Raw genomic sequence first — 99,470 nt, forward strand, 5'->3', positions numbered from 1 at the left:
GGCGCCACCGGTCGCGGCCCGGGCGGCGTCGCCGGACTCCGCCGCCGGCTGCTCCGCCTCCTGACCGGTCCCGGCGCCGTCGGCCTCGGGGGCCGCGCTCTGCGGGGAGGCGGCGGACTTGCGGGCCAGCGCCGCCTCGATCGCGGCATCGAGGTCCTCGTCGGAGAGCTCCTGCGCGAGCGCCGGCTCCGCGGGAGCTGCCGGCTCCGCCGCGGCGCCGCCGGGGCCCTCCTGCACGGCCCCCTCGCTCCCGTCCGGGGCGGGGGCGGCGGGTGCGGCGCGCAGCGCCTCGGGGTCGGGCGGAGCGATCTCCTCGTCGCTGCCCGTGAGCGCGGCGACATGGGGGACGACGGGGACGTCGTGCCCGCCCTGCAGCACCCAGAGCAGGGCGCGCAGGTCGCGGGCGCCGTCGGAGCGCAGCCGGGCGTGGTCGAGGTCCTGCACCGCGAGGGAGGAGACCACGGTGGTGCGGCCGCGGGCGCGGGTGATGACGGTGGCGAGGGCCTTGCGGCCGCTCTCCTCGGACAGCGGTCCGAAGCGGTGCAGCAGCCGGCCGTGCGGGGTCTTCCCGAAGCCGATCGAGACGATGATGTCGTCGCGCAGCACGGAGGTGGCCTGCGCGGCGGGCAGCACGGTGAACACCTCGCGCGCGCCGGGGTCGAAGTAGTCGCGCAGCGCCGGGATGACGGAGACGGTGTTCATGATCCGCTCCATCAGGCGCCGGGCGTGCTCCTCGGTGAAGGTGAGCACGGCCAGGGACCGCTCGGGGCGGGTGCGGGCGTGCTCGATCACGAGGTCGGTGACACGGCGCAGCTCCGCCTCGGTGGACTCGACGTACTCCATCCCCTCGGTGACGGGGCCGCGGCCGTTCTCGACGGTGACCAGGCGGTCCTGCTCGGGGGCGACGGGGCTCGGCACGGCCACGACCTCGCCGACCAGGGCGCGGCGCTGGGCGAAGCCGCGCAGCCCCTCGGTCGCGGGATGGGGATCGCGCAGGATCTCCTGGTGCGGGGCGATGCGCAGCATGTCGTCGAGGAGGCTCGGGACCGAGTCCCCGCCGTACTCGAGCACATCGCCGACGACGACGGTCTGCGACGCCCGGACGATCGAGGGCAGCGCCGCGGCGGTGGGCAGGCGTCCGCCGTCGGCGACGATCAGCACGTCGAAGTGGCGTCCCCGGGGGATGACCTGCGGGACCAGGTACGGGGAGGCGAGCCAGGCGGGGCGGGCCGCGAAGAGGATGTCCTCGTACTTCGCGGCGAGGTCGCGGATGGACACGGTCGAGGAGCGGGCGAGCTCGGCGATCGCGGCGCGGGAGGTGTCCGGGTAGAGCTTCATCGTCGCCACCCTCGTCTCGTCAGCCGCGGCGTGCACGCGGGCGGCGGCGCCGGCGAGATAGGCGGAGTCCAGGCGGCGGAACCGCTCGGCGACCTGGGAGAGGGAGGTGCCGTCGTACTGGGAGATGGTCGGCTCGGCGCCGGCGATCAGCTCGAGGACGCTGCGCCACCAGGCAAGCTCCAGCTCGGCGCCGACCTGGTCGATCGGGACGCGGCGGGCACGGAGGTCCTCGACGAGCTCGCCGAGGCCGTCGAAGCCGAGTCGGCGCAGCAGCTCGGTGCGCCGCGGGAGGGTCTCGAGGTCGTGGCGGTCCGCGGCGAGGGCCTCGACACGGCGCTCGAGCTCGTCGAGGTCGGTGCGGGCGAGGTCGGCGCCGGCTCCGGTGCCGTCCAGCAGCACGGCGAGCTCGTCGAGCACCTTCTGCGAGCGGGCGGCGATGCGGTGGATCTGCTCGAGGTCCTCGGGCAGGGACGGCCGCGAGGGGCTCCCCTCCGTCTCGGCGGCGTGGCGGCGCCACTCCTCGACCACGTCACGGGCTTCGCCGAGGTCGCGGTGCAGGTCCGGGGACAGGGAGGCGGGGCGCTGCAGTGCGGCGGCCTCCTTCTTCAGCCGCCGACGGGCGCCGAAGCCCATCTCCACGCCGCGCTCCTCGCGCCAGCGCTTGTCGGCGGTGGCGGCGACGAGGTCGGGCAGCGGGGCGGCGAACACGGCGGACTGGAAGGTGCCCAGCAGCGCCTGCACCCGGTCCAGCAGCGCGAGGCGCTCGCCGAGCTGGACGAGGGTCGCGGGTTCGCGCAGGCCCAGCTCCCGGCCGGCGCGGGCACCGGCACGACGCAGCTGCGGCAGGATCTCGCCGCGCAGCTGGTCCACGAGCTCCTCGGCCCGCGATGCCTGGGTGTCGGAGCTGATCGGCGCGCCGTACCAGGCGGTCTGCTCGGGCCCGGTGGAGAGCACGCCCACCTCGGCGGCCTCGCGCAGCGCCTCGGCGTAGCGGTCGCGGTCCTCCCCCACCATCTGCGCGGCCACGGAGCCGGGCAGGCGCACGGAGGTGCGGGGGGCGGGGTGGAGGCGGGTCAGCGCGGCGAGCGCAGAGATCGCGTCGTGTGCGGAGGCGTCCCACGGCTCCTGGATCCGGTGCATCGCCTCGACGTGGCCGACGAGGATGTCGCGGCTGGCGCCGAGCTCCTCGGGCGCGGCGTCGTCCGGGCCGAGTCCGTGGGAGCCGGCGCGGCGCAGGCTGCGCAGCAGCGAGCCGGAGGCGTTGCGCTGCAGGGACGGGTCCGGGGAGAGGTCGAAGACGAGCTCCTCGAGGCCGCGGCGACGAGCGATCTCGACGAGCTGGGAGAGGTTGCGGCGGCGCTGGGACACGATCAGGACGCTCCTGCCGCGGGCGTTGAGCTCCTCGGCGAGGTCGACCACGAGGTCGAGGCTGGTGGTGCCGGGCGGGGTGGGCACGGCGAGGTCCCCGCCGGCCAAGACCCGTTCGAGCACGGCGCGGTGGCCGGGGTCGACGGCGGCGACCAGCTCGTCCTCAGGAACCTCCGGGGCCAGTCCCTGCTCCGCGCCGCGCACCTGGGTGCGGGCGGTCTCGTCGCCGGCGAGCGCGGCGACCAGCGGCGAGGCGGCCCAGTCCTCGCGCGCCTCGGCGAGGTCCTCGGCGACGGAGCCGGCCGCGTCCATCATGTTCCCGACGACGAGGGCGTGCAGGACGCGGAAGCCGGTCAGCGGCTGGCCGAGGGAGCGGAAGGCGTCCAGGACGGGGTTGGGGTCGAAGCCGTGCGCACCGTCGGTCGTGGCCAGCAGCGCGCGGGCGTCGACGGCGACGCCGGCCTCGCGCAGGGCGCGCAGCAGGACGGGGTTGAGGTCCGCGGTCGCGTCGACCTCGAGGTCGACGTCCTCGCGGGCGTTGCCGCGCAGGCGAAGGGTCACGGGGCGCACGAGCACGGGGGCGTGGATCGGCTCGGAGCCGTCCTCGGGGTACCAGATCGCCTCGCCGATCCCGAGATGGCAGGTGGTCAGCCCCACCTCCTCCGCGTGCCGCTCGGCGACCTCGCGGATGGTGCGGGCGTGGGCGCGGGCGTCGGCGAGCGCCCCGACCTCGCGCACCAGGGAGGACAGGCGCGTGGGGCCGCGGCCTGCGAGCAGCTGCGCGAGCCCGGAGGGGTGGGAGTGGGTGAGGTCCAGGACCGTGCCGCCGGCACGGATCTGGGTGAGGAAGGAGGGGGCGGTGACGCCGCCGGTGATCTGCTGGGCCCAGCGGTCCAGGGCGTCGGCGACGCGGTCCTCGCGGCTGAGCGGGCGGTGCTCGCGGCGGACCACGGGCACGCCGTCCTCGTCCTGCTCGGGCGCGATCCCGGCCCCGACCTCGTCGAAGCGGTGGTCGAGCACGACCTCGTAGCCGCCGGCCCGCGCCGGCTCGGCCGGGGGCTCCTCGCGCTGCGGCGCGGCGGGTGCCGGATCGGGGCTCGCGGGGGCCTCCTGCTGATCCCCGGACCGCTCGCCGCGACGCTCCCGGGCGAGGGCCGACAGGGCGTCGTCGCGCGACGGCGCCTCCTGGCCCGTGCTCTCCGGTCGCTTCTTCCCGCGCAGGAAACTCCACATGGGAGCCCACGCTACCGGGAGCGCGGCCGGCGTCAGCGCAGGCGTGCCACCCGTGGGACGCCCGACCTGCTCACACCTCGTGCAGGCGCACCGAGCTCTCCTGCAGATGGGCGCGGAGGTCCTCGGGGACGGGGCCGGCGATGATCAGGTCGGTGAGCACGGAGACGGGGCAGATCCCGGCGAGCGCGCGGTGGCCGATCTTGTCGGCGGTGGCGAGGCCGACGACGCGGCGGGAGTGCCCGATCATCATCCGGGTGACGCCGGCCTCGGCGTCGGAGTTGCAGGTCAGGCCCGCGCCGAGGTCGAGTCCGACGGTGCCGACGAACATCGTGTCCAGCCACAGGTCGCGCATGGTGGCGGTGGCGATGGGGCCGGTGAGCTCGAAGGAGTAGGGCTCGGCGACGCCGCCGAGCACGACGGTGCGCACGGAGGGGCGCAGCACGGCCTCGGTCGCGATGTTCAGCGCCGCACAGACGACGGTCAGGCCCGGCGTCCCGTCGCGGGAGTCGAGGTCGGAGCGGGAGACGGCCCGGCGGGCGGCGGAGGTGGTGGTGCGCCCGCCGTTGAAGCCGATGATCTGCCCGGGCTCGACGAGGGAGGCGGCGCGGTCCGCGACCCGCTCGCGCTGGCCGGAGCCCTCGTCGGCCGCGCGCGGGACGCTGGCGAGGGAGTAGGCGACGTCGACCGCGACGATCCCGCCGTGGGTGCGGCGGGCGAGCTGGGCCCGCTCCATCTCCATGAAGTCCCGTCGCACCGTGGACTCGCTGACCTGGAGGTCAGCGGCGACCTCGGCGACGCTGAGGCGCTTGGTGGTGGTCAGCAGCGAGAGCACGTGGTCCCAGCGGGCGCTGCGTCCCCTCGCTGCGCGGCGCGGCGCCTCGGACGGGCTCGAGGGGGTCGACAGGGAGGGGCGGGACCCGGCTTCGCGCATGCTCACGCAGACAGTATTGCGCGCTTTGCCACCGATCACGCCTGTCGCGCGCAGATTCGACCAGATCAGGTCGGATCGTCGGGTCACGTTTGAGTCACGGCGGCAGGGCGTCGTAGGTTGGCGATGTCGCCTCGGTCACGGGGTGGTTCCGCGAACGAAAGGACATGAACATGGGCTTCGATGACGCGCTGAACAAGGCCAAGGGCTTCGCCGACGACAACCCGGACAAGGTCGAGCAGGGCCTCGACGGTGCGACCGAGCAGGTCAAGGGTCGCACTCCGGACAACGTCGACGGCCACGTCGACAAGGGAGCGGACGCCGCCCGCGACCGACTCGGACTCGGCGGGGACGACGACAAGGACAACTGAGTTCCCGCTCCCCCTGAGCAACGAGGAACCCCCGAGGCATACCTCGGGGGTTCTTCCGTGTCCGGGCTCGGTCCACGGCCGACGGACCGGGGAGCGCACCGGGTGAGCCGGCGGCGCTCGGCCGGTGGGCCGGCGGCGCGGGGTCGAGCGGGTGACGGGGTGGGCGTCAGTCGCGGCGGCGCATGATCAGCAGCACCGCGACGACCGCGCCGACCACGACGACGCCGAGCACGATGAGCAGCGGGGTCATGGAGGAGCCGCTCTCGTCCTCGGCGGCCTCTGCCGTGGCCTGCTCGTCCTCCTCGGCGGGCGTGGTGGTCTCCGCAGGGGCGCTCTCCTCGGCGGGGCTGCTCTCCTCGGCGGGCGCCTCGGTGGTCTCCTCCGCGGCGGTGTCCTGCTCGGCGGTGACCTCGAAGGTGCCCTCGATGGGGTGGCCGTCGCTGGAGACGACGCGCCACTGGACGGTGCTGGTCCCGGCGGGCAGCGGCTCCTCGAGGGTCGCGGTGGCGACGGGTCCGTCGACGCTCGGTGTGATCTCGGCCAGCTGCTCGCCGGACTCGTCGGTGATCCGCACCAGCGGGCTCACCTCGAGGATGTCGGCGGAGAAGGTGAGGGTGATCGCCTCGGGCGAGGTCTCCAGCGTCGCGCCGTCGGCCGGATCCGACTCGAGCAGCGTGTCGTGGGCCTGCGCGGGCGCGCCGAGCGCGAGGAGCGCGGCGAGCAGGGCGGCGAAGAGTGCTGCGAGGGCGGCGGCGCGAACGGAGGCATGGCGGCTGAGCAGGGTGTTCACCCCGGCAGGGTACGCGAGGCTGTCGGGACGGGTCTGTTCCCCCGGTCACGCCGACAGGCGGGCCCGCCCGGTCGCGCGCCCGACAGCCCCGCGATCAGGTCGTGCTCGCCGCGGGCTCAGCGCTCGGGCAGCGGCACCGCGTGGCGCAGCACGGGCAGGGCCGCGCGCGCCGTCTCGACCTCGGCGAGGTCCAGGTCGACCATCAGCAGTCCGGGCTCGAGCCCGAGCTCCTGGCGGATCCGGCCCAGCGGGCCGACGGCGGCGGAGCGGCCGACGCCGCGCGGGGCCCTGCCCGCGTAGCCGGCGGGCGGGGACTGGTCGGCGGCGAGGATCACCGTGGTGGAGTCCAGCGCCCGCGCGCGCAGCAGCAGCTGGAGCTGCTCGCGCTTGCCGGGACCCTCGGCCCAGGCCGTCGGCAGCAGGATCGCGTGCGCGCCGCGGCGGGCGAGCGCCGTGAACTGCTCCGGGAAGCGCATGTCGTAGCAGGTGGCAAGGCCGAAGCGGGTGCCGGCGAGGTCGAACGTGACCAGCTCCTGCCCCGGGGCGACGGTGGCGGACTCGTCGGCGTCGAAGGCGTCGAAGAGGTGGATCTTGCGGTACTCGAGCGAGGGGGTTCCGCCGGGGCCGCGCACGAGGACGGTGTTGTGGACGCGGCCGTCGTCGGCGGGACTGAAGGAGCCGGCGACCACGACGAGGGAGTGCTCGTCGGCGAGCTCCTGGAGCAGGCGGGCGAAGTCCTCGTGGTGGGCCTCGGCGGCGGCGCGCAGGTCGGTGCCGAAGGGGGTGAGGGTCGCCTCGGGCAGGAGCACGAGGTGGGCGCCCTCCTGGGCGGCCTCGGCGACGGCGCCGCGGACCACGGCGACCATCGAGGCGTGGTCGGTGGGCACCTCGATCTGGGCGAGGGCGATGCGGGGGCCGGCGGCGCGGCGCACCTGGTCCAGGGCATCGGGGGTGTCGATGTCGGCGGCCTCGGAGCCGGTGACGGGCAGGCTCACGAGCTCGCCCTCGCCGAGGGTGCCGTAGAGGCGGCGCAGGCTGAGGTCCGCCCAGCCGCCGCCGTCGTGCTCGATCTCGGAGAGCGCGGCGCGGATCCGGCCGAGCGGCCAGGCGGCACCGAGGAACTGCACATGCCCGTCCTTCGACTCGAGGGCGACGACGCGGCCGGTCTCGGCACTGCGGGCGGCGAGGGCGCGGAGGGTCTCGGGGCGCAGCAGCGGCATGTCCCCGCCGAGGACCAGTACGGTCGCCTCGTCGGGCGCCTCGGAGATCTCGGCGACGCCGCGGGCGAGCGCGGCCAGCGGCCCGGAGCGCGGCGGGTCCTCGAGCACGAAGCGGGCGCCGTGGCGGGCGGCGAGGTCGCCGCCGTCGGCCCCGCTCGGGCCCACGACGATGCGGCGGCCGACGGGGGCGGCGCGCAGCACGCGTTCGAGCACGCTCGCGCCCGCGATGGGCAGACGGGTCTTGTCGGTGCCGCCCAGGCGCGAGGCCGCTCCCCCGGCCAGGATCACGGCGGCGACGGTGGCGGCGGTCTCGTGCGATGCGGTCGACATGGAGCGATCCTGCCACGGGACGCTACGATGACCCAGGCCTTCGGTCACGGGGATTCATCCCCCGACCGGACCGGAGCGCCTCCGTAGCTCAGGGGATAGAGCACCGCTCTCCTAAAGCGGGTGTCGCAGGTTCGAATCCTGCCGGGGGCACCAGAGAAGACGCAGGTCAGGCGACTTCGATGTTCGCCGTCGCCATCGCCAGAGGGACGATTGTCCGCAGGTTGTCCGCAGCGTGCTGGCACGAAGCCGGGACACCATGACCTGTGGGACGCATAGATCGTGGCGCACAGGACTGCGGTCGCCCCCGAGTGAGGACACCTACCCGAACAGCGAGTCGGCCAGGCAGCACGCACTCGTCGCGGGTACTGGCCACCTTCGGACGACACTTGACTACGCATGCCACACTGGAGAGACCCATCTTCACGTGCACACGAACTGTGCACGTCGACTCAACCATCTGAAAGGGCGGTCGGGGCCAATGAACACACTCACCGCTCGTGACGTCGCCAGCTACATCAAGAGCAAGACCGACGTCTACGGCGAGACGCAGCTTCAGAAGCTGGTCTACTACGCTCAGTGCTGGAGCCTTGCTTGGGATGGGAGCCCGCTGTTCGAGGATGAGATTCAGGCCTGGAAGAACGGCCCTGTGCTCCCCGCTCTTCGGCACAGCAATACCAGCCTCTCCCCTGACGCGGCACACCTCACCGATGAGCGAGCACGTGCGACCGTTGATGCTGTCGTCGACCATTACGCGCGCTTCAACGGCAGCACACTCTCTGCTCGCTCTCATGAAGAGCGTCCCTGGCGGGAAGCGCGGGGCACACTGGCCGATGGAGAGCCTTCTGCTCGGGCGATCGACCCTCAGGTGATGAGGCAGTGGGCTAACGACGAGTCGTTGGCAGGTCATGATGTTCCCGTGCGTCGCCCAGTACCCCACCGCGTGGCGGAACGTGCTCGCGTGATGGAGCTCGGCCGATCGGGCGCGCAGACCTGGGCAAGAACTCTGGAGATCCTTGGCAGGTGAGGATGTACTCACGGTAGATCTGGTGGATCAGCTCTACCGTGAGTACATCGGCGCTGGGGCACTGCGAGACCCGGAAGGTCTAGCCGGCGCCTTGGGCGCCCCGTTCTCAACGTGGGAAGGGCAGGAGCTTTACCCGCTCATGGTCGAGAAGGCCGCGAGGCTGGTCATCCACATCCAGGCTCGACAGGCCTTCTCCGACGGCAACAAGCGGATCGCCTGGCTGACGATGATCGTGTTCATTGGTCTCCACGGCCTCTACCTCGCGGACACCACGGAAGAGGAGGCGGCAGACTTCGTTCTCGACATCGCCGAGAAACGTATCGACGCGAGAACCGCTGCAAGCTGGATCAGCATGCGACTTACAGAGATCGAGCCAGCCTGACCCAGCGGTAGCCACCGCCCAAGCCTTGATGAGCCAAGCTAGGTCGAGCGAAGAGCCAACTCATCCAGTACCGCTCCACCCGAGCACCTGATCCAACGGCCCCTTAGGCAACCGCAGCGCGCAGATCAAGCGAGATGGACTCTCGCCGACAAGAGCTCGATAGGGGAGACTATCGGCGAGCTCTCCTCCCTATGCCGGTCACGAGCCCGAGCAAGCTGGTCGGCGAGATCGTCGAGATCGTGGTCGAAGAGGTCGCTGTAGACGTTCAGAGTCGTGCTCGGCTTGTCATGCCCGAGCATGCGCTGCACGGCAAGCACAGAGGCTCCCGCGCTCACAGCGATGCTCGCGGCAGTGTGGCGCAGCTCGTGCGGCGTCAGCCCCGGCACACCGGCATCACGGGCAGCACGGTCGAACCACGAGCGCCTCATGTTCCTCACACGGAGCACGTCTCCACGAGGCGATGAGAACAAGAGGTCTGCGGCATCCCGACCGACGATGAGCGCGTCGATCTCATCGTCCAGGAATCGCGGCCACGGGACGGAGCGTCGCTGGTGATCCTTCGGGTCCGACCAGACGAGCTCTCCGTTCACCTCCGTCACAGAGGCCTCCACCATGAAGCGTCGACGCAGTCGATCAACGTTCCCGACACGGAGCGCGGAGAGCTCTCCGATGCGCAAGCCACAGTAAGCGAGCACGAGGACGATCACCTCGTGGCTGCCCGCCTCCTGGGCAAGCCGGTCCACCTGTCCCACGGTGAGGTAGCGGCGGCGCGCCACCTTCTGCCTCGGGAGCTGGAGATGGTCGGCAGGATTCATCGACACACGACCGTTCCGCATGGCCATCTGGAGCACCCCCCGAGCGACGCCGACGATCTTTCGGACCGAGCCTGACGAGAGGCCCGACGCGACGAGCTCGTTGACCCAGATCTGGAGATCCTCGTGCTTCACAGCAGACAGACGCAGATCGCCCCACCTCGGGAGGACGTGCATGCGGAGTACGGAGAGGTTCCGCTCGCGGGTGGTGGCGGTCCACGACGGGTTCACCTTCCAGGCTTCCGCCACCTCTCCAAAGGTGATGACCTGACGCTGCGGGTCCACGTACCTGCCTGAGGCGATGTCTCCCGCGACCTTGTCGAGCCACTCCACGGCCTGAGGCTTCGTCGCGAAGATCTGGGCGCGCTCATCGCCCTCGGCGTTGACGTAGCGCGCCCTCCAGCGCTTCCCGACGCCATCACACCGGCGGCCCTTCACGCAGTCTCCGTGATGGAGCTTCGAAGGCGAGCCATCTCTCTTGTGCCAGCGATCCTCGATCCCGGACCGGCGATTACGTCGTTGCGTCACGGCGACGTGTTCCTCTCCCTTAGTTCAGACCTCAGGGCCGGGATGTACCCGAGGTCCCTGCTCTTCCTTATCCACCTCGTCGCGGTAGAGGTCGGCAACTGCATCTGGTCAGCGATCGCCTTCGCGGGCTTGTGATCGTGCACTAGAGCTTCGGCATAGAGCTCTCCCACGAGACGAAGCACTTCGTCTCGTGGCCCTCGCCGCGCCATCTCCCGAATTCGTTCCAGATCACGCGTCGGCTTGCCGCGCTCAGCACGCAACTCGCTCATCAGCAGGCGGGATGCCTCCTCCGAGAGCCGACCGAGCGGCAGCCTTCGCACCAGCGCCCCGTTGATGCCCTCCCAACCCAGCCGACGACCGGGTCCCGCGAGCGCGACCGTCAAGCCGGTCATCACAAAGGGGGTCGGGTCACCATCACGCCCAAGCGGATCACCGACAAGCGAGACCTCGATCCTCAAGTTGGCGCCATCCACCTTCTCGACGAACCGGACGACGCCCGTACCGAGCCCATCGCTCTCCAACTTCTTCAACACCACTCCGTCCATACCGACAGAGTACACAAGTGGTCCTGTCTTGACCGAACTGCTCCACTCGGGCCATACTTCAGCCGCGTGGGTCCGCCACGTCACAACTACACCAGGAGGACGGCATGTCCAGAAAGCTCCATCGCCCCAGGGAGATCGCATCATCGTCGAGTCGACCGATGACCACATCGGAGGTGGAAGAGGAGTACGGAATCCCCGTCGGAACGTTGAGGTACTGGCGACACTGCGACATCGGCCCCAGGTCGTACTCAGTCGGTCGCAGTGTCCGGTACGACCGCATCGACGTTGAAGAGTGGTTGGAGGCGCAGAAGCTTGCGTCCGCACGCGGCGGCGTCGCGTGACAAGCCACAGAGCACAGAAGATCCCCGCCGCACAGCCTGGCAGCGGACGCGGCGGGGACCAGAGCATCGACATCCTTGAAGGAGACCGAGCATGAACATGGTATCGACCCACTACCGAGGCACTCCTGCCCGGCCACACGCTCAAGAGATCACCTGTCTGAGCACCCCTCAGGGGTACGCCCACATCGAGATCACCGACTCCGTGGTGGCCCTTGAGCTGTCAGGACGTGACGGCTCCGCCGTTTCGATCTCCCTGAGCGTCGCAGAAACCCAGAGGTTCGCAGAGCTTCTCGTGAGCGCCTCTGCTCACCAGGACCGGCGTACACCAACCCGACTGCGCACTCACGAGTACGGGGTGGACGCAGCATGACGCTGGGAGCACATCTGCTCGACGAGATCGAGCAGGCGATCAGGAAGTACACGATCCAGAATGGCGATGATGAGTACCGGGCGATGACTCTCTACGTCGCTATGTCCCACGCAGCGATGCACCTGGACTTCGCTCCTCGCCTCTGCCTGACGTCACCTGTGAAGCGATGCGGAAAGTCGCGGACGATGGAGATCCTCAGCGCGCTCTGCCACGCCCCATTGTCTTCCGCCAACGCATCGGCAGCCGCCCTGTACCGCTCGATCCCACGGGACGGAGGGACGCGAACGATCTTCATCGATGAGGCGGACACCTTGTTCAAGCCCGGTCTCACGAGCAGCCGCTCGGAGGAGCTTCGCAACCTCCTCAACTCCGGGTTCAGGCGGGGAGATCACACCCTTCGCTGCGACGGACCGAGCAACGCTGTAGTCGAGTTCAACACCTTCTCCCCCGTCGTCATCGCTGGCATCGGCGGGATGCCGGAGACCGTGACGGATCGAGCCGTGAACGTTCGTCTCCGCCGCAAGTTGGAGCACGAGCAGATTTCTGCATACCGCCTCAGGATCGATGAGCCCGAGCTCCACGCCTTGAGGGACCGCCTCGCAGCATGGGTCAACGAGATCGGGACCGCGGCTACTGATCACCGGCCGACCAACCTTCCGCTCAAGGACCGCGCAGCAGACGTCTGGGAGCCCCTCATCACGATCGCCGACATGGCGCGCGGTACATGGCCGCAGCGTGCTCGCGAGGCGGCTGTGAGCCTCCAGAAGGCACACGAGGACCAGGAGGTGCTCATGCCAGGCCTGGAGCTGCTGAACGACATCCGAACGGCGTTGAGGACCCTCGACGGGCAGCAGGTCTCTTCGACGGCCCTGACCGACGCCTTGGAACGGGTCGAGGGCTCACAATGGCAGGAGGAGGGCATCAGCACGAGGGCGCTCGCGAGGCGACTTCGCGAGTTCGACGTCGAGCCCCGACGGCTGAAGGGAGGTCAAGTTCGCGGCTATGAAGTTCGAGCCCTGAGGAGCGCCATGGAGCGGTACCTCCCTACCGTCCCCTCAGGTGCGCCAGGAGGCGTCAAGCCCGTCAAGCGTCTACGACGCACGAGATGAACGAGCGTATCGAGTAGCACTCGAACTCCTTCGTTACTGACGTCACGGACCGTCAAGCACCCGCCGGCCTACCAGCAGGTGACGGTGGGTGCTTGACGCATCTGACGGCTCGCTGACAAACGGAGCAGAGATCTGATAGCAGGATCCACGAACGCATCCGGCGGCTGAGAGGTCTACTCCATAGGTTGTCGCCAGAACCTGCCAGGTTCCCGTGGGTTACCTAGGCACACCAAGCGGAGCGAGATACCAGGTCGCACGGGGAAGCGAGCGGGTTGGGCATAGGCCTTCACATGCGACCCCCTCGAACTAGGCTGGGCTACGACTACCACTCCTGCACGAGGTGCAGTCTGTGGCGGACAGTCCTACTCAACTTCGAGGAGTTCTTCCGTGGCCAAGCCCTTGGTGTTGTCCGACATCCGTGAGCGTGCGGGAGCCTTCGTGGCCGAGTGGCGTGATGCCGAGGGCTACGAGCGCGGTGAGGCGCAGGAGTTCGTACGCGGACTCCTCGCAGTCTTTGGGATCAACGGGCGCACCGCTGCGGTCTACGAGAAGCGTGCTCAGCGAGCGTCGACCGGACACCGCGGTTACATCGACGCTCTGATCTCAGGCACCGCGCTGGTTGAGATGAAGTCCGAAGGGCAAGACCTCGTCGCTGCGGAGGCGCAGGCCCTCGACTATATCGAGTCCCTCACGGAGCACGAGAGTCCCGACTTCGTCATCACCAGCGACTTCAAGCGCTTCCGTCTTCTCGACCTGACAGCAGAGCCAGGGCAGGACGGGGTCATCGAGTTCTCCCTGCTGGACCTGCCAGCACACGTCGAGGACCTCATGTTCCTCGCCGGGTACCGGCGCACCAGTTTCGGCTCCACCGAGCAGGAGCAGGCGTCGATCCATGCCGCACAGCTCATGGCGAAGCTCTACGAGCATCTCGAACGCACGGGCTACGACGACCACCAGGCATCTGTGTTCCTCATCCGCACACTGTTCTGCCTCTACGCCGACGACGCTGGCCTCTGGGAGCGCGACCTCTTCTCCCGCTACATCGAGGAACGCACGAGTGAGGACGGCTCGGACCTCGGAGCCCAGCTCTCGACGCTCTACCAGGCCCTCAACAAGCCCGAGGACAAGCGCTACGGGCGCGACGACGACCTCATCCAGGCCTTCCCCTACGTCAACGGGTCCGTGTTCGGAGAGGCCGTCGAGATCCCCTACTTCGACCGCTCGTCCCGCGCGCTGCTGCTCCAGGCTGCGTACTTCAACTGGTCCTCGATCTCTCCGGCCATCTTCGGTTCGCTCTTCCAGGCCGTGAAAGACAAGAAGGCCCGACGAGCCTTGGGAGAGCATTACACGACCGAGACCAACATCCTAAAGCTCATCCGCCCGCTGTTCCTCGACGAGCTGGAGGAGCGCTTCACGAAGGCACGATCCAAGAAGACCGAGCTGGAGCGCCTGCTGACGCACCTAGGCAGCCTCCAGTTCCTCGACCCTGCATGCGGCTGCGGCAACTTCCTGATCATCGCCTACAGGGAGCTCCGAGCACTGGAACTGCGTATTCACGAGCGCCTCCAAGAGCTCGACCCCGCGCGCGCCCAGCTGTCCCTCGACGCGGAGTCCCGCGTCCACGTGAAGCTCTCCCAGTTCCACGGGATCGAGATCGAGGAGTGGCCCGCCACGATCGCGCGCACCGCGATGTTCCTCGTCGAGCACCAGGCCAACCAAGCCGTGAACCTCACGCTCGGCTACTCCGTGCCGATGCTGCCTCTCCAGGACTCTGCACGCATCACGATCGGCAATGCGCTGCAGACAGACTGGACCGATGTAGTTACCCCAAGCACGAGCCTCTACGTGATGGGCAACCCTCCCTTCCTCGGGGATCACACCCGTGGAGCTGACCAGCTCGCGGACCTCAAAGCCGCATGGGGAGGCAACAAGGTCATCTCGCGGCTCGACTACGTGACGGGCTGGCACGCCAAGGTCCTGCGACTGTTCCGCGATCCGCTGTACTCCGGCCAGTGGGCTTTCGTCACCACCAGCTCGATCACCCAGGGCGATCAGACAGCGAGGCTCTTCGCGCCGGTCTTCGAAGCGGGATGGAGGATCAAGTTCGCCCACCGGACATTCGCATGGTCGAGCGAAGCTCCAGGGGCGGCGGCAGTCCACTGCGTCATAGTCGGCTTCACCCAGGACTCCAAGCCTCGGGGCCGTCTGTTTGACTACCCGGATATCAAAGGCGCCCCCGTCGAGACACCGGTCCACACTGGGATCAATGCTTACCTCCTCGACGCGCCGGACATCCTGGTCGAGAAACGCGGGATTCCGCTCTCGCCGGAGATGCCCACCGTGGTCAAGGGCTCGATGGCCACCGACGATGGGAACTTCGTCATCACACCCGAGCAACACCCGGAAGTCATGGCCGACCCGGTAGCAGCGAAGTACGTGCGCCCCTACATCGGATCGTGGGAACTGATCAATGGCCAAAAGCGGTGGTGCCTCTGGCTGGTCGACCTCGACCCAGAGGACCTCCGGCGATCCACCATCCTGCGCTCTCGTGTTGAAGCCGTGCGTGCGTTCCGCGCGACTTCCAAGGCATCCACCACCCGCAACTACCCCCACCATCACCTCTTCCGACAGTTCGGCATCGTCGAAGATGTCCCGATCGTAGGCCTCCCTGAGGTGAGTTCCGAGAGCCGCATCTACTTGCCGGTCGCACACCTCGACCCGGGGACGATCATCTCCAACAAGGTGTACGGCGCAGTCGACGCCTCGGGCCTGATCTTCGCGATCGCCTCGTCGGCCATGTTCAACGCGTGGATGAAAGCCGTAGGCGGTCGACTCAAGTCTGACCTCAGTTTCTCCAGCACCATCACATGGAACAACTTCCCACTCCCCGAGGTCTCCGAGAAGCTCCGGGAGCAGGTGATCAGCGGCGGTCGTGAGGTGCTCGAAGCACGCGCAAACCATCCAGAGCGTTCTCTAGCTCAGCACTATGCGCCACTTGCTATGACTCCCGCTCTCTTAAAGGCCCACCGCACGCTCGATGCCGCTGTCGATAAGGCCCTTGGAGCGCGTCGGACGTGCACATCCGAGCAGGAGCGCCAGCAGATCCTGTTCGAGCGCTACGCGGAGATGACCCGAGCATGAGTTCAAGCTCAGAGGACCCGAACCTCCACGAGACCTCACTGAAGCGCCTCAGGCAGGCCTTGAAGCGCTCCGAAGCCGTGCTGAGCACTCGGCTAGCTCAGGACCCGCTCGCGCCCGAACTAGGCACGCTCTGGCACCTCACGATGCAGAAGAACACGACGACCGGGGCGATGAAAGTTGCAGCGCTGCGGCGCGACACAGTTGACCGCCTGCTTCTTGAACAGGCTGCAACGTACGCCCGAGTATTTGTCCTCAAGAAGGAGCCGATCTACGGGCCTAAGGTCGCGCGATCAATCACCTACTTTGCCGTCACCGAACAGCAGAAGTTCTTGAGCGAACAGCTCGGACGCATGTGGGAAGAACAGCCCTTCCCACGGACCTACATGATGAAGTCGGACGGAGGCACACCCTTAACCCCGCCGGGCGGAATCAGCGACAGCAGCATCGGCGACCGGGTGCTGTACTCAGAGATCGTCCATGCGGACGATGCCTCCTCGACCCTGGAGCACGTCAGCGACGAAGACCGGGAGTGGGCACTCTCAAGCCTCGTTGGCGACTGGATAGCACTCGTCGCGCATCAACAGTGGCTGATCAGCTCTGTACGGCCTGACCTATGCCCTGCTCCAACGCCGTGGGCAGGCGATCACAAGACGATCTTCCGGCGACTCGGCGGCAGAGTCGATGAAGAGCATGAATCGACAACTCCGACCGAACAGGAGAGAGGGGAAGACGGGGCACGCCCCGAGAGCTCTCAGGCCCATCGCGACGGTCAGGTCAACCCGGACGGCTGCAACTAGGAGGTCTACTCATGGAAACACTGTCAGTACTGGCGTTCGGCATCTCCGTCGTCGCCGCGCTCTTCACGGGATGGGCTGCATTAGCAACCGCCAGGCAAGCCCGATCCGCTCGCGACCAGACAGAGATTCAGCGAGAGCAGGTCGAGGCCGCGCGGGAGCAGACTCGGCTACAGCGTGCAATCGCTGATGAGGCCATACAGCCGTACGTCTGGGCGGACATCCAGCCTGACATGAAGCAAGGGATGATCGTCGATCTCGTCGTCGGGAACTCTGGGCCGACGGTCGCGACCGACATCAGAGTCGCGTTCGATGTGCCGCCGCCGGTTTCGTCCGAGGCCCTGGAAGACTCCGAGCCACTCTTGCGCACTCTTTCTGAAGGGCTCCGATCGCTGGCGCCCGGCCGTGAGATCCGGTGGCACCTAGGCACCGGCCCCGACCTGATGGGCAAAGACGCCCCACAGCTCATCCGGATCAAGGTAGACGCGGACGGCCCCCACGGCCCCTTGCCAACAGTAGAAGTGCCGGTCGACATCTCCCAGTGGAGGCTGTCGAAGGACGCCCCGGACGGATCGCTCCATCTCGTTCGCAAGTCCATCCAGGACCTCACCAAGTCCTTCGACAAGGCCGCCAGTCGCCTTGCCCAGCGATCATGATGACGGGTCCGAGCATTGGCACGACACACCCTGCTCGCCCAAGCGCCTCCCTCTGCACAGTCCGCAGACTGTCCGCAGCAGGATCAACGGCGGACAACGCAAACCGTCGAACACCAACCCTACAAACCTTCCCGACCTGCGATTACACAGATTGCCGCACGTCTTAGGTAGACACGGAAGGCTCTCCTAAAGCGGGTGTCGCAGGTTCGAATCCTGCCGGGGGCACCAGAGGACCACGAGGGTCCGACGCCGGCGAGGACGCAGGTCATTCGGACCGGAACTGCTCCCTCGTCATCGCCCTCGTCTCCTCGTGCTTCCTGCGGATGTCGGCCTGGGTGTCCCCGTCGGCCCACGGACGCTCCAGCGTCACGAGCGCGATCCAGTAGACCGCCGTGGTGACGACCATCGTGGTCAGGGCCGACGACGGCGCCGGGCCGAGGACCAGCCCGGCGAGAAGGCCGATCGGCAGCGGGAGCACGGCGACGATCGCCGTCATCGTGATGCTCCCGGGGTCCGGGTGTCGGTGCCGGAGGACGAAGATCCGCTCCACGCCTGTGGTGGCGAGCTCGATCGCCACCATCACGACCACGGCCGTGGTGATCGCGGATCCCGCGGAGAGGCTCGCCGTCCACCCCGTCAGTCCCAGACCCCAGAGCAGCAGAGCGATCACGGCGGCCTTGACCATCCCTGTCGCGAGATGGCCCATGAGTGCGAAGGAGAACAGGGGCGGGCTGAAGTCGTCGGCGTCGCGGTGTTCTGCCATCGGAGCGGATCCCTTCGGCTGGATGATCTGGTCAGGCGGAGCGGTCCGAGAGGGGGCCCGTGCCTCGCAGTCCCTCACGAGCCGTCCCTGCATCCTGCCCGATCTCGGCAGTCCGGTTCACGTGTCCTCGGTCCGCTCCTCGAGCGCGTCGCGGTCCAGGATCGAGGTCCAACGCCGGCCGGAGTCGATGACGCCCTCGCGTCGCAGCGCGCTCATCACGCGGGAGACCGACTCCGGGGTGGAGCGGGCGAGACCGGCGAGGTCCGCGCGGGACAGCGGCACCTCGAGCAGCAGGCCCTGGGCGCCCCGGTCCTCGCCGAGGGAGTCGGCGAGGCGCAGCAGCGCCCGAGCGACGCGCTGCTCGACGGTGGCGGTGCTCTGCCGTCCCATGTCGGACTGTGCACGGGAGAGCCGTGCGGCGAGGTCGTCGACGACCCGCAGCCCGACCACGGGGTTCTCGACCATCACCTCGCGGAACGCCTCCTGCCCGATGCGCAGCAGGCAGGAGCCGACCAGCGCGGTCGCGGTGCGCTGGTGGACCGGGTCGCCGAGGCTGCTCATCGCGCCGAACATCTGACCCGGACCGAGGATGTCGGTGACCACGAAAGAGCCGGAGGCCGTGTCCTCGGCGATCCGCATCCGTCCCTCGGCGACGACGTAGAGCGCGTCGGCCGGCTCCCCCGCCCGGAAGACGGGCGCGTCGGCCGGGATCGTGAGGGTGCGCATGCGGCGGTCGACCCGCTCGAGCGCCTGCTCGTCCAGGCCCTGGAAGTAGGCGGAGCGGGCGAGGACGCCGAGGCGCACGGGGCCCGGGCACTGGTGCGGCAGCGTCACCTCCGCGAGCGGGATGGTGCGCCGCCCGTCAGGGGCGGTCATGGCGCGAGGATAGCCCGCACAGCGCGGGCCGAAAGGGACATCGGTCCTGGTCAGAAACAGGGTGCGGTTGATTGACCGCCGTCATGGTCGGGCCGACGGTTCGTTCCTACGGTCGAGGTGACAGCGAGGAAGACACCCTCGCAGCACCGAGAGAGGACCGCATCCGATGTCTGCCACCACCGATTCCACCACCCCCGCGAGCACCCGCACCGTCTTCCGCGCCGAGGGCTTCAGCTGCCCCTCGTGCGTGGCCAAGATCGAGAAGCAGGTCGGTCGTCTGAAGGGCGTCCAGGACGTCACGGTGAAGTTCGCGTCCAGCCGCGTCGAGGTCGAGCACGACCCGGCCGTGGCCACCACCGAGCAGATCGTCGACGCGATCGCGAAGGCCGGCTACACGGCCGTGCCGTCGGCCGTCTGAGCCGGCCCCCACCCATCACCTGACCGAGAGGACCTGTCATGACCGCCCTGCAGCGCTGGTGGCGCGGCCCGTGGAGCACGCCGTTGCTCGCAGGCGCGCTGATCCTGCTGGCCGCCCTGCTCTCGCTCGGCGCCGGGGTGAACCCCTTCGGCGCCGGGCACGGCGAGCTCGGCCTCCACCTCGACCGCCCGATCCCCCTCCTCGCCTCCGACGCCCTGATGGTGCTCGCCGCGGTCGTCGCGGGCGCTCCGATCCTCCTCGCCGCCGTGCGCGCCCTCCAGGTGCGCACCGTCGGCATCGACCTGCTGGTCACGATCGCCGCCTCCGGCGCCCTGGTGATCGGCGAGTACTGGGAGGCCGCCGCGGTGACCGTCCTGTTCGCCGTCGGGCATGCGCTCGAGGCACGCACCATGGACCGCACCCGCTCCGCGCTCACCGAGCTCGTCGCCGCCGCCCCCGATCTCGCGATCGTGCTGCGGGACGGCCAGCAGGTCGAGATCCCGGCCGCCGAGGTCCGCCTCGGCGAGACGGTGCTCGTGAAGAACGGCGCCGAGGTCCCGGTCGACGGGACGGTGCTGGCCGGCACGGGCGCGATCGACGAGGCCGCGATCACCGGCGAGTCGATCCCCGCCGCGAAGGGCGAGGACGACCCGGTGTTCGCCGGCAGCGTCTCCGCCGGCGGGTTCCTGCAGGTGCGCGCCACCGGCGTCGGCGCCGACACGACGCTGGCCCGGATCATCCACCGGGTCGAGGAGGCGCAGGACGCGAAGGCCCGCACGCAGACCTTCCTGGAGCGCTTCTCCACCTGGTACACCCCGGGCATCATCCTGCTCGCCCTGCTCGCCGGGCTCGCCACCGGCGACGTGGTGCTCGCCCTGACCCTGCTGGTGATCGGCTGCCCCGGCGCGCTGGTCATCTCGATCCCGGTCGCGGTCGTCGCCGGCATCGGCCGCGGCGCCCGGGACGGCCTGCTCATCAAGGGCGGGGAGTTCCTCGAGACCAGCGCCGAGGTCGACACCGTCGCGCTGGACAAGACCGGCACCCTCAGCGAGGGCCGCCCCTATCTCACTGACGTCACCGTGCTCGACCCCGCCCTGGACCGCACCGCGGTGCTGCGCTGGGCGGCACGGGCCGAGGCCGGGTCCGAGCACCCGCTGGCCCGCCCGGTGCTCGAGGGCGCGGCCGAGGAGGGCATCGTCCCCGGCGACCTGCCCGAGCACACCGAGCCGGTGCCCGGCAAGGGCATCGTCGCCGCGGTCGAGGGCTGGCGCGTCGCTGTCGGGAACCTGCCGCTGCTGGAGCACGAGGGCGTCCTCGTCCCTGCCGGGGCGCAGGAGGAGATCGCGCGCCTGGCCGGGCTCGGCCGCACCCCGATGGCCGTCGCGCTCGACGGCACCGTGATCGGCGTGCTCGCGGTCGCGGACCGGCTGCGTCCGGAGGCCGCCGAGATGGTCCGACGCCTCCACGCGGAGGGCGTGCGCAGCGTCCTGATGCTGACCGGCGACGACCGGCGGGTGGCCGAGGCGGTCGCGGCGCAGGTCGGGATCGACGAGGTCCGCGCCGGGCTGCTGCCCGAGGACAAGCTGGCCGCGGTCACCGCGCTGCAGCGCGAGGGACGCACGGTCGCGATGGTCGGCGACGGCGTGAACGACGCCCCCGCGCTCGCCACGGCCGACATCGGCGTGGCGATGGGCGCGGCCGGCAGCGGTGTCGCGATCGAGACCGCGGACATCGCTCTGATGCATGACGACCTGCTGCGGCTGCCCGAGGCCCTCGGCCTCGCCCGCCGCACCGTGCGGGTGATGCGCCAGAACATCGTCCTCGCGGTCGCGACGGTGGCGCTGCTCCTGGCGGGCGTGTTCGCCGGCGGCGTCACGATGGCGATCGGGATGCTGGTGCACGAGGCGTCGGTGCTGGCGGTGATCGCGAACGCCATGCGGCTCCTGCGCCGTCGGCGCCCGACCCGTCCGGCCGACGGCGTGGGCCCGGCGCTCGCGGCGACGACGTCCTCACAGGTGCCGAGCCCGGCGACGATGGCATGACGCCAGGCGCCCCTCGCGCCGTCGAGTATGTGATCACATGCTTGACGGCGTGAGGGGCGCCACATACATTGACGTCCGACAACTCATATATCAGTGGTGCCCGGGTCGACGTCGACCGGCACCCTCCCGGCTCGCCGGCGCCGGCCGTCCGATAAGGGGCGGCCGTGACCAGCACCGGGCCCTACCCGGACAGGAGCTTCCGTGGCACAGTCCACCAAGCGGCGCGATCTCGCGACGACCGAGAAGAAGGGCCCGCTGAGGGTCCTCACCTATGCAGGGGCGATCATCGCCTTCCTGATCGGATCGGGCTTCGCGACCGGGCAGGAGATCCTGCAGTACTTCACCTCCTACGGCTACTGGGGGATCTTCGGCACCGGCCTGCTGGTGCTGGTGCTGATCTCCTACGTGTGCGTGGAGTTCTTCCTCGTCGGGCGGAAGCACAGGTTCGACAAGCCCGCGCGGATCTTCTACTATTACTGCGGCAGATACCTCGGCACCTTCTTCGACTGGTTCTCGATCCTGTTCGTGTTCCTGAGCTTCACCGTGATGGTCTCGGGCGCGGGCGCCGTTTTCGAGGAGCATTACGGCCTCTCGAAGTACATCGGCGGCGTGGCGCTCGCGGTCGTGGTGGGGCTGACGGCCTGGTTCGGGCTCTCGAGCCTGGTGGACGTGATCGGCAAGATCGGCCCGGTCATCGTGGTGATCGCGATCGCGCTGGGCATCGTGGGCATCGTCCGCTCCTCGCACGGCGTCGGCGAGGGCGTGTCCATGCTCCCCTCGCTCGACCTGGTGCAGGCCTCGAACAACTGGTTCATGTCGGGGCTGTCCTACGTCGGCTTCTGCATGCTGTGGCTCGCGGCGTTCCTGACGGCGCTGGGCCGCACCACCCGCAGCAACCGCGAGGCCGCCTCGGGCGGCGTCCTCGGCGGCAGCCTGTTCGCGATCGCGTGCGTGGTCGTCGGCCTCGGCCTCCTGGCGAACATCGAGGTCGTCGCGGGCACCGAGATCCCGATGCTGGTGCTGGCGAACGAGATCAGCCCCGTGCTCGCCTCGGGCTTCTCGCTGATCATCCTTGCGGGCATCTTCACCACGGCCGTGCCGCTGCTGTGGACCGTCTCCCAGCGCTTCTTCGCCGACGGCACCCCGAAGTTCAAGCGCCTCACCGTGGTGCTCGCCGCGGTCGGCACCCTGATCGGGCTGGTGCTGCCGTTCTCGCAGATGGTCAACATCGTCTACGTCATCAACGGCTACGTGGGGATCCTGCTGCTGGTGATGATGATCCTGCGCACCGTGCTGCGCCTGGTGCGCCGCCAGGAGATCTGAGCCCCGCCACAGGCCGCGACCCACGGCGCCGGCGCACGCCTCGCGCACCCGCCCCGCGTGCCGAGATCGCCTGCCCGAGCCGGCGTTCATCGAGAACGCAGCACCGAGCACGGGGGTCCCTGCAGAAAACGACGTACATCACGTACATGATGTACGTCGTTTTCTGCAGCACATCCCCCGTCGGCCGCCGAAGACCCGGAAGGCCCCGAAGACCCGGAATACCCGGAAGACCAGCGAACCTCGCGCCGCGCACCCTTGACCCGCGGAGCGAAGCGGCGAAGGATCCGGGGATGAGCACCGTCTTCGTCACCACCGCCTACGGCGGGCCCGAGAACCAGCAGCTGAGCACCCGGGAGGCGCCCGCGCCGCGGCCCGGCGAGATCGCGATCGAGGTGCGGGTGGCGGGGGTGAACCCGGCCGACGCGAAGCGCCGCGAGGGGCTCTTCGGGACCAAGGGGTCGCTGCCGCTCGCGCTCGGCCTCGAGGCGGCAGGCGTGGTCGCCGCCCTCGGCGAGGGGGTCAACGGCTTCGAGATCGGGGACGACGTGCTCGGTGCGCCCGCCCGTGGCCTCGGCGCCTTCGCCGAGCACACCGTGCTGAAGGCCTCCGCCGCGGTGCACCGCCCGCCGGAGGTCGCCTGCGAGCAGGCGGCGACGCTGCCGGTGGCGGGGACGACCGCCTGGGACCTCGCCGCTTCCGCCGCACCGGGCGAGACCGTGCTGGTTCTGGGTGCGGGCGGGGGCGTCGGCCGGATGGCGGTGCAGGTCGCCGTCGCGGCCGGGGCCCGGGTGCTCGGCGTCGCCTCGAGGGCGAAGCAGGAGCTGGTCGAGTCCGCGGGCGCCGAGCACGTGCTCTCCGGCGACGGCGCCGCGGACGCGGTGCGCGACCTCGCCCCGGACGGCGTGGACCTGCTGATCGACCTCGTCGGCGGGCAGCCGCTGCGGGACCTCGCGCCGCTCACCAGGGATCCGGCGCGGATCCTCTCCGCGGCCGATCAGGCCACCGTCGAGGAGCTCGGCGGCGCCGGTCGACCCTCGTCCGAGGATGCGCTCGCGCAGATCACCCGGCTGGTCGCCGACGGGGCGGTGGATCCGCACGTCACCGCCCGCTACCCGCTCGTCGCCGCCGCGGAGGCGATGGCCGCGGTGGAGACCGGGCACAGCGCCGGGAAGATCGTGCTGATCCCCTGAGCGGGTCCGTCACACCTGACCCGGCGGTAGCGTGGCGGGGATGAGCACCGACGACGCCGCCACCACCGCCCCCGCCGACTTCGCCTCCACCCCGACGTTCACCGACTTCTCGGACGTCGAGGGGCTGCTGCGCCTGCCCCGGCTCGCCTCCCTCGCCGCTCTCCCCGGCGACCGGGTGGTCGCCGCGATCCAGGAGGCCGACGAGCACGGCGCCCGCACCCCGTCGGCCCTGTGGGAGCTGGATCCGACGGGCACCGAGCCCGCACGGCGGCTCACCCGGTCGGAGAAGGGCGAGAGCGGTCCGCGACCGGGACCGGACGGCTCGGTGCTGTTCATCTCCGCTCGTCCCGATCCCGACGGCGACTCCTTCGAGGACAAGCCCGGGATCTGGCGCATGCCCGCGAGCGGCGAGGCGGAGCCGGTCGCCGCCGCGCCGGGAGGGCTCGAGCTGCTCGCCGTGGCGGACGACGGCACGATGCTGGCGGCGACGCAGGTGCTGCCCGGCGGCACCCTCGAGGACGACGCCGAGCGACGCAGCGCCCGCAAGGACGCGAAGCGCACCACGATCTGGCACACCGGCATGCCGATCCGGCAGTGGGACCACGAGATCGGCGACCAGGAGCGGCACCTCCTGCTCGTCTCCCCCGCCGGGAAGCTCGACGACCTCACCCCGGGTGCCGGAACCGTCGCGCTGACCTCGGCCTCAGCGGACCTCTCCCCCGATGCGCAGGCGGTCGCGACCTCCTGGACGCGGCGGGTCGCGGGCGGTGAGACCCGCAGCGATCTCGTGCTGCTCGACGTCGCCTCCGGCGAGCGCACCGTCCTGCTCGAGGCCGACGACGAGGCGCAGTACTCCTCCCCCGCCTTCTCCCCCGACGGGACGCGCCTGGCAGTGCTGCGCTCGACCCTGCCCACCCCGACCGACACCAGCTACACGCGCCTGGAGATCCGCACCCTCGCCACCGGCGAGACGGTCACCGCCGAGCTCGGCGATCTGACCCTGACGGACCTCGAGTGGTCCGACGCGACCACCCTGCTGGTCGCCGGGGACCTGCATTCCTCCGGCGCGGTCCTCACCGTCGACGCGACGACGGGCTCCGCCCACACCCTCGCCGACGGCGGCGTGTTCTCCTCCCTCTCCCCCGCGCCCCGCGACAGCCGGGCCGGGGGCGGGGGCGGAGAGCTCGCCGGGGCGGTCCACGCGCTGCGCAGCGACGTCGGCACCCCGCCCAGGCCGGTGCGGATCGCGGCCGACGGCACGGTCACGGAGCTGCCCGCCCCGGGCGCGGTCGGCGCGCTGCCCGGCACCCTCGAGTGGGTGAGCACTGACGTGGACCGGATCGAGGTGGGCGGCTGGCTGTGCGTCCCGGCGAGCGCGAGCGCCGCAGCACCGGCGCCGGTGATGCTGTGGATCCACGGCGGCCCGCACGGCTCGTACAACGCGTGGAGCTGGCGCTGGTGCCCATGGCTCGCGGTCGAGGCCGGCTGGGCGGTGCTGATGCCGGATCCGGCGATGTCCACCGGCTACGGGGACGCGGGGCTGAACCGCGGATGGCCGCGCCGGCCCGACGTCGTGTTCCACGAATGCGAGACGCTGCTGGACGCGGTGCTCGACCGGCCGGAGCTCGACGGGACGCGCACCGCGATGCTCGGCGCGTCCTTCGGCGGGTTCATGGCGAACTGGATCGCCGGGCACACCGATCGCTTCGACGCGATCGTCTCCCATGCCGGGCTGTGGGCCCTGCCCCAGCAGCACCGCACCACCGATGCGGCGGCCTCGAAGATGCGCGTGCACGGCCACGAGGACGAGGACCCGGACTGGTACCGGGCCTTCTCCCCGCATCACGAGGTCGACGCGATCACCACCCCGATGCTGATCACGCACGGCAACCGCGACTACCGGGTGCCGGTCTCCGAGGCGCTGCGGCTGTGGTGGGATCTGGTCTCTGCCTGGGACGGCGAGGTGGAGGACATGCCGCACCGCTTCCTGCAGCTGACCAGCGAGAACCACTGGGTGCTCACCCCGTCGAACGCCGTGGTGTGGAACCGGGCGGTGCTCGCCTTCTGCGAGCAGCACGTGCTCGGCGGGCCGAGCGCCGATGAGGCGATCACCTGGTGAACGCCCGGTCGCGGGGCTCGGGCCCCGCTGCACGGAGCTAGTTCAGCGTCCCCGTCAGCCGGCCGTGGAAGAGGGTCGAGCGGTCATCGAGCCCGGTGAAGGAGACCTCGAGGCCGTGCTCGACGTACTTGGCCTGGACCGAGTCGAGCACGGCCACGGTCGAGGCGTCCCAGATCTGGGCCGCGGTGAAGTCGACGGCGACCGGGAGGCCGCGCTCGGCGTCGGCGGCGTAGTCGAACTGCTCGACCAGGTCGTTGCTCGAGCCGAAGAAGAGCGGGCCGTGCACGGTGTAGCGCGTCACGTCGGCCCCCGTCGTGCGCTCCACGCGGGTCACGTGCGCGACGCGGCGGGCGAACAGGGCGACCGCGAGCAGCGCCCCGGCGGCGACGCCGAGGGCGAGGTTGCTCGTGATCACCACGACCACCACGGTCGTGGCCATGACGAGCGTCTCGGAGACCGGCATGCGGCGCAGGGTCGCGGGGCGCACGCTGTGGAAGTCCACGGTCGAGACCGCGACGACCATCATCACCGCGGCGAGCGCGGCCATCGGGATCTGCTCCATGAGGTCCGACAGCGCGGTGACCAGGATCAGCAGCAGCACGCCGGCGACGAAGGTGGAGATGCGGGTGCGGGCCCGGCCCAGCTTCACGTTCATGACGGTCTGGCCGATCATCGCGCAGCCGGCGATCCCGCCCCAGAAGCCGGCGAGGATGTTGGAGACGCCGAGCGCCCAGGACTCGCGGCTCTTCGAGGAGCGGGTGTCGGTGATGTCGTCGACGAGCTTCGCGGTCAGCAGCGTCTCCATCAGGCCGACGAAGGCGACGGACAGCGCGGTCGGGGCGATGATCTGCAGCGTCTCCAGCGTCAGCGGCACCTCGAGCGGGGTGAGGCCGGGCAGGCCGCCGGAGACCTCGCCCTGGTCGCCGACGGTCGGGACGCGGAGATGGAAGATCATCGCGATCGCGGTGACCAGCACGATCGCGACCAGCGGCGCGGGCACGGCCTTCGTCAGGCGCGGCAGGGCGAGCACCACGACGAGGGTGAGCGCGAACAGCGGGTAGACCGCGGCGGGCACGTCCAGGACGTGCTGGAGCTGCGCCGTGAAGATCAGGATGCCCAGCGCGTTGACGAAGCCGATCATCACCGAGCGGGGGATGAAGCGCATGATCCGCGCGAGCCCGACCAGGCCGAACGCGACCTGGACGAGGCCCGCGAGGATCACGGTGGGCAGCAGGTACTCGACGCCGTGGGTGTGCACGAGCGGGGCGACGACGAGAGCGACCGCGCCCGCGGCGGCGGTGATCATCGCGGGGCGTCCGCCGAGGAAGGTCATCGAGATCGCGAGCACGACGGAGGCGATGAGGCTGACCTTCGGGTCCACGCCCGCGATCACCGAGAAGGAGATGACCTCCGGGATCAGGGCGAGGGTGGTGACGGCGCCGGCCAGCACCTCGGTGGTGAGGCGGCGCGGGCTGCGCAGGGCCTGCAGCACGGTGGGAGAGGAGGAGGACGTGGTCACGGGCCGATGCTATCCGCGTCCGCGGCGGACTACCCTGTCGGTCTGACTGTCGTGCGTCGCGACTCACCGCGAGCGCGTCGCACGCCCCGACCGTCCCGCTCGCTCCGCCCGACAGAGGTTCCATGGCCCCGCCTGCTCGCCGCCGCTTCGATGCCACCTGGCTGCCCTTCGGGATGATCCTCGGGTTCGTGGTCGGGATCGGGACGGGGCTCGCGGTCGTCGACAGCCTGTGGATCGGCGCGGTCGTCGGCGTGCTCGTCGGCGCCGGCCTCGGAGTGCTGCTGGGCCTGCGCGGGGGCGGCGACGCGCTCACCCGGGACGAGGATGCGGAGGACGACGAGTACCGGCGGCTGCACGGCGACCCGCGCCCCGGCGAGAGGCGCTGACCTGCACGCCCCCTGATCCCCACAGGATCTCCACACCGTCAGCACAAGCCTGTCATGGCATAGACTTGACCCTCTCTTGACGGTTGGGCAGGGTGTGACGCGGGCCACCGCTCCCCGGCCCATGACGGCGCACCCGCCGCACCGGGGAGGGCCGGGACGGAGACCCCGATGGGACACCTCGACGCACGCACCACGACCACGCGTCGCCTGCGCCGCGGCATGGCGCTCGCGGCCTGCACGGCACTGCTGGGCCTGACCGCATGCGGCGCGGGGGAAGAGGCCGGGACCGGGGACGACGGCGCCCAGGAGCCCGCCACCACGACGGAGGAGCAGTCCGGCGGCGAGCAGCCGTCGGACGACGCCGGGTCCGGCGACGACGCCGAGACCGGGGACGACCAGGCGACCGACGACCAGGGCGAGGCAGTCGACGGCGAGCGTGCGGGAGAGCAGGAGGAGGAGGATCCGGGCGCCGCGGGCGAGCGCACCCGGATCCTCCTGGTCACGGACCTCGGCATCGACGAGACCTCCGGGGACGGCGCGCCGACCCTTCCGGACGACGACCTCGCCGCGCTCCTCGCGGCGCCCTTCGGCGGCACCGCCGAGTGCGCCGACGAGCTCGTGGTCGAGAGGGGGCAGAGCGCCGGCTGCGTCGGGCCGACGAGCCCGGACGACACCGCCCCGACGCAGGAATGGGTCGCGAGCACGGTCGCCGTCCCGCACGAGGACGGCCTCGAGAGCGGCTACCGGGTCGCGGTGCTGTTCTCCACCGGCACCGAGCTCCCCGAGGAGGCGAGCGAGCTGACCCAGGAGAACGTGATGCTGACGGGCCTGGGCCAGGGCTCGATGTTCGGGGCCGAGCCGCTCGGCGCGGAGGAGGTCGCCGAGGCGACCCTGCAGACCCTCACCTCCGAGAACGCCTACGTGCCGGTGGCCGGCATGGCCGACTGGTCCGAGGTGACCTGCGAGGACGGCCTGGACTTCGAAAAGTTCGGGACGACGGACTGCACGGCCGCCACCGCCGAGGGCGACTCCTGGCAGCTGCACGTCGCCCCCGGTGCCTTCGCCGCCGGCGACCAGGGGCTGCTGGTCGGCATCGGCAGCCCGACCGACGTCTGAGCCCCGGCGCATCTCGGCCCGCCCCGTCTCGCACCCGCCCTGGTCGGACCGCTCACCACGAGCTGACCCTGGTGGGCGCGACGGGTTACGGTGAGAGCGCGCCGAGGGCGGATCGGCGCCCCGGCCGGGACGACCCGGCCTGCGGACGCACCACGAGGACGGCCTCGCAGGAGATCCGATGAGCCCCTCGTCCCGCATCCGCCGGCCGCGCGCCGCGTCCCCGTCGGCCGCACCCGATCGCTCCTCCGAGCCCGGCGGCGCCCCCGGCTCCCCCGGCCCTGGCTCCCCGGGCCCCGCCCTCGCCGGGAGGGACCTTGTCCGCTCGGTGCTCGACCGCGGCGCGATCTCGCGACTGCTGCTCGGCTGGGCGGGCGTCGCCGCGTTGATGCTGCTCTCCCCCGCCCCGGGCGCGCTGTCCTCGGCGCTGCTCGCGCTCGCCCTCGCCGCGATCGTCGCGGTGATCGTGATCGCCGCCGGCGGCGTGGTCGCTCAGGCGGAGGCGCTCGCCCGCCGCCTCGGCGACCCCTACGGCACCCTGGTGCTCACCCTGTCGATCGTGGTGATCGAGGTGGTGCTGATCGCCGCGGTGATGCTCGGCCCGGGCGATCACGCGACCATCGCCCGCGACTCCGTCATGGCGGTCTCGATGATCATCATGAACCTCGTTCTCGGCCTGTGCCTGCTGGTCGGCGGCATCCGCCGCGAGGCGATGCGCGTGAACCGGACCGGCACCTCCGTCTACCTGGTGCTGCTGATCGGCCTCGGTGCGATGGCCTTCGCGGTCCCGACGGTGCTCGGCGAGGACGGCACCTACGCCCCCGTCCAGGGCGTCGCGATCGCGGTGATGGCCGTCGCCGTGTATGCCGTCTTCCTGTGGCGCCAGACCGGCGCGCAGGCGGTCGAGTTCCAGGAGATGGAGCTCCCCGCGGCCGACGAGTCCGCCGAGGAGCCCGCCGACGCCGCGGACGCCTCCGACACCGAGGACTCCTCCCCCCACATCGGCGCGATGCTCTCCCGCCACCGCGCGGAGCTGGGACTGCGCGTGCTGCTCCTCGTCGGGACCGTGCTGCCGATCGTGCTGCTTGCCCACGACATGGCCGGACTGCTCGACGAGGGGCTGGACCGGCTCGGCGCCCCGACCGCGCTGTCCGGCGTGCTGATCGCCGCGATCGTGTTCACCCCCGAGACACTCACCGCTCTCCGAGCGGCGGCCGGCGGGGAGATGCAGAGGGTGGTGAACCTGTGCCACGGCGCGCTCGTCTCGACCCTGGCGCTGACCATCCCGACCGTGCTGATCATCGGGCTCACCACCGGCAGCCCCGTGGTGCTGGCGGAGTCGCCCGTGAACCTGCTGCTGCTCGGCGTGACCTTCGCGGTCTCGGCCGTCTCCGCGGCGGCTCCGCGCGTGACCGCGGTGCACGGCACCGCGCACCTGCTGCTCTTCGCGGTCTACGCCCTGGCCCTGTTCTCCTGAGCTCGCCGCCGCCCTGCCGTCCGCCGACACCGCACCCGGCGACAGGGCCGCGGGGTAGGGTCGCGGCGTGAGTGCCACGACGCTGCCGATCCCCACCGACGCCGACGACCTGCCCGGGCTGCTCTGGCTGCCCGAGGACCTCGATCAGCCGGTGCCGGGCCTCGTGGTGCTGCACGAGATCTTCGGACTCTCCTCGTACATGCAGCAGCGCTGCGCGGATCTCGCCGCCCGCGGCTACGCAGTGCTCGCCCCGCAGCTCTTCGCCCGCCTGGACCCGCCGCTCGTCGGCATCGAGGACGGCGAGGACTTCCAGGCCTGGCTCGAGGAGGGCATGGCGCTGACCTCGCGCGTGCCCTGGGAGCGGGCCGAGGCCGATGCGATCGCGGCGATCGGCGCGCTGCGCGCCCACGGCGCGGTCGACTCCGAACGGGTGGGGCTGGTGGGCTTCTGCTACGGCGGCGGGCTCGCGTTCTCCGCCGCCGCATCGGCCGCCGAGGAGGACCGCCCGGTCTCGGCCCTGGTCAGCTACTACGGCTCCGCGCTGCCGATGCTGCTGGACCGCGCCGCGCAGGTGGACGTGCCGAGCCTGCACCATTTCGGCACGGCCGACGCCTTCATCCCGCTCGAGCAGGTCGAGCAGATCCGCAGGGCCGTCACCGCCGACGGCACCCGCGAGCAGGTGCGCTTCGTGCTCCACGACGGTGCGGGGCACGCCTTCGACAACCCCCACCCCGGTCTCCACCACGCCGGCGCCGCCGAGGCGGCCTGGCAGCAGACCCTCGGCTTCCTCGCCGAGACCCTCCCGCCACGGAGCTGACAGCCCCGCGCCGTCACCGCCCTTCCGCAGGTCGTCGACGGGCCGGAGCCCCCCCCCGGGCAGGACGTGACCGAATAGTTATGTCCCGATTGTCGGACAGTCGGATCGGCCGTCGGTCGTCCCGTCCGGCAGGCGCATCCCTGCAGGCCAGACCGTTTCCCCCACGACCCCTCACCCCCGCCGCCTCCGTCCCGCGGACGCTCCGACCCCCCTTCGTGAGCCCTGAAATGCCTGTTCCGAGGCGGTTTTTCCCACGGTCGAGGCTTAGAGTGATGGATCGTCGGATGCCGCCCGGGTCCCGCTGTGCCTCCTGTCGCTCTGCGCCTTCTGTCGCTCTGCGCCCTCTGTCGCAGACGCCCCGCTCGGCATCGCGCACGTCATGCCGCCACCGAAGGAGCCCCTGTGCCACCTGTGATCTCCGCCGAGGGCCTGTACAAGGTCTTCGGCCGCCGCCCAGAGCGAGGAGTGCGCGAGCTCCGCAGCGGACGCTCGCGCGAGGACCTGCGCGAGCAGGGCCTGACCGCCGCCGTGATCGATGCGAGCTTCAGCGTCGACCCCGGGGAGATCTTCGTGGTGATGGGCCTGTCCGGCTCCGGGAAGTCCACCCTCATCCGCATGGTCAACGGACTGCTCCCCGCCACCGACGGCGAGATCCGCATCGGCGAGGAGGTCCTCTCGAAGATGACCCCCGCACAGGTGCGGGACGTGCGCCGCCGCCGGATCTCCATGGTCTTCCAGAACTTCGCGCTCCTGCCGCATCGCACCGTCGGCGAGAACGCCGCCTACGGCCTCGAGGTCAGCGGCATGAATCGCTCCGATCGCGAGAAGAGGGCGAAGGAGGCGCTGGGGATGGTCGGCCTGAAGGGCTGGGATGCCTACCGCCCCTCCTCCCTCTCCGGCGGCATGAAGCAGCGCGTGGGCCTCGCCCGCGCCCTCGCCGCCGGCACCGACGTGATGCTGATGGACGAGGCGTTCTCCGCCCTGGACCCGCTGATCCGGCGCGACATGCAGGACCAGCTCGTCGACCTGCAGCAGCGCCTGGAGAAGACGATCCTGTTCATCACCCATGACCTGAACGAGGCGATGCGCCTGGGCGACCGGATCGCGATGATGCGCGACGGCCGGATCGAGCAGATCGGCTCCTCGGAGGAGATCCTCAACGAGCCCGCCAACGACTACGTCGCGAAGTTCATCCAGGACGTCGACCGCACCCGCGTTCTCGAGGCCGGCGCCGTGATGGAGCAGCCGCGCGAGACCCTCGGCATCGGTCAGGGTCCGCGCACCGCCCACAAGCTGCTGCGCGAGACGCAGAACTCCTGGCTCGTGGTGCTCGAGCGCGACCGCACCCCCGCCGGCGTGATCTGGCAGGACGACGTCGCCGAGGCGGTGCGCCTCGGTCAGGACGAGCTGCCCTGGTCCGACGTGCACGACATGGCGGTGGTCCGCCACGACACGCCTGTCGCGGAGCTGTTCGGGAAATCCGCGCAGCACGACGCGCCGCTCGTCGTCGTCGACGACGAGGGCCGGTTCGCCGGCGTGATCCCCCGGGTCACCCTGCTGACCGCGCTCGGCGTGATCGGCGAGGGGGAGAGCTCCTCCCTCGCCGTCGATCCGCCGCCCGGACCGGAGGCTCCCGGCATCCCGGGAGCGACCACGCAGGACGCCCCGACCGCCGACGATCGCCGCGGAGGTGATGCACGATGAACCCCGACGACGCCCTCATGCCCCGCCTCCCGATCGGAGAGTGGGTCGACGCCGGCATCGACTGGCTGAAGGAGAACGTCTCCTGGCTGTTCGACCTCTTCTCCACGGTGATGGACTTCCTGATCGGCGGCCTCACCGACGTGCTGCTGCTGGCGCCCGCGCTGGTGATGGTCGTGGTCTTCGCGCTGATCGCCTTCGTGTTCCGCTCCTGGAAGCTCTCGCTCGCGACGCTGATCGGCTTCGCCGTCGTGATCTCGATGGAGCAGTGGGAGACGATGATGCAGACCATGGCGCTGGTGCTGGTGGCGACCGTGTTCGCGGTCGTGATCGCGGTGCCGCTGGGCATCCTCGCGGCTGTCTCCAGCACGGTCAGCGCGATCGTGAAGCCGGTCATGGACTTCATGCAGACGATGCCTGCCTTCGTCTACCTGATCCCGGCGGTCACCTTCTTCTCGATCGGCGTGGTCCCGGGCGTCTTCTCCACGATCATCTTCGCGCTAGCCCCCGGGGTGCGCATGACCGAGCTGGGCATCCGCCAGGTCGACGGGGAGACCGTCGAGGCCGGCGAGGCCTTCGGCGCGACCCGTGGCCAGATCCTCCGCGGCATCCAGCTGCCGCTGGCCATCCCGACCATCATGGCGGGCGTCAACCAGGTCATCATGCTCTCCCTGTCGATGGCCGTGGTCGCCGGCATGGTCGGCGCGGACGGCCTGGGCAAGGAGGTCGTCCAGGCGATCTCCACCCAGAACCTGCCCCTCGGTGTCGAGGCCGGTCTGGCCGTGGTGGTCCTGGCCGTCTACCTCGACCGTCTCACCGCGGCGATCGGCAACCCCGCCGGCTATCCGACCTCCGCGCTCGCCCTGATCCAGCGGTCCATCGCGCAGCGTGCGACCACCGGGATCTGACCCGTCGACGGGCCGTCCCCGGCGACGGGGACGGGCCGCTTCCCCCACAGACCGATGATCACCACGATCCGATGATCACCACGAAAGGAACTCCCTCATGAGCACCCGACGACTCCCCCTCAGCCCCCGCGGCGCACGACGCCCCGCCGCCAACCCCCTCACCCGACGCTCCGCCCTGATCGGCGGTGCCGGCCTGATGGGCCTCGGCCTCGCCGCCTGCGGCGGTGACGGCGAGAGCGGCGGAGGCTCCGACGGCGGCTCGGGCGGCGGCGACACCATCACGCTGGGCTACATCCCCTCGTGGACCGACGGGCTGTCCCTCGCCTACCTGCTCGACAACCGCCTGACCGCCATGGGCTACACGGTCGAGCACGAGACCATCACCGAGGCCGGCGTGCTCTACGCGGGTCTCGCCCAGGGCGATGTGGACATGTTCCCCTCGGCCTGGCCCGAGGTCACCCACGCCTCCTACATGGAGGAGTACGGCGACGACATCGAGGACCTGGTCGCCTACTACGAGGGCGCGGTCCTGAACCTCTCCGTGCCGCAGTACGTGGACATCACCGCGATCGACGAGCTCGCGGGCCAGGCCGACCGCTTCGGCGGCCGGATCGTCGGCATCGAGCCGGGCGCCGGGCTGACCAAGGCGACCCAGGAGAGCGTGATCCCGGGCTACGGCCTCGACGACTACGAGCTCGTCACCTCCTCCACCACCGCGATGATCACGGAGCTCGAGAACGCGATCGACGCCGAGGAGGACATCGTCGTCACGCTCTGGACCCCGTTCTGGGCGATGCCGGCCTACGACATGAAGGCGCTCGAGGATCCCGAGGGCGCCTTCGGCGAGCCGGAGGCGCTGCACCACCTGGGCCGCACCGGCTTCAAGGAGGACTTCCCCGATGCCGCCGAGTGGATCGCGGGCGCGACCCTGACCGACGAGCAGTTCGGCTCGCTCGAGGACAAGGTCGTCAACGAGTTCGGCGAGGGCAAGGAGGCCGAGGCCGTGGAGGCCTGGCTCGAGGAGAACCCCGACGTCCTCCCGCCCGTCGAGGGCGAGTGACCCCGCGGCCCCGGCACCGCTGAGCGCCCGCACCGACGGGCACCGGAACCGATGAGAAGCGCCCCCGACACCGCATGGTGTCGGGGGCGCTCCTCGTCGTCGGGGCCGCCAGGGCGGCTCAGCGTCCGGCCGCGAGGATTTGCTGCGCGGCCGCGAGACGAACGCTGGGCACCTCCACGCTGTAGCTCGTGGCCTGGGTGATCCGCTGCGAACGGAAGTTGCGCCGGTTGCCGGTGGCGGCGAAGCCGATCAGGCCGAAGATGACGCCCCACACGGCGCCGAAGACGATGCCGCCCAGCACGGGGCCGACGAACGCGAGCGGGACGAAGATCGCCAGCAGCAGTCCCAGCATCAGACCTAACCAGGCACCGCCGCCCGCACCGTACAGAGCGGCCTTGCTCCAGGTCATGCGGCCGGTCACGAGCTCGACGCTCTTGAGCCCGTGACCCACGATCCGCACCGCGGCGACGTCGTAGCCCTTGTCGGACAGGAGATCGACGGTCTCCTGGGCGCCCATGTAGTCGGGGTAGATTGCCAGCGTGGCCATCGAGGGGTCCGTGGTGGGTTCGGGCTGCTCGGCGGCGTGCGTCTGCGTCGCCTGCGCCGTCTGGGGGGCCTGCGCCGGCTGGGCGGTCTGCGTGGGCTCGGTGGACTGGGTGCTCTCGGGCTGCTTCTGGGTCATGCTGTCCTCCTCGTGGTGTCGGTGAACGATTCCGGGAAGCGAGCTCTCTGCCGGGTCCTGCTCGACCCGATCACTCGGCTCCGTCTGCGTCGTCCGCGTCGTTATAGTTTGAGTGTACCAATCAACCTGTTGAGATCTCAAGAAAACTTGGGAGGGCATTGTGAGCGCCGTCGTCCCGCCGTCGTCGACACCTGAACCCTCGCCGTCAGAGTCCGCACCGCCGGAGTCCGTGCACTCGGAGGCTGCGCCTTCTGCGTCCGCGCCGTCGGCACCCGTCATCCCGGGGGCCCCATCCCCCGCGCCCACTCCCGTGGACCGCACCGTCCTGGCCGCGCACATGGGCGCGGCGGTGCAGGCGATCGAGCGCTGGGCCCGGCGCACCCTCCATCGCGACAGCGGCACGTCCCTCTCCCGCAACGAGACGCATCTGCTCGCCCATCTCGCGACGCTGCCTCCGCAGCGGATGGGCGAGCTCGCGCAGTGGCAGGGTGTGGACCGCTCGACGATGAGCGTGCAGATCCGCTCGCTCGGCGAGCGGGGGCTCGTCGACCGCTCACCCGACCCCGGCGACCGCCGGGCCTCGACCGTCACGCTCAGCGCCGAGGGACGCGCGATGCTCGAGAAGTACCTGGGTCGCGCCTCGCAGATCCTCGAGCTGACCTTCTCCGGCTGGTCCGACCAGGACCTCGCCCGGTTCGACGGCTATCTCGCGCGCTTCGCGGCAGACCTCGGCGGCGAACTCGCGGACGACCAGGCACCGTCGGGGCCGACCGGGGCGTGATCACCGCCGGGGGCGGCCAAGGCGCCGGGGACGCAGCGCCTCCAGACCGCCCCCGGCCCGCCCCGTGCGCTCAGCCCTCGACCTCGACCTCCCGGCCCGCCGCGGCGGAGGCGTAGCAGGCGTCGATCACCCGGGCGCGGCGCAGCGCCAGGGAGCCGTCGTGGGCGGCGACGTCGCCGGAGCGGACCGCCTGCAGGAACTCGGCGATGGCGCCGGCGTGACCGCGGTCCTCGCCCACCTGCGGGCTGAGCTCGGCGGGGATGCCCTCGACCTCGGTCCACACGGTGATGCGGTGGTCGCCGGGACCGCCGGCCCACTCGATCGTCGCCCCGCCATCGGCGCCGTAGAGGGTGACGTAGCAGAGGTCCTCGGGGATCCACTGCGCCCAGCTGGACTCCAGCAGCATCGTCGCCCCGCCGTCCAGGCGCAGGAAGGCGGTGGCGAGGTCCTCGACCTCGAAGGGGGCGCCGTCCTCGAGCTGGGAGACGCCGAAGCCGGAGCCGCCGCGGCCGCGGGGGCCGAACTCCGCGTGGGTCATGGCGGAGGCGGCGGTGACGGACGGTTCGCCGAGGAGGTGGAGGGCCATGTCGAGCATGTGGATGCCGATGTCCATCATCGCGCCGCCGCCGGCGCTCTCGGCCTTGGTGAACCAGGTGCCGAGCCCGGGGATGCCCTGGCGGCGGATCCAGCCGGTCTTGGCGTAGTAGATGTCCCCCAGCACGCCGGAGTCGATCACGGACTTCAGCGCGGTGACGTCGCCGCGTCGGCGGTGGTTGAAGGACACCTCGAGCACGCGCCCGGCGCGACGGGCCGCCTCGACCATCGAGGCGGCGGCCTCGCCGGTCTGGGCCATCGGCTTCTCGGTGAGCACGTGCACCCCTGCCTCGAGCGCCGCGATCGTCATCTCGGCATGGAGGAAGGTCGGGGTCGCGATCGAGACGACGTCGAGCTCCGCCTCGGCGAGCATCTCCCGCCAGTCCCGGTAACGGCCGGGCACCTGGTGCTCCTCGCCGAAACTGGCCAGCAGGTGCTCCTCCATCGCGGAGAGGGCGACGAGCTCCACGGTCGGGTCGGCGGCGTAGGCGGCGAGGTGCTGCTGGCCGGCCCAGCCCAGGCCGATCACGCCGGCGCGGAGTCGGCGCGCCCCCTCCTGCGGTGCTGCGGCCTGCTGTGCTGCGGCCTGCTGTGCTGCTGCGGTCATGACGTGCGGTTCCCTTCGGTCGGTGGATGGGGGTCCTGGGCGGGCTCCGTGGCCAGGAGGGCCAGCGGGTCCTCGTGCAGGCGGGTCAGGGCGAGCTCCAGCGCCCCGCGCACGACGACGTCGCGGCCGAGGGAGCTGGCACGCAGCTGTGGGAGGGGCGGCGCCCCGATCCGGGGCATCGCCTCGCGCGCATGCTCGAGGACGGGGTCGATGGCCTCGGCGATCGCGCCGGCGACGACGACGGTGTCCACGGCGAGCAGGCTCGAGAGGATCATGGCGATGCGGGCGAGGCGGTCGCCGACGCGCTCGAGCACGGCACGGGCGAGCTTGTCGCCGTCGCGCGCGGCGGCGAAGACGTCCTTCGCACCGAGCTCGGAGGAGGGCAGGGCCGAGAGCGCGGCTGAGGTCTCCCCTGCCTCGAGCGCCTCGAGCGCCCACCGCCGGGCGAGGGCGGCGACGCCGTCGGCCCCGCGGGGGTCGCCGAGCACGGTCTCGAGGAAGCGCATCTCGCCCGCGCCGCCGTCGGCCCCGCGCAGGAGCCGTCCGTCGACGACGAGCCCGGCGCCGAACCGCTCGCCCATGAGCAGGGCGGCGAGGTGGTCCGCGTCGGCGCCGGAGCGTGACAGGTGGGCGCGCTCGGCGAGCGCGGCGAGGTTCGCGTCGTTCTCGACGAGGACGGGGCCGTCGAGCGCGTCGACGAGGCCGGGGTTCATGGCGGGCCAGTAGCCGGCGTCGCCGCTCGGCGAGCGCCCCTCGGCATCGACCGGGGCGGGCACGCCCACGACGGTGAGCAGGCGGGGCGCTCCACCCGCGCCTCGTCCGTCGGCAGTGCCGGCCGCGGCGGGAGCGTCGACCGCGTCGGCCGTGTCGTGGGAGCCCCCTGCGCCGGCCGCGTCGACCGGACCTCCCGCGCCGGCCCGCGTGCTCACCCGGTCCAGCAGCGCGCGCAGCGCCTCGAGGCGCCGTTCCGCCGCGGTGGCGCCGGCCTCGAGGTCGTCGCCGACGAGCGGAGCGTCCTCGAGCACGAGGCGCTCTGCGGCCAGCTCGCGGCCGCGCAGGTCCGCCGCACGGGCGGCGAGGGTGTGCTCGCCGGCGTCGACGGCGAGCAGGATCCCCGCCTGCGCGCGCAGGGCGAAGCGGCGGGCGGGTCGGCCTCGCGGGGCGGCGCCGTCGCGTTCTGCCGGGGCGTCTTCGAGCCATCCTGCCTGCTCGAGCTCGGCGCACACGCCGAGCACGGTGGCGCGGGTGAGCCCGGTGGCGGCCATCGCGTCGGCCGCGGTGAAGGCCTCGGCCCCGAGGGCGTGCTGGAGGAGCGCCTGACGGTTCGCCCGACGCATCAGCTGCGGCGAGCTGACCCCGCGGTCGGCGGAACGCACCTCTCCGACCTGGGACCGCTCCCCGGATCGCGGCGGTGTTGACATGCCCGGACCACCCCCTCCATACTTCCGATAGGTCGTAAATATAACCTCTAGCGTAACTACCGTCGCATCACTGCGGCGACTCCGCTCCCCTCCAAGGAGACGATGGTGTCATCCTCGATCACTCGGCACGCGCGGCACTCGCCGACGCGGCCCTCGCGACGCGGCGTGCTCGCCGGCGCGGGCGCCGCCCTCGCCGCCTCGGCCCTCTCCGCCTGCGGCGCCGGCGGCGGCAGCTCGCAGCTGACGCTCTACCAGTCCAAGCCCGAGGCCATCCCCTACTTCTCGCAGCTCGCCGGGGAGTTCTCGCAGGCGCAGAGCCGGTTCTCGGTCCAGCACGACATCGCCACAAACCTCTCGGCGAGCTTCGTGCGCAACAGCCCGCCGGACCTCGGCTGTCTGAACTACAACCTCGAGATGGGGCGCTTCATGGAGCGCGGGGCGCTCTCGGACCTCTCCGACCTCCCCGAGGCGGGGCGGATCCGCGAGGACGTCGCCGAGCTCGCCGACTGGTATCCCACCTACGAGGGCCGCACCAGCGTGCTCCCCTACTCGGTCACCGCCGCCTCGGTGATCTACAATCGGCGGATCTTCGACGAGCACGGCCTGGAGGTCCCCACCACCTGGGACGAGCTGCTCGCGGTGTGCGAGACGCTGCAGGCCGCGGACGTCACCCCGATCTACGCGACCTTCCTCGACGCGTGGACGGTGGCGCAGGGGCTGTTCGACTACACCGTCGGCGGACTCGTGGACGTGCGGGAGTTCTACCGGCGGATGGACGAGATCGGCGAGGACGTCGGCCCCGACTCCGAGGTCTCCTTCCAGCGCACCCTGCTCGAGCCGATGCAGCGCATGGGCGAGCTGCTCGCGTTCGTGAACCCCGATGCCGCCAACCGCGGCTACGGCGACGGGAACACCGCGATCGCCCAGGGCAAGGGCGCGATGTACTTCCAGGGCCCCTGGGCGCTCGGCGAGATCGCGAAGGCCGGCACGGACGTCGAGCTGGGCACCTTCCCGCTGCCGATGACCGACGACCCCGCCGACCTCAAGGTGCGCGTGAACATCGACCTGTCGCTGTGGGTGCCCGAGGCGGCCAGCAGCCCCGAGGGCGCGCGCGAGCTCGCGCAGTTCCTGATGCGGCCCGAGGTGCAGGACCCCTACAACGCGGAGTTCCTCGCCTTCGGCACGAGGACCGACGCCCCGCCGGTCACCGACGACCGCATCGCCGAGATGCAGCGGTACTACGACGAGGGCCGCTTCTACATGGGCGCCTCGCAGTTCATCCCCCGCTCGATCCCGGCGGAGAACTACATCCAGTCGATCGCGGGCGGCGCCGACCCCGAACCGGTCCTGGCCCGCATGGACGCCGACTGGGCCCGCCTGGCCTTCCGGGAGTGAGCGCATGACGACCCCACGACAAGGAGCACCGATGTCGACGACGACACCGACGCGCGAGGACGGGACCGCGGACGGTGCGGCCCCGGACGCCCCGGCGACCGGGCGCGCGTCCGTCCCGCGCCCCTCACGGCGCCGCACCGACCCCGTCTACCACCTGTTCCTCCTGCCGGCGCTGGCGCTGTTCACCCTCGCGGTGACGCTCCCGGCCGTGCTCGGCTTCGCCTACAGCTTCACGAACTCGATCGGGTTCGGGGACTGGGACGTCATCGGGCTGCGGAACTACATCGCGATGTTCCGCGACCAGGGGATCCTGGACTCCTACCTGTTCACCCTCGGGTTCGCGCTGGTCACCGTCGTGCTCGTGAACGCGCTGGCGTTCCTGCTGGCGCTCGGGCTGACCTCCCGGATCCGCTTCACCGCGGCGCTGCGCACGATCTACGTGATCCCGATGGTGATCTCGGGGATCGTCATCGCGTTCGTGTTCCAGTACCTGTTCGCGAACACCGTGCCGATGCTCGGCGAGGCGCTCGGCTCCGAGGCGCTGTCGGTCTCGATCCTGGCGAACGAAGACTGGGCATGGGTCGCGATCGTCATCGTGACGGCCTGGCAGTCCATCCCCGCGACGATGCTGATCTACATCGCCGGGCTCGTCACGATCCCTGCCGATGTGTACGAGGCGGCGTCGATCGACGGCGCGACGGGACGGCAGAGCCTGTGGCACATCACGCTGCCGCTGGTCTCCGGCTTCGTCGTCATCAACACGATCCTCGGCTTCAAGAACTACCTCAACGCCTACGACATCATCGTCGGCCTCACCGACGGTGGGCCGGGAGTGGCCACCCGCTCGGTCGCGATGTCGATCTTCCGCGGCTTCGAGGGCGGGGACTACGCCTACCAGATGGCCAACGCCATGGTGTTCTTCCTGATCTCGATCGCGCTCGCGGGCCTCCAGCTCCGCCTCACCCGTGGAAGGACGGTGCTCTGAACATGTCGACCGCCGCACCCCTCGCACCCGCCTCGTCCTCCGGCTCGCCTTCGGGCTCGTCCTCGAGCACCGCCCCGACTCCGCGCCGCCGCCGACGCGGTCGGGTGGGCCGCGACCGCGTGAACGTCACGACGACCGCGCTGCTTATCCTCGGCGCGCTCACCGTGCTGGTGCCGCTTTTCGTCACCGTGAACATGTCGCTGAAGGCCACCGAGCAGGCGGTCGACGGCAATGCGTTCAGCCTCCCCTCGCCGCTGACCCTGTCGAGCTTCGCGGAGGCGTGGAGCCTGACGAACTTCCCGCGCGCCTTCGCGATCTCGCTGTTCATCACCGTGGTCGCGGTGGCCGGGGAGATCGTGATCTCATCCCTCGCGGCGTACGCGATCGTGCGCAACTGGGACCGTCGGCTGTTCCGCTGGTCGTTCTTCTACCTGCTGGCGGCGATGTTCATCCCGTTCCCGGTGGTGGCGCTGCCGCAGATCCAGCTCACCGGGATTCTGGGGCTGGACAACCCGCTGGGCGTGGCGATCCTGCACGTCGCCTTCGCGATGGCGTTCAACACGCTGCTGTTCACCGCGTTCCTGCGCACCATCCCGCTCGAGCTCGAGGAGTCGATGCGGATGGACGGCGCCGGCACCTGGCGGGTGTTCTGGCGTCTGATCCTGCCGCTGCTGGGACCGATGTGCGCGACCGTCGGGATCTTCGCCTTCATCCAGTCGTGGAACGACTTCATGATGCCCTCGCTGATCATCTCCGACCCGGCGCTGCAGACCGTCCCGGTGCTGCAGAACATGTTCCAGACGCAGTTCAGCAACAACTACAACGTGGCCTTCGCGTCGTACCTGATGGCGATGGCCCCCGCGATCATCGTGTACCTGTTCGCACAGCGCTGGGTGATGTCGGGCCTCACCCAAGGCGCGATCAAGTGACCCAGCCCCTTCACCACCACACCCGCTCGACCGGAGGATCCTCCATCGTGACCACCGTCCCCCAGAACCTTCCCGCCGCGCTGCAGGCCGACGCCGACTGGTGGCGTCAGGCCTCCGTCTACCAGATCTATCCGCGGTCGTTCGCGGACGGCAACGGCGACGGGATCGGCGACCTGCGCGGGATCATCTCCCGCGTGCCGTACCTGCAGAAGCTCGGCGTGGATGCGGTGTGGCTGAGCCCCTTCTACCCCTCGGCCCTGGCCGACGGCGGCTACGACGTGGACGACTACCGCGACGTGGATCCGCGGATCGGGACGCTCGAGGAGTTCGACGAGATGGTCGCGGCGCTGCACGGCGCCGGGATCCGTCTGATCGTGGACGTGGTCCCGAACCACTCCTCGGACCGTCACGAGTGGTTCCAGGAGGCGCTCGCCTCACCGAAGGGCTCAAACGCCCGCGAGCGGTACATCTTCCGCGACGGGCGGGGTGAGGACGGTGAGGAGCCGCCGGCGGACTGGACCTCGATCTTCTCGGGCCCGGCGTGGACGCGGGTGCCGGACGGGCAGTGGTACCTGCACTCCTTCGCGACCGAGCAGCCGGACTTCAACTGGAAGCACCCGGAGGTGCACGAGGACTTCCTGCGCACTCTCGCGTTCTGGTCAGACCGCGGGGTGGACGGGTTCCGGATCGACGTCGCCCACGGCCTGGCGAAGGATCTGACGGAGGTGCTGCCGTCGAAGGCGGAGCTGAAGGAGATGCCGAAGGACGGCACGCATCCGCTGTGGGACCGGGACGACGTGCACCAGATCTATGCGGAGTGGCGCGAGCTGTTCGACCGCTACGATCCGCCGCGGATCGCGGTGGCCGAGGCGTGGGTGGAGACGGCGGAGCGTCGCGCGAAGTACGCGAGCCCCGAGGGCCTGGGGCAGGCGTTCAACTTCGACCTGATGGAGGCGGACTTCGACGCCGCGCACTTCCGGGAGATCGTCACCGACAACCTCGCGCAGTCGGAGGTCACCGGGTCCTCCACCACCTGGGTGTTCTCGAACCATGACGGGGTGCGCCACGCGACCCGGTACGGGCTGCCGCCGCGGGCCGGCAGGGACGTGAAGCAGGGCGCGGAGTGGGTGCTCGCGGGCGGTCCCGAGGACGGCATCGACCGTGCGCTGGGGCTGCGCCGGGCACGGGCGGCGACGCTGTTCGAGCTGGCGCTGCCGGGCAGCGCGTACCTGTACCAGGGCGAGGAGCTGGGCCTGCACGAGGTCGCCGAGATCCCCGACGAGCAGCGGCAGGACCCCGCGTTCTGGCGCACCACGGCCGAGGACCGCGGCTTCGACGGTCTGGGCCGGGACGGCTGCCGGGTGCCGCTGCCGTGGACCCGCACCGGCTCGTCCTTCGGCTTCGGCACGGGCGGCGCGCACCTCCCCCAGCCGGCATGGTTCGCGGACTTCTCTGTGGAGGCCGAGGAGGGTGTGCGCGGCTCGACGCTCGAGATGTACCGGGCCGCGCTGCGACTGCGCCGCGAACTGCAGTCCGAGGAGTCGCTGACCTGGGACGAGACTCTCTCGACCGAGGAGGTGCTGGCCTTCGAGCGTCCGGGCGGCTGGCTGTCGGTGACGAACTTCGGCGAAGGGCCGGTCGCTCTGCCGGAGGGCGAGGTGCTGATCGCCTCGAGCCCGCTCGAGGGCGGCGGGGACGACGAGATCCTGCTGCCGGGCGCGACGACCGCCTGGCTGCGGCCCGCAGCGCGCTGAGCCCGGCGAACTCTCGAGGCGAGGGGCGATTCCGTGGATGACCTCCCGGATCGCCCCTCGTCGTGACGGATCCTGCCGGGCGCAGGTGCTTGCGGACTCTTCTGACCAGAGGGCCCCTCTGACTGCACCGGGCGGGTCGGGATCGTGCGGGTGAGCACCTGAGCGCTCGTCGGGCGGGTCATGGTGCAGGGCTCCGCGTCGGCGGTCCCGCTGATCCCGCCCTCTTCCCCGTCGGCGAGACCGCTGGTCTCGAGCGGCTCCCCGTCGGATCCGGCGGCGCCTTCCGGCCTGCCCGCCGCTGTCGCTTCCCGTGCCTGCGAGTCGTCGGGCATCACCACGAAGGCGGTCGGCCCGAGGCGCTGGGCCCGTCGGACGACGCTCGCCCCGCTGTGACTCGTCCATTCCACCTGGTGGCCGTCGGCGGCCTGGTCTCCGAGGCGCTCGACGGTCGCGTAGGCGTCCTCCTTGCCGGGGTTGTCGTGTCCGCACAGCCCCTGGCCGTTGTCGAGGCTGGTCGCACCGCCGCGGCTGTGCGGGACGATGTGGTCGTACTGGCGCACTGGCGCGTCGCAGTACGGGGCGCGGCAGCGACCATCTCTCAGGTGCAGGAAGCGCTTCAGGGCCCGCGGGAACTCACGGGCTCTCGACTCGACGGCGACGATCTCCCCGCGGGCGGGGTGCTGGAACAGCTTCCGCAGCACTGCTCTGATCGAGGGCCCGTCAGGGCCGTAGCGGTCGCAGGCCGGGTCCTCCGGTGCGGCGAGGGCTGCGCGCAGCTCGGCGCGCAGGGCTTCGGCGGGCACCGGGCCGTATCCCTCGATGTACGCCGCGTCGCCGTGCTCGGGAGCGAGCAGGGCCCGGTCGGTGATGATCACGCCGACGTCGAGGGTCTCGAGCTCGAGCCCGCTGTCCCGGCCGAGCAGGGTCGCGACCAGCGCATCGGCCATGATCGCGCCGTGGCCTTCCCGGTCCCCCTCGGACCTGCGTCGCTCGGCCTCGAGGGAGAGCCGCTTGTGGACCCGCTTCGCGTCGAGGGCGGGAAGATGGGTGCTGAGGGTCGCCATGCCGTGCTCGCCCGGGGTGAGGGTGACGTGGCGGGAGCGGCGGGCGATCAGGTGCCGGCGCGCGGCTCCGTCGGGGTCGAGCTCGCCGACGGCGGCCACGACCGCTCCTCGCCAGGCCTTGACGCCGGCGCCCTCCATCTCGGGCAGGCGCTCGTGGAGCACCTGGTCCACGTCGCGGCGCTGCTGGTCGGTCAGCGGGGCGGAGGTGGTGGCCGCGGCATACGCGACGGCAGGTGTGATCGCGCCGCGGCCGAGTGCGGAGAGCATGCGCGGCATGGAGCCGACGAGTCGGCGCGCGGCGGCGAGGCTCGAGCTCGCGGTGGCGGGCGAGCGGTGGGTCGCGAGGGTGATGTCGGCCGAGGCTCGTCGATCGGACTGGCGGATGAGCTGCTCGAGCGGCGGGAGGAAGTCGTCCTCGTGGGCGACGTCGTCCCGTGCCGCGTCGATCCGGTCGCGGAGGTGCGCCTCGGCGAAGGCGACGAGGGTGCGGGCCTCGAGCGCCGCGAGGGAGCTGAGCGCGCCGTGGATCATGTCCAGCAGGTTCTTGATCTCCTGCCGCGGCCGAGCGCCGACCTCGAACATCTTCTGCGGGTCGATCGCAAGGGAGGTGAGCAGGTGGTCGACGTCCCCGAGGAGCTCTGCGAGCGCGGACGGACCGCCCGCATGCAGCTCGGCGAGCACCTGCTCCGGAGCGTGCTGCTCCGGGGCGGGCTGCGGGGACGTCGTCGCTGTCATGGCCCCATCCTCCCGCGCACCACTGACAGAGGAAAGGCCCGACGGAAATTGTGGACAGCGCCGAAGCACGATTCTCCCGACACCGGGAGAAGAGCCCACGAGACGTCGACCCCGACACACCTCGACCGCCTATGACCTGCGCGCTTGAATGCACACCGCGTCCACTGGCACCCCGCCGCCCGGACCGACCGTTCCTCCACATCGCCACGAAGCAGAAATTCCCTCCAGAATTCCCTGTGGAGGAACGATCCGTTTCCTGGACCGCCCGTCCGTCCACACCCTTGCCCCTGCGCACCCGTCCGGTATCTCATGGGGACCACCGCTCGCCGAGGAGGCATCGATGCAGAAGCTCCCCGTCCCCCAGTCCGCCCAGGCACCGGCCGACGCGTTCACCGGCTCCGTGCTCCACGAGGCGCTGCGCGGCCCGATGGAGGGGTCCCGCCTCGCGATGGCCCACGTCCACTTCGCGCCCGGCGCCCGCACCCACTGGCACACCCACCCACGCGGCCAGACCCTGTACGGCACCGCAGGCGTGGGCCTGGTGGTGACGCGGGCGGGGGATGTGCAGACTCTCGAGCCCGGCCGCACCGTCTGGATCCCGCCCCTCGAGGAGCACTGGCACGGCGCGATGGCCGGGACGCGGATGGCGCACATCGCCGCGCAGGAGGCCGACGAGGACGGCGAGACGGTCACCTGGCTCGAACCGGTCACCGACGAGGAGTTCGCCCGCGCGAACGAGGCCGTGCAGGCGGGCTGAGCAGGGCGACCGAGCGGGACCGGGGCCTCCGCTCACGGGCCTGCGGACACCGCTTCGCTGCCGGCCCGTCGACGCCCCGAGTCAGGCCCTCCGACACTCTGCGTCTTCGCCCCGTTCCGGCTCCGGCGCACCTTCGAGGACAGGATCCGTCCTCGTCTCCGGGCACGATCGCCGTGCCAGAACCCCCTGCACTCCCCGACGACGATGGAGTCCCCATGAGCGCCACGTTCCAGGTCACCTTCGACGCCCGCGACCCGGGCAGCCTCTCGATGTTCTGGAAGGAGGTGCTCGGCTACGTGCATCCGGGCCCGCCGGGGTTCGACCCGACGACGGGCCGTGACGCGCTCGCCGCCTGGGACGAGTTCCTGGACGGGTTGGGCGTGCCGACATCCGAGCGGAACGACGTCTCCGCACTGGAGGATCCCGAGGGGGCCGGGCCGCGGCTGTTCTTCCAGCGCGTTCCTGAGGAGAAGGTCGCCAAGAACCGCGTCCACCTCGATGTGCGAGCCGCGCCCGGCCTCGAGGGTGAGGCGAGGATGGCGGCGCTCGAGGCGGAGTGCGAGCGGCTCGTCCCGCTCGGTGCGACGAGGGTGCGGCGCCACGAGCCCGAACCGCCGATGAGCGGCGGCTTCATCGTGATGACCGACCCGGAGGGCAACGAGTGCTGCCTCGACTGACGCAGCTCGCCCGTCGCGGATCGTTCCGCTCCTCCTGCACTCCGGCGCGTCTACGCTGACTTCCCCGCTCCCGCGCTCCCCTCGTCGGCTGCGGCGCCATCGCACCCGCGTGCCGGCGCCTCCTCCGCCTCCGCTCGCCCGCCTCGTCTCAGCGGAGCCGCTGCACCCGCGCGGCCGCGTCGTACAGGGCCCGGTGAGCGGGCCGCAGCGCGGCATGCTGCGCTGCGGCCGACGGGTCGGGGTCGATCGTCGCCGCCTCCTGTCGGGCGCCGAGCGGGACCAGGGCGTGGTCCAGGCCGAGCGCCTCCGCGGCGACGAGGGCACAGCCGAGCAACGCGGCGTCGGTCCCGTCGACGGTGCGCACGGGTCGGCCGGTGACGTCGGCGAGGATCCGCAGCCAGGGCCCGGAGGCGGCGCCGCCCCCGGTCACCGGCAGCGGACGCGGAGAGGTGTCGCCCCCGGACTCGAGCCCGTGGGCGAGTCCGTGCGCGACGCCTTCGAGCATCGCCGCGTACAGATCGATGCCCCGGGTCCCCGCGTCGATCCCCAGCACGGCGCCGCGCAGGTCCCCGTCCCGGACCGGGAACCGCTCCCCCACGATCGAGGGCAGGGCGAGCAGCCCGCTCGGACCGCGGCCGCGCTGCTGCTCCCGCGCTTCGAGCAGCTGATCGGCCCGGGCAGGGTCCGCGCCGTCGAGGACGGCCTGCCGGGCCCAGTCCGCGGCGGCGCCGGCGGAGAGCAGCGCGGAGATCCGCAGGATCGGGGGCTCGGCGGTCGCCGACGACGCTCCGAGAGCGAGGTGGTGCGAGACGCCGGCGGGTTCCTCACCGGCTGACCCCTCGCCGGCCGGCTCCACGCCGTCGCGCTCGTCCCCGTCGGGCTCCCCGCCGGCGTCCTGTGCTCCAATCGGCGACGTCCCGGCCCCCGGCAGCACCGAGGCGAGCCATCCGCTGGTGCCGAGGTAGACGTAGGCGTCGCCCGGCGCGAGGCCGACGATCCCGCTGGTCGTGGCGCCCGCATCTCCTGGGGCGAGCACGACGGGCAGCCCGGCCGGCACGCCCAGCAGCGCCGTCGCCTCCGCGCCGGTGCGTCCCACGACCTGGCCTGCCGCAGCGGTCAGCGCGGGCAGCAGAGCCGGATCGAGCCCGGCGGCGCGGGCGATTGCGGACGACCATTCGCGAGTGCGGGCCTCGAGCAGTCCCGTCGTCGCGGCGGTCGTCGGATCGCACCAGAGCCCGAGCCCCATCCGCGCCACGAGATATCCGGCCGGGCCGAACACGACGCCCTGCAGGTCCGCGAGCTGTTCCGGGGCCGTGCGGAGCAGGCACAGGTGCATCGCGGCGCAGCTGGTCGCGTCCTGCAGGTTGCCGGTCAGCGCGTCCCAGGAGCGGCCGTCCGCGGCGAGCGCGGCGCGCAGCTCCTCCGCCTCGGCGCCCGCGCGGGTGTCGGAGTAGAGGATCGCGAGGCGCGCGGCCCCCGAGCGCGGGACGGGGACGAGGTCCTGCATCTGCCCGGTGAGTACGATCGCCGCCACCTCGACGTCGGGCGCCGCCTCGAGGAGCTCGACGATCACGGCGCGGGCGGCGCGCTCCCAGTCACGGGGGTCCTGCTCCGCGGTCCCGTCGGCCGCGTGGCGGGTGGGGTACGGGGCCTCCGCCCGGAGATGGACGGTGCCGTCCAGGTCCAGGAGCGCGGCCTTCGCGGCGGAGGTCCCCAGGTCGAGGCAGAGCAGGTGCGGCATGGCAGTCAGGGTATGCGTGAGCGGGCGGCGCCGCTCCCCCGCGCCGCCCGCTCCTCGCTGTGCGTGTGTCCGGCTCAGCCCTGCTCGATCAGGGACAGCTCGAACTCGAGCTGGATCCTGTCGCTGACCAGCAGGCCGCCGGAGTCCGGCGGGGTGTTCCAGGTGATGCCCCATTCGCGGCGGTCGAGTCGGCCGGTGCCCTCGAAGCCGGCGCGGACGTTGCCGAAGAAGGGGTCGGTGTCGCCGCCCACGAAGCGCAGCGGGATGCCGGCCGTCCTGCCACGGGCCCGTGAGCCCCGAGGAGCGGTCGAGCCGCAGGGGCGGCCGACACGCGTCGATGATCTCGGAGAACCTGCCATCGGCAGGTGACTCGTCACGCCCCGCGAGGGATGGGGCGGACGGTGAGCGTCTGCTGCACCGAGCCGAGCGGTCCCTCCTGATCGTGCAGGACCGAGCTGGTCAGCCCCTGTCCGGTGGGGCCGAAGGAGACGGTGGTGTCCAGTCCCAGCCAGCGGCCCGTCGGCCGGCGCATCAGGTGGATGGTGAGGTCGAGGTTCGGGAACATCCATTCGCGCGGCTTCTCGCGCACCGCGATGCCGTTGGAGGCGTCGACGGGGATGAGGAAGGTGGCGAGCTCGCCGGCCTCCTCGCCCTCGATCAGGGGATGCTCGGCGCGCAGCCAGCTGCGGCCGCGTCCGGGGCGCTTCGGCTCGGCGTCGCGCAGGCTGATGCTGTGGATGAAGCCGCCGGTCCAGTCCTCGGCCATGCTCCGCTCGGGCAGTCCCTCGGGTCCGGGCAGCGGCGGAAGCTCGGTCCCGGCGACCTCGGCGGTCTCCTGCGCGGACATCACCCAGCTGCGGGCTCGGAGCGTCTCGCGCCCGGCGATCACGGCGGTGGTCTCGAGCAGCTCGATCGTGCGGCCGGGGCGGAGCATGCGGGTGGACAGCTCGATCGGCCCGCGACGGAGCTGGCCGAGGATGTCGATGGAGATCCGCCCGAGCACCTTGTCGGGGTCGGCGTGCTCAGCGCGCCAGCGCTCGAGATGCACAACCAGCAGGGCGCCGACGGGGCTGATGTGCAGCTCGTCGTCGCTCCACGCGCCGCCCGCGTGCTCGCTGGGCAGGTAGGTGTCGGGGCCGACGGGGACGAAGTACGCGTCGGAGCCGGCGGCGCGGTCCTCGACGATCGCCTCCGGGCCCGCCTCGCCCTGCTGTCGCTGCTCCTGGCCTGTCATCCCTGGTTCCTCCCGTCCCCGGTGCGGGGCGCTGCGCTCGACGTCGTCCACGACCGTCCATCTTCCCCGACGGGCGCGACCGGGGCGGCCGATCCGGCGCGACGCGCCCGCGCCGAGCGGCGGAACCAGTTCACGAGCGGGCCGGGCACGAAGCGGTCCACGAAGGGAGCGCCGAAGCGCGCGATCACCTCGACGGCGAGGCCGAGGAAGAACGCGACCACCGGAATCCAGGCGGCCAGGGACATCGAGACGCCCATCGCACCGAGGAAGCCCATCTCGGCGTCCATCCGCACGTGCACGAGGGCCAGAAGCACCAGCGAGCAGAAGGTGTAGGCGAGCGGCAGCGCCGCCCAGGAGGTGACCTGCGCGATCACGTTCCCGGCCGGGATCTCCCGGTCCCGGTGCCACAGCAGCGCGATCAGCAGCGGCACGAGCAGGGCGATCAGCACCATCGGCAGCCACACGTACCAGGGCAGGTCGACGAACCACAGGTTCTGCGTGCCGCTCTGCGGCGTAATGCCGCTCCCCAGCCCGAGGTCGCCCACGTCTCCCCGGGCGGAGGCGCGCACCGGTACGACCAGCATTCCGAGGCCCGGGAGGAGCGCGAGGGCGGTCGGTCCCCACAGCGGCAGCGCCAGCAGCGCGCCGAGCACGGAGCGTCCCTCCCCGTCGACGATCTGCACGATCGCCCCGGCCGCGAGGGCGAGGAGGCCGACGGGCACGGCGAAGGTGAGGGCGTGGACGAGCACGAGGCGGGGCGCGGCGGCGAGGTCGGCGACCAGCGGCCACCAGGCGGGCTTGCGCATCCCCGCGAGATGGCCGAGCAGGAGCGGCAGCGTGATCAGCGCCCAGGTGCCGAAGAACATGTCGGCCCCGGCGGCGTGCATCGAGAGGGAGAGGCCGTTCGCGGGGTCCTCGATCGAGAACGCGGTCAGGCGGGTGAGCAGCAGGGCGACCAGGGCGACGCCGAGGCCGGAGAGGCCGGACCACAGAGCCGCGCCGAGCGGTCCGTTGGAGCTCCATCGCCGCTGGGCGGTGCGCGCGGCGAGGAAGGCGAAGACGGTCATCGCCGCGGTGATCAGCAGCGGCAGGCCGCGCCAGCTCACGGAGAGGCTCCCCAGGAAGCCCATCTGCAGCTCGGCGTCGTATGAGCCGAAGCTCGCGAGGGCGACCAGCTGGAACGGGATCCCGAGCAGGCCGATGATCCCCGCGAATCCGGCGTCGTCGGTCGCCGGGGCGGCCGCGCCGCCGGTCGGGTCCGTGCTCGCGCCGGTGTCGGCGGTGAGCACGGCGAGGACCGCCGAGACGATCACGACCAGCGCCGCGACGAGGGCGACGAGATAGGCGAGCGCGCCGGTGACGAGGGTGGGCACCGGGGTGCCGATCCCGACCTTCCGCAGCGTCGCTGTCGCCTGCGCGGCGGACAGGGTCTGCTGGCCGGCGACGGCCACGGCGCCGGGAGCGGGCGAGCCGGGGCCGGACGACGGGCCCGGGGCGGAGGGCGCGGAGGATCCCCACGGCCCGGGCGCGGCCGACGGGGCGGAGCCGGATGAGGGAGCCGGTCCCGCCGACGGGGCGGGACCGGGTGACGGGGCGGGACCGGGCGGCGGCGCGGCTCCGGGCGTGGTCATGCCGTAGCCGTACGCTCCCCCGTCCTGCCCCGTGCCCCCCTGCCCTTGGCCGGCCCCGTTCCCCTGGCCGTCGGCGGGCTGGTTCGGCTGCGACATGCGTGCCCCTCTCACGTTCGTGGTGCGTGCGAGTGCTGCTGCACTCCCCCGCTCACGAGCCTAGCCCGAGGGGTGGGGCTCAGAAGCCGTTGTACCGGTAGGCGTTCTGGTTCCAGAAGTCGGTGCCCCAGGTGTGGGTGCGTGCGACGCCGCCGACGCCGCCGGCCTGCTCGATGACGGTGAAGGAGGTCTTGGAGTCGTCGGTCCAGCCGGTGAAGATGACGACGTGTCCGGCGGCACCGCCGGAGCCCGGGCCGAGATTGCCGATGATGTCGCCCGGCTGCAGGTCGTCCTTCGGGATTTCGGTGAAGTGCTCGGTGAGCGTCACCGTGGAGTAGCTGGTGTCCAGGCCGTAGGCCATGGAGACGAAGCCGGAGCAGTCGGTGCGGTACTGGCGGCCGTCGGGCCCGTTCGTGTACGCCTCCATGGAGTAGGGCACGTTGCGGTCCACCCAGGTCTGGCCGCGGTCGAGCACCTCCTTGCGATCGGCGGAGAGGCCCGGATCCTCCGGTGCGGGGTCCCCGCCGCCGCACTCGCCGAGGCCGGCGGCGTCGGGCACGGTCACGTAGGCGCGGGAGACAAAGCCGTCCACGCCGTCGTAGCTGACCTTGGCCCAGTACTCGCTGGCGTAGGTGCCCTGCACGGCCTCCCCCGCGGTCTGGCACTCGAGGTCGAGGGCGGTGCCGGCGGGGATCGTGCCGAGGGCGTCGCTGCCCGTGCTGGTGCCGGAGCGGATCGTGAGCTGGTTGGTGGTGGTGCCGGGCGCGGCGGCCTGTGAGGGCTGGGCGAGCACGGCCATGCCCTCAACGGCGACGGCGGTCGCGGCGGCTCCGCCGGCGAGGCGGCGTGCGGTGTTCCGGATGATCATCGGTTCTCGACCCCTTCGAGGATCTCGGGTGCGTCGGACGCTGCCGGAGCCGGATCGTTCCCCTGCGCCAGCACGTCGAACCTAGGCACGACGCGACGCGGATCACAACCTGTCGCGCATGGGGAGAAGTGCCCATCGACGTCAGCGGCCGACGGGTCTATGGCCGCGCGCGCCCGCGTCGCGCGCGGCCCCCCGCGCGCTACTTGAGGGTGAGCTCGATCAGGCGTCGCAGGCGCTCGATATCGTCGGTGCGGCCGTTGTGCTGGGCCTCCCAGAACCAGGAGGCGACGGCGCGGGCGAAGGAGATCTCCTCGGCCCGGTCCGCATCCGCGCCCGCCGCCTCGCAGAACGCCTCGACTACGCCGCGGATCGCCTCCCGTGGACGGGGCGCGTCGAGCACGGCCCCGAGCACGCTGCGCACGACGGTGTGGGCCTCGTTCTCGACCGGCCCGCTGAGCAGCGCCGGGTCGATGGCGACCCAGCTGCCGTCGCGGCGGCACATCACGTTCTCGAAGCTGAGATCGCCGTGGGTGAGGGTACGGGAGGCGTCGTCGGCGAGGTCGTCCATGATCTCGGCGGCCCGCTCCCCCGCCCCGGCCGGGATCGGCAGGCCGTCGGCGACCGCGCGGGCGTGCTGGGCCTGGAACGCCTCGGCCCAGGCACGGGAGGTCGCCGCGAGGCGAGGGGCGTCCGGCGGGGCGGGCACCTCGGCGATCCGGGCCCCGACCTCGCCCGCGATCCGGGCGGCGGCGAGCGGTGCGGGGTGCTCCATCAGGGACGGGCCGGGCACTCGCTCGAGCAGCAGCGCCCGCTCCTCGCGGTCCTCGCGCAGCAGGTCGACGACGCCGTGGCCGGCGAGCGCCGTGAGCGCGGAGATCTCGAGTGCGGGGTCCGCGAGCGGGGAGACGAGCTTCAGCGCGGCCGGTGCTCCGTCGGCCGTGCGCACGGGGAGCACAATGCTGGTGCCTCCGCACCAGAGGTCCCCGTCGGCCGTGAGGTCCCAGCGCTCCAGGACGCGGGCGGCCTGCTCGGGGGCGGCGTCCAGCCAGGGGCCCGTCGAGCGATCCTGGTGGAGGAGGCGCCGCCGGAAGGCGCCGGGAAGCTGGAGGAATCGGGCCTTCTCGACATCACCGCAGGCTCCCTGCGGGTGGGGCGTCGCGACGGCTCGAACCGGCCTGCGAGACTTGTGCGGTGATGCCCTTCCTGCTGCTCGCCGTCGCCGCGGTGCTGCTCGCCCTGGTGATCAGCGTGTACGTCATCCGGCGCAGGCTGGGTCGCAGCGCGATGGCCCGTCGATGGATGGGGGACGGGATGTTCCCTCGCACGTCCCAGGAGCGCATGACGGTGCTGGGCTGGCCCGCCCTCGCGGGCCTCTGCCTGTGCTTCGCCCTGGCGGCTCTCCCCGTCGCCGACGGGACGCTCCGCCTCCCGGCGGCGCTGCTCTCGATCCCGTTCTTCCTCGCACTGCTGGTCACGCAGATCTCGGCGATCCCGCTGCCGGAGGCGTGGTACCCGGGCTGGGCGCGGGAGCTGAGGCGCCGGCGACGGGAGGCTCGCGCGAAGGCGGGGCTCCGCCGGGTCTGACGGCGTTCGCACACCACGTCGATGTCGCGGCCTGACCTGCAGTCGGCCCGGAGGGGATCGAACCCTCGACCCGCGGATTAAGAGTCCGTCAGAGCATCGGCCGCAGAGCGTGTACAAGCAGGTCAGTGGGCTCGTACTGCTACCCGAAGCGCGACGGTCACCATCGCGTTGCTGTCAAGAGGTGTTCGAGACGAGTCGGCATCTGTTCCTGGGGGATGGTGTCTCCAGAAGCCCTAGTCACACGTGCTCTCGGCTTTCCTCAACCTTGGACTGGAATGTCGAGTGGCTCGCGGGACAGCAAGCTGCCGATGAGCTCCTCGATGCCGGTACGGATCTCGTCGCGCACCGAGCGGACTTCCGCGACGCCCTTGCCGGCTGGGTCCTCGAGTTTCCAGTCCTCGTACCGCTTGCCGGGGTAGTAGGGGCAGGCGTCGCCGCATCCCCTGGTGATGACCACGTCGGAGGCCTGGACGGGTTCGGGGGTGAGGGTCTTCGGCTTCTGGTGGGAGATGTCGATGCCGACCTCCGCCATGGCCTTCACCGCTGCGGGGTTGATCGAGCTGGCGGGCGCAGATCCGGCGGAGCGGACCTCGATGCGGTCGCCGGCGAGCTCTCTCAGCCACCCGGCTGCCATCTGGGATCGACCGGCGTTGTGGACACAGACGAACAAGACGCTGGGGTGAGCGGTCATGGGAGCGTCCCGACCGGGGGTGAGGTTCAGGCGATGTCGAGGAACGCGCGGAGTTCAGCAAAGGCCGAGGGGACGACGGAGTAGTGGGCCCAGCGGCCCTTCTGCGCGCGCGTGAGCAGGCCGGCGTCGACGAGCTTCTTCATGTGGTGGCTGACGGTGGGCTGACTGATGCCCAGCGGCTCGGTGAGATCGCATGCGCAGACCGACTCGCAACCCTGGGCGGCGACGTGGGAGAGGAGCCGGAGCCGCGTAGGGTCGGACAGCGCCTTCAGCAGGGAGGCGATCCGTTCGGCGTCTGCGGTGTCGACCGGACCTGCGGACAGCGTGCAGCACTCGCCAGAGTCGGTCCTCGCCGCGAATCCGGTGGCTGTGGCGTCGGTCGTCGTGGTCATGCCCTCACCTTACATTGACAGTCATCGATGTGGAACATAGCGTACTCATCGATATCCGTCGATGGAAGGTGTCGAAGCCCGATGAGTACGACCACCAAGGATGTGGAGCAGCCGCGCGTGATGAAGGAGATGTCCTTCCTCGATCGCTGGCTCCCGGTATGGATCCTGGCCGCCATGGCCGTGGGACTCCTGCTGGGGCGGTTCGTCCCCGGCCTGAACACCGCGCTGGAGGCGGTGAAGATCGGGTCTGTGTCCCTGCCCATCGCGATCGGGCTGCTGGTGATGATGTACCCGGTCCTGGCGAAGGTCCGCTACGACGAGACCCGGCGCATCGGCGCGGACCGACGCCTGCTGGTGACCTCGCTGGTGCTGAACTGGATCGTCGGACCGGCCCTCATGTTCGGCCTCGCGTGGATCTTCCTTGCCGACCTGCCGGAGTACCGGACCGGCCTGATCATCGTGGGCCTCGCGCGCTGCATCGCGATGGTGCTCATCTGGAACGACCTCGCCTGCGGTGACCGCGAAGCTGCCGCCGTACTGGTCGCGATCAACTCCGTCTTCCAGGTGATCGCCTTCGGAGCCCTGGGCTGGTTCTACCTCCAGGCGCTGCCGTCGTGGCTGGGGCTGCCGACCACGTCGGCCGAGTTCTCGATCGGCGCGATCGTCCTCAGCGTGCTGATCTTCCTCGGGATCCCCCTGGTCGCCGGGTTCCTGACCCGCGTCCTCGGAGAGAAGGCGAAGGGTCGCACCTGGTACGAGGAGCGGTTCCTCCCGAAGATCGGTCCCATGGCGCTGTACGGGCTGCTGTTCACCATCGTGCTGCTGTTCGCTCTCCAGGGCGACGCGATCCTCTCCGCCCCGGGAGACGTGGCCCGCATCGCTCTGCCGCTGCTGGTCTACTTCGTGGTCATGTTCCTGGGGTCCTTCCTGCTCGGACGGGCGATCGGCCTGAATTACGCCAAGTCCACGACCGTCGCGTTCACCGCCTCGGGCAACAACTTCGAGCTCGCCATCGCCGTCGCCATCGGCACCTTCGGCGTCACCTCCGGCCAGGCCCTCGCCGGTGTCGTCGGCCCCCTGATCGAGGTCCCGGTTCTCGTCGCCCTCGTCTATGTCGCCCTCGCGATGGGCCGCCGGCTCTTCCCCGGCGACGCGACCGTTCCCACCCGATGAACCAGCAGAGAGATCGAGTCACCATGACCGCGAAACGCCCCGCAGTCCTGTTCGTGTGCGTGAAGAACGGCGGCAAGTCCCAGATGGCAGCCGCCCTCATGCGCCATCACGCCGGAGATGCCGTCGAGGTGCACTCCGCCGGCACTCGCCCCGGCACCGCCATCAATGCACAGTCCGCGGAGGCGATCGCCGAGGTCGGCGCGGACATGTGCTCCGCCGTCCCGCAGCCGGTCACCTCCGAGCTGCTGCGCAGCGTCGACCACGTGATCGTCATCGGCGGCGAAGCCGTCATCGAACCCGTCGAGAGAATGACCGCGCCGGTCACCACCTGGCACACCGATGAGCCCTCCCAGCGGGGCATCGAAGGGATGGAGCGCATGCGCCTGGTGCGGGACGACATCGACGCCCGCGTCCGTGCGCTCCTGAACGACCTCATCGCCACCGCGAACTGATCGCGCCCGCAACGACACGGCCCGACCTCGCCACCGCATCGAACTCGCCTCCCTGGTCGTCATCGACCCTGGTCCCATCGGCCCGGCCGCTGCCGCCCACCTCTGAGAACGCGGCTCTCGGCTCCTTGCCCCGGATGCCGGACCCGTCAATAGAGCGGCGCCTACCAGCGCCTCCGTCTGGGCACTCGCGCAGGCGAGACCGCGCTTCGACACCAATGGGTCGCCGACATGGTTCTCGCACCGTGTACACCCTCCTCGTCCCGCGGCCGCAGCCGGCAGGCACTCCCCGCCATACGGGCCGGGTGTGCGACCAAGTTCCCGTCGACTCCCCACAGGACGCGACCATGTCGCCGACGACAGGCTTCGACCAGGGTGGGCCCGGAGGGGATCGAACCCTCGACCCGCGGATTAAAAGTCCGATGCTCTGCCAACTGAGCTACAGGCCCGTGCCCGCCGAGCGGGCCAGCCCATCCTACCGGCGCGTGCAGGCAGGGGCGGCCTCGCCCACGTGGCGGCGCCTGCCGCAGGCATCGCGTCGACGGCGCGATCGACGACGGGCTCGACGGCCGGCCTGCGAGACCGCGTCGTCAGCTTCCGCAGCGGGCGCCGCCGCGGCCTTCCGCGCCGGGAAGGCAGAGAGGAACCCCGTCACGGGCCGCAGCAGCACCGCGAGCACGCAGACGGCGATGTGGTCACCGCGTAGTACAGCGCGAACGTCCCCGGACCGGCGGGCAGGTCGCTGTCCCGGCCGAGCAGCTCGATCGCCGGCAGGTGCGCGAGCTAGGGCACGATCGAGTTGCGGCCCAGCCACTCCACGGGGCGCAGCGCGCGCAGGCGCGGGAGACCCTGGAACCAGCCCACTGCTCCCACCACGGCGGGCAGCACCACGACCTGGGTGAGCACGGGCACCTCCGGCTCGGCATCGATCCGGGCGGCGTGCAGCGCCCAGGCCGCCGCGACGGCACGCGCGGAGACCGTCACCGCCCAGGGCACCGGCCGGCGGGTGAGCACCGGTCGCAACGCGGCGCCGGCGACGAAGAACACCGCATAGAACACGCACTTGTCCGGGCGCGGCCCGACCAAGCCGTGCGCGGTCCCGAGCAGCGGCAGCGCCGCCCACACCACCACCGAGGAGAGCGCGATCCAGCCGGGATGGATCCGCCTCGTGACCAGCCCGATCACGTAGTGGCAGAACAGCGCGGCGAGGAACCAGGTGTACATCCCGTTCAGCCACCACAGCGAACCTCCGAGGCGGGGTCGACGCCCTTCGGACAGGGGACGACGAGCCCGTCGGCCCGACGCGATCCCGACCGTCAGCGGGCGGCGGCCGCCTCCTCGCGGGCGTCCTGGTAGTCGCACACGTCCTCGTCGACCCAGACCTCGACGTTCTTGATCTCGGGCAGGTCGGAGGCGAGGAAGATCGGGTCCAGTCCCTGGGCGCGCTGGGCGTTGTAGTGCTTCAGCAGCTTCACCGCCGTGGGGGCCAGCAGCGCGATCACCACCAGGTTGATCAGCGCGATGAACACCATCGAGACGCCCGCGATGGTCCAGGCGAGGTCGACCGCGATCACGGAGCCCATCAGCACCAGCGCCACGACGGCGATGCCGAAGGCGATGTGCCAGCCCCGCTTCGAGGTCAGGAAGTGCATGTTCGCCTCGCCGTAGGAGAAGTTGCCCAGCACCGAGGTGAAGGCGAGCAGGAACATGATCGCCGCCAGCAGGACCGCGGCCCACGGCCCGAGAGTCGAGGACAGCGACTGCTGGACCATCATCAGTCCCTCACCGCCGGTGGAGACGTCGGGGAAGGAGACCAGCACGATGAACGCGGTGATCGAGCAGATCAGCAGGGTGTCGAAGTAGACGCCGAGCGTCTGGACGAGGCCCTGCTTGACCGGGTGGCTGACCGAGGCGGTCGCGGCGACGTTGGGGACCGACCCCATGCCGGCCTCGTTCGAGAGCATGCCGCGCTGGACGCCGTTGACGATCACGGCGCCGATGCCGCCGCCGATCGCGGCCTGCGGGGACACCGCCTCGGAGACGATCTGGGTGATCACGCGGGGCACCTCGCCCAGGTGCAGGCCGACGATGACGATGCCGATCAGCAGATAGAGCCCGGCCATGATCGGGACCATGTTCTGGGCGACGGTCGCCACGCGGCGCATGCCGCCGAAGATGATCCCGGCGGTGAGCGCCGCGAGCAGGATCCCGAGCGCCGGCGCGAGCCAGGACAGACCCTCGGGGTCGGCGTAGAGGGCGACGGCGCCGGTGACCGCGTCCACGATGGTGTTGGCCTGCAGCGAGGTGAAGGCGAAGGCGAAGCAGAAGATGAACAGCACTGCGAAGAAGGCGCCGAAGCCGCGCGAGCCGAGGCCGCGGTGGATGTAGAAGGCGGGGCCGCCCTTGTAGGTGTCGTCCGCGCGGGTCTTCCACAGCTGGGCGAGGGTCGACTCGATGAAGCTCGCCGCGCCGGTGAGCACGCACATCACCCACATCCACAGCACCGCGCCGGGGCCGCCGAGGAAGATCGCGCCGGCCACGCCGGAGATGTTGCCGGTTCCCACGCGGGCCGCGGCGGAGACGGAGAAGGCCTGGAAGGCGCTGAGAGACTTCGAGCGCTTCGCGTCGGTGTCGGGGCCCTCGACCTCCTCCTGCACGGGCTTCTGCGCGATCGCGGAGAGCATCGCGGGGATCATCCGCAGCTGCACCACGCCGGTGCGGACGGTGAAGTAGAGGCCGAGGAGGATGACCACGGGCATCCCTGCCCAGGTCCACAGCCAGCCCTCGGCATTGCCGAGGAACTCGTTGAGGGATTCGAGGGGGTTCATGGGCTCGACGGTAGCGGGAGGGGCAGGCGCTCCTCGGGCTCTCCACCCGCCGGGCCGGGCGCCGGAGTCCTCCTAGATCCCCGCGCGCGTGCGCCGTGTCCCAGTGCACGGACACGTGATGCACGCCACGTCCAGCCTCGCGAACCCCGGATCCGCGCGCCGACCTGCAGGACAACACCGCAGGTCGCTACACATCGAACGGGGTTGTCGGACAATCCGCGGAGCGGACGCCAGATCGTCACGATTGCGTCACGACACACCGAGGAACCCCCTCCACGGCCCGACCGAGGGGTCCCGATCGTCGCGTCACCGGGCTAGCGTGGACGTCGATATGGGCCCGTTGACGACGCACAGCGCAGATAACCCTTCACCCACCGATCAGGCCGCGGGAGACAGCCCCGGCCTTCAGATCCGGCCTCCTTCCCTGGCCGACGGCGCCGCCATGTGGCGCCTGGCCCGCGACAGCGGCACGCTCGACCTGAACACCTCCTACGCCTACCTCCTGCTGGCCCGCGACTTCGCGGCCACCTCCCGCCTCGCCGTGCGGGACGGGGAGGGCGTGGGCTTCGTGCTCGGGTACCTCCGCCCCACCACGCCCGAGACGCTCTTCGTCTGGCAGATCGCGGTGGACGCCTCCCAGCGCGGCAAGCAGGTCGCCGGCCGGATGCTCGACGCCCTGCTCGAGGACCTCCCGCAGGTCAGGCAGCTCGAGACCACCATCACGGAGGACAACACCGCCTCGCAGCGGCTCTTCGCCTCCTTCGCCCGCCGTCACGGCGCGAGCGAGGAGATCACCGAGCTGATCACCGAGGAGCACTTCCCGGACGCCGGCCACGGCGCGGAGCTGCTCCACACGATCAGCCCCCTGCACGCCGGGAGCTGAGCTCCCCACCCGTGCCCCACCGCCGGGCAGGGGCGCCTCCGCGCGCCCTCCTGCCCTCCGCAGACCACCGCACCACCCCACCCGAGGAGATGGCATGACCACGACCGCTTCGACCGAGACCACCGCGAAGCCCCAGCCGGCCGACCAGGCCGGCGCCCCTGTCGCCGACCCGACCGAGCTCGAGTCCGGCGTCCGCTCCTACTCCCGCGGCTGGCCCGCCGTGTTCACCCACGCCAAGGGCTCCGTGCTGACCGCCGAGGACGGCAAGGAGTACATCGACTTCTTCGCCGGCGCCGGGACCCTGAACTACGGCCACAACCACCCCGAGCTCAAGAAGGTCGTCATCGACCACTACCTCGAGGATCGCGTGGTGCACGGCCTGGACATGTTCACCGACGTGCGCCGCGAGTTCCTGCAGACCTTCGACGAGAAGATCCTGAAGCCCCGCGGCCTGGACTACAAGGTCGCCTTCCCCGGCCCCGGCGGCACCAACGCGGTCGAGGCCGCGCTGAAGCTGGCCCGCAAGGTCACCGGGCGCGAGTCTGTCGTGAGCTTCACCAACGGCTTCCACGGCATGACCCTCGGCGCGCTGTCCGTCACCGGCAACTCGATGAAGCGCGGCGGCGCCGGCATCCCGCTGGTGCACTCCACCCCGATGCCCTTCGACGACTACTTCGGCCAGGTCGTCCCCGACTTCATGTACCTCGAGCGCCTGCTCACCGACGGCGGCTCCGGGCTGAACAAGCCCGCCGCCGTGATCGTCGAGACGGTGCAGGGCGAGGGCGGGATCAACGCCGCCCGCGCCGAGTGGCTGCGCGGCCTCGCGGAGCTGTGCAAGGAGCACGAGATCCTGCTGATCGTCGACGACATCCAGATGGGCTGCGGCCGCACCGGCGGGTTCTTCAGCTTCGAGGAGGCCGGGATCGAGCCCGACATGGTCACCCTGTCGAAGTCGATCAGCGGCTACGGCCACCCGCTCGCGCTTACCCTGATCAAGCCCGAGCTGGACATCTGGGAGCCCGGGGAGCACAACGGCACCTTCCGCGGCTTCGGCCCCGCCTTCGCCACCGCCACCAAGGCCATCGAGCTGTTCTGGAGCGATGACGAGCTGCAGCGGTCCACCGAGGCCAAGGGCGCCTACGTCGAGTCGCGCTTCAACCGGATCGCGGCCCGCCACGCCGACCACGAGCTCGTGGTCAAGGGCCGCGGTCTCGCCCGTGGCCTGCAGATGCCCTCCGGCGAGATCGCCGGCGCGATCGCCGCGCGCGCCTTCGAGGAGGGCCTGCTGGTGGAGACCTCCGGCCCCTCCGACGAGGTCGTGAAGCTGCTGCCCGCGCTCACCATCCCCGAGGAGCTGCTCGAGAAGGGGCTGGACATCATCGAGGCCGCCGTCGACGAGGCCCTCGCCGCCGCCTGAGGCGCCACCGCCCGAGGCACCTCGAGCCCGAAGCGTCGGGGCCCGGAGGCCCGGGGTCCCCGGAGACCCCGGGTCCGACGGCCCCGCGCGCGGCCGCCTCGGCCCCACTCCCCGTCGGCCCGTCGCCTCGCGCGTCGGGCCGACGCCCGCGGGTCGCCCTGCGCGCCCGCGGACCACGACCAGAAGATCCCCACCGGAAGGACCACGAAACATGCTCGTTCGCACTCTCGCCGAGGTCGAGGACACCGACGCCGACATCAAGTCGGAGAACTGGCGCTCCAAGCGCATCATCCTGGCGAAGGAGGGAGTGGGCTTCTCCGTCCACGAGACCACCCTCTACGCCGGCACCGAGAGCTTCTTCTGGTACGCCAACCACATCGAGGCCGTCTTCATCACGCAGGGCGAGGGCACCATCGAGGACCTCGCCACCGGTGAGATCCACGAGCTGGCCCCCGGCACGCTGTACCTGCTCAACGACCACGACAAGCACAAGGTGCGCCCCCGCACCGAGATCAAGTGCGTGTGCGTGTTCAACCCGCCCGTGACCGGGCGCGAGGTCCATGACGAGAACGGCGTGTACCCGCTGATCACCGAGGACGCCTGAGCGTCCCGCCCGCGCAGCCCCTGGGCTGAACGGCCGACGGGCCCGGCAGGAGCATTGCTCCTGCCGGGCCCGTCGTGCATCCCGGGGCGCGGCCTCGGCGGCCGTGGGCCGCTGGGCGGGCGTCCGCATAGTGCGCGTCGGTGCTGTGCGGGCGCGCCGGTCCGGCTCAGTCGCGGCCGCGGCGCACAAGCAGGATGATCACGCCGACCATCAGCAGCAGGAAGCCGAGCACGCCGCCGCCGATGGCCAGGAGGATCCCGCCGAGGCCTGCGAAGATGCCGCCGATCGAGACGGGCGGGCCGACCATCACGGGCGTGCCGCCGCAGTCGATCGTGTAGTCGCCGGCCTCCTCCGCGGTGAAGGAGTCGAAGGAGACCCACTCCCGTCCCTCGTTGCCGAAGCCGCTGGTCTGGATGGTGCCCTCGCCGACGGAGGGGCCGTCGATCGTGCACTGCGGGGCGGGCGTTCCCTCCTCGGCGTACAGCTGCACCGTCTCGTCGGCCTCGGCGTTGTAGGTGCCGGAGCCGTTCTCGAGGATCTGGTACTTCTCGGCGCCGCCGGCGACCTGGCCGAATCCGATCACGGCCGTCACGATCCCGATCACGAGGCTGAGCCCGATGATCACGGCACCGAGGATGATCAGGACCTTGGGCGCCCTCGACGGCTTCTTCGCCGGAGCGGCCGCGGGCTGGTTCCAGCCGCCGGGCTGGGGCGCGCCGCCGCCGGCCGGGGGCATGCCTCCGCCGGGCTGCGCACCCGCCTGGTCCCACCCGCTCCCGGGCTGCGGGCCGGGCTGGTTCCAGCCTCCGCCGGGCGGCGGGGCGAGCGGTCCGGAGGATGAGGGCGGCTGTGTCACGGGGTGCTCCTGGAGGGATCGCGCAGTGGGACGGTCACGAGGAGCGGATGCCGACCCCCGACGACACCGACAGGCTATCCGGCGCAGGCACCGACCGGCAGGCACAGTCGCATGCCGTGACCGGCACGCCTAGACTCGCCTGCATGCCCTCTCCCCTCGTCCTCGCCGCCGATGTCGAGACCGAGCTGGTGGAGAAGAAGTCCTGCTTCCTCACCCGGCTGCACCGGGTCGGCGAGGTCGAGCAGGCCGACGCCCTGCTGCGTGCCGCCCGCGCCGAGCACCCCGGCGCCCGCCACCACTGCACCGCCCTCGTGCTCGAGGAGACGGCCGAGCGGGCAGAGGTCCATCGCAGCAACGACGACGGGGAGCCCTCCGGGACTGCGGGCATGCCGATGCTGCAGTCGCTGCTGCACGCGGACCTCGTGGACGTCTTCGCGATCGTGATCCGCTATTTCGGCGGGGTGAAGCTCGGGGCGGGCGGGCTGGTGCGCGCCTACACCGCCGGCGTCGAGCAGGCCGTCGCCGCGGCGACGCTGCTGCGGCGCACGGAGCTGCTGGAGGCGCGGATCGAGGTGCCGCCGGCCGAGGTGGGGATCGCGGAGAACGCGGTGCGCATCTGGGCCGCCGCCCGCGGGGCGGCGGTGGAGCCCACCGAGTACGGGGCACGCGCCGCGCTGCTCACCGTGCTCGTGGACCCTTCGGACCTCGAGGACCTGCGCGAGGACACGGCCCGCTGGTCCGCGGGGCGGCGCACCGTTGAGGTCACCGGCCGTCGCACGGCCGACGTACCGCTGTGAACGGCGACTGCTGGGCGGCCTCCGGTCCCGTGCGCGCCGCGAGCACGGCGGCGGAGACCTGGGCGAGAGCGCGACCGGCGCGTGCGAGATCGGCGGTGATCAGCGGGGATGCGGTGGCCTGTGGGTCGGTGGAGGTCATGCCCTCAGCCTCGCCCATCGGTGCGGGGATTTCCAGCGTTCCCCTCCACGAACGGCGCCGCGCCGCCCCGGGGTCCCGGGACGGCGCGGCGGAGGTAGGGCGCGGACAGGCCGCGCTCCCAGGGGTCAGACGCGGTTCTTGGTCGCGAGCCCGTAGATCACCATCACGACGATCGCGCCGATCACGGCGAGCAGGATCGTGCCGATGCTCCACGGGTTGTTCATGATTCCCGAGATGCCGTCGCCGCCGAAGAGGCTGCCGATGAAGCCGCCGACGATCGCGCCGATGACGCCGAGGACGATGGTCATGCCCAGGCCCATGCCCTGCTTGCCGGGCATGACGGCGCGGGCGAGGAGCCCGATGATCGCGCCGATGATGAGCCAGGAGATGATCAGACCGATGAGTCCCATGGTGAAACTCCTTGAGATCGGGGAAGGGTGTGCACATTCAATGTAACGCTTTATGCGTTCATGTTCCGGCATTCGCGACCGACCCGTCGGTCGGAGCGGTGATCCGGTACTGCCTTCCCGGTCCGGCCGCCTCTGATGAATCGTCCCTGCCACTCGGCCCCACCGCAGGTCCGCGCGCGTCCGCCCCTCAGCGGAGGGAGCGTTGCGGGATCGGAGAGGGAACACCGCGGGATCACGGCGGGAACAGCAGGGGAACAGCTCGGGAACGACGCAGGGGCAGGGCCGGGTCGGCGCCGGGACCGGTCCGGACACGAACTGGGAGGTTGTCCATGAGAGACCTCGTCGACGCAGGTCACAGGGCCACCGAGGTCGCTCTGCCCCACTTACCGCCTCGCCGCGACCGACAGGGCTGTAGGGGATGATCAGGACGTGACCGCCTCCCACCCCGCTCTGCTCCCCTCGCTCCTCGCCGGGGATCGCGCCCCCGCGCCCAGCACGCTCGTCGAGATCTTCCGCCACGTCGTGGAGGCGCACGGCGAGGCGCCCGCCGTCCACGCGGGCGCCGAGGTCCTCTCCTACACCGCGCTCGCCGAGGCGGCCTCCGTGGTCGCCGGCCGGCTCGCCGCGATCGGCACGGGGCCCGGCACGAAGATCGGCGTGCGGATCAGCTCCGGCACCACCGACCTCTATGTCGCCATCCTCGGGATCCTGCTGGCCGGGGCGGCCTACGTCCCGGTCGACGCCGACGACCCCGACGAGCGCGCCCGCGTCGTCTTCGAGGAGTCGGCCGCCCTCGCCGTGATCGGCGACGGCCTCGTCATCACCCCCACCGTGGGCGAGATGTCGGCGGCACCGGATGCGTCCGCCGCGCCGCGGGACCCCTCCCCCAGCGACGACGCCTGGGTCATCTTCACCTCCGGCTCCACCGGCAGGCCCAAGGGCGTCGCCGTCTCCCACCGCAGCGCCGCCGCCTTCGTCGAGGCGGAGTCGCAGCTGTTCCTGCAGCAGGCGCCGATCGGGCCGGGCGACCGGGTGATGGCGGGGCTGTCCGTCGCCTTCGACGCGAGCTGCGAGGAGATGTGGCTGGCCTGGGCGTACGGCGCCTGCCTGGTGCCGGCGCCGCGCTCGCTGGTGCGCTCCGGCGTGGACGTCGGCCCCTGGCTCGAGGCGAACCGGATCTCGATCGTCTCCACCGTTCCCACCCTCGTCTCCCTGTGGCCCGACTCGGCGCTGCGCGAGGTGCGGCTGCTGATCATGGGCGGCGAGGCCTGCCCGCCCGAGCTCGCCGCCCGCCTCCAGGCCCCCGGCCGCGAGGTGTGGAACACCTACGGCCCCACCGAGGCGACCGTCGTCGCCTGTGGCGCGATGCTCGACGGCACGGCGCCGGTGCGGATCGGCCTGCCCCTGGCCGGCTGGGACCTCGCCGTCGTGGACGGCGAGGGGAACCCCGTCGCCCCCGGCGAGAGCGGCGAGCTGATCATCGGCGGGGTGGGCCTGGCCCGCTATCTCGACCCCGCCAAGGACGCCGAGAAGTACGCGCCCATGCCGACGCTCGGCTGGGAGCGCGCCTATCGCTCCGGCGACATCGTGGTCAACGACCCCGACGGGCTGCTCTTCGCCGGCCGCGCCGACGACCAGATCAAGCTCGGCGGGCGCCGCATCGAGCTCGGCGAGATCGACGACCAGCTGCTGCGCCTGCCCGGCGTGGTCGGCGCCGCGACCGCCGTGCGCTCCAGCCGCTCGGGCAACAAGCTCCTGGTCGGCTACCTGACCGTCGAGGACTCCTACGACGCCGAGATCGCCCGCGGCCTGCTGCGCCGGCGGATGCCCGCCGCGCTCGTGCCCCGCCTGGCCGTGGTCGACGATCTCCCCACCCGCACCTCCGGCAAGATCGACCGCGACGCGCTGCCCTGGCCGCTGCCCGGCTCCTCCGAGCGCAGCGCCGAGCTCTCCGGCACCGCCGCCTGGATCGCGGAGATCTGGGCCGACGTGCTCGGCGCCGAGGTCACCTCCGTGGGGGACGACTTCTTCGACCTCGGCGGCGGCTCCCTCACCGCCGCGCAGGTGGTCAGCCGGCTGCGCGAGCAGCACCCCGAGCTGACCGTCGGCGACGTGTACCAGCAGTCCTCCGTCGCGGCGCTCGCCGCGCACCTGGACGCGATGGGCTCCACCGCCGTGCGCAGCGACCGTACGGTCGCCCCGCTGCGCCGCCGCACCCAGCTCGCCCAGCTGCTGGCGCTGCTGCCGCTGCGCGGCCTCGCCGCGCTGCGCGGCATCACCTGGCTGATGCTCGCCTCCACCGTGCTCGCCGCGGTCACGGACGTGCCGTGGATCATCGCGTTCCCGCTGTGGCTGGTGGTCCCGATGACGATCGTGCTCGTCCTGCCCCCGGGGCGGATGGCCCTCGCCGCCCTCCTCGCCCGGCTGCTGCTGCGCGGCGTCACCCCCGGCACCCATCCCCGCGGCGGGAGGGTGCATCTCGCGCTGTGGATCGCCGAGCACGTCCAGGACGAGCTCGGGGCGACCTCCCTCTCCGGCGCCGTGTGGTTCCCCTGGTACGCGCGGCTGCTCGGCGTGAGGCTCGGCAAGGGCGCGGACCTGCACGCCCTGCCGCCCGTCACCGGGATGCTCGAGATCGGGGACGGCGCCTCCATCGAGCCCGAGGTGGACCTGGCCGGCTACTGGATCGACGGGGACGTGCTGCACATCGGACCCGTCCGCATCGGCAAGCGGGCCCGCATCGGCGCCCGCAGCACCCTCGGCCCCGGCGCCCGCATCGGGAAGGACGCCGAGGTCGCGCCCGGCTCTGCCGTGCTCGGGAAGGTGCCGTCCGGCGAGTTCTGGTCCGGCTCCCCCGCCGCCCGTCGCGCCGCTGCGCGCGGCCCCTGGTCCGATGAGGCCCCGCCTCGCAGGCCGCAGTGGGAGATCGTCTACGGGGCGCTGTCGCTGCTGATCGCCGTGCTGCCCGGCCTCGGCGTGCTGGTGGGCGGGGCGGTGCTGCTCCCCGCCCTGCGGGGCGCGGACACCTTCGGGCAGGCGGTGCTCGCGGCCCTGCCGTGGCTGCCGCTCGCGGCGCTCGCCGGCTTCGCGGCCGTGGCGCTCGCGGTGCTGGTGCTCACCCGCCTGCTCGCCCTCGCCATCTCCCCCGGGCACCATCCGATGCGCTCCGCGGCGGGCGTGTCGATCTGGGCGACGCTGCGCCTGCTGGACGAGGCCCGCACCTGGCTGTTCCCGCTGTACGCCGGCGGGCTCACCCCGATCTGGATGCGGATGCTCGGTGCGAAGGTCGGCCGGGGCTCGGAGATCTCCACCGCCCTGCTCATCCCGAGCCTCGTCACCGTCGGCGACCACTCCTTCCTCGCCGACGACACGCTGGTGGGACCCTACGAGCTCGGCGGCGGCTGGATCCGCGTGGAGCGGGTGAAGGTCGGCAAGCGCGCCTTCGTCGGCAACTCCGGCATGCTCGCCGCGGGCCGCAAGGTGCCCAAGCAGTCCCTGGTCGCGGTGCTCTCCGCCGCCCCGCGCCGCAAGTCCGCGAAGTCCGGCACCTCCTACCTCGGCTCCCCGCCGAGGACGCTGCGCCGCGCCGAGGAGGAGCACGACGCCGCCCTCACCTACGACCCGCCGAAGCACCTGCTGGTCCGGCGCGGCCTGGTCGAGACGGCGCGCCTGGTGCCGCTGCTGATCGCGCTGCTGCTGCCGGTGGCGGTGTGGGGCGCGATGTATTCGCTGCTGGTGCGCGGCGGGCCCTGGATCCTGCTCGCCGTCCTGCTCGGCGGGGTGGTGCTGCTGCTGGGCGGCATCGTCGCCGCGATGATCACCGTGATCGCGAAGTGGCTGATCATCGGTCGGCACCGCCCCGGCGAGCACGCCCTGTTCACCGCCTACGTGTGGCGCTCCGAGCTGGCCGACACCTTCACCGAGGTGCTCGCCGCGCCGTGGTTCGCGACCTCGACCGCCGGCACCGTGGCGCTGAACCTGTGGCTGCGGGCGCTGGGCGCGAGGGTCGGCGCGGGCGTGTGGTGCGACTCGTACTGGCTGCCGGAGACGGACCTGGTCACCCTCGGCGACGGCGCGACCGTGAACCGCGGCTGCGTGGTCCAGACCCACCTGTTCCAGGACCGCGTGCTGAGCATGGATGCCGTGACCCTCGGCGAGGGTGCGACCCTGGGTCCGGGCAGCGTGATCCTGCCCGCCGCGGAGATCGACCGCCACGCGACCGTCGGCCCCGTGTCCCTGGTGATGCGCGGCGAGCGCGTGCCGCCGGGCACCCGCTGGACCGGCAACCCGATCGGCCCCTGGGCCGACGACGACGCCCCGCTGGGCGGCACCGCCGACGAGCACGACGACGAGGACGACGCGCGCGAGCGCGAGCACATGGAGGAGCGCGCATGAGCACCACCCGACCGGGCAGCGACCCCTATCTCCCGGGGCACGGCGACGCCTCCTACTCCGTGCAGCGGTACGCGCTCGACCTCGCCTACAAGGTCGAGACGAACCGTCTGGACGGCACCGCGACCCTGAGCTGCCAGGTGCACGAGGACACCGGCGCGCTGCACCTGGACCTCTACGGTCTGCAGGTCTCCTCCGTGAAGCTCGACGGGAAGCCGGTCAAGCACAGCCACCACGGCGGCGACCTCACCGTGAAGTCCTCGTTCACTGCGGGGCAGGAGGCCACGATCGAGGTGCGCTACGGCGGCAAGCCGCGCCCGGTCCGCTCGCGCCTGCACGGGCCGACCGGCTGGGAGGAGCTGGAGGACGGGGTGATCGTCGCCGCCCAGCCTCACGGCGCCCCCTCCTGGTTCCCCTGCAACGATCGCCCGGACGACAAGGCGGTCTACGAGATCAGCCTGGCCGCGAACCCTGCCTATCACGTCGCCGTCTCGGGCGAGCTGGAGGGGAAGCGCCGCAAGGGCAACTCCACCACCTGGAGCTACCGCCAGGACGTGCCGATGCCGACCTATCTCGCCACGGTCCAGATCGGCCGGTACACCGAGGTGCCGCACCGTGGGGCGTCGGTGCCGGTGCGCTCCCTGGTGCCCGCCGGGGTGGGCGCGAAGGAGCTCGCGCGCGGCTTCGCCCGGCAGCCCGAGATGCTCGAGCTGTTCACGCGCCTGTACGGCCCTTACCCCTTCCCCTCCTACACCGCGGTGATCACCGAGGACGAGCTGGAGATCCCGCTGGAGTCGCAGGCGCTGTCCACCTTCGGCCGCAACCACCTGGCCGAGGACTGGGAGGCGGAGCGGCTGATCGCCCATGAGCTGTCCCACCAGTGGTTCGGCAACGCCGTGACCCTCGAGCGGTGGCAGGACATCTGGCTGCACGAGGGATTCGCCTGCTACAGCGAATGGCTGTGGGCGGAGGAGACCGGCCGCTCCACCGTCGAGGAGGAGGCTCGCCACCACCACGCGGCGCTCGCGGAGCTGCCCGAGGACCTGCTGGTCGCCGATCCCGGTCCGGAGCTGATGTTCGACGACCGGCTGTACAAGCGCGGCGCCCTGGCCCTGCACGCCCTGCGCCGCCGGGTGGGCGACGAGACGTTCTTCCCGCTGATCCGGTCGTGGCTGGCGCAGAACCTCGGCGGCTCGGTGACCACCGAGATGTTCGAGGAGCATGCCGCGCGCGAGAGCGGCGAGGACCTCACGGACCTGTTCGCCGCGTGGCTCCACGACGAGGAGCTGCCGGACCTGCCCGATCAGCCGGTCTCCCGCGAGCCCACCCGTCGCGGGCTGCGGTCTCTGTTCCCTCGCAGTTGACGGCGGGGCGCGGTCACTCCTGCGCCAGCGCCACCTGCGCCACGAACCCTGCCGGCGCCCCCGCCTCGCGCAGATCATGCTCCGCGAGGCGCACCTCGGACATCGGGGTGCGCAGCCCGGTGCCGAGGAGCTTGAGCACCGCCTCCTTGCCGGCCCAGATCAGGGCCCGGCCCTCGGCGGTGCGGTCCTGGCCGGCCTCCGCCGAATGCAGCACGAGGGCGGGGTCCCAGCCGCGGTCGACCGCCGCGATCTCCTCGAGGTCCACCCCGATCCCGCCGCCGGCGCGCACGGCGGTGAGCAGATGAGGGCCCGAGCGGGAGAGGCTCACGCCGAGCACCGGACGCGGGCTCGTGGCAGCGTCTCGCCCTGCGGTCGCCCGCCCGTCCGCCCTGCCCCAGTTTCCCGTGCCCCCGTCGGCTGTGCCCACGACCCGCGCCCAGGGCCGGCCGTGGGAGACCGCGCCGCAGGACGGGCAGTGCCGTCCCACCCGGATCTCGTCGGGCTGCACGCCCACCACGTCGGCGACGTGGGCGGCGAGGACGCGGTCGGCGTCGGCCCTGACGGGGTGGAGACGCAGCATGTCGGCAGGGAGACCTGCGCTCACGGCACGTACCGATCGGGCACGGACTTCAGCGGCACGAGCCAGCGCCAGGTCGCCGCCGGATCCTCCCGCACCGCGATCGGGTCGCGCACGATCGCGAGGCCTCGCCCGTGCGGATCGACGGGCCGGAACAGGGCGTGCGGCAGCGGGTCGATCCCAGCGCAGGCGGATGGCCGGAGGCCCGGAGGGGCAGCGTGCTGCGTCTCCGGGTCTCCGCGGCGGCCGGGGCTCAGAAGTCCCAGTCGTCGTCCTCGGTCTCGACGGCCTTGCCCATGACGTAGCTCGAGCCGGAGCCGGAGAAGAAGTCGTGGTTCTCGTCCGCGTTCGGGGAGAGCGAGGCGAGGATCGCGGGGTTCACCTCGACCTGGTCCTGCGGGAACAGGGCCTCGTAGCCGAGGTTCATCAGCGCCTTGTTCGCGTTGTAGCGCAGGAAGGTCTTGACCTCCTCGGTCCAGCCGACCGGGTCGTAGAGGTCCTCGGTGTACTCCTCCTCGTTGTCGTACAGCTCCATGAGCAGCGAGAAGGTGTAGTCCTTCAGCTCCGCCTGGCGGGCGGCGTCGGCCTTCTCCACGGCCTTCTGGAACTTGTAGCCGATGTAGTAGCCGTGCACGGCCTCGTCGCGGATGATCAGGCGGATGATGTCCGCCGTGTTCGTCAGCTCGCCGCGGCTGGAGTAGTGCATGGGCAGGTAGAAGCCGGAGTAGAAGAGGAAGGACTCCAGCAGGGTCGAGGCGACCTTGCGCTTCTCCGGGTCGTCGCCCTGGTAGTAGTCCATGACGATGTTCGCCTTCTTCTGCAGCGGCTCGTTGAACTCGCTCCAGCGGAAGGCCTCGTCGATCTGCTTGGTGTTCGACAGCGTCGAGAAGATCTGGGAGTACGACTTCGCGTGCACGGACTCCATGAACGCGATGTTGGTGTACACCGCCTCCTCGTGGGGCGTGATCGCGTCGGGGATCAGGGAGACCGCGCCGACGGTGCCCTGCACCGTGTCCAGCAGGGTCAGGCCCGTGAACACGCGCATCACCAGCTGCTGCTCGGACTCGGGCAGACGGTTCCAGGACTGGACGTCGTTGGACAGCGGCACCTTCTCGGGAAGCCAGAAGTTGCCGGTCAGGCGGTCCCAGACCTCCTGGTCCTTCGGGTCCGGGATCCGGTTCCAGTTGATCGCCTGGACCGTCGTCTTCAGGTGGTCGTTCACCGCAGCCTCACTTGCTCCTCAAGGGTCGTCGTCGGGTGCTCTCCAGTCTAGGCATCCGGGGTGACCGCCGCGCCGGTGGCCCGCCGCGTCGGCGGTGGGACAGACCACCGATCGACGGGGAATACGCACCCGCATCCATGACTTTCGTCGTGGGGCGTTCGGCCTCCGCCGCTCTAGCGTGGAGCCGACGACGCCCGCACCTTCCGGAAGGCCCCGCCGTGACCTCCGCACCCGTTCCCCTCCCGGCCGACGGCGCCGCCGTCGCCGCCGCAGGATCCGCCGCCGCGCCCTCCGCGCCGGGGTCCGCACCGCCGCGCTCCCTGGCCCCCGATGTGGCGCGCGGGCTGATGCTCGCGCTGATCGCGGTGGCCAACGTCTCCTGGTACCTGTGGCGCTCGACGGAATCCGTCGGCGGCACCCCGCACATCCCGGCCGACGGGCCGCTGGACTCGATCGCCCAGGCGGTGATGACGGTCGCGGTTGACCATCGGGCGATGCCGCTGTTCGCGTTCCTGTTCGGCTACGGGATGGTGCAGTTCTACCGCTCGCGGATCGACCGCGGGCTCGCCCCCGGCGCGGTGCGCACGATGATGCGCCGCCGACACTGGGCGATGCTGCTGCTGGGCGCGCTGCACGCGGCGCTGCTGTTCTACGGCGACATCCTCGGGGTGTACGCGGTCAGCGCCCTGGTGCTGGTGTGGTGGTTCTTCGGCCGACGCTGCCGCACCCTGCGGATCTGGGTGGTCGTGCTCGCGGCGGTGATGGCGCTGTTCGCGCTGTTCAGCCTGGTCAGCGGCCTGGTCCTGACGTACTTCGTACCGGCGGAGGTGACTGCCGGGATGGCGGCGACGGACATGGGCACCGGCTTCACCCGTCCCCTCGCCTACGACACCCCCTATCTCGTCTCGGTGCTGTACCGGCTCGGGCTGTGGGCGGTGTCGCTGCCCTTCGCAGCGCTGATGGGGGCGCCGCTGCCGATCCTGCTGGGCTGGCTCGCGGCCCGCCGACGGATCCTCGACGAGCCGTGGCGTCACGTGCGCCTGCTGCGGCGCACTGCGGTGATCGGCATCGCGATCGGCTGGCTCGGCGGCGTGCCGGAGGCGCTCGCGATCCTCGGCCACTACGAGCTGCCCGCCGCGGCGCCGTGGATGCTGACGGGGCTCACCTCGCTCACCGGCATCGCCTGCGGCATCGGCTACGCGGCCCTGTTCGGGCTGCTCACCCTGCGCCTCGAGGGCAGGGCCCCCGTCGCCGACACCTCGCGCCCCGACCCGTCGGCCGACCGGGACCTCTCCCCCGCCGAGCGCGCCTACGGCGTGCCGCGCGAGGAGAGCGCACCGGACCGCGGCCGCGAGCCCGGCGCGGTCGAGCGGACCCTCGCCGCGGCGGGGCAGCGCTCGCTGACCTTCTACCTGTTCCAGTCGCTGCTGCTCGCGCCGCTGATGGCCTCCTGGGGTCTCGGGCTCGGGGGGACGCTGTCCACGGCCCCGGCGCTCGCGATCGCGTTCGCGGTGTGGCTGGTGTCCCTGCCGATCGCGGCGTGGATGGGCGCGCGCGGGATGCGCGGCCCGGCCGAGAGGCTGCTGCGCCGGATGACCTACGGGAAGATCGACCAGACGCCGGCGACGCGCTGAGCCCGTCGCAGACCACCGAGTGCTGCCTCCGGACCGTCAACAAGGCGCGATGACGGTCCAGCTGCAGCACTCGGCGGCCTGATCCCCCCGATTCCCGCGTCGGCCGACTCACCCCTTGCCGGAAGCCTCTGCCAAGCGCTCCAGCATGAGCCCCGGCTGCAGTCGGCTCTCGTCGAGCTCATGGTCCAGGTACGGCCGCACCATCTCGTCGAGGCCGACGGGGAGCGCGTCGGGTGGGAGGCGCCGGGCGCGGCGCATGATGTGCGGGGCGACGGCGGGATCTTCGAGCTCAACCAGGGCGAGCTCGAGCAGCTCCCGCGACAGGGCATGGGGCTATCTGCTGGAGGCGGCGACCGTGCTGGCGCCGGTGTCGGATCCGGCGCTCGAGGCAGCCCCGCCGCGGGCCGTCCAGCTCGTCCGCCGGCGGGTCGACGGCGACCGCCAAGGAGTCCTCCTGCGGGTGCGCGGTCGCTATCTGATCGTGTCCGAGGAAGGCAGTGGGCGCTTCGTCGGGGCGGATCCGACCGACGCAGCTCGTGAGATGCTGCGGCCCCTCCTCACCGTGCGCGGATGAGTTCCCGGTCACGGCGTCGCTGCGGACGCAGCCACGCAGGATAGATCCACAGCGGAAGCACGGAGCGGTAGCCGATCTCGAGGAGCAGCACGACCCAGATCAGCACTTCGAGGACCACTGCGGCCGGCGCCAGGACCGATGTCGTCGTCTCACGCAGCACTTCGACGGAGGCAAGCCCCACCACCCCGCCGGCCACGAAGATGGTCTGCGTGCACAGCGGCAGCAGCACGAGCACCGTGGTCTCCGCGTAGGCGAATCCTCGGCCCGGCCCCACGCCGTGAGTGTCGACCCAGGCGCGGAAGACCCGTCCTCGACCGACACGACACAGCATCGCGAGGACTGCGAGTGCACCGCCGAGGAGGAACAGTGCCAGCGCGATCAGGGCGAGCGAGAGATCCATGCCGCTATCCTCCCCTCACCGCATGGAGACCTCTCCCTATGTCGTCCTCGCCCCGCACCGGACACCGTCGACGTGACCAGTCGAACTGTGCGTGCCAGACGGGTGGAGCAACCATGACCGCATTCCAGGGGATGAACACTGCCGAGGTCACCGACCTCGCCGGCCGATTCACCGAGCGCGCAGAATCCCTCAGCACTCTTCTCGAGTCGCTCTCCACGCGGGTCGGCGCAGTCGTCGGCACGGACTGGATCGGACCTGATGCGAAGGGCTTCGCCACCGCCTTCGACTCGTCAGTCCGCGGTCAGCTCACCACCGCCGCCGAGTCGCTGAGGACCCGCGGCGGGGATCTCGACGCCCACGTCGAGGAGCAGGAAGACGGCTCCGCCCTTGCAGGGTCACAAGGTGGTTCTGAGCCCGCGGCGCCGACCGGGGGCCCGGCCCCCATGGAAGCAGGCACGTCATCTGCCGCCTCGTTCCTGGGCGCCGACTGGGGTGACGTCTCGTTCGGCGAGTTCTGGCAGAACCTGAAGGAGAACATCGGGATCGACGGCGTCGTCGGCGGCATCACCGGAGACCTGGTCGGCAGCTATGTCGGGGCGTCCCCCGCCGACTCCACGATCGACACGTTCCTCGACTGACGCCGCATCCGTCGGGCATGTGACGAACGGCCCGCCCCCGGATCTCTCCGGGAACGGGCCGCTCGCTGCGGGTCAGGGCGTCACAGCATGCAGCTGACGCAGCCCTCGACCTCGGTGCCCTCGATCGCCATCTGGCGCAGGCGGATGTAGTACAGGGTCTTGATGCCCTTGCGCCAGGCGTAGATCTGCGCTCGGTTGACGTCGCGCGTGGTGGCGGTGTCCTTGAAGAACAGCGTCAGCGACAGGCCCTGGTCCACGTGCTGCGTGGCCGCGGCGTAGGTGTCGATGATCTTCTCGTAGCCGATCTCGTACGCGTCCTCGTAGTACTCGAGGTTGTCGTTGGTCATGTACGGCGCGGGGTAGTACACCCGGCCGATCTTGCCCTCCTTGCGGATCTCGATCTTGGAGACGATCGGGTGGATCGAGGAGGTGGAGTGGTTGATGTACGAGATCGAGCCCGTGGGCGGCACGGCCTGCAGGTAGGCGTTGTACATCCCGTGCTCGGCGACCTCGGCCTGCAGCTGCTTCCAGTCGTCCTGGGTGGGCAGGTGCACGTTCGAGTTCGCGAACAGCTCGCGGACCTTGTCGGTCGCCGGCTCCCACACCTGCTCGGTGTACTTCTGGAAGTACTCGCCGGTGGCGTACTTCGAGTTCTCGAAGTCGTAGAACTTCTCCTGGCGCTCCTTCGCGAGCTTCATCGACGCGAGGATCGCGTGATAGGTGACCGCGTAGAAGTACATGTTGGTGAAGTCGATGCCCTCCTCCGAGCCGTAGAACACCCGCTCCCGGGCGAGATAGCCGTGGAGGTTCATCTGGCCGAGGCCGATGGCGTGGGACTTCCGGTTGCCCTCGGCGATCGTGGGCACGGACTCGATGTCGGAGGTGTCCGAGACCGCGGTGAGGCCGCGGATCGCGGTCTCGATGGTCTGGGCGAAGTCCGGGGAGTCCATCGCCTTGGCGATGTTCAGCGAGCCGAGGTTGCACGAGATGTCCCGGCCCATCTCGTCGTACGTGAGGTCGACGTTCATGGTGGAGGGCGTGGAGACCTGCAGGATCTCGGAGCACAGGTTCGAGTGGGTCACCTTGCCGGCGATGGGGTTCGCACGGTTCACGGTGTCCTCGAACATGATGTACGGGTAGCCGGACTCGAACTGGATCTCGGCGAGGACCTGGAAGAAGTCGCGGGCCTTGATCTTCTTCTTCGAGATGCGGGGGTTGTCCACCATCTCGTGGTAGACCTCCGAGACGTTCACGTCCGCGAAGGGCTTGCCGTACTCGCGCTCCACGTCGTACGGGGAGAACAGGTACATCGGCTCGTTGTTCTTCGCGAGCTCGAAGGTGATGTCGGGGATCACGACGCCGAGGGACAGGGTCTTGATGCGGATCTTCTCGTCGGCGTTCTCGCGCTTGGTGTCCAGGAAGCGCAGGATGTCGGGGTGGTGGGCGTTGAGGTACACCGCACCGGCGCCCTGACGCGCGCCGAGCTGGTTGGCGTAGGAGAAGGAGTCCTCGAGCAGCTTCATGACGGGGATGACGCCGCTGGACTGGTTCTCGATGTGCTTGATCGGCGCACCGTACTCGCGCAGGTTGCTCAGCAGCAGCGCGACACCGCCGCCGCGCTTGGACAGCTGCAGCGCGGAGTTGATGGAGCGGCCGATGGACTCCATGTTGTCCTCGATGCGCAGCAGGAAGCACGAGACGAGCTCGCCGCGCTGGGCCTTGCCGGCGTTGAGGAAGGTGGGGGTGGCCGGCTGGAAGCGGCCGTCGAGGATCTCGTCGACGAGGTTGCGGGCGAGCTGCTCGTCGCCGCGCGCGAGGGTCAGGGCGACCATCACCACGCGGTCCTCGAAGCGCTCGAGGTACCGCTTGCCGTCGAAGGTCTTCAGCGTGTACGAGGTGTAGTACTTGAACGCGCCGAGGAAGGTGGGGAAGCGGAACTTCTTCGCGAAGGCCTGCTCGGAGAGCGACTCGATGAAGGAGAACTCGTACTGCTCGAGCACCTCCGGCTCGTAGTAGTCGTTCTCGACGAGGTAGTCCATCTTCTCGCGCAGCGAGTGGAAGAACACCGTGTTGGGGTTCACGTGCTGCAGGAAGTACTCCCGCGCGGCCTCGCGGTCCTTCTCGAACTGGATGCTGCCGTCCGGGCCGTACAGGTTCAGCATCGCGTTCAGCGCGTGGTAGTCGAGCTGCCTGTTGTGCTCGACCGGGGGCATCTCGGTCAGTGTCGCCAAAACTCTTCCAATCCGTCGTGGACCCGCGTCACATCGCGCGGAGTGCCGAACAGTTCGAACTTGTACATGTGGGGGACCTGGCACTTGGCGGAGATGATGTCCCCGGCCAAGCAGTAGGCCTCCCCGAAGTTGGTGTTCCCCGCGCTGATCACACCGCGGATGTGCCGTCGGTTGCGTTCATCGTTGAGGAACTTGATGACCTGCTTGGGCACGGCGCCCCGGCCGTTGCCCCCGCCGTAGGTCGGGACCAGCAGGACGAAGTCCTCGTCGACGACGAGGGGATCGTCCTTGGGGTAGAGCGGGATCCGATGGGCCGGCAGGCCGAGCTTCTCGACGAAGCGCTTGGTGTTGCCGGACACCGAGGAGAAGTAGACGAGACGGGTCACGCCGACGCCTCCCCGGCCTCTCAGATCGCGGCGGTGCGGCGCTGCTCGGCGCCGACGCCCGCGAGCGCCTTGATCTTGTCGGGGCGGAAGCCCGACCAGTGGTCCTCGCCCGTGATGACGACGGGCGCCTGGACGTAGCCGAGGGACTTCACCTTCGCGAGCGCGTCGGCGTCCTCGGTGATGTCGACGACGTCGTAGGCGACGCCCGCCTTGTTCAGCGCGCGCTTGGTGGCATCGCACTGCACGCAGAGGGGCTTCGAGTACACGGTGATGTCCAAGGGAAGTGCCTTTCAGGAGCGTCGCGCCAAGGCGCAGGACAGGGGCGAGAAGGAGATGTTCAGGAGGTCGGAGGACCGTGTCGCGAGGCTGTGGACTCCCGCAGGAGCCCTGTGCGCCGCGACAACGTCAACACTACACCTAGTGGTGACTCGGCGCGACGACCACAAGATGTACTGAACTACAGGAGTGTCATCCACAATGCGTTGTTGACAGCATGTGGATGGAGGGGTGCTCGCTGGGGACGGAGCGGCCGCCTCCCGTGCGAGCACCGCTGATACGTGCACAACCCGCTGTGGACGGCGCTCCGGGCGGCCGACGACGGCGGTGGACAGGCGCCGTCCGCACCGCTCCCGGAGCGGTCGGAACAGGCCTCCGAGTGAGGTGTCTCCCGGCGTGTCCCGCGCGCGCACCGGCGTGTCGCGGGCGTGGCATCGGCGTGTCCCCCGCCGTCCCCCGTCCATCCCCCGGCCGTCCCCCGTCGGGGCGCCGGATCCGGGCCGCGGACCACCGGTCCGGGGCCCGGACGCAGGGAGCCGACGTGGAGAGCCCCCGCCCTCCCCGGCAGGGGACGACGGGGGCTCTCTTCGACGGTCTGCGGACCGCCGGGGCCGACGGCGCGGCAGGGCCGACGGGACGTCTCAGCGCCGCGGGTCCTTCGCGGCGGCGGGGTCCGCGGCCGCGGGCGGTGCGTCCTCGGCCGCGCCCGGTGCGCCCTCGGCGCCGCCGGACCAGGCGTCGACGACCTCCTCGGTGCTCGGCGCCACGGGCTGCTCGAGGGTCTCGGGCGCGGACTCCGCCCCGGGCAGCTCGACCTCGACGGTCGCGGAGGGGGCGGACGCCCCGTCGGCGGGCTCCTCGTCCGTGGGTCCCGCGTTCGCGGTCGCCGACTCGGCCGACGGCTCCTCCGGCTGGGCCGACGGCTCCTCAGCCTCTGCCGTCTCCTCTGCCCCGGGCGCCTCCTCGGTCCCGGAGTCCTGCTCCGGCTCTGCCTCGAGGCTGCGGCCGTCGGCCTCCACGATGGTGGCGAGCACTTCGCGCAGCAGCGCCACCTGGCGCAGCGCCTCGGCGGCGCCGGCACGCGGCGCCTCGCCCTTCTCGACGAAGGCGTGGAAGGCCTCCCACATCAGCTCGGCCGAGCCCTTCGGCGCGGTGGTCGCGATCTCCTGGACCACGCCCGACTTCTTCTCCCGCAGCGAGACCGTCGAGCGCGCGTCGCCGTGGGAGGGCGCGGGAAGCTCCAGGCGCATGCGGCGCCGGGCGGAGAGCACCTGCAGAGTCTCGGAGTACTCGGGCGCGAAGGGGAGGTAGTGCCACACCAGGCGCACCTGTGCCCCGCTGCCGAGCTCGCCGAGCAGCTCGATCGATCCGGGGATCACCCCCTTGGGCCAGTGCCGTACCGCCACCAGCTTCTCGATCGGGCCGTAGGCCGCCTCGGTGACCGCCATCTGATGGGCGACGCCGGTGAGCAGACCCTTGACGTACAGGTCCCGGTCGCGCTGGGTGGCGCCGTCGCCGGTGCCCGCCTCGACGGCGGCCTGGAGCGCCTTGCGCCGTGCCGTGCGCTGCTCCGTGGGCAGGTCGTAGGAGGAGGTGGTGACGTGGGCCTGGCCGAACAGAGGCTGGCTCGCGGGCATGAGGACCTCGTGATCCACCATCCGCAGATCCTTGGTCGCGATGTGCTCGGACATCCGGGTCACGGAGTCGTCGTACTGCTGGGGATGGGCCAGCATCACCAGGCGCCGTCCCGCGATCCGCTCGAACTCGGCGACCTTCGCGATCTCCTCCTCGGAATAGCCCAGCGGCGGCTCGACCATCACCGGGATGCCGCGGCGCACGATCGCGAGCAGGTCGTCGACATGGAGGCCGTCGGTCGACAGCAGCACGCCGTCCACGGAGAGGGTCCGGGCGCGCACCGCGGCGACGAGATCCGCGACGGTCTCGTAGCGGCGCTCCTCCTCGATGCCCCACACCTCGGAGGCCTCGCGGCGCCGACGGGGCGAGTGGTCCACCAGCGCGGCCACGCTGAACCGATCCCAGCGCCGGCGCAGCACGGGCAGGTGCACGGCCTGTGCCATGGTTCCGGCGCCGATCACGGCGACGTTCAGGATCTTCGGCATCGACAGGCTCCTCGAGGGGCTCGGCAGTCAGGGGCGGCTGCTCCGTCGGGCCGACGGGCGCCGGGCCGTCTCCGGCATCGCACCAGGACCGGGCGCGATCGCACGCCTGTTCTACCACACGGGCAGGGACGACGATCACAGGGACGCTGCTCCGTCGCACCCGCCCGCGGCGCTATCGTGGGGCGCTGATCGAACCCTGAGGAGGACCAGTGGTCGGACGCTTCTACACCGGTGCGCGGGGATTCGTGCGCCCGATCGTGAGGCTGCTGTGGAACCCGCGGGTCAGCGGTCTGGAGAACGTGCCGCACGAGGGCGGCTTCGTGATCGCCTCGAACCACCTCGCCAACATCGACAGCTTCATGATCCCGGTGGTCCTGCCTCGAGCGATCCGCTTCGTGGCCAAGGAGTCGCTGTGGACGCAGAAGGGCCCGCACGGCGCGGTGCTGCGCTGGTTCTTCGACGCCGTCGGCGCGGTGCCGGTGGACCGCGAGGCGCTCTCCTCCGGCAAGGGCGCGCTGCAGGCCGGGCTCGACGTGCTGCGCAACGGGGAGGGCTTCGCCGTCTACCCCGAGGGGCACCGCTCCAAGGACGGGCTGCTGCACCCGGGCAAGCAGGGCGCGGCCTGGCTCGCGCTCGAGTCGGGCTGCCCCGTGATCCCGGTCGGGGTCAAGGGCACCCAGCACATGTTCTCCTCCCTGATCCCCCGCCGCGGTGAGATGACGATCCGGGTGGGCACCCCGATCACCCTCGAGGAGATCGACCCCTCCGCCTCCAAGGGGGCGCGCCGACGCCACCTGACCGCCCGGATCATGGATGAGATCCAGGCGCTGTCCGGTCAGCGCCGGGCCGACGGTCCCTCGGCACGGTCCCGGGACCAGTAGGATCGCACCAGGCCGCACACCGAGGTCGCGGCCGTCGCCCGAGAGCACCCCAGCCAGGAGAGCAGATGGCCGTCGTCGTCGGATTCATCCCCACCGAGGTGGGATTCAAGGCGCTGGCCGCGGCACGCGAGGAGGCCGAGCAGCGCGGCGGGCCGCTGGTGGTGGTCAACGTGCTGCGCGCGGGCGTCGAGGAGGACCCCCGCCACGCCGACGAGCAGCAGCTCGAGATCGCCCGTGACGAGCTCCGCCGCACCACCGTGCGCGTCGCCTTCCGCCAGGAGACCACGGAGGACGACATCGCCGACGTCCTGCTGCAGGTGGTCGAGGAGGAGAGGGCCGAGCTGCTCGTGCTCGGCGTGCGCCGCCAGAACGACCTCGCCCGCCACCTGCTGGGCCTGACCGTGCAGAAGCTCCTGCTCTCCTCCCCCAGCGACGTGCTCGTCGTCTGATCCCTCCCCCGGACGCCGACGCGGCCCAACCCCCGCAGGGGACGGGCCGCGTCGGCGTCAGGGGTCGCCCCGCGGACGGCCCTGGAGGCCGGACCCTCAGGCGTCCTTGGGGTCGCCGCCCGGCTGGTCATCGCCCTGGTCGGCCATGACTGCCTGCACGATGCGCTCACCGATCGCCTGGTCCACGTTCTTCCAGTACTGGAAGGCCTTGGACAGCACCGGCTCCTCGACGGTGCTCAGCGCACCGGAGACCGTCTCGACCAGCCCCTCACGCTGAGCGTCGTCGAAGACCTCTCGCACGAGGATGCCGGGCTGGACGAAGTCCCCGTCCTCGGCGTGGAGGGTGTAGGCCGCGCGGACCATCTCGCCGTCGGACTCCCAGCCGTTCTCGACCGGACCCTGGGCGTCCTGGTAGCCGCGACCGTAGGAGTTCGGGGCGTAGACCGGCGCATCGCCGGAGTGCAGGAACTCCATGTGCCCCTCCTTGTCGTAGGAGTTGGTGGGCACGACCGGCTGGTTGACCGGCAGCTGGTTGAAGTTGGTCCCGATGCGGTGGCGCTGGGCGTCCGGGTAGGAGAACGAGCGCCCCAGCAGCATCTTGTCCGGGGACAGCCCGATGCCGGGCACGGTGTTCGAGGGGCTGAAGGCGGCCTGCTCGATCTGCGCGAAGTGGTTCCGGGGGTTCTTGTTCAGCGTGATCCGGCCGACCTTGATCAGCGGGTAGTCCTGGTGGGGGACCGTCTTGGTGAGGTCGAAGATGTTGAAGCGGTAGGTCTTCGCGTCCTCGTACGGGATCACCTGGACGGAGACGGTCCAGCTCGGAAAGTCGCCGTTCTCGATCGACTCGAACAGGTCGCGGCGGTGGTAGTCGCCGTCCACGCCCGCGAGACGGTCCGCCTCCTCGTTCGAGAGGAACTCCATGCCCTGATCGGTGTGGAAGTGGTACTTGACCCAGAACTTCTCGCCGGAGGCGTTGATCCACATGTAGGTGTGGGAGCCGTAGCCGTTCATGTGCCGCCACGACTTCGGCAGGCCGCGCTCGCCCATGAGGTAGGTGACCTGATGGGCGCTCTCGGGGGAGTTGGTCCAGAAGTCCCACTGCATGGTGTTGTCGCGCAGGCCGGAGTCCGGGGTGCGCTTCTGGGAGTGGATGAAGTCGGGGAACTTCATCGGGTCGCGCAGGAAGAAGATCGGCGTGTTGTTGCCGACCAGGTCGTAGTTGCCCTGCTGGGTGTAGAACTTCAGCGCGAAGCCGCGCACGTCGCGCCAGGTGTCGGGCGAGCCGAGCTCGCCGGCGACGGTCGAGAAGCGCAGCAGCAGCGGGGTCTTCCGACCCGGCTGGAACAGGTCCGCCTTGGTGTACTGCGAGACGTCCTCGGTCACCTCGAGCTCGCCGAAGGCGCCGGAGCCCTTCGCGTGGGGGCTGCGTTCCGGGACGCGCTCGCGATCGAAGCGGGCGAGCTTCTCGACCAGGGCGACGTCGTGGAGCAGCAGCGGGCCGTCGGCGCCGACGCTCAGCGAGTGCGCATCGGACTCGCGGGGGGCGCCGGACTCGGTGGTCGACGGGATCGTCGAGTCGTGATGGGCCGTGGGATCCAGGTGGGTCATGGAGTTCTCCTCGGGGTGGTTTTTCTGACAGGTCGTGACGAAACGTTCTGACAGTCGTGGGCGGTCAAGGACCCTGATCCGGCCGGAGCCGGGTCAGGGGGTTCAGGGGGTAGCGGCCTCGCGCTCGCGGCAGTCGCTGCAGGTCCCGCGATAGACGACATCGGCCATCTCGATCGAGAAGCCGTGGTCCTCGTGCGGGATCAGGCAGGGCGCGGCGCCGACGGCGCAGGGGACGTCCTCGAGACGTCCGCAGCTGCGGCACACCAGGTGGTGGTGGTTGTCGTGGCGGTGCATCTCGTAGCGCATGGAGCGCCCGCCGACGGAGACGCGTCGCAGCAGCTCGGCGTCGGAGAGGGCGTTGAGCACGTCGTAGACGGCCTGACGTGAGACCGTGCCGAGGTCCTCGCGCACGGCCTGGGCGATCGCCTCCGCATCGGAGTGCGGGTGGGCCTCGACCGCGGCCAGGGCCGCGAGCCGCGGAGCGGTCACGCGCAGGCCGACGCTCCGCAGGGCGGAGGTGTGGTCGGTGGTCGTCATGATCCCCACCCTAGCCCGCTTACTGGACAATCTCAAGAAAACGAGCGGGGCGTCCACGCCGGCTCCTCCCCCGCCGACGAGAACAGGCCCGGCCCCTCGAAGGGGGCCGGACCCGTGATCCGGAGCCGCCTGCCGGAATCGAACCGGCGACCTATTCATTACGAGTGGTAGGCTGCCATGCTTTGAAAAACCTCCCCTCGCGACATCCGGAAGGTCCACGACGCGGTGTCCGCGAAGCGCGCCCAGTCGACCGCAATCCGTGTCCACGCCACCCTCATGGGCGCACTGAAGGCGGCGTCACTCGAGGGGCACACGATCCCTGCCCGGATCTTCCATGTGCCCCCGCCGGCGAAGGGGCAGAGCGACCGAACCGAGGTGTCCGTTGCAGACGCCATCGCACTACTGAAGGCCGCCGAGACGGACCCGCGCCGCTCCCGCTGGGTCGCCGCCCTCATGCAGGGCGTGCGGCAGGGCGAGTGCCTCGGTCTCACGTGGGAGCACATCGACCTCGAGCGCGGGCTCCTCGACATCTCGTGGCAACTTCAGCCCCTCCCCTACGCTCACGGCTGCCTCGACGACGCCGGGAAGGCGACGTGTGGGAAGAAGCGTGCGGGATCCTGCACGGAGCGGTACTTCTCGGTGCCCGTCGGCTTCGAGCACGAGCAGGTGCACCTCCGATGGCATCTCGTCCGCCGGAAGACCGCGAGCGGCCAGCGGACGATCCCCCTGCTGCCGTGGATGGTCGCTGCGCTGACGGAGTGGAGGGACCGCGAGGTCGCCCCGACTCGCGGCTGGTGTGGCCCGCGCTCGATGGGACACCTGTGCAGCCGAAGGACGACGTGCTCTCCTGGGAAGCACTGCAGGAGAAGGCGGGCGTGCGACACCCTGACGGCCGCTAATACCACCTGCACGAGTGCCGCCACGCGACGGCGACGATCCTCATGGCCCTCGGTGTGGGCACTCAGGTGATCATCGCGATCATGGGCCACGCCTCGATCCTGCCGACGCGCGGCTACCAGCGCGCCGACCTCGAGATGATGCGGGCTGCGCTCGCCGGAGTGGCGGAGCGCCTACAGCTCACCGCCTGAGCTCAGCCGCCACTCTCTTCCCAGGTGCCCTCGGGGGGCACTGCGGCACCGCGATCCCAGGTGTACATCGAGAAGTCCTCGACGTAGAGGCTCCGCTCGCGTTCGGGATACTCGGCCCCGTCCACGGCCTTCCAGGAAGCCACAGAGAGCCGCCAGATCCGGTCGCCCCCCTCTGCCGCATCACGAGCAGCAATCGCGATGTCGGTCGCTACGACTCGATGGTGTTCGGCGCTTAAACCGGCGCTGCAGACCTCCACCCGGACCCAAGTCAAGGACGGATCGACGTCGCTGTCCGGTCGATTCTCAGTGACAGCGGTGACCACCGCTCCATCGGGCAACTCGGTCCCCATGATGTCCTCGCCGAGCGCTGTGTCAGCGGGCGTTACTTCGCATCCGGGAATCGCTGGCGAAGGTGCCTCCGCGGACGTCGCCGGGGGTGCGGAACTCTCCGGCACCTCGCTAGGCGACGACGCAGCGCTGGTCCCTTCAGCAGGCTCAGGGGTCGCCTCCGCCGTCTCCTCAGGCTCACTCGCCGCCGTCGTCACTTCGGGGGCAGAGGACGATGCCGTAGAAGTCTCCTCGGGGACTCCACGGCCGAGAGTGCCGTTCGCTGCGGACACGATCACCCAACGATCATCAGGAGCACGACGAGCGCCGCGCAGCCGCCACCGGCGACCACGGCGACGAGACGGAAGCCCTTCAGCCTGTTCGGCGTGGGTGTGGACACGTTGCTCCTTGGTGAGAGTGGGGAGCGCCTGAACGCTCTCACGAGCCGATCGCGCAGAGCCCCCGTCGAGCCAGCGAAGTGCCGACCGGACGGGGGCTCGAGCTACGCGAGCAGAGACGATCAGCCCTCCAGGTTGTCGATGGCGTACTGTGCCTGCTCCTCCGTGAACTGCCCACCGTACTCAGAGGTGAGCTGATCCCGGATAGCCTCCTTCGACATCGACAAGGTGTCGCGGTAGGACTCCGCGGCCTCGAGCGCCTCAGCGTTCCAGTCCGCGTCAACGTTGTCCACCGCGTACTGAGCGGCATCCTCAGGGAACTGGCCGCCGTACTCGGAGGTCAGCTGGTCGTACAGACCCTTCTCCGAGAACGGCATGATGTCGATGTAGTTCTGGGCCTGGTTCAGTGCCGCCTCTCCCTCATCCGGGATGTCGGATGCCGGCTCCTCGGCCTCCTCGGGGGCTTCCTCTGTCGCCTCCTCCGCAGGGGTCGTCTCCTCAGGGGCAGCCTCAGGCTCCGTTGTGGCCTCCTCCGCCGCCTCGGACGTCTCCTCCATGCTCGTTTCGGGAGCGCTTGTCGGATCATCAGCCTCGCCACCCCCGCCCACACCGGCGGCGATGACGATAATCAGGATGATGACGAAGATGAGCCCACATCCGCCGCAACCCAGTGCGATCCACTTGGCCGGCCGCTTCTTCTTCTGCGGGACGGGGGCCGGCGCGCCCCCGTACTGCGGCTGAGGCGGAAGGTTCGCGGAAGAGGGGGTGCCCTGCGGGTCGGGCGCGGGAGGCATAGACATAGTTGGTCCTTGAGGTCAAGCCGAAGGTGGCTACTCGCAGGTTAAGGTCAGCGCTCTCCCAGAGGAGCCGCTGTGGCCAAACCGTGATCGGCAGAGTGTCCTAGTCACGAAGATCTACGATCAAACGCGCGATCAACAGGATCTCGATGGGGCGCAGGATGTCGAGGCGCGCGCGGGCGATGCGCGGCGTCACCCATAGCTCGTCGGCAACTTCATCGAGATCGTCGGACCAGATGATCGCCTGCGTGAGGGCTTCGAGGGTGTCGAGCCGACCGGCAGCGATACGGTTGGTCCGAACCTCCGCCGGGTCTCCCCGCGCGGCTCGCCGCGCTCTAAGTGGACGATCTCGTGGGCGATCGCGTAGCGCTTCTCGACCTGCAGGATCGTGGGATCCATCCACACCGTTGCACCATCGGTCAGCGCACGGAAGTCATCGGCGAGCGGCGTGAAGGAGAGGCTGACGTGCCCCCACTCGTCTCTGAATCGTCGCCACGGATGATGCATGCCGACGATGATGCGGGAGTGGGGTGACATGTGTAGCGCACGGGGCAGAAGAGAGCCCCACCTCATGATCGAGGTGGGGCTCTCTTCGCGTCAGCGGCTCCGTCTGCGTCGACGCCGCTTCTTCTCTGGCTTCTCGGGGTCCTTCGGTCCACGAGCTTCCAGTATGAAGTTGTCAGCCAGTTCGAGGAACCGGGCATCTCGCTCCGTGTAGACCCGAAGCCGAGCGCCCTCTCGCGAATCCATCTTCACGTCGTAGCTTCCGTCGTGGTTGCGGCTGACGTGGTAACTGCTAGAAACGGTGTGCGCAGTCATGCGGACCTCCGTCGGTGGGTGTGAGGCCTCAACCTATCTGATGTTCCTGTGCAACACGCCGATGAGCGAAGAGAGGAGCCTCGCGCCGCCGGCGCGGCCGGCGTCTTCAGCAAGTTCCTGCTCCGGCTCTATCTCGCCCCGCCCGTCCGCCGCTGCGACGATCTCGTCAATCAGGACGTCGACCACTTCGGCGAGCATCTCCTTGTCTTCCTCGGTCGCGAGGGGGTCGTTGAGCTCTGCGGTGAGCAGCTCCATACCCGCGTTCCGACCCACCTCCTTCTCGTCTCGCGAGGCGAAGGTAAGCGCGAACTCGACTCGCCGCCACCACTCGGACTTGGCGTCGGCCGCGCGGCGCTGCTCCAGCGAGCTGCGCGCGATCCATGCGGCGAACAAGCCAACGAGGGCCATGCCGAAGGGAGCGAACGCTCCCACGATGTCAACCCACAGCGGAGCGCCAGCGAAGTCGCCTCCTCCGTCACTCATGCAATGTGATCCGTTCCCGAGTCCTGGGACTCCTCGCCAGCGGCGTCCGTCTCACGCTTCATCGCCTTGCCCTTCGACGGGCCCCGCATCGCCGCAAGCCCGTAGGGGTCGGCCGGCAGCGGGATGCGGGGGGTGTTGACTTCCTCCTGCTCTGGCGAGACATGCGAGGGTGTCGCCGCAGCCTCGGCGAGAATCGTGACGACGCGCGCGATGGGAGTAGCTCGCTCTTCGCTCGGGATCGCCTGGATCAGGAGCCCGATGAGAGCGAGCAACTGAGTGGTGGATTCATCGAACTCGGGCTGCTCGTCGACGGCGACCCCAAGCGCCGCGGCGAGGCGAGGGAGGACCGCGGCCTGACCGCCCGTTCGGCCGGACTCAAGGCCGGCTGGAAGCCGCCCGGTCCCGTGGGGTCGGTCTCCGAACCCTCGAGGTAGGCGTACATCAGGTTGTCACCATCCCAGGTCACGTCGATCCCGATTTCGCCGGTGGCCTTCACCCTCATTTTGGTCCAGTACAACTCAGCCATGAGCGCTCCTAGGTGATCGGTGAGCCCGAATGCTATCGGCTCGGAGCTATGCGGGATCGCTGTTCCCGAGATCTTGTGACTCCTCGCCGATCTCGCTCTCGAGGCGGGCCTCGAGCGCCGACCGGATGCTGAAGTAGTAGCGGTCGCCGTTGGGCGCGTCGACGTGCTCGAGCCGCTCCTCGTCGGGCGTCAGCATTCCCCGCTCGATCGCGGCATCGACTCGCCGGTCGATGTCCCGCTCCACGTCCCTGAGCCACTGCTGCGTGTCCATGCGGCGAGCGTCGCGCACGGCCCCGACAGGCGACACGGCCACACTGCCGACCCAAATGAGCACACGACGATCACAATCGAGCCCCGCAGCGAGTACGGTACGGGGTCGAGTGCTGGCCTGACCTGCGGAGCCGCCTAGGAGAATCGAACTCCTGACCTATTCATTACGAGTGAATCGCTCTACCGACTGAGCTAAGGCGGCGTCGCCGCGCACGCGCGGCGGACCGGTCCACTGTACGTGACCTGGCTGGCCAGGCGCAAAGCGTCCCGGCGCGATCCGTGTCACGCTCGTCGGCACGGCCGGTCCGCGGCGGAGCGCCGAGCCGTCGACCGCCGCGCGCGCTTCAGCAGCGCAGCCCGTCCTCGGGGACGGTGCCCTCGAGGAGATAGGCGTCGACCTGCTCCTCGATGCACCCGCCCGAGCGGCCGTAGGCGGTGTGACCCTCCCCCTCGTAGGTCAGCAGCGTCGCATCGTCGAGCTGGGAGGCGAGCTGCTCCGACCAGGCGTAGGGGGTGGCGGGATCGCCGGTGGTGCCGACGACCAGGATCGGGCCGGCGCCCTCGGCGGTGATCGGCGCGGGCTCGCGCACGGGCTCCTCGGGCCACTGGGCGCAGCCGTCCCCGCCGAGCATCGGGCCGAAGGTCGGGAACTCCTCGGCGAGGCGCTCGGTCTCCTGCTCGACCCGCTGCTCGTCGGCGACCCCGGGGTGGTCCAGGCAGTTCACGGCCGTGATGGCGAAGGCGGCGTTGGTGCGGTAGGTCCCGTCGTAGCGGCGCTCGGAGGAGAGGTCCGCGATGTACAGCAGCTGGGAGCCGTCGCCGTTCATCGCGGCGGCGAGCGCCTCGCGCCCGTACTCCCACTGCGCGTCGTCGTACAGCAGCGTCAGCACCGCGGAGCGGGCGAGGGCCCCGGTCAGCGGCCGCTCGGGGTCGCCGGTGTCCAGCGGGGTCTCGTCCACGCTCTCGAAGAAGCTCAGCAGCTGCTCCTTCGCCTCGGCCTCGTCGCCGCGGAAGGGGCAGGAGTCGCCGGCCTCGAGGCAGCGGGCCAGGAACACCTCGGTCGCGTGCTCGAAGCCCTCGGCCTGGCCGGCGGAGAACTCGTCCATGGACATGTCGGGGTCGATCGCACCGTCCAGGACGAAGCGACCCACCCGCTCGGGGTGCAGCTCGGCGTAGCTCGCGCCGAGATAGGTGCCGTAGGAGTAGCCGAGATAGTCGAGCTCCTCGTCGCCGAGCGCCGCGCGCAGCACGTCCATGTCGCGGGCCGCGGAGTAGCTGTCGAGATAGGGCAGGACGTCGCCGGAGTTCGCCTCGCAGGCCTCGGCCACGCGCGCACCCCACTCCTCGGCGAGCGCGCTCGCATCCTCCGCGGCGGGGTCCCCGGTCGCGGCGAGGTACTCGTCGGTCTCCGCGTCGTCGAGGCACTCGATCCCCTCCGAGCGGTTCACGCCGCGGGGGTCGAAGCCGATGACGTCATAGCTCGCGCGCACCTCGGGGGAGATCAGGATCTCCGCCGACGGCAGGAAGTTCACGCCCGAGCCGCCGGGGCCGCCCGGGTTGGTCACCAGCGAGCCCTTCGACTCGCCGTCGGCGGCGAGGCGGCCGACGGCGATCTCGATGTCCCCGGCCTCGGGGTCATTCCAGACCAGCGGCACCGTGATCGTCCCGCACTCGGCGCCCTCGGCGTCCACGTCCTCGCAGGGGCCCCACTCGATCTGCTGCGAGTAGTAGGCCTCGTAGGCGGGGTCCTCGGCCGGGTCCGTCGGCAGGTCGACCGCCGCGGAGGTCCCGGTCTCCTCCAGCGCCGGGCCCTCGTCGGCGGAGTCCTCGCCCGCGCCGCCGGCGTCGCTCGCCTCGCTGCCGGCCGGGGAGTCCTCCTCGGGAGCGGCTCCCTCCGTGCACCCCGCCAGGAGCATCGTCGCGACGGCCGCCGCGGCGGCGAGGCGGGCGAGGGGGCGTCGAGTGTCGCGGAGGGGCGTCATGCGGGGTCCTTGTCCATGGGGGGAAGCATCCGTGGGGCCCGGCCATCCTAGGACGCTTCCCCGCCGATCTCCCGACGTCGGGGCCCCGTCATCGTCCGCAGGGCGTCCGGCCCCGGCGGAGCGTCCTCCCTCAGCCGATCTCGCGGTGGCGCCACCTCTGCGTCCCGAGCGCGGCGGGGAGGAGGACCAGCAGGACCAGCGGCAGCAGCTCGAACGCGCCGGCCTCCCCGTCCGCCAGGGCGAGCGAGGCGCCGGAGAGGTCCACCGCGGCGATGACGTCCGCCAGGGTCTGCGAGCCGAAGGCCATGGCCAGGTTCGAGGCGGTCCCGATGACGAAGGGGATGCCGATCGCGGCGACCAGGCCCAGCACGGTGGACTGCAGCAGCATGCCCATCGCGAGGGAGAACAGGAAGGTCGCACCGAGGTTCGCGAGCTGCGTGGTCAGCACCCCCTCGATGCTCGAGAGCAGCGCGCCCTCGCCGATCAGCTCCCCGCCGATCCAGGTGCTCGCGGCGGCCAGGCCGATGCTCACCGCCGCCAGCGCGACGAACACCACCAGCGCCGCGATCGCCTTGGAGGCCAGGACGGCGAGGCGTCCGGGGCGCTGCAGGAGGGTGATCTGGATCGAGCCGTCGGACCACTCCCCCGCCGTGATCCACACGGTCAGCGCGGGGATGATCAGGGTCAGCGGCAGCGAGATCACGAAGAAGGTCGTCTCGAGATCGGCGGTGCGGTCGGGGACGAGCGCGGGCTGGATCAGGCCGCCGAGCGCGGCGAAGCCGGCCACGGCGAGCAGGGACAGGGTCAGCAGGATCTTCGCGCCTCGGGTGTCGAGGAAGGCGCGCAGGTCGATGTCGGGTCGCACGGGGGTCTCCTGGCGGTCGGAGGGCGGAGGTCAGAGGGCGGGGGCGGGTGCGTCGGCGGAGGGCTCCTCGTGCCCGGTCAGCGCGAAGAACACCTCCTCCAGGCCGGTGCCGGCGCCCGCTCCGAGGGCGGTGAGCACGAGCTGCTCGCGCAGGGCGAGGCGGCCCATGTCCTCGGGGGCGAGGCTGACGGCGAGCTCGCCGCCGGCGCGCAGCTCGAAGGCGATGCCGTGGGCGTCCAGGGCGCGGCGCAGCGCCGCCTGGTCCAGCGCGGCGACGCGGGTGCCGGTCACGGCGGTGAGCTCCTCGAGAGGGCCCTCGCGCACCAGGCGCCCCTCGGAGATCACCACCAGCCGGTCCACGGTCGCCTCGACCTCGCGCAGCTGGTGGCTGGAGAGGAGCACGGTGCCGCCGGCGTCGGCGAAGGAGCGCAGCAGGCGGCGCATCCAGCGGATCCCCTCGGGGTCCAGGCCGTTGGCGGGCTCATCGAGCACGAGCACCGAGGGGTCGCCCATGAGCGCGACGCCGATCCCGAGCCGCTGGCGCATGCCGTAGGAGTAGCCGCCCACGCGCTTGGTCGCGGCCTGCTCGAGGCCGACGGTCTCGAGCACCTCCTCGGCGCGGTCGCGGGGCATCCCGAGGGTGCGGGCGGTCAGGCGCAGGGTCTCGATCCCGGTGCGGCCGCCGTGGAGGGCGCGCGCATCGAGCATCACGCCGACGGTGCGGGCGGGATGCTCCAGCGCGCGGTAGCGGCGGCCGCCGATCAGGGCCATGCCGTCGTCGGCCTCGGCGAGACCGGTGAGGATCCGCAGGGTGGTGGACTTCCCCGCCCCGTTGGGGCCGAGGAAGCCGGTGACCGTGCCGGGGCTGCAGGAGAAGGAGAGGGCGTCGACGGCGGCGCGCGCGCCGTAGCGCTTGCTCAGCGCACGCACCTCGAGGGTCGGGGAGGTGGCGGTGGTGGAGGTCATGGCTCCACGCTCCTCCCCCGCCGCGGCGCGGCGACAGCGACCACGGGTCCGTGCGCGGGCGACGAACGTCGGCTCCTGGGCGGTCCCCGTCCGACGATGGTCGCCGACCCCGTCCCGTACGGCGGCGCGGCATGTGCGCGCCGCTACAGTGACCGGGTGGACCACCCAGGAGCGCCCGCTCGTCGTCGCTGGCAGGAAGGGCTGATCGTCGTCGCCGTCGCCGCGGAGGCGTCGGCGACGGCGCTGCTCGCCACCTCCGCGATCGACCGCTGGCAGGGCGTCCTCGCGCTGCTGCTGGGCATCGCGCTGCTCGCCCGCCACCGGCACTGGCCGTGGCTGCTGCCCCTGGTGCAGATCGCCAATGCCTTCTCGGGCTCGATCACCGTGCTGATCATCGCCACGTACACCTTCTCCACCCGGTGCCCGAACCGCGCGCTGACGCTGCTGTTCGCGCTGCTGGCGGCGGGCACCGCCACGCTCACCCCGCTGCTGCTGATGGGCGACCAGCCCGAGGCGGCGCTGATGACGATCGTGCTGACCACGCTGGTCGTGGCGGCGTCGACCTCGATCGGCCTCTACACGGCGGTGCGGCGCGCGCTGCTCGCGGAGCTGCGGGAGCGGGCCGAGCAGGCCGAGTCCGGGCGGGCTGCGGCCGAGGAGCAGGCCCGTCGCGCCGAGCGCACCCGGATCGCCCGCGAGATGCACGACATCGTCGCGCACAAGATCTCGCTGGTCGCCCTGCAGGCCGGGGCGCTCGAGGTGAACCCCGACATGGGCCGCGAGCAGGTCCAGCAGTCCGCCTCCCTGATCCGCGGCACCGCGACCACGGCGCTGTCCGAGCTGCGGGAGGTGCTGGGAGTGCTGCGCGGGGACGAGGAACAGGCGCCGCTGGCCCCGCAGCCCACCTGGGAGGACGTGCGGCGCCTGGTGACCACCTCGCAGGAGGCGGGGGTGTCGGTGGACCTGTTCGACTTCATCGACGACCCGGTCCCCGACCCCCTGGCACGCACCGCCTTCCGCGTGGTCCAGGAGGGCCTGACCAACATCCACAAGCACGCCGTGCACACCCGGGCCCGGGTGGCGCTGATCGGCGAGCCCGGCACCGACCTCGTGATCGAGGTCAGTAATGTGCTCCCCAAGGGGTTCACGACGGATCTGCCGGGGGCCAGGATGGGCCTGTCCGGCATCGAGACGCGGGTGACCCATGCGGGCGGGTCCATCACCTCGGGCCCGACCGACGACGGACGATTCGAAGTGAGGGCGGTGATCCCGTGGCCGACGGCGACGTGACGCGCGTGGGACTGATCGACGACGACTCCCTGGTCCGGGCCGGGCTCGCGATGATCCTCGGCGCCGATCCGGGGATCGAGGTGGTGGGTCAGGGGGCCGACGGCTCCGAGGCGGTGCCGCTGGTGCAGAAGCACCGGCCCGACGTGCTGCTGATGGACGTGCGCATGCCCACCCTCGACGGGATCGCGGCGACGAAGGCGGTCACCGCGCTGACCGGCGCGCCGAAGATCATCATGCTGACCACCTTCGACATGGACGAGTACGTCTTCCAGGCGCTCGAGGCCGGCGCCAGCGGGTTCCTGCTCAAGGACACCCCGCCGCAGGACCTCGCCCGGGCCGTGCACGTGGTCGCCGGCGGCGAGGCGATGCTCTCCCCCACCGTGACCCGCCGGATGCTCTCCCACTTCTCCGACGCGAACCCGGGCTCCCGGCAGGAGCGCCACCCGGGCCTCGACCAGCTCACCGAGCGCGAGACCGAGGTGCTCGGCGCCGTCGGGGCGGGGCTGTCCAACGCCCAGATCGGGATGCGGCTGTTCATGAGCGAGGCGACGGTGAAGGCGCACGTCTCGAAGATCTTCGCGAAGCTCGACTGCACCAACCGCGTGCAGATCGCGATCATCGCCCACGAGGCCGGGCTGACGGACCTCGACGCCGACCATCTCTGAGGGGCGGGGCGGGGCCTACCCCCAGCTCGCTCGGCTGATTCCCTACCGGCTCGTCCCTCGCCAGCACGTCGATCAGGCTGCTCCCCACCGCGCTGATTCCCTACCGGCTCGTCCCTCGCCAGCACGTCGATCAGGCTCTCCCCACTGCGCTGATCTCCTACCGGCTCGTCCCTCGCCAGTACGTCGATCAGCCCCAGCCCAGCTCGTGGAGGCGCTCGTCGCTGATGCCGAAGAGATGGCCGAGCTCGTGCAGCACGGTCACCGCGATCTCGCGGACCAGGTGCTCGCGGGAGCGGGCGTGGCGCTGCAGCGGTCCGCGGAAGACGAAGATCCGGTCCGGCTGGCGGAAGCCGTCGAACACGGAGCGCCGATCCAGCGGCACCCCCTCGTACAGGCCCAGCAGCTCGGCACCGCGGGACTGCTCGGGCGTCGGCTCCTCCTCGATGAGGATCGCGACGTTCGCCTCCGCGATCGCGCGGGCGACCTCGTCCGGCAGCGAGTCCAGGGCGTCGTCGACCGCCTCCTCGAACTCCTCACGGCTGATGCGGATCATGCCGCCATCGAACCACGACCGCCTGCGCTGCGGGGGCGGTGCGGCGGCGCAGCGGTGTCGGATAGGACGCACCTCGCCCGAACTCGCGAGCGTCGACGCCGGGGCCGCAGGTATGCTCTGGTCGGGCGGTTCCGACCGCCCAGGGCCCCCATCGTCTAGAGGCCCAGGACACCGGCCTTTCACGCCGGCGACACGGGTTCGAATCCCGTTGGGGGTACTGCTCCGCCGAGGTGCGAGGCGGCTCACAGCGATATCGGTCGTGAGAGCCGAAAACCTCCGGTAGAGTTATCCGAGTCGGAAGGCGAGAAGCCGGAAAACACGAGAGGCCCTGTAGCTCAGTTGGTTAGAGTGCCGCCCTGTCACGGCGGAGGTCGCCGGTTCAAGCCCGGTCAGGGTCGCCCCTCGAGAAGGCCCCGGAGCATCGCTCCGGGGCCTTCTTCGTGCTCGCCAGCGGATCTGCGTACGCTCGAGGCATGAGCACCGACCTGCAGAACCGCCGGATCCGCCTCGCCTCCCGCCCGCACGGCGAGCCGGTCCCCTCCGACTTCCTCCACGACACCGCACCCGTCCCCTCCCCCGGTCCGGGCGAGGCGCTGCTGCGCACCCTGCACATCTCCCTGGATCCGTACGTGCGCGGCCGGATGAACGATGCGAAGTCCTACGCCGCCCCGATGGAGGTCGGCGACGTGATCGTCGGCGGCACCGTCTCGGAGGTCGTCGAGTCCGCCGACGACTCCCTCGCCCCGGGCGACGTGGTCCTCGGCTACGGCGGCTGGCAGGAGTACAGCGTCGAGGAGGTCGCCGGGCTGCGCCGCCTCGACCCCGCGGCCGCGCCGGTCACCACCGCCCTCGGCGTACTCGGGATGCCCGGCTTCACCGCCTATGCGGGTCTCACCGCGATCGGGAAGGTGCAGCCCGGGGAGACCCTCGCCGTCGCCGCGGCGGCCGGTCCCGTCGGCTCCGCGGTCGCGCAGATCGCCCGCCTGCGCGGTGCCCGCACGATCGCGATCGCCGGCGGCGAGCGGAAGATCGCGCTGCTCGAGGAGCTCGGCGTCGACGCGGCGCTCGACCACCGCGCCCCGGACCTGCCGGGCCGGCTCGCCGCGGCGGCGCCGGACGGCATCGACGTGTACTTCGAGAACGTGGGCGGGGCGGTGTGGGACGCAGTGCTGCCGCTGCTGAACGAGTTCGCGCGCGTGCCCGTGTGCGGGCTCGCCGCGAACTACAACGCCACTTCCCTGCCCGAGGGGCCCGACCGCAGCGGCGCCCTGATGGGCCAGGTGCTGGCCAAAAGCCTCACCCTGCGCGGCTTCATCCAGCGCGAGTTCGCGCCGACGATGTTCGAGGACTTCCAGCGCGAGATGGGCGCCTGGGTCACCGCCGGCGAGGTGCGCTATCGCGAGGACGTCACCGTCGGGCTGGACAGGGCGCCGGAGGCCTTCGTCGGGATGCTGCGCGGCGACAACCTCGGCAAGGCGCTGATCACGCTGTCCTGACTCGCACGCCCGACCCGCCCCGGGGTGCCGGGCGGGCCGCGGTGGAGGCGGAGCGGCTTCGGCTGCGGAGCGGCTCGGGCCTGCGCACCTCGGGCCCAGGCCCTCTGCCGTGGTCTGCCTCTCACCGGGGCGGATCCGGTGCGCACCACCGCGCAAGGGCTGTTACGCTTGTCCTCGGTCGTCACAACGACCACGGCTCTGTAGCTCAGTTGGTAGAGCGTTCGACTGAAAATCGAAAGGTCACCGGATCGACGCCGGTCGGAGCCACCACCACGAAGCCCCCTGGTCCGCCAGGGGGCTTCGTCGTTCCCGAGCACGGTGCGATTGGTCAAGTGATGGCGTATGGCGTACCTCTATGCCCATATAGGCATAGCGGTCGCCGTGACGCCGGCGACCGAGCACGATGCTGTCGGCCTGCGCCCGTCCCGCGATCCATCGCGCAGCCGTCCCCGGCCTCCGGACGGCTGGTCGGTCGCACCGCTCGGGGGCGACGCGCGACGAACGGGCCGATAGGGCGGTCGGGACTCCGCGTCGCGGCCCGACGACCGGGCGCCGCCCCTCCGACGAGGCGCGGCATATGCCCAGAATCTGCCCCGTAAGGTGGGCCACGACCCTGCCCGGACGCCGATGCCCGGGTGAGAGACCACGAAGTGGAGGACGATGATGTCAGCCGACAACCCTGATCTCGCCATCGCCCAGGCGGCGACCCTGGAGCCGATCACGGAGATCGCCGAGCGCGCGGGCGTGCCCGCGAAGGCGCTCGTGCCCTACGGCTCCTACAAGGCCAAGGTGGATGTGCGCCAGATGACCCCGAGCGGGAAGCAGGGGCGCCTGGTGCTGGTCTCGGCGATGTCCCCGACCCCGGCCGGCGAGGGCAAGTCCACCACGACCGTGGGCCTGGCCGACGCGTTCTCGCTGATGGGCCACCGCACCATGGTCGCGCTGCGCGAGCCCGCGCTCGGCCCGATCATGGGCATCAAGGGCGGTGCGACCGGCGGCGGCCACGCCCAGGTGGTGCCGATGGAGGACATCAACCTCCACTTCACCGGCGACTTCCACGCGATCCAGATCGCGAACAACACCCTCGCCGCCCTCGTGGACAATCACATCCACCAGGGCAATGCGCTGGGCATCGACCCACGCCGCGTCCAGTGGAAGCGCGTGCTCGATGTCAACGACCGCGCCCTGCGCAGGACCGTGATCGGCCTGGGCGGCGCCACCCAGGGCGTCCCGCGCGAGGACGGCTTCGACATCGTCGTCGCCTCCGAGATCATGGCCGTGCTGTGCCTGGCCACGGACCTGAAGGACCTGCAGGAGCGGATCGACCGGATCGTCGTGGGCTTCACCTACGACCGCAGGCCCGTCACCGTCGAGGACCTCGAGGTGGGCGGCGCGATCACGATGCTGCTGAAGGACGCGCTGCTGCCGAACCTGGTCCAGACCCTCGGCGGCACTCCCGCGCTCGTGCACGGCGGCCCCTTCGCGAATATCGCCCACGGCTGCAACTCGCTGGCCGCGACCCGGCTCGCGCTCTCGCTCGCGGACATCACCGTCACCGAGGCGGGCTTCGGCTCCGACCTCGGGGCGGAGAAGTTCCTGGACATCAAGGCGCGGGTGGGCGACCTCGCCCCCGACGCCGCGGTCGTGGTCGGCACGGTGCACGCGCTGAAGATGCACGGCGGCCTCGCCAGGACCGATCTGGCGACCGAGGACATCGAGGCCGCGCTGCGCGGCACCGAGAACCTCGCCCGTCACGTCGAGAACCTGCGAAAGTTCGGCCTCGAGCCGGTGATCGCGCTGAACCGCTTCCCCACCGACACCGAGGCCGAGCTCGAGGCGGTGCTCGACTGGGCGAAGCAGCAGGGCTTCCGCGCCGCGCTGTCCGAGGTGTGGGCGAAGGGCGGCGAGGGCGGCCGCGCCGTCGCCGAGCAGGTCCTCGCCGCGATCGAGCAGGACGAGCCCGACTTCCACCACCTCTACGATCCCGCCGAGGGGATCGAGGAGTCCCTGCGCACCCTCGCCCGCGAGGTCTACGGCGCGAAGGACGTGGTCCTCGAGGACCGTGCGCTGGCGCAGCTGCGGATGCTGAGGCGCAACGGCTGGGACACCCTGCCGGTCTGCGTGGCGAAGACGCAGTACTCGTTCTCCGACGATCCCTCCGCGCTCGGCGCCCCGACCGGGCACGTGCTGCACGTGCGCGACCTGGTGCCGAAGATCGGGGCGGGCTTCGTCGTCGCGCTCACCGGGGCGATCATGACGATGCCCGGACTGCCCAAGGAGCCGGCCGCCCTGCGCATGGGCGTGACCGAGACCGGGGAGTCCATCGGTCTGTTCTGAGCCGGGCCGGTCCGGGACGCCCTGCGCGTACCGGACCTCCGCTCCCCCGGCACGGCGACGCCCGTGCCCGCTGATCGGGCTCTTCAGAGTTGAGTGTGGGCGCGCCGGTGATACGGGGTAGCTGAGGATAGACGTCGAGGTCCCCGAAGATGA

At 71.0% G+C, this 99,470-nt stretch carries 91 protein-coding genes, 7 tRNA genes and 1 pseudogene; 50 read left to right on the plus strand and 49 right to left on the minus strand.

The features are described from left to right. Together L3K22_RS07685 and L3K22_RS07690 are read right to left on the minus strand one after the other, a co-directional pair. Positions 1-3,939: DUF4011 domain-containing protein (locus L3K22_RS07685; protein WP_263310852.1), on the minus strand; the 3,939-nt coding region annotated here is incomplete at its 3' end. Between the two features lie 70 nt (positions 3,940-4,009). Continuing rightward, positions 4,010-4,870 carry a DeoR/GlpR family DNA-binding transcription regulator gene (locus L3K22_RS07690; protein ID WP_263310924.1) on the minus strand — a complete coding sequence of 287 codons (861 nt, stop codon included), beginning with the start codon at positions 4,868-4,870 and terminating at the stop codon, positions 4,010-4,012. A gap of 170 nt (positions 4,871-5,040) precedes the next feature. Here L3K22_RS07690 and L3K22_RS07695 point away from each other — a divergent pair, with 170 nt between their 5' ends. Next, a complete protein-coding gene (locus L3K22_RS07695; RefSeq protein ID WP_062947552.1) occupies positions 5,041-5,238 on the plus strand; it encodes an antitoxin in 198 nt (65 codons plus the stop codon). 166 nt (positions 5,239-5,404) lie between these two features. Here the strand turns inward: L3K22_RS07695 and L3K22_RS16675 are convergent, their stop codons facing one another. Together L3K22_RS16675 and L3K22_RS07705 are read right to left on the minus strand one after the other, a co-directional pair. Further along, entirely contained in the window at positions 5,405-6,028 is a 624-nt protein-coding gene (locus L3K22_RS16675; RefSeq protein WP_308445916.1) for a copper resistance CopC family protein, read from the minus strand. Positions 6,029-6,144: 116 nt separating this feature from the next. Next, the gene (locus L3K22_RS07705) at positions 6,145-7,578 is read right to left on the minus strand and encodes a nitrilase-related carbon-nitrogen hydrolase (protein ID WP_263310853.1); all 1,434 of its coding nucleotides are present in this window, start codon (positions 7,576-7,578) and stop codon (positions 6,145-6,147) included. 77 nt (positions 7,579-7,655) lie between these two features. On the opposite strand from L3K22_RS07705, the gene L3K22_RS07710 reads away from it, so the two are divergent. From L3K22_RS07710 to L3K22_RS07720, 3 genes are all read left to right on the plus strand, one after another. Beyond that, positions 7,656-7,731, plus strand: a tRNA-Arg gene (locus L3K22_RS07710). A 325-nt stretch (positions 7,732-8,056) separates the two neighbouring features. Continuing rightward, on the plus strand, positions 8,057-8,602 hold the full coding sequence (locus L3K22_RS07715; RefSeq protein ID WP_263310854.1) for a Panacea domain-containing protein: 546 nt from the start codon (positions 8,057-8,059) through the stop codon (positions 8,600-8,602). A 22-nt stretch (positions 8,603-8,624) separates the two neighbouring features. Then, on the plus strand, positions 8,625-8,984 hold the full coding sequence (locus tag L3K22_RS07720) for a type II toxin-antitoxin system death-on-curing family toxin (RefSeq protein ID WP_263310855.1): 360 nt from the start codon (positions 8,625-8,627) through the stop codon (positions 8,982-8,984). 125 nt (positions 8,985-9,109) lie between these two features. Here L3K22_RS07720 and L3K22_RS07725 read toward each other — a convergent pair whose 3' ends face one another. Further along, positions 9,110-10,234, minus strand: a complete 1,125-nt coding sequence (locus L3K22_RS07725) for a tyrosine-type recombinase/integrase (protein ID WP_263310856.1) — start codon at positions 10,232-10,234, stop codon at positions 9,110-9,112. A gap of 86 nt (positions 10,235-10,320) precedes the next feature. Continuing rightward, on the minus strand, positions 10,321-10,869 hold the full coding sequence (locus L3K22_RS07730; RefSeq protein ID WP_263310857.1) for a hypothetical protein: 549 nt from the start codon (positions 10,867-10,869) through the stop codon (positions 10,321-10,323). A gap of 104 nt (positions 10,870-10,973) precedes the next feature. On the opposite strand from L3K22_RS07730, the gene L3K22_RS07735 reads away from it, so the two are divergent. The 5 genes from L3K22_RS07735 to L3K22_RS07755 all read left to right on the plus strand — a co-directional run bounded on the left by L3K22_RS07735 (position 10,974) and on the right by L3K22_RS07755 (position 17,280). Beyond that, positions 10,974-11,210 (plus strand): helix-turn-helix transcriptional regulator, encoded by a 237-nt coding sequence (locus tag L3K22_RS07735; protein ID WP_263310858.1) that lies wholly within the window; start codon positions 10,974-10,976, stop codon positions 11,208-11,210. 366 nt (positions 11,211-11,576) lie between these two features. Next, entirely contained in the window at positions 11,577-12,689 is a 1,113-nt protein-coding gene (locus L3K22_RS07740; protein ID WP_263310859.1) for a DUF3631 domain-containing protein, read from the plus strand. 387 nt (positions 12,690-13,076) lie between these two features. After that, on the plus strand, positions 13,077-15,830 hold the full coding sequence (locus L3K22_RS07745; RefSeq protein WP_263310860.1) for a DNA methyltransferase: 2,754 nt from the start codon (positions 13,077-13,079) through the stop codon (positions 15,828-15,830). Beyond that, positions 15,827-16,627 carry a hypothetical protein gene (locus L3K22_RS07750; protein WP_263310861.1) on the plus strand — a complete coding sequence of 267 codons (801 nt, stop codon included), beginning with the start codon at positions 15,827-15,829 and terminating at the stop codon, positions 16,625-16,627. The genes L3K22_RS07745 and L3K22_RS07750 overlap by 4 nt, the downstream gene beginning before the upstream one ends. A gap of 11 nt (positions 16,628-16,638) precedes the next feature. Continuing rightward, a complete protein-coding gene (locus L3K22_RS07755) occupies positions 16,639-17,280 on the plus strand; it encodes a DUF8453 domain-containing protein (protein WP_263310862.1) in 642 nt (213 codons plus the stop codon). Positions 17,281-17,545: 265 nt separating this feature from the next. On the opposite strand, the gene L3K22_RS07760 is transcribed toward L3K22_RS07755, so the two are convergent. After that, complete coding sequence (locus tag L3K22_RS07760) at positions 17,546-18,043, minus strand: hypothetical protein (protein WP_263310863.1); 498 nt, start codon at positions 18,041-18,043, stop codon at positions 17,546-17,548. 117 nt (positions 18,044-18,160) lie between these two features. After that, the gene (locus tag L3K22_RS07765; RefSeq protein WP_263310864.1) at positions 18,161-18,919 is read right to left on the minus strand and encodes a Crp/Fnr family transcriptional regulator; all 759 of its coding nucleotides are present in this window, start codon (positions 18,917-18,919) and stop codon (positions 18,161-18,163) included. A 166-nt stretch (positions 18,920-19,085) separates the two neighbouring features. On the opposite strand from L3K22_RS07765, the gene L3K22_RS07770 reads away from it, so the two are divergent. The 5 genes from L3K22_RS07770 to L3K22_RS07790 all read left to right on the plus strand — a co-directional run bounded on the left by L3K22_RS07770 (position 19,086) and on the right by L3K22_RS07790 (position 26,011). Beyond that, a complete protein-coding gene (locus tag L3K22_RS07770; RefSeq protein ID WP_263310865.1) occupies positions 19,086-19,337 on the plus strand; it encodes a heavy-metal-associated domain-containing protein in 252 nt (83 codons plus the stop codon). Between the two features lie 38 nt (positions 19,338-19,375). Continuing rightward, entirely contained in the window at positions 19,376-21,379 is a 2,004-nt protein-coding gene (locus L3K22_RS07775) for a heavy metal translocating P-type ATPase (RefSeq protein WP_263310866.1), read from the plus strand. A gap of 201 nt (positions 21,380-21,580) precedes the next feature. Then, positions 21,581-22,702, plus strand: a complete 1,122-nt coding sequence (locus L3K22_RS07780) for a YkvI family membrane protein (RefSeq protein WP_263310867.1) — start codon at positions 21,581-21,583, stop codon at positions 22,700-22,702. 290 nt (positions 22,703-22,992) lie between these two features. Next, complete coding sequence (locus L3K22_RS07785) at positions 22,993-23,892, plus strand: NADP-dependent oxidoreductase (RefSeq protein ID WP_263310868.1); 900 nt, start codon at positions 22,993-22,995, stop codon at positions 23,890-23,892. Positions 23,893-23,932: 40 nt separating this feature from the next. Then, positions 23,933-26,011 (plus strand): S9 family peptidase, encoded by a 2,079-nt coding sequence (locus L3K22_RS07790; RefSeq protein WP_263310869.1) that lies wholly within the window; start codon positions 23,933-23,935, stop codon positions 26,009-26,011. Between the two features lie 37 nt (positions 26,012-26,048). Here the strand turns inward: L3K22_RS07790 and L3K22_RS07795 are convergent, their stop codons facing one another. Continuing rightward, positions 26,049-27,530 carry a SulP family inorganic anion transporter gene (locus L3K22_RS07795; RefSeq protein WP_263310870.1) on the minus strand — a complete coding sequence of 494 codons (1,482 nt, stop codon included), beginning with the start codon at positions 27,528-27,530 and terminating at the stop codon, positions 26,049-26,051. A 122-nt stretch (positions 27,531-27,652) separates the two neighbouring features. Here L3K22_RS07795 and L3K22_RS07800 point away from each other — a divergent pair, with 122 nt between their 5' ends. The 7 genes from L3K22_RS07800 to L3K22_RS07830 all read left to right on the plus strand — a co-directional run bounded on the left by L3K22_RS07800 (position 27,653) and on the right by L3K22_RS07830 (position 34,992). Beyond that, entirely contained in the window at positions 27,653-27,916 is a 264-nt protein-coding gene (locus L3K22_RS07800) for a hypothetical protein (RefSeq protein WP_070501622.1), read from the plus strand. Positions 27,917-28,084: 168 nt separating this feature from the next. Further along, positions 28,085-29,032 (plus strand): hypothetical protein, encoded by a 948-nt coding sequence (locus L3K22_RS07805; protein WP_263310871.1) that lies wholly within the window; start codon positions 28,085-28,087, stop codon positions 29,030-29,032. Positions 29,033-29,210: 178 nt separating this feature from the next. After that, positions 29,211-30,506 carry a calcium:cation antiporter gene (locus L3K22_RS07810; RefSeq protein WP_263310872.1) on the plus strand — a complete coding sequence of 432 codons (1,296 nt, stop codon included), beginning with the start codon at positions 29,211-29,213 and terminating at the stop codon, positions 30,504-30,506. Between the two features lie 67 nt (positions 30,507-30,573). Then, positions 30,574-31,323: a dienelactone hydrolase family protein gene (locus L3K22_RS07815; RefSeq protein ID WP_263310873.1), complete on the plus strand. Its 750-nt coding sequence runs from the start codon at positions 30,574-30,576 to the stop codon at positions 31,321-31,323. Positions 31,324-31,725: 402 nt separating this feature from the next. Next, positions 31,726-33,027 (plus strand): quaternary amine ABC transporter ATP-binding protein, encoded by a 1,302-nt coding sequence (locus L3K22_RS07820; RefSeq protein ID WP_263310874.1) that lies wholly within the window; start codon positions 31,726-31,728, stop codon positions 33,025-33,027. Then, the gene (locus L3K22_RS07825; protein WP_263310875.1) at positions 33,024-33,932 is read left to right on the plus strand and encodes an ABC transporter permease; all 909 of its coding nucleotides are present in this window, start codon (positions 33,024-33,026) and stop codon (positions 33,930-33,932) included. The genes L3K22_RS07820 and L3K22_RS07825 overlap by 4 nt, the downstream gene beginning before the upstream one ends. A gap of 97 nt (positions 33,933-34,029) precedes the next feature. Next, positions 34,030-34,992, plus strand: a complete 963-nt coding sequence (locus tag L3K22_RS07830; RefSeq protein WP_263310876.1) for a glycine betaine ABC transporter substrate-binding protein — start codon at positions 34,030-34,032, stop codon at positions 34,990-34,992. Positions 34,993-35,110: 118 nt separating this feature from the next. Here the strand turns inward: L3K22_RS07830 and L3K22_RS07835 are convergent, their stop codons facing one another. Next, positions 35,111-35,674, minus strand: coding sequence for a general stress protein (locus L3K22_RS07835; RefSeq protein ID WP_263310877.1), 564 nt, complete (start codon positions 35,672-35,674; stop codon positions 35,111-35,113). 310 nt (positions 35,675-35,984) lie between these two features. Between L3K22_RS07835 and L3K22_RS07840 the strand changes: the two genes are divergently transcribed. Further along, the gene (locus tag L3K22_RS07840) at positions 35,985-36,455 is read left to right on the plus strand and encodes a MarR family winged helix-turn-helix transcriptional regulator (RefSeq protein ID WP_263310878.1); all 471 of its coding nucleotides are present in this window, start codon (positions 35,985-35,987) and stop codon (positions 36,453-36,455) included. Positions 36,456-36,525: 70 nt separating this feature from the next. Here the strand turns inward: L3K22_RS07840 and L3K22_RS07845 are convergent, their stop codons facing one another. Together L3K22_RS07845 and L3K22_RS07850 are read right to left on the minus strand one after the other, a co-directional pair. Continuing rightward, positions 36,526-37,656 (minus strand): Gfo/Idh/MocA family protein, encoded by a 1,131-nt coding sequence (locus tag L3K22_RS07845; protein ID WP_263310879.1) that lies wholly within the window; start codon positions 37,654-37,656, stop codon positions 36,526-36,528. Next, positions 37,653-39,032, minus strand: coding sequence for an ROK family protein (locus L3K22_RS07850; protein WP_263310880.1), 1,380 nt, complete (start codon positions 39,030-39,032; stop codon positions 37,653-37,655). Before L3K22_RS07850 ends, L3K22_RS07845 begins: the two co-directional genes overlap by 4 nt. 147 nt (positions 39,033-39,179) lie before the next feature. On the opposite strand from L3K22_RS07850, the gene L3K22_RS07855 reads away from it, so the two are divergent. From L3K22_RS07855 to L3K22_RS07870, 4 genes are read left to right on the plus strand one after another with little or no spacing between them, the layout of a single operon-like run. Further along, a complete protein-coding gene (locus L3K22_RS07855) occupies positions 39,180-40,472 on the plus strand; it encodes an ABC transporter substrate-binding protein (RefSeq protein WP_263310881.1) in 1,293 nt (430 codons plus the stop codon). Between the two features lie 31 nt (positions 40,473-40,503). Continuing rightward, positions 40,504-41,457, plus strand: coding sequence for a carbohydrate ABC transporter permease (locus L3K22_RS07860; RefSeq protein WP_263310882.1), 954 nt, complete (start codon positions 40,504-40,506; stop codon positions 41,455-41,457). Between the two features lie 2 nt (positions 41,458-41,459). Continuing rightward, positions 41,460-42,386 (plus strand): carbohydrate ABC transporter permease, encoded by a 927-nt coding sequence (locus L3K22_RS07865; RefSeq protein ID WP_263310883.1) that lies wholly within the window; start codon positions 41,460-41,462, stop codon positions 42,384-42,386. 47 nt (positions 42,387-42,433) lie between these two features. Continuing rightward, positions 42,434-44,140, plus strand: a complete 1,707-nt coding sequence (locus L3K22_RS07870) for a glycoside hydrolase family 13 protein (protein ID WP_263310884.1) — start codon at positions 42,434-42,436, stop codon at positions 44,138-44,140. A gap of 515 nt (positions 44,141-44,655) precedes the next feature. On the opposite strand, the pseudogene L3K22_RS16680 reads toward L3K22_RS07870, so the two are convergent. After that, positions 44,656-45,939 (minus strand): annotated as a pseudogene (locus tag L3K22_RS16680) (HNH endonuclease); the annotation flags it as partial. 340 nt (positions 45,940-46,279) lie between these two features. Between L3K22_RS16680 and L3K22_RS07880 the strand changes: the two are divergent. Continuing rightward, positions 46,280-46,696 carry a (R)-mandelonitrile lyase gene (locus L3K22_RS07880; protein WP_263310885.1) on the plus strand — a complete coding sequence of 139 codons (417 nt, stop codon included), beginning with the start codon at positions 46,280-46,282 and terminating at the stop codon, positions 46,694-46,696. A 215-nt stretch (positions 46,697-46,911) separates the two neighbouring features. Continuing rightward, the gene (locus L3K22_RS07885; protein ID WP_263310886.1) at positions 46,912-47,373 is read left to right on the plus strand and encodes a VOC family protein; all 462 of its coding nucleotides are present in this window, start codon (positions 46,912-46,914) and stop codon (positions 47,371-47,373) included. 148 nt (positions 47,374-47,521) lie between these two features. Here L3K22_RS07885 and L3K22_RS07890 read toward each other — a convergent pair whose 3' ends face one another. The 6 genes from L3K22_RS07890 to L3K22_RS07915 all read right to left on the minus strand — a co-directional run bounded on the left by L3K22_RS07890 (position 47,522) and on the right by L3K22_RS07915 (position 53,988). Beyond that, entirely contained in the window at positions 47,522-49,114 is a 1,593-nt protein-coding gene (locus tag L3K22_RS07890) for an FGGY family carbohydrate kinase (protein WP_263310887.1), read from the minus strand. A 74-nt stretch (positions 49,115-49,188) separates the two neighbouring features. Continuing rightward, a complete protein-coding gene (locus L3K22_RS07895; protein WP_259815373.1) occupies positions 49,189-49,365 on the minus strand; it encodes a YceI family protein in 177 nt (58 codons plus the stop codon). A gap of 122 nt (positions 49,366-49,487) precedes the next feature. Next, positions 49,488-50,348, minus strand: coding sequence for a thioesterase family protein (locus tag L3K22_RS07900; protein ID WP_263310888.1), 861 nt, complete (start codon positions 50,346-50,348; stop codon positions 49,488-49,490). Then, a complete protein-coding gene (locus L3K22_RS07905) occupies positions 50,345-51,979 on the minus strand; it encodes a hypothetical protein (RefSeq protein WP_263310889.1) in 1,635 nt (544 codons plus the stop codon). The genes L3K22_RS07900 and L3K22_RS07905 overlap by 4 nt, the downstream gene beginning before the upstream one ends. A 175-nt stretch (positions 51,980-52,154) precedes the next feature. Beyond that, positions 52,155-52,943, minus strand: a complete 789-nt coding sequence (locus tag L3K22_RS07910; protein WP_263310890.1) for an SH3 domain-containing protein — start codon at positions 52,941-52,943, stop codon at positions 52,155-52,157. A gap of 199 nt (positions 52,944-53,142) precedes the next feature. Then, complete coding sequence (locus L3K22_RS07915) at positions 53,143-53,988, minus strand: aminoglycoside phosphotransferase family protein (RefSeq protein WP_308445917.1); 846 nt, start codon at positions 53,986-53,988, stop codon at positions 53,143-53,145. Between the two features lie 146 nt (positions 53,989-54,134). On the opposite strand from L3K22_RS07915, the gene L3K22_RS07920 reads away from it, so the two are divergent. Then, positions 54,135-54,527: a hypothetical protein gene (locus L3K22_RS07920; protein WP_263310891.1), complete on the plus strand. Its 393-nt coding sequence runs from the start codon at positions 54,135-54,137 to the stop codon at positions 54,525-54,527. Positions 54,528-54,569: 42 nt separating this feature from the next. Here the strand turns inward: L3K22_RS07920 and L3K22_RS07925 are convergent. The 3 genes from L3K22_RS07925 to L3K22_RS07935 all read right to left on the minus strand — a co-directional run bounded on the left by L3K22_RS07925 (position 54,570) and on the right by L3K22_RS07935 (position 55,610). Further along, positions 54,570-54,648: transfer RNA gene (locus tag L3K22_RS07925), tRNA-Ser, on the minus strand. 138 nt (positions 54,649-54,786) lie between these two features. After that, complete coding sequence (locus L3K22_RS07930; RefSeq protein WP_263310892.1) at positions 54,787-55,218, minus strand: arsenate reductase ArsC; 432 nt, start codon at positions 55,216-55,218, stop codon at positions 54,787-54,789. A gap of 26 nt (positions 55,219-55,244) precedes the next feature. Then, positions 55,245-55,610 carry an ArsR/SmtB family transcription factor gene (locus L3K22_RS07935; protein ID WP_263310893.1) on the minus strand — a complete coding sequence of 122 codons (366 nt, stop codon included), beginning with the start codon at positions 55,608-55,610 and terminating at the stop codon, positions 55,245-55,247. 81 nt (positions 55,611-55,691) lie between these two features. Here L3K22_RS07935 and arsB point away from each other — a divergent pair, with 81 nt between their 5' ends. Further along, positions 55,692-56,783 carry an ACR3 family arsenite efflux transporter gene (arsB, locus tag L3K22_RS07940; protein WP_010550431.1) on the plus strand — a complete coding sequence of 364 codons (1,092 nt, stop codon included), beginning with the start codon at positions 55,692-55,694 and terminating at the stop codon, positions 56,781-56,783. A gap of 23 nt (positions 56,784-56,806) precedes the next feature. Further along, on the plus strand, positions 56,807-57,235 hold the full coding sequence (locus tag L3K22_RS07945) for an arsenate-mycothiol transferase ArsC (RefSeq protein WP_263310894.1): 429 nt from the start codon (positions 56,807-56,809) through the stop codon (positions 57,233-57,235). A 373-nt stretch (positions 57,236-57,608) separates the two neighbouring features. Here L3K22_RS07945 and L3K22_RS07950 read toward each other — a convergent pair. The 3 genes from L3K22_RS07950 to L3K22_RS07960 form a co-directional block, all read right to left on the minus strand. Further along, positions 57,609-57,681, minus strand: a tRNA-Lys gene (locus L3K22_RS07950). Between the two features lie 334 nt (positions 57,682-58,015). Next, positions 58,016-58,456, minus strand: a complete 441-nt coding sequence (locus L3K22_RS07955) for a hypothetical protein (protein ID WP_263310895.1) — start codon at positions 58,454-58,456, stop codon at positions 58,016-58,018. Between the two features lie 92 nt (positions 58,457-58,548). Beyond that, the gene (locus L3K22_RS07960) at positions 58,549-60,060 is read right to left on the minus strand and encodes an alanine/glycine:cation symporter family protein (protein WP_263310896.1); all 1,512 of its coding nucleotides are present in this window, start codon (positions 60,058-60,060) and stop codon (positions 58,549-58,551) included. 442 nt (positions 60,061-60,502) lie between these two features. Here L3K22_RS07960 and ectA point away from each other — a divergent pair, with 442 nt between their 5' ends. From ectA to L3K22_RS07975, 3 genes are all read left to right on the plus strand, one after another. After that, positions 60,503-60,943, plus strand: a complete 441-nt coding sequence (ectA, locus tag L3K22_RS07965; RefSeq protein WP_373318013.1) for a diaminobutyrate acetyltransferase — start codon at positions 60,503-60,505, stop codon at positions 60,941-60,943. 94 nt (positions 60,944-61,037) lie between these two features. Continuing rightward, a complete protein-coding gene (gene ectB, locus L3K22_RS07970) occupies positions 61,038-62,360 on the plus strand; it encodes a diaminobutyrate--2-oxoglutarate transaminase (protein WP_263310898.1) in 1,323 nt (440 codons plus the stop codon). A 211-nt stretch (positions 62,361-62,571) separates the two neighbouring features. Beyond that, positions 62,572-62,964, plus strand: coding sequence for an ectoine synthase (locus L3K22_RS07975; protein ID WP_062947514.1), 393 nt, complete (start codon positions 62,572-62,574; stop codon positions 62,962-62,964). Positions 62,965-63,130: 166 nt separating this feature from the next. Here the strand turns inward: L3K22_RS07975 and L3K22_RS07980 are convergent, their stop codons facing one another. Continuing rightward, positions 63,131-63,700, minus strand: coding sequence for a hypothetical protein (locus L3K22_RS07980; RefSeq protein ID WP_263310899.1), 570 nt, complete (start codon positions 63,698-63,700; stop codon positions 63,131-63,133). 263 nt (positions 63,701-63,963) lie between these two features. Here L3K22_RS07980 and L3K22_RS07985 point away from each other — a divergent pair, with 263 nt between their 5' ends. Further along, the gene (locus tag L3K22_RS07985) at positions 63,964-64,617 is read left to right on the plus strand and encodes an IMPACT family protein (protein WP_263310900.1); all 654 of its coding nucleotides are present in this window, start codon (positions 63,964-63,966) and stop codon (positions 64,615-64,617) included. Here the strand turns inward: L3K22_RS07985 and L3K22_RS07990 are convergent. Then, a complete protein-coding gene (locus L3K22_RS07990; protein WP_263310901.1) occupies positions 64,583-64,756 on the minus strand; it encodes a hypothetical protein in 174 nt (57 codons plus the stop codon). The genes L3K22_RS07985 and L3K22_RS07990 overlap by 35 nt on opposite strands. Positions 64,757-64,881: 125 nt before the next feature. Further along, a complete protein-coding gene (locus L3K22_RS07995; protein WP_263310902.1) occupies positions 64,882-65,166 on the minus strand; it encodes a GlsB/YeaQ/YmgE family stress response membrane protein in 285 nt (94 codons plus the stop codon). Positions 65,167-65,595: 429 nt separating this feature from the next. On the opposite strand from L3K22_RS07995, the gene L3K22_RS08000 reads away from it, so the two are divergent. After that, complete coding sequence (locus L3K22_RS08000) at positions 65,596-69,561, plus strand: Pls/PosA family non-ribosomal peptide synthetase (RefSeq protein ID WP_263310903.1); 3,966 nt, start codon at positions 65,596-65,598, stop codon at positions 69,559-69,561. Beyond that, entirely contained in the window at positions 69,558-70,922 is a 1,365-nt protein-coding gene (locus L3K22_RS08005) for a M1 family metallopeptidase (protein WP_263310904.1), read from the plus strand. The genes L3K22_RS08000 and L3K22_RS08005 overlap by 4 nt, the downstream gene beginning before the upstream one ends. 13 nt (positions 70,923-70,935) lie before the next feature. Here L3K22_RS08005 and L3K22_RS08010 read toward each other — a convergent pair whose 3' ends face one another. Then, complete coding sequence (locus tag L3K22_RS08010; protein WP_263310905.1) at positions 70,936-71,526, minus strand: 4'-phosphopantetheinyl transferase family protein; 591 nt, start codon at positions 71,524-71,526, stop codon at positions 70,936-70,938. Positions 71,527-71,752: 226 nt separating this feature from the next. Continuing rightward, entirely contained in the window at positions 71,753-72,721 is a 969-nt protein-coding gene (nrdF, locus tag L3K22_RS08015; RefSeq protein ID WP_263310906.1) for a class 1b ribonucleoside-diphosphate reductase subunit beta, read from the minus strand. Between the two features lie 218 nt (positions 72,722-72,939). Here nrdF and L3K22_RS08020 point away from each other — a divergent pair, with 218 nt between their 5' ends. Beyond that, positions 72,940-74,355: a DUF418 domain-containing protein gene (locus L3K22_RS08020; RefSeq protein ID WP_263310907.1), complete on the plus strand. Its 1,416-nt coding sequence runs from the start codon at positions 72,940-72,942 to the stop codon at positions 74,353-74,355. Between the two features lie 557 nt (positions 74,356-74,912). Here the strand turns inward: L3K22_RS08020 and L3K22_RS08025 are convergent. Then, a complete protein-coding gene (locus L3K22_RS08025) occupies positions 74,913-75,329 on the minus strand; it encodes a hypothetical protein (protein ID WP_263310908.1) in 417 nt (138 codons plus the stop codon). Between the two features lie 113 nt (positions 75,330-75,442). Here L3K22_RS08025 and L3K22_RS08030 point away from each other — a divergent pair, with 113 nt between their 5' ends. Then, on the plus strand, positions 75,443-75,967 hold the full coding sequence (locus L3K22_RS08030) for a hypothetical protein (RefSeq protein ID WP_263310909.1): 525 nt from the start codon (positions 75,443-75,445) through the stop codon (positions 75,965-75,967). A gap of 80 nt (positions 75,968-76,047) precedes the next feature. On the opposite strand, the gene nrdE is transcribed toward L3K22_RS08030, so the two are convergent. From nrdE to L3K22_RS08050, 4 genes are all read right to left on the minus strand, one after another. Beyond that, on the minus strand, positions 76,048-78,180 hold the full coding sequence (gene nrdE / locus L3K22_RS08035) for a class 1b ribonucleoside-diphosphate reductase subunit alpha (RefSeq protein ID WP_263310910.1): 2,133 nt from the start codon (positions 78,178-78,180) through the stop codon (positions 76,048-76,050). A 5-nt stretch (positions 78,181-78,185) separates the two neighbouring features. Then, entirely contained in the window at positions 78,186-78,584 is a 399-nt protein-coding gene (nrdI, locus tag L3K22_RS08040) for a class Ib ribonucleoside-diphosphate reductase assembly flavoprotein NrdI (protein ID WP_010550465.1), read from the minus strand. Positions 78,585-78,604: 20 nt separating this feature from the next. After that, complete coding sequence (nrdH, locus tag L3K22_RS08045; protein ID WP_010550466.1) at positions 78,605-78,862, minus strand: glutaredoxin-like protein NrdH; 258 nt, start codon at positions 78,860-78,862, stop codon at positions 78,605-78,607. A 639-nt stretch (positions 78,863-79,501) separates the two neighbouring features. Continuing rightward, on the minus strand, positions 79,502-80,980 hold the full coding sequence (locus tag L3K22_RS08050; protein ID WP_263310911.1) for a Gfo/Idh/MocA family protein: 1,479 nt from the start codon (positions 80,978-80,980) through the stop codon (positions 79,502-79,504). A gap of 209 nt (positions 80,981-81,189) precedes the next feature. On the opposite strand from L3K22_RS08050, the gene L3K22_RS08055 reads away from it, so the two are divergent. Both L3K22_RS08055 and L3K22_RS08060 read left to right on the plus strand, forming a co-directional pair. Beyond that, a complete protein-coding gene (locus L3K22_RS08055) occupies positions 81,190-81,861 on the plus strand; it encodes a lysophospholipid acyltransferase family protein (protein ID WP_259883809.1) in 672 nt (223 codons plus the stop codon). Between the two features lie 65 nt (positions 81,862-81,926). Beyond that, a complete protein-coding gene (locus L3K22_RS08060; protein WP_010550469.1) occupies positions 81,927-82,310 on the plus strand; it encodes a universal stress protein in 384 nt (127 codons plus the stop codon). A 96-nt stretch (positions 82,311-82,406) separates the two neighbouring features. Here L3K22_RS08060 and L3K22_RS08065 read toward each other — a convergent pair whose 3' ends face one another. After that, positions 82,407-83,918: a catalase gene (locus L3K22_RS08065; protein WP_259883360.1), complete on the minus strand. Its 1,512-nt coding sequence runs from the start codon at positions 83,916-83,918 to the stop codon at positions 82,407-82,409. Between the two features lie 102 nt (positions 83,919-84,020). Next, the gene (locus tag L3K22_RS08070) at positions 84,021-84,455 is read right to left on the minus strand and encodes a Fur family transcriptional regulator (protein WP_263310912.1); all 435 of its coding nucleotides are present in this window, start codon (positions 84,453-84,455) and stop codon (positions 84,021-84,023) included. Between the two features lie 225 nt (positions 84,456-84,680). Here L3K22_RS08070 and L3K22_RS08075 point away from each other — a divergent pair, with 225 nt between their 5' ends. Together L3K22_RS08075 and L3K22_RS08080 are read left to right on the plus strand one after the other, a co-directional pair. Beyond that, positions 84,681-85,424, plus strand: a complete 744-nt coding sequence (locus L3K22_RS08075) for a site-specific integrase (RefSeq protein ID WP_263310913.1) — start codon at positions 84,681-84,683, stop codon at positions 85,422-85,424. Further along, positions 85,397-85,543, plus strand: coding sequence for a hypothetical protein (locus tag L3K22_RS08080; RefSeq protein WP_259883358.1), 147 nt, complete (start codon positions 85,397-85,399; stop codon positions 85,541-85,543). Before L3K22_RS08075 ends, L3K22_RS08080 begins: the two co-directional genes overlap by 28 nt. Before the next feature lie 2 nt (positions 85,544-85,545). On the opposite strand, the gene L3K22_RS08085 is transcribed toward L3K22_RS08080, so the two are convergent. The 11 genes from L3K22_RS08085 to L3K22_RS08135 all read right to left on the minus strand — a co-directional run bounded on the left by L3K22_RS08085 (position 85,546) and on the right by L3K22_RS08135 (position 92,976). Next, a complete protein-coding gene (locus L3K22_RS08085) occupies positions 85,546-85,893 on the minus strand; it encodes a hypothetical protein (protein ID WP_263310914.1) in 348 nt (115 codons plus the stop codon). A 497-nt stretch (positions 85,894-86,390) separates the two neighbouring features. Beyond that, on the minus strand, positions 86,391-87,068 hold the full coding sequence (locus L3K22_RS08090; RefSeq protein ID WP_263310915.1) for an Ltp family lipoprotein: 678 nt from the start codon (positions 87,066-87,068) through the stop codon (positions 86,391-86,393). 189 nt (positions 87,069-87,257) lie between these two features. After that, positions 87,258-87,572: a hypothetical protein gene (locus L3K22_RS08095; RefSeq protein WP_259883354.1), complete on the minus strand. Its 315-nt coding sequence runs from the start codon at positions 87,570-87,572 to the stop codon at positions 87,258-87,260. Between the two features lie 345 nt (positions 87,573-87,917). Next, positions 87,918-88,367 carry a hypothetical protein gene (locus tag L3K22_RS08100; RefSeq protein ID WP_259883352.1) on the minus strand — a complete coding sequence of 150 codons (450 nt, stop codon included), beginning with the start codon at positions 88,365-88,367 and terminating at the stop codon, positions 87,918-87,920. Continuing rightward, positions 88,364-88,639 carry a hypothetical protein gene (locus L3K22_RS08105; RefSeq protein WP_263310916.1) on the minus strand — a complete coding sequence of 92 codons (276 nt, stop codon included), beginning with the start codon at positions 88,637-88,639 and terminating at the stop codon, positions 88,364-88,366. The genes L3K22_RS08100 and L3K22_RS08105 overlap by 4 nt, the downstream gene beginning before the upstream one ends. Beyond that, on the minus strand, positions 88,615-88,893 hold the full coding sequence (locus tag L3K22_RS08110; protein ID WP_259883350.1) for a hypothetical protein: 279 nt from the start codon (positions 88,891-88,893) through the stop codon (positions 88,615-88,617). Before L3K22_RS08110 ends, L3K22_RS08105 begins: the two co-directional genes overlap by 25 nt. A 46-nt stretch (positions 88,894-88,939) precedes the next feature. Next, the gene (locus L3K22_RS08115; protein ID WP_259883349.1) at positions 88,940-89,164 is read right to left on the minus strand and encodes a hypothetical protein; all 225 of its coding nucleotides are present in this window, start codon (positions 89,162-89,164) and stop codon (positions 88,940-88,942) included. A 128-nt stretch (positions 89,165-89,292) separates the two neighbouring features. Further along, positions 89,293-89,365 (minus strand) — tRNA-Thr (locus tag L3K22_RS08120). A gap of 142 nt (positions 89,366-89,507) precedes the next feature. Next, positions 89,508-91,145 (minus strand): alpha/beta hydrolase, encoded by a 1,638-nt coding sequence (locus tag L3K22_RS08125; RefSeq protein WP_263310917.1) that lies wholly within the window; start codon positions 91,143-91,145, stop codon positions 89,508-89,510. A gap of 130 nt (positions 91,146-91,275) precedes the next feature. Continuing rightward, positions 91,276-92,010: an ABC transporter permease gene (locus tag L3K22_RS08130; RefSeq protein WP_263310918.1), complete on the minus strand. Its 735-nt coding sequence runs from the start codon at positions 92,008-92,010 to the stop codon at positions 91,276-91,278. A gap of 30 nt (positions 92,011-92,040) precedes the next feature. Next, the gene (locus L3K22_RS08135) at positions 92,041-92,976 is read right to left on the minus strand and encodes an ABC transporter ATP-binding protein (RefSeq protein ID WP_263310919.1); all 936 of its coding nucleotides are present in this window, start codon (positions 92,974-92,976) and stop codon (positions 92,041-92,043) included. A 156-nt stretch (positions 92,977-93,132) separates the two neighbouring features. On the opposite strand from L3K22_RS08135, the gene L3K22_RS08140 reads away from it, so the two are divergent. Both L3K22_RS08140 and L3K22_RS08145 read left to right on the plus strand, forming a co-directional pair. Further along, positions 93,133-94,266, plus strand: a complete 1,134-nt coding sequence (locus L3K22_RS08140; protein ID WP_263310920.1) for a sensor histidine kinase — start codon at positions 93,133-93,135, stop codon at positions 94,264-94,266. Beyond that, complete coding sequence (locus L3K22_RS08145) at positions 94,248-94,931, plus strand: response regulator (protein WP_263310921.1); 684 nt, start codon at positions 94,248-94,250, stop codon at positions 94,929-94,931. The genes L3K22_RS08140 and L3K22_RS08145 overlap by 19 nt, the downstream gene beginning before the upstream one ends. Positions 94,932-95,118: 187 nt before the next feature. On the opposite strand, the gene L3K22_RS08150 is transcribed toward L3K22_RS08145, so the two are convergent. Then, positions 95,119-95,484, minus strand: coding sequence for a metallopeptidase family protein (locus L3K22_RS08150; protein ID WP_263310922.1), 366 nt, complete (start codon positions 95,482-95,484; stop codon positions 95,119-95,121). Positions 95,485-95,628: 144 nt separating this feature from the next. Here L3K22_RS08150 and L3K22_RS08155 point away from each other — a divergent pair. The 5 genes from L3K22_RS08155 (at position 95,629) to L3K22_RS08175 (ending at position 99,317) form a co-directional block, all read left to right on the plus strand. Next, a tRNA-Glu gene (locus L3K22_RS08155) sits at positions 95,629-95,701 on the plus strand. A 107-nt stretch (positions 95,702-95,808) separates the two neighbouring features. After that, positions 95,809-95,882: transfer RNA gene (locus L3K22_RS08160), tRNA-Asp, on the plus strand. A gap of 75 nt (positions 95,883-95,957) precedes the next feature. After that, positions 95,958-96,980 carry an NADPH-dependent curcumin/dihydrocurcumin reductase gene (curA, locus tag L3K22_RS08165; RefSeq protein ID WP_263310923.1) on the plus strand — a complete coding sequence of 341 codons (1,023 nt, stop codon included), beginning with the start codon at positions 95,958-95,960 and terminating at the stop codon, positions 96,978-96,980. A gap of 194 nt (positions 96,981-97,174) precedes the next feature. Further along, positions 97,175-97,250 (plus strand) — tRNA-Phe (locus L3K22_RS08170). A gap of 393 nt (positions 97,251-97,643) precedes the next feature. Next, positions 97,644-99,317 carry a formate--tetrahydrofolate ligase gene (locus L3K22_RS08175; protein ID WP_263310926.1) on the plus strand — a complete coding sequence of 558 codons (1,674 nt, stop codon included), beginning with the start codon at positions 97,644-97,646 and terminating at the stop codon, positions 99,315-99,317. Positions 99,318-99,470 lie beyond the last annotated feature (153 nt).

The organism is Brachybacterium atlanticum (assembly GCF_025669985.1).
Classification (GTDB): domain Bacteria; phylum Actinomycetota; class Actinomycetes; order Actinomycetales; family Dermabacteraceae; genus Brachybacterium; species Brachybacterium conglomeratum.

Excerpts from the sequence above, each read along its gene's own strand:
- ectB (WP_263310898.1), top strand. The coding sequence starts at position 61,038 with ATGACCACGACCGCTTCGACCGAGACCACCGCGAAGCCCCAGCCGGCC.
- L3K22_RS07810 (WP_263310872.1), top strand. The coding sequence starts at position 29,211 with ATGAGCCCCTCGTCCCGCATCCGCCGGCCGCGCGCCGCGTCCCCGTCG.
- L3K22_RS07900 (WP_263310888.1), bottom strand. The coding sequence starts at position 50,348 with ATGACAGGCCAGGAGCAGCGACAGCAGGGCGAGGCGGGCCCGGAGGCG.
- L3K22_RS07835 (WP_263310877.1), bottom strand. The coding sequence starts at position 35,674 with ATGACCCAGAAGCAGCCCGAGAGCACCCAGTCCACCGAGCCCACGCAG.
- L3K22_RS07985 (WP_263310900.1), top strand. The coding sequence starts at position 63,964 with ATGCCCTCTCCCCTCGTCCTCGCCGCCGATGTCGAGACCGAGCTGGTG.
- L3K22_RS07760 (WP_263310863.1), bottom strand. The coding sequence starts at position 18,043 with ATGGCAGAACACCGCGACGCCGACGACTTCAGCCCGCCCCTGTTCTCC.
- L3K22_RS07730 (WP_263310857.1), bottom strand. The coding sequence starts at position 10,869 with ATGGACGGAGTGGTGTTGAAGAAGTTGGAGAGCGATGGGCTCGGTACG.
- L3K22_RS07770 (WP_263310865.1), top strand. The coding sequence starts at position 19,086 with ATGTCTGCCACCACCGATTCCACCACCCCCGCGAGCACCCGCACCGTC.
- arsB (WP_010550431.1), top strand. The coding sequence starts at position 55,692 with ATGAGTACGACCACCAAGGATGTGGAGCAGCCGCGCGTGATGAAGGAG.
- L3K22_RS07865 (WP_263310883.1), top strand. The coding sequence starts at position 41,460 with ATGTCGACCGCCGCACCCCTCGCACCCGCCTCGTCCTCCGGCTCGCCT.
- L3K22_RS08070 (WP_263310912.1), bottom strand. The coding sequence starts at position 84,455 with ATGACGACCACCGACCACACCTCCGCCCTGCGGAGCGTCGGCCTGCGC.
- L3K22_RS07790 (WP_263310869.1), top strand. The coding sequence starts at position 23,933 with ATGAGCACCGACGACGCCGCCACCACCGCCCCCGCCGACTTCGCCTCC.
- L3K22_RS07690 (WP_263310924.1), bottom strand. The coding sequence starts at position 4,870 with ATGCGCGAAGCCGGGTCCCGCCCCTCCCTGTCGACCCCCTCGAGCCCG.
- L3K22_RS08060 (WP_010550469.1), top strand. The coding sequence starts at position 81,927 with ATGGCCGTCGTCGTCGGATTCATCCCCACCGAGGTGGGATTCAAGGCG.
- L3K22_RS07785 (WP_263310868.1), top strand. The coding sequence starts at position 22,993 with ATGAGCACCGTCTTCGTCACCACCGCCTACGGCGGGCCCGAGAACCAG.
- L3K22_RS07955 (WP_263310895.1), bottom strand. The coding sequence starts at position 58,456 with ATGTACACCTGGTTCCTCGCCGCGCTGTTCTGCCACTACGTGATCGGG.
- L3K22_RS07715 (WP_263310854.1), top strand. The coding sequence starts at position 8,057 with ATGAACACACTCACCGCTCGTGACGTCGCCAGCTACATCAAGAGCAAG.
- L3K22_RS08085 (WP_263310914.1), bottom strand. The coding sequence starts at position 85,893 with ATGGGGACCGAGTTGCCCGATGGAGCGGTGGTCACCGCTGTCACTGAG.
- L3K22_RS07805 (WP_263310871.1), top strand. The coding sequence starts at position 28,085 with ATGGGACACCTCGACGCACGCACCACGACCACGCGTCGCCTGCGCCGC.
- L3K22_RS07765 (WP_263310864.1), bottom strand. The coding sequence starts at position 18,919 with ATGACCGCCCCTGACGGGCGGCGCACCATCCCGCTCGCGGAGGTGACG.
- L3K22_RS07860 (WP_263310882.1), top strand. The coding sequence starts at position 40,504 with ATGTCGACGACGACACCGACGCGCGAGGACGGGACCGCGGACGGTGCG.
- L3K22_RS08095 (WP_259883354.1), bottom strand. The coding sequence starts at position 87,572 with ATGCATCATCCGTGGCGACGATTCAGAGACGAGTGGGGGCACGTCAGC.
- L3K22_RS07800 (WP_070501622.1), top strand. The coding sequence starts at position 27,653 with ATGGCCCCGCCTGCTCGCCGCCGCTTCGATGCCACCTGGCTGCCCTTC.
- L3K22_RS07880 (WP_263310885.1), top strand. The coding sequence starts at position 46,280 with ATGCAGAAGCTCCCCGTCCCCCAGTCCGCCCAGGCACCGGCCGACGCG.
- L3K22_RS08115 (WP_259883349.1), bottom strand. The coding sequence starts at position 89,164 with ATGGACACGCAGCAGTGGCTCAGGGACGTGGAGCGGGACATCGACCGG.
- L3K22_RS07855 (WP_263310881.1), top strand. The coding sequence starts at position 39,180 with ATGGTGTCATCCTCGATCACTCGGCACGCGCGGCACTCGCCGACGCGG.
- L3K22_RS07885 (WP_263310886.1), top strand. The coding sequence starts at position 46,912 with ATGAGCGCCACGTTCCAGGTCACCTTCGACGCCCGCGACCCGGGCAGC.
- L3K22_RS08135 (WP_263310919.1), bottom strand. The coding sequence starts at position 92,976 with ATGACCTCCACCACCGCCACCTCCCCGACCCTCGAGGTGCGTGCGCTG.
- L3K22_RS07975 (WP_062947514.1), top strand. The coding sequence starts at position 62,572 with ATGCTCGTTCGCACTCTCGCCGAGGTCGAGGACACCGACGCCGACATC.
- L3K22_RS07910 (WP_263310890.1), bottom strand. The coding sequence starts at position 52,943 with ATGATCATCCGGAACACCGCACGCCGCCTCGCCGGCGGAGCCGCCGCG.
- L3K22_RS07735 (WP_263310858.1), top strand. The coding sequence starts at position 10,974 with ATGTCCAGAAAGCTCCATCGCCCCAGGGAGATCGCATCATCGTCGAGT.
- L3K22_RS07695 (WP_062947552.1), top strand. The coding sequence starts at position 5,041 with ATGGGCTTCGATGACGCGCTGAACAAGGCCAAGGGCTTCGCCGACGAC.
- L3K22_RS08125 (WP_263310917.1), bottom strand. The coding sequence starts at position 91,145 with ATGACGCCCCTCCGCGACACTCGACGCCCCCTCGCCCGCCTCGCCGCC.
- L3K22_RS08110 (WP_259883350.1), bottom strand. The coding sequence starts at position 88,893 with ATGGCTGAGTTGTACTGGACCAAAATGAGGGTGAAGGCCACCGGCGAA.
- nrdE (WP_263310910.1), bottom strand. The coding sequence starts at position 78,180 with ATGCCCCCGGTCGAGCACAACAGGCAGCTCGACTACCACGCGCTGAAC.
- L3K22_RS07930 (WP_263310892.1), bottom strand. The coding sequence starts at position 55,218 with ATGACCGCTCACCCCAGCGTCTTGTTCGTCTGTGTCCACAACGCCGGT.
- L3K22_RS08080 (WP_259883358.1), top strand. The coding sequence starts at position 85,397 with ATGGCCCTCGGTGTGGGCACTCAGGTGATCATCGCGATCATGGGCCAC.
- L3K22_RS08025 (WP_263310908.1), bottom strand. The coding sequence starts at position 75,329 with ATGGATCTCTCGCTCGCCCTGATCGCGCTGGCACTGTTCCTCCTCGGC.
- L3K22_RS08150 (WP_263310922.1), bottom strand. The coding sequence starts at position 95,484 with ATGATCCGCATCAGCCGTGAGGAGTTCGAGGAGGCGGTCGACGACGCC.
- L3K22_RS07980 (WP_263310899.1), bottom strand. The coding sequence starts at position 63,700 with ATGCCCCCGGCCGGCGGCGGCGCGCCCCAGCCCGGCGGCTGGAACCAG.
- L3K22_RS08065 (WP_259883360.1), bottom strand. The coding sequence starts at position 83,918 with ATGACCCACCTGGATCCCACGGCCCATCACGACTCGACGATCCCGTCG.
- L3K22_RS07740 (WP_263310859.1), top strand. The coding sequence starts at position 11,577 with ATGACGCTGGGAGCACATCTGCTCGACGAGATCGAGCAGGCGATCAGG.
- L3K22_RS08100 (WP_259883352.1), bottom strand. The coding sequence starts at position 88,367 with ATGAGTGACGGAGGAGGCGACTTCGCTGGCGCTCCGCTGTGGGTTGAC.
- L3K22_RS08030 (WP_263310909.1), top strand. The coding sequence starts at position 75,443 with ATGACCGCATTCCAGGGGATGAACACTGCCGAGGTCACCGACCTCGCC.
- L3K22_RS07845 (WP_263310879.1), bottom strand. The coding sequence starts at position 37,656 with ATGACCGCAGCAGCACAGCAGGCCGCAGCACAGCAGGCCGCAGCACCG.
- L3K22_RS07750 (WP_263310861.1), top strand. The coding sequence starts at position 15,827 with ATGAGTTCAAGCTCAGAGGACCCGAACCTCCACGAGACCTCACTGAAG.
- L3K22_RS07890 (WP_263310887.1), bottom strand. The coding sequence starts at position 49,114 with ATGCCGCACCTGCTCTGCCTCGACCTGGGGACCTCCGCCGCGAAGGCC.
- L3K22_RS08005 (WP_263310904.1), top strand. The coding sequence starts at position 69,558 with ATGAGCACCACCCGACCGGGCAGCGACCCCTATCTCCCGGGGCACGGC.
- L3K22_RS07705 (WP_263310853.1), bottom strand. The coding sequence starts at position 7,578 with ATGTCGACCGCATCGCACGAGACCGCCGCCACCGTCGCCGCCGTGATC.
- L3K22_RS08090 (WP_263310915.1), bottom strand. The coding sequence starts at position 87,068 with ATGTCTATGCCTCCCGCGCCCGACCCGCAGGGCACCCCCTCTTCCGCG.
- curA (WP_263310923.1), top strand. The coding sequence starts at position 95,958 with ATGAGCACCGACCTGCAGAACCGCCGGATCCGCCTCGCCTCCCGCCCG.
- L3K22_RS07825 (WP_263310875.1), top strand. The coding sequence starts at position 33,024 with ATGAACCCCGACGACGCCCTCATGCCCCGCCTCCCGATCGGAGAGTGG.
- L3K22_RS07990 (WP_263310901.1), bottom strand. The coding sequence starts at position 64,756 with ATGACCTCCACCGACCCACAGGCCACCGCATCCCCGCTGATCACCGCC.
- L3K22_RS07995 (WP_263310902.1), bottom strand. The coding sequence starts at position 65,166 with ATGGGACTCATCGGTCTGATCATCTCCTGGCTCATCATCGGCGCGATC.
- L3K22_RS07905 (WP_263310889.1), bottom strand. The coding sequence starts at position 51,979 with ATGACCACGCCCGGAGCCGCGCCGCCGCCCGGTCCCGCCCCGTCACCC.
- L3K22_RS08175 (WP_263310926.1), top strand. The coding sequence starts at position 97,644 with ATGTCAGCCGACAACCCTGATCTCGCCATCGCCCAGGCGGCGACCCTG.
- L3K22_RS08050 (WP_263310911.1), bottom strand. The coding sequence starts at position 80,980 with ATGCCGAAGATCCTGAACGTCGCCGTGATCGGCGCCGGAACCATGGCA.
- L3K22_RS07755 (WP_263310862.1), top strand. The coding sequence starts at position 16,639 with ATGGAAACACTGTCAGTACTGGCGTTCGGCATCTCCGTCGTCGCCGCG.
- L3K22_RS07945 (WP_263310894.1), top strand. The coding sequence starts at position 56,807 with ATGACCGCGAAACGCCCCGCAGTCCTGTTCGTGTGCGTGAAGAACGGC.
- L3K22_RS07960 (WP_263310896.1), bottom strand. The coding sequence starts at position 60,060 with ATGAACCCCCTCGAATCCCTCAACGAGTTCCTCGGCAATGCCGAGGGC.
- L3K22_RS07775 (WP_263310866.1), top strand. The coding sequence starts at position 19,376 with ATGACCGCCCTGCAGCGCTGGTGGCGCGGCCCGTGGAGCACGCCGTTG.
- L3K22_RS07830 (WP_263310876.1), top strand. The coding sequence starts at position 34,030 with ATGAGCACCCGACGACTCCCCCTCAGCCCCCGCGGCGCACGACGCCCC.
- L3K22_RS07935 (WP_263310893.1), bottom strand. The coding sequence starts at position 55,610 with ATGACCACGACGACCGACGCCACAGCCACCGGATTCGCGGCGAGGACC.
- ectA (WP_373318013.1), top strand. The coding sequence starts at position 60,503 with ATGTGGCGCCTGGCCCGCGACAGCGGCACGCTCGACCTGAACACCTCC.